Source organism: Roseibium aggregatum, assembly GCF_017309185.1.
GTDB classification, from domain to species: Bacteria; Pseudomonadota; Alphaproteobacteria; order Rhizobiales; family Stappiaceae; genus Roseibium; species Roseibium aggregatum_B.
Genome location: NZ_JAEKJZ010000001.1, coordinates 112,426 through 227,468, shown reverse-complemented (window position 1 = coordinate 227,468; position 115,043 = coordinate 112,426). Strand labels below are relative to the sequence as shown.

General features: G+C 61.7%; 107 protein-coding genes and 1 tRNA gene (2 of these 108 only partly in view). 46 read left to right on the top strand and 62 right to left on the bottom strand.

Features of this window, described 5'->3' with window-relative positions; translation table 11 throughout:
- From JF539_RS01085 to JF539_RS01045, 9 genes are all read right to left on the bottom strand, one after another.
- Positions 1-353 carry the start of an ABC transporter permease gene (locus tag JF539_RS01085; RefSeq protein WP_207138298.1) on the bottom strand. The gene continues 400 nt to the left of window position 1, outside the view, so the window shows 353 of its 753 coding nt (coding positions 1-353); it begins with the start codon at positions 351-353; its stop codon lies off the left edge, out of view.
- Positions 350-1,333 (bottom strand): ABC transporter substrate-binding protein, encoded by a 984-nt coding sequence (locus JF539_RS01080; RefSeq protein ID WP_207138296.1) that lies wholly within the window; start codon positions 1,331-1,333, stop codon positions 350-352. Before JF539_RS01080 ends, JF539_RS01085 begins: the two co-directional genes overlap by 4 nt.
- Complete coding sequence (locus tag JF539_RS01075; protein WP_209016949.1) at positions 1,326-2,351, bottom strand: class I SAM-dependent methyltransferase; 1,026 nt, start codon at positions 2,349-2,351, stop codon at positions 1,326-1,328. The genes JF539_RS01080 and JF539_RS01075 overlap by 8 nt, the downstream gene beginning before the upstream one ends.
- Before the next feature lie 4 nt (positions 2,352-2,355).
- On the bottom strand, positions 2,356-4,443 hold the full coding sequence (locus JF539_RS01070; RefSeq protein ID WP_207138294.1) for a TonB-dependent receptor: 2,088 nt from the start codon (positions 4,441-4,443) through the stop codon (positions 2,356-2,358).
- A gap of 70 nt (positions 4,444-4,513) precedes the next feature.
- Positions 4,514-5,449 carry an AraC family transcriptional regulator gene (locus tag JF539_RS27955; RefSeq protein ID WP_207138292.1) on the bottom strand — a complete coding sequence of 312 codons (936 nt, stop codon included), beginning with the start codon at positions 5,447-5,449 and terminating at the stop codon, positions 4,514-4,516.
- 407 nt (positions 5,450-5,856) lie between these two features.
- A tRNA-Arg gene (locus tag JF539_RS01060) sits at positions 5,857-5,933 on the bottom strand.
- Positions 5,934-6,335: 402 nt separating this feature from the next.
- A complete protein-coding gene (locus JF539_RS01055) occupies positions 6,336-7,808 on the bottom strand; it encodes a sensor histidine kinase (RefSeq protein WP_207138289.1) in 1,473 nt (490 codons plus the stop codon).
- Positions 7,809-7,854: 46 nt separating this feature from the next.
- A complete protein-coding gene (locus JF539_RS01050) occupies positions 7,855-9,285 on the bottom strand; it encodes a dihydrolipoyl dehydrogenase family protein (protein ID WP_207138288.1) in 1,431 nt (476 codons plus the stop codon).
- A gap of 48 nt (positions 9,286-9,333) precedes the next feature.
- Positions 9,334-10,119 (bottom strand): TVP38/TMEM64 family protein, encoded by a 786-nt coding sequence (locus JF539_RS01045; RefSeq protein ID WP_209016948.1) that lies wholly within the window; start codon positions 10,117-10,119, stop codon positions 9,334-9,336.
- A 359-nt stretch (positions 10,120-10,478) separates the two neighbouring features.
- Between JF539_RS01045 and rpmH the strand changes: the two genes are divergently transcribed.
- The 4 genes from rpmH to JF539_RS01025 all read left to right on the top strand — a co-directional run bounded on the left by rpmH (position 10,479) and on the right by JF539_RS01025 (position 13,756).
- Positions 10,479-10,613: a 50S ribosomal protein L34 gene (gene rpmH / locus JF539_RS01040; protein ID WP_006934271.1), complete on the top strand. Its 135-nt coding sequence runs from the start codon at positions 10,479-10,481 to the stop codon at positions 10,611-10,613.
- Positions 10,614-10,672: 59 nt separating this feature from the next.
- A complete protein-coding gene (gene rnpA / locus JF539_RS01035) occupies positions 10,673-11,074 on the top strand; it encodes a ribonuclease P protein component (protein WP_207138284.1) in 402 nt (133 codons plus the stop codon).
- 9 nt (positions 11,075-11,083) lie between these two features.
- Entirely contained in the window at positions 11,084-12,907 is a 1,824-nt protein-coding gene (gene yidC / locus JF539_RS01030; RefSeq protein WP_207140753.1) for a membrane protein insertase YidC, read from the top strand.
- A gap of 201 nt (positions 12,908-13,108) precedes the next feature.
- Complete coding sequence (locus tag JF539_RS01025) at positions 13,109-13,756, top strand: CatB-related O-acetyltransferase (RefSeq protein ID WP_207138282.1); 648 nt, start codon at positions 13,109-13,111, stop codon at positions 13,754-13,756.
- A 59-nt stretch (positions 13,757-13,815) separates the two neighbouring features.
- Here JF539_RS01025 and JF539_RS01020 read toward each other — a convergent pair whose 3' ends face one another.
- The gene (locus JF539_RS01020) at positions 13,816-14,970 is read right to left on the bottom strand and encodes a hypothetical protein (protein ID WP_207138280.1); all 1,155 of its coding nucleotides are present in this window, start codon (positions 14,968-14,970) and stop codon (positions 13,816-13,818) included.
- Between the two features lie 792 nt (positions 14,971-15,762).
- Here JF539_RS01020 and JF539_RS01015 point away from each other — a divergent pair.
- The 12 genes from JF539_RS01015 (at position 15,763) to JF539_RS00960 (ending at position 28,648) form a co-directional block, all read left to right on the top strand.
- Positions 15,763-16,617 carry a Fic family protein gene (locus JF539_RS01015; RefSeq protein ID WP_207138278.1) on the top strand — a complete coding sequence of 285 codons (855 nt, stop codon included), beginning with the start codon at positions 15,763-15,765 and terminating at the stop codon, positions 16,615-16,617.
- Between the two features lie 126 nt (positions 16,618-16,743).
- Entirely contained in the window at positions 16,744-17,391 is a 648-nt protein-coding gene (yihA, locus tag JF539_RS01010) for a ribosome biogenesis GTP-binding protein YihA/YsxC (protein ID WP_207138276.1), read from the top strand.
- A gap of 84 nt (positions 17,392-17,475) precedes the next feature.
- On the top strand, positions 17,476-18,363 hold the full coding sequence (gene argB, locus JF539_RS01005; RefSeq protein WP_207138274.1) for an acetylglutamate kinase: 888 nt from the start codon (positions 17,476-17,478) through the stop codon (positions 18,361-18,363).
- Positions 18,360-19,103: a pyrimidine 5'-nucleotidase gene (locus JF539_RS01000; RefSeq protein ID WP_207138271.1), complete on the top strand. Its 744-nt coding sequence runs from the start codon at positions 18,360-18,362 to the stop codon at positions 19,101-19,103. Before argB ends, JF539_RS01000 begins: the two co-directional genes overlap by 4 nt.
- An 83-nt stretch (positions 19,104-19,186) precedes the next feature.
- Positions 19,187-20,050 carry a LysR substrate-binding domain-containing protein gene (locus JF539_RS00995; protein ID WP_207138269.1) on the top strand — a complete coding sequence of 288 codons (864 nt, stop codon included), beginning with the start codon at positions 19,187-19,189 and terminating at the stop codon, positions 20,048-20,050.
- Positions 20,051-20,398: 348 nt separating this feature from the next.
- Positions 20,399-22,798 (top strand): TonB-dependent receptor, encoded by a 2,400-nt coding sequence (locus tag JF539_RS00990; protein ID WP_207138267.1) that lies wholly within the window; start codon positions 20,399-20,401, stop codon positions 22,796-22,798.
- Positions 22,799-22,874: 76 nt separating this feature from the next.
- A complete protein-coding gene (locus tag JF539_RS00985) occupies positions 22,875-23,825 on the top strand; it encodes an iron-siderophore ABC transporter substrate-binding protein (protein ID WP_207138265.1) in 951 nt (316 codons plus the stop codon).
- Positions 23,822-24,841, top strand: coding sequence for a FecCD family ABC transporter permease (locus JF539_RS00980; protein WP_207138263.1), 1,020 nt, complete (start codon positions 23,822-23,824; stop codon positions 24,839-24,841). Before JF539_RS00985 ends, JF539_RS00980 begins: the two co-directional genes overlap by 4 nt.
- Complete coding sequence (locus JF539_RS00975; protein WP_207138261.1) at positions 24,838-25,824, top strand: FecCD family ABC transporter permease; 987 nt, start codon at positions 24,838-24,840, stop codon at positions 25,822-25,824. Before JF539_RS00980 ends, JF539_RS00975 begins: the two co-directional genes overlap by 4 nt.
- On the top strand, positions 25,811-26,620 hold the full coding sequence (locus JF539_RS00970; RefSeq protein ID WP_207138259.1) for an ABC transporter ATP-binding protein: 810 nt from the start codon (positions 25,811-25,813) through the stop codon (positions 26,618-26,620). Before JF539_RS00975 ends, JF539_RS00970 begins: the two co-directional genes overlap by 14 nt.
- A 301-nt stretch (positions 26,621-26,921) precedes the next feature.
- Entirely contained in the window at positions 26,922-27,473 is a 552-nt protein-coding gene (locus tag JF539_RS00965) for an RNA polymerase sigma factor (protein ID WP_207138257.1), read from the top strand.
- A gap of 218 nt (positions 27,474-27,691) precedes the next feature.
- Complete coding sequence (locus JF539_RS00960) at positions 27,692-28,648, top strand: FecR family protein (RefSeq protein WP_207138255.1); 957 nt, start codon at positions 27,692-27,694, stop codon at positions 28,646-28,648.
- A 58-nt stretch (positions 28,649-28,706) separates the two neighbouring features.
- Here JF539_RS00960 and JF539_RS00955 read toward each other — a convergent pair whose 3' ends face one another.
- Positions 28,707-29,612 carry an EamA family transporter gene (locus JF539_RS00955; protein ID WP_207138253.1) on the bottom strand — a complete coding sequence of 302 codons (906 nt, stop codon included), beginning with the start codon at positions 29,610-29,612 and terminating at the stop codon, positions 28,707-28,709.
- A 263-nt stretch (positions 29,613-29,875) separates the two neighbouring features.
- Between JF539_RS00955 and dapD the strand changes: the two genes are divergently transcribed.
- A complete protein-coding gene (dapD, locus tag JF539_RS00950) occupies positions 29,876-30,727 on the top strand; it encodes a 2,3,4,5-tetrahydropyridine-2,6-dicarboxylate N-succinyltransferase (protein ID WP_207138251.1) in 852 nt (283 codons plus the stop codon).
- Positions 30,728-31,187: 460 nt separating this feature from the next.
- On the opposite strand, the gene JF539_RS00945 is transcribed toward dapD, so the two are convergent.
- The 3 genes from JF539_RS00945 to JF539_RS00935 are packed head-to-tail and all read right to left on the bottom strand — an operon-like array spanning position 31,188 to position 33,434.
- Positions 31,188-31,781 carry a hypothetical protein gene (locus JF539_RS00945; RefSeq protein ID WP_207138249.1) on the bottom strand — a complete coding sequence of 198 codons (594 nt, stop codon included), beginning with the start codon at positions 31,779-31,781 and terminating at the stop codon, positions 31,188-31,190.
- Positions 31,778-32,959 carry a succinyl-diaminopimelate desuccinylase gene (gene dapE, locus JF539_RS00940; protein WP_207138247.1) on the bottom strand — a complete coding sequence of 394 codons (1,182 nt, stop codon included), beginning with the start codon at positions 32,957-32,959 and terminating at the stop codon, positions 31,778-31,780. The genes JF539_RS00945 and dapE overlap by 4 nt, the downstream gene beginning before the upstream one ends.
- 49 nt (positions 32,960-33,008) lie before the next feature.
- Entirely contained in the window at positions 33,009-33,434 is a 426-nt protein-coding gene (locus JF539_RS00935) for a DUF805 domain-containing protein (RefSeq protein ID WP_207138238.1), read from the bottom strand.
- Between the two features lie 222 nt (positions 33,435-33,656).
- Between JF539_RS00935 and JF539_RS00930 the strand changes: the two genes are divergently transcribed.
- A complete protein-coding gene (locus JF539_RS00930) occupies positions 33,657-35,906 on the top strand; it encodes a mechanosensitive ion channel family protein (protein ID WP_207138237.1) in 2,250 nt (749 codons plus the stop codon).
- Between the two features lie 668 nt (positions 35,907-36,574).
- Entirely contained in the window at positions 36,575-37,357 is a 783-nt protein-coding gene (locus JF539_RS00925; RefSeq protein WP_207140747.1) for a DUF2189 domain-containing protein, read from the top strand.
- Between the two features lie 93 nt (positions 37,358-37,450).
- Here the strand turns inward: JF539_RS00925 and truA are convergent, their stop codons facing one another.
- Genes truA through def form a run of 5 tightly spaced genes read right to left on the bottom strand, consistent with a single transcriptional unit; the run spans position 37,451 to position 40,997 of the window.
- Positions 37,451-38,272 (bottom strand): tRNA pseudouridine(38-40) synthase TruA, encoded by an 822-nt coding sequence (gene truA / locus JF539_RS00920; protein ID WP_207138227.1) that lies wholly within the window; start codon positions 38,270-38,272, stop codon positions 37,451-37,453.
- Complete coding sequence (locus JF539_RS00915) at positions 38,272-38,811, bottom strand: GNAT family N-acetyltransferase (protein ID WP_207138225.1); 540 nt, start codon at positions 38,809-38,811, stop codon at positions 38,272-38,274. Before JF539_RS00915 ends, truA begins: the two co-directional genes overlap by 1 nt.
- 22 nt (positions 38,812-38,833) lie before the next feature.
- The gene (gene fmt / locus JF539_RS00910; RefSeq protein ID WP_207138224.1) at positions 38,834-39,772 is read right to left on the bottom strand and encodes a methionyl-tRNA formyltransferase; all 939 of its coding nucleotides are present in this window, start codon (positions 39,770-39,772) and stop codon (positions 38,834-38,836) included.
- A 42-nt stretch (positions 39,773-39,814) separates the two neighbouring features.
- Entirely contained in the window at positions 39,815-40,450 is a 636-nt protein-coding gene (locus JF539_RS00905) for a MarC family protein (RefSeq protein ID WP_207138221.1), read from the bottom strand.
- A gap of 28 nt (positions 40,451-40,478) precedes the next feature.
- Positions 40,479-40,997: a peptide deformylase gene (def, locus tag JF539_RS00900; protein WP_207138214.1), complete on the bottom strand. Its 519-nt coding sequence runs from the start codon at positions 40,995-40,997 to the stop codon at positions 40,479-40,481.
- Between the two features lie 124 nt (positions 40,998-41,121).
- Here def and JF539_RS00895 point away from each other — a divergent pair, with 124 nt between their 5' ends.
- A complete protein-coding gene (locus JF539_RS00895; RefSeq protein ID WP_207138212.1) occupies positions 41,122-42,309 on the top strand; it encodes a DNA recombination protein RmuC in 1,188 nt (395 codons plus the stop codon).
- Positions 42,310-42,328: 19 nt separating this feature from the next.
- Here the strand turns inward: JF539_RS00895 and JF539_RS00890 are convergent, their stop codons facing one another.
- The 3 genes from JF539_RS00890 to JF539_RS00880 all read right to left on the bottom strand — a co-directional run bounded on the left by JF539_RS00890 (position 42,329) and on the right by JF539_RS00880 (position 45,037).
- The gene (locus tag JF539_RS00890) at positions 42,329-43,201 is read right to left on the bottom strand and encodes a C40 family peptidase (RefSeq protein ID WP_207138210.1); all 873 of its coding nucleotides are present in this window, start codon (positions 43,199-43,201) and stop codon (positions 42,329-42,331) included.
- A gap of 31 nt (positions 43,202-43,232) precedes the next feature.
- The gene (locus JF539_RS00885) at positions 43,233-43,583 is read right to left on the bottom strand and encodes a MarR family transcriptional regulator (RefSeq protein WP_207138208.1); all 351 of its coding nucleotides are present in this window, start codon (positions 43,581-43,583) and stop codon (positions 43,233-43,235) included.
- Between the two features lie 62 nt (positions 43,584-43,645).
- Positions 43,646-45,037: a leucyl aminopeptidase family protein gene (locus JF539_RS00880; RefSeq protein ID WP_207138199.1), complete on the bottom strand. Its 1,392-nt coding sequence runs from the start codon at positions 45,035-45,037 to the stop codon at positions 43,646-43,648.
- A gap of 210 nt (positions 45,038-45,247) precedes the next feature.
- Between JF539_RS00880 and JF539_RS00875 the strand changes: the two genes are divergently transcribed.
- The gene (locus JF539_RS00875; RefSeq protein ID WP_207138197.1) at positions 45,248-46,024 is read left to right on the top strand and encodes a tetratricopeptide repeat protein; all 777 of its coding nucleotides are present in this window, start codon (positions 45,248-45,250) and stop codon (positions 46,022-46,024) included.
- A gap of 377 nt (positions 46,025-46,401) precedes the next feature.
- Here JF539_RS00875 and JF539_RS00870 read toward each other — a convergent pair whose 3' ends face one another.
- The 9 genes from JF539_RS00870 to JF539_RS00830 all read right to left on the bottom strand — a co-directional run bounded on the left by JF539_RS00870 (position 46,402) and on the right by JF539_RS00830 (position 55,422).
- Positions 46,402-47,382: a type II secretion system F family protein gene (locus tag JF539_RS00870; RefSeq protein ID WP_207138195.1), complete on the bottom strand. Its 981-nt coding sequence runs from the start codon at positions 47,380-47,382 to the stop codon at positions 46,402-46,404.
- 9 nt (positions 47,383-47,391) lie between these two features.
- On the bottom strand, positions 47,392-48,411 hold the full coding sequence (locus tag JF539_RS00865) for a type II secretion system F family protein (RefSeq protein WP_207138193.1): 1,020 nt from the start codon (positions 48,409-48,411) through the stop codon (positions 47,392-47,394).
- 7 nt (positions 48,412-48,418) lie between these two features.
- Positions 48,419-49,933: a CpaF family protein gene (locus JF539_RS00860; protein ID WP_419247657.1), complete on the bottom strand. Its 1,515-nt coding sequence runs from the start codon at positions 49,931-49,933 to the stop codon at positions 48,419-48,421.
- A 29-nt stretch (positions 49,934-49,962) separates the two neighbouring features.
- Complete coding sequence (locus tag JF539_RS00855) at positions 49,963-51,270, bottom strand: AAA family ATPase (protein ID WP_207138183.1); 1,308 nt, start codon at positions 51,268-51,270, stop codon at positions 49,963-49,965.
- Between the two features lie 8 nt (positions 51,271-51,278).
- Positions 51,279-51,992 carry a CpaD family pilus assembly protein gene (locus JF539_RS00850; protein WP_207138181.1) on the bottom strand — a complete coding sequence of 238 codons (714 nt, stop codon included), beginning with the start codon at positions 51,990-51,992 and terminating at the stop codon, positions 51,279-51,281.
- A 10-nt stretch (positions 51,993-52,002) separates the two neighbouring features.
- A complete protein-coding gene (locus tag JF539_RS00845) occupies positions 52,003-53,415 on the bottom strand; it encodes a type II and III secretion system protein family protein (RefSeq protein ID WP_209016946.1) in 1,413 nt (470 codons plus the stop codon).
- A gap of 38 nt (positions 53,416-53,453) precedes the next feature.
- Positions 53,454-54,242, bottom strand: coding sequence for a Flp pilus assembly protein CpaB (gene cpaB, locus JF539_RS00840; protein ID WP_207138177.1), 789 nt, complete (start codon positions 54,240-54,242; stop codon positions 53,454-53,456).
- 327 nt (positions 54,243-54,569) lie between these two features.
- Positions 54,570-55,076: an A24 family peptidase gene (locus JF539_RS00835; RefSeq protein WP_207138175.1), complete on the bottom strand. Its 507-nt coding sequence runs from the start codon at positions 55,074-55,076 to the stop codon at positions 54,570-54,572.
- 157 nt (positions 55,077-55,233) lie between these two features.
- Complete coding sequence (locus JF539_RS00830) at positions 55,234-55,422, bottom strand: Flp family type IVb pilin (protein WP_207138166.1); 189 nt, start codon at positions 55,420-55,422, stop codon at positions 55,234-55,236.
- Positions 55,423-55,931: 509 nt separating this feature from the next.
- Between JF539_RS00830 and JF539_RS00825 the strand changes: the two genes are divergently transcribed.
- The 5 genes from JF539_RS00825 (at position 55,932) to JF539_RS00805 (ending at position 60,392) form a co-directional block, all read left to right on the top strand.
- Entirely contained in the window at positions 55,932-56,405 is a 474-nt protein-coding gene (locus JF539_RS00825) for a pilus assembly protein N-terminal domain-containing protein (RefSeq protein WP_207138164.1), read from the top strand.
- A gap of 49 nt (positions 56,406-56,454) precedes the next feature.
- Complete coding sequence (locus tag JF539_RS00820; RefSeq protein ID WP_209016945.1) at positions 56,455-56,991, top strand: TadE/TadG family type IV pilus assembly protein; 537 nt, start codon at positions 56,455-56,457, stop codon at positions 56,989-56,991.
- Positions 56,975-57,613: a TadE/TadG family type IV pilus assembly protein gene (locus JF539_RS00815; RefSeq protein WP_209016944.1), complete on the top strand. Its 639-nt coding sequence runs from the start codon at positions 56,975-56,977 to the stop codon at positions 57,611-57,613. The genes JF539_RS00820 and JF539_RS00815 overlap by 17 nt, the downstream gene beginning before the upstream one ends.
- A 175-nt stretch (positions 57,614-57,788) precedes the next feature.
- Complete coding sequence (locus JF539_RS00810; protein ID WP_207138160.1) at positions 57,789-59,201, top strand: bifunctional enoyl-CoA hydratase/phosphate acetyltransferase; 1,413 nt, start codon at positions 57,789-57,791, stop codon at positions 59,199-59,201.
- A gap of 3 nt (positions 59,202-59,204) precedes the next feature.
- On the top strand, positions 59,205-60,392 hold the full coding sequence (locus tag JF539_RS00805; protein WP_207138158.1) for an acetate/propionate family kinase: 1,188 nt from the start codon (positions 59,205-59,207) through the stop codon (positions 60,390-60,392).
- 83 nt (positions 60,393-60,475) lie between these two features.
- On the opposite strand, the gene JF539_RS00800 is transcribed toward JF539_RS00805, so the two are convergent.
- Positions 60,476-61,366, bottom strand: coding sequence for a PhnD/SsuA/transferrin family substrate-binding protein (locus tag JF539_RS00800; protein WP_209016943.1), 891 nt, complete (start codon positions 61,364-61,366; stop codon positions 60,476-60,478).
- Between the two features lie 118 nt (positions 61,367-61,484).
- Here JF539_RS00800 and JF539_RS00795 point away from each other — a divergent pair, with 118 nt between their 5' ends.
- Positions 61,485-62,108 carry an HAD family hydrolase gene (locus tag JF539_RS00795; protein ID WP_207138155.1) on the top strand — a complete coding sequence of 208 codons (624 nt, stop codon included), beginning with the start codon at positions 61,485-61,487 and terminating at the stop codon, positions 62,106-62,108.
- 20 nt (positions 62,109-62,128) lie between these two features.
- Here the strand turns inward: JF539_RS00795 and JF539_RS00790 are convergent, their stop codons facing one another.
- The 7 genes from JF539_RS00790 to JF539_RS00760 all read right to left on the bottom strand — a co-directional run bounded on the left by JF539_RS00790 (position 62,129) and on the right by JF539_RS00760 (position 69,464).
- Positions 62,129-63,157, bottom strand: a complete 1,029-nt coding sequence (locus JF539_RS00790; protein WP_207138153.1) for a histone deacetylase family protein — start codon at positions 63,155-63,157, stop codon at positions 62,129-62,131.
- A gap of 56 nt (positions 63,158-63,213) precedes the next feature.
- A complete protein-coding gene (locus tag JF539_RS00785) occupies positions 63,214-64,212 on the bottom strand; it encodes an aldose epimerase family protein (protein WP_207138151.1) in 999 nt (332 codons plus the stop codon).
- 97 nt (positions 64,213-64,309) lie between these two features.
- On the bottom strand, positions 64,310-65,809 hold the full coding sequence (locus JF539_RS00780) for a phosphomannomutase/phosphoglucomutase (protein ID WP_207138149.1): 1,500 nt from the start codon (positions 65,807-65,809) through the stop codon (positions 64,310-64,312).
- A gap of 88 nt (positions 65,810-65,897) precedes the next feature.
- A complete protein-coding gene (locus JF539_RS00775; RefSeq protein ID WP_207138147.1) occupies positions 65,898-66,410 on the bottom strand; it encodes a retropepsin-like aspartic protease family protein in 513 nt (170 codons plus the stop codon).
- A gap of 67 nt (positions 66,411-66,477) precedes the next feature.
- Positions 66,478-67,377, bottom strand: a complete 900-nt coding sequence (locus JF539_RS00770) for a ribokinase (protein ID WP_207138145.1) — start codon at positions 67,375-67,377, stop codon at positions 66,478-66,480.
- 148 nt (positions 67,378-67,525) lie between these two features.
- On the bottom strand, positions 67,526-68,155 hold the full coding sequence (gene upp, locus JF539_RS00765; protein ID WP_207138144.1) for a uracil phosphoribosyltransferase: 630 nt from the start codon (positions 68,153-68,155) through the stop codon (positions 67,526-67,528).
- 67 nt (positions 68,156-68,222) lie between these two features.
- Entirely contained in the window at positions 68,223-69,464 is a 1,242-nt protein-coding gene (locus tag JF539_RS00760) for a DUF1688 family protein (RefSeq protein ID WP_207138142.1), read from the bottom strand.
- A gap of 235 nt (positions 69,465-69,699) precedes the next feature.
- Between JF539_RS00760 and JF539_RS00755 the strand changes: the two genes are divergently transcribed.
- Positions 69,700-70,962, top strand: a complete 1,263-nt coding sequence (locus tag JF539_RS00755; protein ID WP_207138140.1) for an MFS transporter — start codon at positions 69,700-69,702, stop codon at positions 70,960-70,962.
- 8 nt (positions 70,963-70,970) lie between these two features.
- Here the strand turns inward: JF539_RS00755 and JF539_RS00750 are convergent, their stop codons facing one another.
- The 12 genes from JF539_RS00750 to JF539_RS00695 form a co-directional block, all read right to left on the bottom strand.
- The gene (locus tag JF539_RS00750) at positions 70,971-71,963 is read right to left on the bottom strand and encodes an adenosine deaminase (RefSeq protein WP_207138138.1); all 993 of its coding nucleotides are present in this window, start codon (positions 71,961-71,963) and stop codon (positions 70,971-70,973) included.
- Positions 71,964-71,972: 9 nt separating this feature from the next.
- On the bottom strand, positions 71,973-73,193 hold the full coding sequence (locus JF539_RS00745) for a phosphopentomutase (RefSeq protein ID WP_207138136.1): 1,221 nt from the start codon (positions 73,191-73,193) through the stop codon (positions 71,973-71,975).
- A 37-nt stretch (positions 73,194-73,230) separates the two neighbouring features.
- The gene (gene deoA, locus JF539_RS00740; protein WP_207138134.1) at positions 73,231-74,547 is read right to left on the bottom strand and encodes a thymidine phosphorylase; all 1,317 of its coding nucleotides are present in this window, start codon (positions 74,545-74,547) and stop codon (positions 73,231-73,233) included.
- Between the two features lie 2 nt (positions 74,548-74,549).
- A complete protein-coding gene (deoC, locus tag JF539_RS00735) occupies positions 74,550-75,326 on the bottom strand; it encodes a deoxyribose-phosphate aldolase (RefSeq protein WP_207138132.1) in 777 nt (258 codons plus the stop codon).
- On the bottom strand, positions 75,323-76,156 hold the full coding sequence (locus JF539_RS00730) for a purine-nucleoside phosphorylase (RefSeq protein WP_207138130.1): 834 nt from the start codon (positions 76,154-76,156) through the stop codon (positions 75,323-75,325). The genes deoC and JF539_RS00730 overlap by 4 nt, the downstream gene beginning before the upstream one ends.
- Positions 76,157-76,162: 6 nt before the next feature.
- Positions 76,163-76,561, bottom strand: coding sequence for a cytidine deaminase (locus tag JF539_RS00725; RefSeq protein WP_207138129.1), 399 nt, complete (start codon positions 76,559-76,561; stop codon positions 76,163-76,165).
- Complete coding sequence (locus tag JF539_RS00720) at positions 76,558-77,526, bottom strand: ABC transporter permease (RefSeq protein WP_207138126.1); 969 nt, start codon at positions 77,524-77,526, stop codon at positions 76,558-76,560. Before JF539_RS00720 ends, JF539_RS00725 begins: the two co-directional genes overlap by 4 nt.
- A 2-nt stretch (positions 77,527-77,528) precedes the next feature.
- Positions 77,529-78,635 (bottom strand): ABC transporter permease, encoded by a 1,107-nt coding sequence (locus JF539_RS00715; RefSeq protein WP_207138124.1) that lies wholly within the window; start codon positions 78,633-78,635, stop codon positions 77,529-77,531.
- Positions 78,632-80,188: an ABC transporter ATP-binding protein gene (locus JF539_RS00710; RefSeq protein ID WP_207138122.1), complete on the bottom strand. Its 1,557-nt coding sequence runs from the start codon at positions 80,186-80,188 to the stop codon at positions 78,632-78,634. Before JF539_RS00710 ends, JF539_RS00715 begins: the two co-directional genes overlap by 4 nt.
- Before the next feature lie 69 nt (positions 80,189-80,257).
- Positions 80,258-81,253 carry a BMP family lipoprotein gene (locus JF539_RS00705; RefSeq protein ID WP_207138120.1) on the bottom strand — a complete coding sequence of 332 codons (996 nt, stop codon included), beginning with the start codon at positions 81,251-81,253 and terminating at the stop codon, positions 80,258-80,260.
- 85 nt (positions 81,254-81,338) lie between these two features.
- Complete coding sequence (locus tag JF539_RS00700) at positions 81,339-82,340, bottom strand: BMP family lipoprotein (RefSeq protein WP_207138118.1); 1,002 nt, start codon at positions 82,338-82,340, stop codon at positions 81,339-81,341.
- Between the two features lie 65 nt (positions 82,341-82,405).
- The gene (locus JF539_RS00695; protein ID WP_209016942.1) at positions 82,406-83,389 is read right to left on the bottom strand and encodes a sugar-binding transcriptional regulator; all 984 of its coding nucleotides are present in this window, start codon (positions 83,387-83,389) and stop codon (positions 82,406-82,408) included.
- A gap of 674 nt (positions 83,390-84,063) precedes the next feature.
- On the opposite strand from JF539_RS00695, the gene JF539_RS00690 reads away from it, so the two are divergent.
- The 4 genes from JF539_RS00690 (at position 84,064) to hrpB (ending at position 88,969) form a co-directional block, all read left to right on the top strand.
- Positions 84,064-84,792 (top strand): DUF1194 domain-containing protein, encoded by a 729-nt coding sequence (locus tag JF539_RS00690; RefSeq protein WP_207138116.1) that lies wholly within the window; start codon positions 84,064-84,066, stop codon positions 84,790-84,792.
- 226 nt (positions 84,793-85,018) lie between these two features.
- A complete protein-coding gene (locus tag JF539_RS00685) occupies positions 85,019-85,450 on the top strand; it encodes a methylglyoxal synthase (protein ID WP_207138114.1) in 432 nt (143 codons plus the stop codon).
- Between the two features lie 2 nt (positions 85,451-85,452).
- Positions 85,453-86,487 carry a glucokinase gene (gene glk, locus JF539_RS00680; protein WP_419247671.1) on the top strand — a complete coding sequence of 345 codons (1,035 nt, stop codon included), beginning with the start codon at positions 85,453-85,455 and terminating at the stop codon, positions 86,485-86,487.
- A 10-nt stretch (positions 86,488-86,497) separates the two neighbouring features.
- Positions 86,498-88,969 (top strand): ATP-dependent helicase HrpB, encoded by a 2,472-nt coding sequence (gene hrpB / locus JF539_RS00675; RefSeq protein WP_207138110.1) that lies wholly within the window; start codon positions 86,498-86,500, stop codon positions 88,967-88,969.
- A gap of 150 nt (positions 88,970-89,119) precedes the next feature.
- Here hrpB and putA read toward each other — a convergent pair whose 3' ends face one another.
- A complete protein-coding gene (gene putA, locus JF539_RS00670) occupies positions 89,120-92,260 on the bottom strand; it encodes a bifunctional proline dehydrogenase/L-glutamate gamma-semialdehyde dehydrogenase PutA (RefSeq protein ID WP_207138108.1) in 3,141 nt (1,046 codons plus the stop codon).
- Positions 92,261-92,400: 140 nt separating this feature from the next.
- Between putA and JF539_RS00665 the strand changes: the two genes are divergently transcribed.
- The 4 genes from JF539_RS00665 (at position 92,401) to JF539_RS00650 (ending at position 96,599) form a co-directional block, all read left to right on the top strand.
- On the top strand, positions 92,401-92,856 hold the full coding sequence (locus tag JF539_RS00665) for a winged helix-turn-helix transcriptional regulator (protein WP_207138101.1): 456 nt from the start codon (positions 92,401-92,403) through the stop codon (positions 92,854-92,856).
- A 105-nt stretch (positions 92,857-92,961) separates the two neighbouring features.
- On the top strand, positions 92,962-94,191 hold the full coding sequence (locus JF539_RS00660; protein WP_207138099.1) for an ABC transporter substrate-binding protein: 1,230 nt from the start codon (positions 92,962-92,964) through the stop codon (positions 94,189-94,191).
- A gap of 6 nt (positions 94,192-94,197) precedes the next feature.
- On the top strand, positions 94,198-95,901 hold the full coding sequence (locus JF539_RS00655; RefSeq protein ID WP_207138097.1) for an ABC transporter permease: 1,704 nt from the start codon (positions 94,198-94,200) through the stop codon (positions 95,899-95,901).
- Entirely contained in the window at positions 95,898-96,599 is a 702-nt protein-coding gene (locus JF539_RS00650) for an ATP-binding cassette domain-containing protein (RefSeq protein WP_207138095.1), read from the top strand. Before JF539_RS00655 ends, JF539_RS00650 begins: the two co-directional genes overlap by 4 nt.
- A gap of 25 nt (positions 96,600-96,624) precedes the next feature.
- Here JF539_RS00650 and bfr read toward each other — a convergent pair whose 3' ends face one another.
- On the bottom strand, positions 96,625-97,110 hold the full coding sequence (gene bfr / locus JF539_RS00645) for a bacterioferritin (protein ID WP_207138087.1): 486 nt from the start codon (positions 97,108-97,110) through the stop codon (positions 96,625-96,627).
- Between the two features lie 24 nt (positions 97,111-97,134).
- Positions 97,135-97,377, bottom strand: coding sequence for a (2Fe-2S)-binding protein (locus tag JF539_RS27555; RefSeq protein ID WP_207140742.1), 243 nt, complete (start codon positions 97,375-97,377; stop codon positions 97,135-97,137).
- A 124-nt stretch (positions 97,378-97,501) separates the two neighbouring features.
- On the opposite strand from JF539_RS27555, the gene JF539_RS00635 reads away from it, so the two are divergent.
- Positions 97,502-98,260, top strand: a complete 759-nt coding sequence (locus JF539_RS00635; protein WP_207138085.1) for an SDR family NAD(P)-dependent oxidoreductase — start codon at positions 97,502-97,504, stop codon at positions 98,258-98,260.
- Between the two features lie 187 nt (positions 98,261-98,447).
- Positions 98,448-100,874 carry a methyl-accepting chemotaxis protein gene (locus JF539_RS00630; RefSeq protein ID WP_209016940.1) on the top strand — a complete coding sequence of 809 codons (2,427 nt, stop codon included), beginning with the start codon at positions 98,448-98,450 and terminating at the stop codon, positions 100,872-100,874.
- 112 nt (positions 100,875-100,986) lie between these two features.
- On the opposite strand, the gene JF539_RS00625 is transcribed toward JF539_RS00630, so the two are convergent.
- The 6 genes from JF539_RS00625 to JF539_RS00600 all read right to left on the bottom strand — a co-directional run bounded on the left by JF539_RS00625 (position 100,987) and on the right by JF539_RS00600 (position 107,385).
- Positions 100,987-101,901, bottom strand: a complete 915-nt coding sequence (locus JF539_RS00625) for an N-carbamoyl-D-amino-acid hydrolase (RefSeq protein WP_207138083.1) — start codon at positions 101,899-101,901, stop codon at positions 100,987-100,989.
- Positions 101,902-103,179 (bottom strand): Zn-dependent hydrolase, encoded by a 1,278-nt coding sequence (locus JF539_RS00620; RefSeq protein WP_207138081.1) that lies wholly within the window; start codon positions 103,177-103,179, stop codon positions 101,902-101,904.
- A complete protein-coding gene (locus JF539_RS00615) occupies positions 103,176-104,387 on the bottom strand; it encodes a diaminopropionate ammonia-lyase (RefSeq protein ID WP_207138079.1) in 1,212 nt (403 codons plus the stop codon). The genes JF539_RS00620 and JF539_RS00615 overlap by 4 nt, the downstream gene beginning before the upstream one ends.
- 103 nt (positions 104,388-104,490) lie before the next feature.
- Positions 104,491-105,531, bottom strand: coding sequence for a DctP family TRAP transporter solute-binding subunit (locus JF539_RS00610; RefSeq protein WP_207138076.1), 1,041 nt, complete (start codon positions 105,529-105,531; stop codon positions 104,491-104,493).
- Positions 105,532-105,584: 53 nt separating this feature from the next.
- Positions 105,585-106,865, bottom strand: a complete 1,281-nt coding sequence (locus JF539_RS00605) for a TRAP transporter large permease (protein WP_236042322.1) — start codon at positions 106,863-106,865, stop codon at positions 105,585-105,587.
- 1 nt (position 106,866) lies between these two features.
- The gene (locus JF539_RS00600) at positions 106,867-107,385 is read right to left on the bottom strand and encodes a TRAP transporter small permease (RefSeq protein WP_209016939.1); all 519 of its coding nucleotides are present in this window, start codon (positions 107,383-107,385) and stop codon (positions 106,867-106,869) included.
- A 120-nt stretch (positions 107,386-107,505) separates the two neighbouring features.
- On the opposite strand from JF539_RS00600, the gene JF539_RS00595 reads away from it, so the two are divergent.
- On the top strand, positions 107,506-108,384 hold the full coding sequence (locus JF539_RS00595) for a MurR/RpiR family transcriptional regulator (RefSeq protein ID WP_207138074.1): 879 nt from the start codon (positions 107,506-107,508) through the stop codon (positions 108,382-108,384).
- A 28-nt stretch (positions 108,385-108,412) separates the two neighbouring features.
- Here JF539_RS00595 and JF539_RS00590 read toward each other — a convergent pair whose 3' ends face one another.
- The gene (locus tag JF539_RS00590) at positions 108,413-108,790 is read right to left on the bottom strand and encodes a VOC family protein (RefSeq protein WP_207138072.1); all 378 of its coding nucleotides are present in this window, start codon (positions 108,788-108,790) and stop codon (positions 108,413-108,415) included.
- Positions 108,791-108,817: 27 nt separating this feature from the next.
- Here JF539_RS00590 and JF539_RS00585 point away from each other — a divergent pair, with 27 nt between their 5' ends.
- Entirely contained in the window at positions 108,818-109,375 is a 558-nt protein-coding gene (locus tag JF539_RS00585; protein ID WP_209016938.1) for a winged helix-turn-helix transcriptional regulator, read from the top strand.
- A 16-nt stretch (positions 109,376-109,391) separates the two neighbouring features.
- Here the strand turns inward: JF539_RS00585 and JF539_RS27825 are convergent, their stop codons facing one another.
- Complete coding sequence (locus tag JF539_RS27825; RefSeq protein WP_207138069.1) at positions 109,392-110,303, bottom strand: calcium-binding protein; 912 nt, start codon at positions 110,301-110,303, stop codon at positions 109,392-109,394.
- 198 nt (positions 110,304-110,501) lie between these two features.
- Between JF539_RS27825 and JF539_RS00575 the strand changes: the two genes are divergently transcribed.
- The 6 genes from JF539_RS00575 to JF539_RS00550 form a co-directional block, all read left to right on the top strand.
- Positions 110,502-111,455, top strand: coding sequence for a class I SAM-dependent methyltransferase (locus JF539_RS00575; protein ID WP_207138067.1), 954 nt, complete (start codon positions 110,502-110,504; stop codon positions 111,453-111,455).
- Positions 111,452-112,294 (top strand): TrmH family RNA methyltransferase, encoded by an 843-nt coding sequence (locus tag JF539_RS00570; RefSeq protein ID WP_207138065.1) that lies wholly within the window; start codon positions 111,452-111,454, stop codon positions 112,292-112,294. The genes JF539_RS00575 and JF539_RS00570 overlap by 4 nt, the downstream gene beginning before the upstream one ends.
- 3 nt (positions 112,295-112,297) lie before the next feature.
- Positions 112,298-113,155 (top strand): SDR family oxidoreductase, encoded by an 858-nt coding sequence (locus JF539_RS00565; protein WP_207138064.1) that lies wholly within the window; start codon positions 112,298-112,300, stop codon positions 113,153-113,155.
- A gap of 302 nt (positions 113,156-113,457) precedes the next feature.
- A complete protein-coding gene (locus JF539_RS00560; protein WP_207138062.1) occupies positions 113,458-113,916 on the top strand; it encodes a YtoQ family protein in 459 nt (152 codons plus the stop codon).
- 287 nt (positions 113,917-114,203) lie between these two features.
- The gene (locus JF539_RS00555; RefSeq protein WP_207138060.1) at positions 114,204-114,404 is read left to right on the top strand and encodes a cold-shock protein; all 201 of its coding nucleotides are present in this window, start codon (positions 114,204-114,206) and stop codon (positions 114,402-114,404) included.
- A gap of 66 nt (positions 114,405-114,470) precedes the next feature.
- On the top strand, positions 114,471-115,043 hold the 5' end (the start) of the coding sequence (locus tag JF539_RS00550; RefSeq protein WP_207138058.1) for a tetratricopeptide repeat protein. The gene runs 741 nt beyond the window's last position; 573 of the gene's 1,314 nt are visible here — the first part of the coding sequence; it begins with the start codon at positions 114,471-114,473; its stop codon lies beyond the right edge, outside the window.

Here is a 115,043-nt window from a genome sequence, read left to right as displayed (position 1 = left end):
AGCCAGAGGATCAGCAGAACGATCAGGATCGAGGCCGGCAGCCCCAGGAGCAGGTGTTTCAGCGGCGCCAGCACCGCTTCGACCGTCTGGCTGTATCCCGCCAGCGCACCGGCCGAGCAACCGATCGCCAGCGCCAGGCAAAGCCCTGAGACCGCGCGGGTCAGGCTGGGCAACACCACATCCAGCAGGAACGATCCGGAAAAGAGAAGGTCAACCAGCGCCCCAAGTGTCGCCGAAGGTCTCGGCAGGATGACCGGATGCAACACGGTGGAGAGATACTGCCAGACAAGCAGGAGAGCGCCGACGCCAAGGCCATTACACAAGCGTTGGCGAAGCACTGGGCGCACTGTCATTCAGCCGGGTTTCCATAGAAGTCCGCATCGGGCATCACTCCGCCGACAGCCTCTGGCGACACCGATGCGATCGCCTTCAGGAACCCTTCGAGCGCGCTCCTGTTGCCCGGCATGGGCAGGAGACGGGGGCGGATCTCCACAAAGCCTGCGACCGCGGCCGCCCGCGGCAACTCGGCAAACTGCCCGGACAGAAGCTCCGCCGGGCGCGTCTTCGAGACGGCCAGCGCCTCAAAGGCCTGACGATGCGCGTCCCTGACCAGATGGAACTGCGTCTTGTCCGCCGCCAGCACCGGATTGGCCAAAAGCGCACCGGCAACCGGACAGTGCGAGAGCCCGGTCTCCGCCTTCCACAAGACACAGGTGTCTGCAATCACGTGCAGATCCGGGGCCTTGCCCGTGACCATCGTTGCCAATGGCTCCACCAGCAGCGCCGCGCCTGCCTTGCCGGCGATCAGCATCTGCATGGACGCCATGTAGTTGCCGGTGTAGAGCGGACGAAAGGACGGTGTGTCGCCGGAATCGAGCCGTTTCAAAAGCAGGTCGGGAAAGTTTCCCTTGAAAGGCAGGGCCAGCGTTGTCCCTTGCAGGTCCGAGAGGCGTTCAAGTGACGCGCCCTTGCCGATCAGCTTGACACTGCCGTCGGTGATTTCGCCGGCCACCAGCGCGAAGGGAATATTGCGCGCGTGCAGCACTGCCGCCATCAGGCTCGGAGCGACGGCCAGGACGGGCTTGTCGCCCATGAGCAGCTGTCGCAGCTCCGCCGGCGACTTCCACGCCTGAAAGGTAAACACAATGCCTTTGTCCTTCAGCGGCTGGTCGGCAACGAGGGCCAGGAGTGGTGCCGTTTCCCAGACCGGGGGGCCGGAGAGCAGCACGTGTTGTTCAACGACGGTTGACCGGTTACTTGCGGCAATGGAGACCGAGGCAGCGGCGCAGAAGCACAGCAAACCAGCGAGACCTGTAAGAACAAATCTAGTCATGGGGGTCTTTCCTGCGGCCTGTTTCGAATTGAAACCGGCCAAATGGGGTAGCGATTTCACGGGAGTTGATCCGCGTCAGGCCTGCTTTTTCCATGGCCGCGGCGATCTCGCCCCGCTGGAAGGAGACGTCTCCATGGCGCAGGGCGGCGGTCATTCGGCCAAGGACATGCTCTGACGGCTGACTGCGCCCGGCCTCTAGTGCCTCGTGTAAACTGACGAATAGACCGCCCGGCGCCAACGAGTTCGCCAGCCGCGCGAGGAGACGGTCGAGGCTCTCGTTTCGAAAATACAGCGTCAAAGAGCACAGGATGAGGTCGAAGGGGCCCGTCGGCAACGTCTCGTTGTAGTTGCCCGGGACAACGTCGATCCGGGTCTCGTCCTTCGGCAGGGCAGCCTTGAGGCGCTCGGCCACCGGCGGCAGATCGAAGAGGGTGACGTGTTTCTCCGGATCGGCGCGTATCAGCCGGCTTGCGAGGACCGTCGAGCCGGCGCCGACGTCCAGGACCCGCTTGACATGCGTCCATTCAGGCAATTGGACAAGGGCGGTCTCCATAACGTCGCCGAACACGCCTTTATGGAACGAACTCAGCGAATTGTAGGTGCGATCCCAATGCGCCGCATCGAACAGGGGCGGACGGGGCGCGGCACCGTCCTGCTGCGGTCGCAGGAGTACGTAGAGGTCGGACAGTCCGGCGTGGCGCAGCGACGCCATCGCCCGCAGGTTCACCACAAGACTGCGCGTGCCGTGCGTCGTGACGAACGAGGCAAGCGCGGGCGGCGTGCGAAAACCGTCTTGTTGCTGATCGAGAAAGCCGGCGGCGGCCAGCGCCCGGAGCGCAATCAGCAGCTTCTTTGGATCGCCCCCCGTTTCTTCGGCCAAGGCATCCGCCTGCGCCGTTTCCTCGCACAGATCGAAGATCCGTTCCTCGAACGCCCAATCCAGCAGAGCAAAGCGAATCGGCCCTTCAAGCGTGCGATAGAGCAGCGTTGCGGCATCCGTTTCTTCAGGCGACATCATGCGCTTACCATGTTATCCGGTAGTTCAGACCGACGGTGATGGGCTGACCGTCTTCTACGACGGTTCCAAGCACGCTGCTGTTGGCCTTGGAATAGTAGGGCGTGTCGAACAGGTTCCTCGCCCAAAGGGTCACTTTGTTCCGGTTGAAAGCGTAGGAAATCTCGGCGTCGACAGTGGCGAAGGCGGATTGCTCGAGGCTGTTGGCCGGATCGAAATAATAGCTCCCGGTGCCATTGAGGCTGACCTTGCCGGACCAGCCGTTTTGTCCCTCGTAGGCAAGGCCCAGACTGTAGCTGACATTCGGCGCCAGCGGCAGGTCGTTTCCGGAATAGTCGGCCGCCACCAGCGTCGCGGTCGCGCTGTCGTAGACTGTCGTCTTCAGATCGCTCGCCGTTGCTTGCTGCAGGCCGGCCGCCGCACGTAGGCTCCAGCCCGCGCCGATACGCGCTCGAAGCTCCGCTTCGGCGCCATAGATATAGGCCTCCGCCGCATTGGAGATGCTCTGGGAAGCGCCGGGAATGGTTTGGGTGATCTGCTTGTCTTCGATATAGGTGTAGAAAGCTGCCAGGTTCAATTGCACCCGGTCTCCGGCAAGATCCATCTTCGTGCCGATTTCTCCGCTCCAGCTGTATTCCGGGTCGTAGACGAGACTGTCTGTGTCATTGGCAAAGCCATAGTTGTAGCCACCCGGCATGAAGCCACGGGCGACATTGGCATAAACCAGGGCGTTCTCGCTCAGATCGAAGGCGAGCGTCGCCTTGGGAAGGATAGCGAAGGTGCTCAGGGAACCATCATAAGTGCTCGTCCCCAGGGCCGAGACATAGCGCTGCGTCGCCTCGCTTTCCTGCCAGTCCAGCCGGGTGCCCGCACCGAACCTCAAGCGGTCCGTCAGGGCATATTCGGCAAAGCCGAAAAGCGCCGCGCCGTTCTGGTTAATCGCAGTCTGGCGTTCGGACGATTGCGTGTCGATGGCGAAGCCCGCGTCAGTGCTCTGATGAAAGGCATGAGCGCCCAAAGACCAGTTCAAGGGGCTTCCCGTCCCTTGATGATTGATAAGACGAAACTCCTGCGAGATCATGCGGTCGCGCACATCCAGATGGCTCTGCCCCAAAGGCAGCAGGCTCGTATCGAAATCGAGATCGAAAGCCCGGTCGAAAGTGGTCGCGCCGGTAATGGAAGTGAGTTCGACCGCTTCGAATGCGTGACTTGCCTTCAAGGAGGTGACGGTGCTCGTACGTGCTTCCCATGCGTCGTCGTTATAGGAGTTCTCGAACCGGTCAGTCGCATAAAGGCCGTCGATGTAACGGAACTGACGCTTGTTCATGTCCTCTCTGTTGCCGACGCTGGTGAAGGTGACATTCGTGTCGGCGGAGGGATCGTAGGCCAGGCCGGCCGCCCAGGTCAGCCGCCGGTTCTCGCCGCCGTCATCCGCTCCCGAAACCGGATCCCGCATCACTCCCGGAGAGTTTTCGAAATCGAGCCCGAGGGTCAGCGCGAGGGTATCGGAAATAGTGTCAGAAAACAGAACATTGCCGTTGAGCCCTATGGGCGTGGCAGCGCCGGCGGAGGCGGACGTGCCGATACCGGCCCGCCACCCGCCCAGCGACCCGGGAGCGATCGTCTCAACCGAGACGAGACCGGCTTCGGAATTGCGGCCGTAAAGGGTGCCCTGCGGTCCCTTCAGCAAGGTCACCTGATCGATCGCGAAGAGCGCAGGCATCTGAATGGAGCCGAGCGGCAGCGAAACGCCGTTGACCGAATAGCCGACCGGATCGGCCAGCGCGTTGTCGAAGGCGGTGACACCGCGAACCACAAGCCTTTCGTCCGCGTTCGATTTCTGGAAGACCACATTGGCGCTGTGGCGGGCGATCTCCGTTTGGTCGCTCGACGGGCCGGCCGGCAGGTCGTCGCTCGTCAGGGTCGTCGCGCTGGCCGTCGCTTTCTGAGACTGCTCTTTCCAGAGATTGGGCGAAATCACGATGACCTCGAGAACGGTCTCGGTCTCATCGGCGCGCGCCACATTCGGCAGAGCGGCCAACAGGGGCAAGAGCGCGGCGGAGCCAAGAAGGGTTGGATAAGCGAGGCGTGGCATAACGATCTCCTTTGCGAGGCGTCGTGCCATCTCCTTCCGTGTCCGACTTATACCTGAGTAAAAATCTCTTCTATTTGCCGAAACCCAGACGCAATTGTTCGCGATAGGCGCTGGCGGAAAATCCGAAGCGCTTGCGGAAGGCAGTGCTCAAATGGCTGGGACTGGAAAAGCCACAGTCATAGGCAATCGTCGTCAGAGACGCATTTCCGGTCGCGATCCGGGTTCGGGCCGCCTCCAGCCGCAGTTCGCGCAGACACTCGAAAACCGTCTGCCCCGTCTCGTCGTGAAAAACCCGATTGAGGGTTGCGTGGTTGGTTCCGAACAGGGTCGCCAGCTCGCTCAGGCTCACCGTCTCACCCAGCCGTTCGCCGAGCACCGCCTTGACCCGTTCGACCAGAATGTCCGGTCCATAGGATCTGGAACGGGTCAACGGATCCGGCCGGGACAGCAGCTCTTCCAGCACATGGCCGATCAATGTCAGGCATTGGCCGTGTTTGCGCACCAGTGTCGCCGGTCCTTCCCGTCCATCGAACAGCTGCGAGAATGTCCTGTGTTCAGGCAGCGGCAGTTGCAGACGCACAAAGGTCTTGCTGTCATCGAATGCCGCCATGACACAGTCCCGCAGCTCAGACTCCAGGGCATCGATGTCAAAGGCAATCACCAGATTGGAACAGCCAATACCCTTGTCGACCCGGCGATGCATGATCTTTCCCCGCGGGCGGATCGCCCAGGCTTCGCTCTTGGAGATGACATGCTTCTCACCGCTGCCCGCATCCGTCAGCCGCATGGAACCGGAGAGGTTGATGGTCAGCAACACCTGATCGGCCCGCCGCAGGATGTCGGCAACATGCTCGGCATCGGCCGAAAACTGACTTCGTGCCAGAGTAATACCCGGGGCAATCTTCAAAATGTCGATGCGAGTGCCTTCAGGCTGGTCCGGCAGCCGCACGAATGTGGCCTTGCCACAGGTACTGGGTTGAAAATCCAGAGGCTCAATACGTGCCACAGGGAAGCTCCGATATCTTGAGTATTAAACTCATATATAAATCAAGAAAATCAGAATTCGCAAATCCCTTCCCTCCCGCGGGATGGAAGGTTCAAGTCGCGGCACTGGAAACGCGGTCGCTTGATCACACTTTCATATCAATATGTTAACCGGAACGGATTTGGAGCCTGACATGTTTGCGTCGCGAATGAGGAATCGACTGCGCCGCTCGATACGCCCTGTTTCGAATGCACTTGGCAGCCCACCGGCCTCTTTGAGGCGGAGTACAACGGCACCGGGCAAATGGCCCATTTGCGAAACTTGCGAAACCTGAAAGGCTGGCTCGCCGATGGCTGCCGGCGGCTACAGAACTGAACCCGTTTCTGGAAACGGTGTGGGTCGCTGTTTTTCTTTGGACATTTGGGAAATGGCGCACCGGGGAGGATTCGAACCCCCGACCCCCAGATTCGTAGTCTGGTGCTCTATCCAGCTGAGCTACCGGTGCTTATAGAGGCGAAGATCTGGCTGCCGGGACTTGATCCTTCGGCTGCCGGTCTTGGCGCTGCGGAGCGGGTATGTGCGCTCCGGACAGGGCGCTTACCTACTGCGGACCGGCGGGGAATGCAAGGGACTTTTTGAAGTTTTTTTCAAGGAACTGTCACATATCTCGACGAGCCGCGGATTTCCGTAAAAGCCAGTGGTTCCGGCATGGTCTGCAAACCGGCGGAAGCCTGATTTTTCCGGCTTTCGCTGTTGCGGGCCAGAAGCCTGTACGACGGCGAGGTTCACAGGCTTCCGGCAGGCGCCGCGGGGTCTTCATCCCAGGGGCGCCATTTGTGCTTCGTTTGGCCTGCGGCTCACGCCCCCCCCCAGACGGCGACGGGCCAAACGGCCGACGCGGGTGCGCTCAAGCGGTGCGGTCCGGCACCGTGAGGCAGAAACAGGTGCCAGGCTTGCTTTCATCCAGGCGAATGCCTCCGCCATGGGCTTTCAGCAGTTCGGCGACAATCGCCAGTCCGAGGCCGACGCCGCCATGCTTCGACCCGCTGTGAAAGGCCTTGAACAGGGCGCCCCTGATGTTGGCGGGTATTCCCGGGCCGGTGTCGCTGACGTCTATCGTGACGCATCCGCCCTCGCGGCTGGCCTCCACCGTGATCCGTCTGACCAGAGCGCCGTCCTTTTCCGCGTCGAGGGCCTGCAGGGCGTTGCGCACAAGATTGAGCAGGACACGGAAGATCTGTTCCGGATCGGCGTCGATCTCGACGGTGTCCGGTATCTTGTTGTCGAAACTGACGGTCTCGTGGTCGGCAAGGCCCAGTACGTCGGCAACGTCGTCCGCGACGCGGCGGAGGTTCAGGAGGCGGCGCTGGGGGGCGCGTTCCTGCGCCTTGCCGTAAGACATCACCGCCTGGGTATAACCGACAGCGCGGTCCAGCGTCGCCAGGATCTTCGGCGCCAGACGGTTGACGGTTGGATCGGGGACATGCTCCAGGCGCTCCAGGAAGAGCTGTGCCGAGGCCAGGAGATTGCGCAGGTCATGGTTGATCTTGGAGACCGCCAGGCCGAGATCGGCCAGCCGCTGCTTCTGCTGCAAGGCCCTGGAAAGCGCTTCTTCCATCGCCGCCAGACGGAGCTCCGCCTCGCCGAGTTCGTCGCGCCGGCCGGACGTCGTCACGATGCGCGAGGCGTCCTCCGGATTTTCCGCGAACCGGTCCATGGAACTGGTCAACCGGCGCAAGGGGCGGATGAAGAGCGCCCGGAGCGTGATATAAACCAGGCTCGCCGTGATGACGGAAATAACCAGCGACAGGGCGAGAATCCGGCCGGAAAACGCCAGCATGTCCGCCTGCAGGAGGCGCACCGGCAGCACTACGTCGACCCGTTCCGTGTGCCCCATCTGCCCGGCGCCGATCACCCGCATGACGCCATCGCCCCGATAGGTCAGGATCTCGAAGGTGCTGGCGATGGACGACCACGGCGTCACCTCCGCCATGTTGATGACGATATCCACCTCGCCCGGAACGTCGCTCATGGCGATCAGACTGCGGCGGGTGCCCTGGTCGAGGGAGATCGCGAGGGCGCCGGTGGTGCGCAGCAGTTCTTCCTGGAGACGCGGAGCGATCGTGCTGGTCTCGGCCAGCACGGAGGCGGCGACGCCGGCGGTCGTCAGCCGGTCCATCAGCCAGGTGTTGCGGTAGTTGGCAACCGACGGCACATAGATCAGGACTTCGGCCAGCATGACGAAAACGACGGTCAGCAGAAGCAGCTTGCCGGACAGTCCGCCCAACCGGTAGCCTATGGCCCGTTCGCCCGCTTCGGCCAGTCCGCCGCCTTCGACCGACGGGACGGCCGCCCCTTGCGGCGTGCCCTCATGCTTCATGTCGTCTCGTCCTGAATTCCCGAAAGCTCCACGGTGAGCCGGACCGTCAGCCGAATTTGCGCAGCAGACCGATTACGCTGCGTACCCAAACATTTTTCGGCGCTTCCGCATAGTATGAAATTGCTGCCCTGCGCACCAGCTCCCCGAAGGTCGGGTAAGGTGCGACAAAACCCGCAAGGTCCTTCATGGTCATGTTTTTCGACAAGGCCAGCGAAAGAAGGTTCAGGATCTCGCCGGCCTGCGCTCCGACGATGCTCGCTCCGAGAAGCCTGCCGCGCGGCCCGGCGATGAGTTTCAGGCGGCCAGCCGTCCGGCCTTCGGCGACCGCCCGATCGTTGCCGGCATACTCCGCCCGGAGCACCCTCGCCCGGTGGCCGTATTTTTCAACGGCCGCCCGTTCGCTCAAACCGATATGACCGATTTCAGGCGCGGTGTAGGTCACCCAGGGCACCATCGTCCCGTTCATCGCGACAGGCAGGCGGAACAGGATGGAACGGATGACGAGGCCGGCCTGATGGCCGGCCGCATGCGTGAGCTGAAGCCCGCCGATGACGTCGCCAATGGCATAAATCCTCCGGTTCGACGTACGCAGCCCCCTGTCGACCTTTATGCCCCTCGCGTCGAAGGCGACACCGGCCTCTTCAAGGCCCAGTCCTTCCACGTTCGGCGTCCGCCCGCACGCGGCAAGCAGATGGCTTGCGGTCAGCGTCGTCGTCTCGCCGGACCGGGACCGGATCGAGACCTCGATCCCCTCGCCGCTTTTCGCAACCCGCTCGACGGCGGTTTCCTCGAAAAGCTCAATCCCCTCCGCCTTCAGGTTCTGCACCAGGATCGCCGACAGCTCCGAATCGTCCCTGGAAAGCACCTTGCCGGCTTCGAGAACCACAACCTCCGCCCCGAGCCGCCGGTGGGCCTGCGCCAGCTCCAGACCGACGGGTCCGCCGCCGATGACCGCAAGGCGCTCGGGCGCCTGTCGCAAGCCGAACACGGTCTCGTTGGTCAGATAGGGAACGTCATCGAGGCCCGGCACGGGCGGAACGAAAGGCCGCGACCCGGTCGCCACGACGAAGCGGCGGGCCCTGATTTCCGTGGCGCCTGCCACAACCCTGTCAGGTCCGGCAAAGCGCGCCGTCTCGCGCAGAACCGTCACGCCGAGCCCTTCGAAGCGTTCCTGCGAATCGTGCGGTTCGATCGCGGCGATAACAGCGCGGATACGGTCGCTCACCGCGGCGAAGTCAACCCGCATGCCCTCGGACAGGACACCGAAGGCCGGCGCTCCCGCCGCGCCGGTGGCCGCCCTGGCGGCCGAAAGCAGCGCCTTTGAAGGCACGCAGCCGAAGTTGAGGCAATCGCCGCCCATCAGGCCCTTTTCAACGAGGACCACATCGACCCCGAAGGCGGCCGCAGCCGCGGCAACCGACAGGCCGCCGGAGCCGGCGCCGATCACGCAAATATCCGGGGTCAGCATTTCGGACAAGGTCGCAGGCTCCATGAAGGGACAGGAAAACGGAAACTCAAGGGCGGTTCATCTTGAGCGGATCTTTTTCAGGACGACCGGGATCAGGCTGACGATCCCGAGCGCGAAAAAGGCAATGAGAACTTGCGGCGTGACGAGCGCGGACACATCCACCTTGCAGGTTCCGGCCGCCGCGCATCCGGGGCTGGCGGTCTCCTGGGCCGCGATCACGCTGTCGAGCCCGGAGCCTATAAAGGCGAAGGCAAAGGTCCCGGGCACAATGCCGAGAAGGGTCGCCACCGTGTAGGTGGACAGCGGCACGCGGAAAACGGCGGGCGCGATATTGACCAGCCAGAAGGGAAAAACGGGCGTCAGCCTCAAGAACAGCAGATAGTTGAAGGCATCGTTGCGAAAGCCCTCTCCGAGCCGGTTGAGGAAGGGGCCGGCGCGTTTCGTCAGAACTTCGCCCAGAGAGGAGCGCGCGGCGAGGAAGACCGCGCAGGCACCCAGGGTCGCGCCGAACACGGTTACCGAACCGCCCGCGAACCAGCCGAACAGGAACCCGCCCGCGATCGTCAGCAGGGAGGCACCCGGGAAGGACAAGGCCACGGACAGGGCGTAGACGGCGAGGTAGACCAGAAGGGCGACGCCGATGTTCCGGTCGACGAAGACCGACAGTTCCTGACGGTGCATGATGAGGTTCGAAAGCGTCAGTTCCCTGTGAAGCCCAAGCGAGAACGCCAGCACCATGAGCAGGCCCAGCCCCGCCAGCGGAAGCCATTTTCCGAGCCGGCCGGTCTGGGAGCGGCGGGCCGTCGGCGCCCCGGAAGGGGCCCGCTTTTGCGGCTCGGTCATGATTGTGGCCTCTTCTCCCGGCATAGCTGTTCCCGATTGTGTAAAATCCGGCTAAATCGTGTCCGTCACATTAGCGTTGATACAAAAATGTATCTTAACGTTCATGAAAAGAAGCCGATTTCACCGATAAGTGACGGCAGAGCGCGCCGCGATCACCTGTGCGTGAGGCCGCCGGATGCGGAGTTTCTTTGGCTGATGGCGTTGACTTGAAGCGGCATGCCCCTTATAAGCGCGCCGATCGGGACATGCATTCGGACCCAAGGCCGATTGAGCTGCGCTTTTAACAGGCGCTTCGAGTGCTTCCTCCAAAGAATTTAAAGTGAACAAGGGCCGCGCAGTTAACCGCGTGGGGAAGAACAATGAAGCGTACGTATCAACCGAGCCGTCTCGTCCGCAAGCGCCGCCACGGCTTCCGCGCCCGCATGGCCACCAAGAATGGCCGTCAGGTGCTCGCACGCCGCCGCGCCAAGGGCCGCAAGAGCCTTAGCGCCTAATCGGCGAAAGCCCGCAGCGCGCCGGGTGTGCGGCGTCTGCCAGCACCCGATACGCTGCAATGGACACTCTCAAGAAGCGCTCCGAGTTCCTGGCGGTCGCCAAAGGCGGCCGGCTGGGTCGGCGCGCTTTTGTCGTTCAGGGCCTCAAGCGGGAAAGTGGCGAGGCGGCGCGCATGGGTTACACGGTCACCAAAAAGACCGGCAACTCGGTAATGCGCAGCCGGATCAAACGGCGGCTCAGGGCCGCGGTTGGCGCGCTTGCGCCCGAGGATATTCCGCCAAATGCGGATTTCGTGCTGATCGCACGCGACAGCGCGCTCACTCTTCCCTTCCAAAAACTTGTCACAGACCTTAAGTCTGGCCTGACGCAAGTGCTCGATCCGAAAACGCCACGCGGGAAACCGATTGCGCGCGGCCGGACTCGGCAGGCTCATCCGACATCGCGCAGGAAACAGGGGTAATTCCAGTTGATTTCTGAAAACCGAAACACGATTCTCGCAATCGTTCTGTCCCTGATCGTTCTGCTCGGCTGGCAGTATTTTGTCGCCGGACCGCAACTGGAGCGCCAACAGGCAGAGCTTCAGGCGCAGCAGGAAGACGCCGAGGCCGCCCGCCAGGCCGCCGGCGGCGCGAACCCGGATGCCCCCCGGCCTTCCACGGCTTCCGGCACATCCGCGCCCTCGCTCGCTGCGGGAGGCGCCGTCACCTTCGAAAGCCGCAAGCAGGCCGTGGCGGCAAGCGAGCGCGTTTCCATTGACACACCGCTTCTGTCCGGGTCGCTCAACCTCACCGGCGCACGGCTCGACGACCTGCGCCTCAAGGACTATCACGAGACCGTCGACAAGAGCAGCCCGACCATCGTTCTGTTCTCGCCGAAGGGAAGCCCGAACCCCTACTACACCGATTACGGGTGGGTCGCCGATCCCGGCACGGATGTGCCCCTTCCCGGGCCGGAGACCGTCTGGTCCGTGGACGGTGCGGAACAGCTGACCCCGGCAACACCCGTGACGCTTTCCTGGGACAACGGCGCGGGCTTTACCTTCAAACGCACCTATTCGGTTGACGAGAACTACATGTTCACCGTCGACCAGTCGGTCGAAAACGCCTCTTCCGAGGATGTGACGCTTTATCCCTACGGCCTGATCGCCCGGCGCGGCGTTCCCGAAACAACCGGCATCTGGATCCTGCATGAAGGTCTCCTCGGGGTCTTCGGCGAAGAAGGGCTTCAGGAGGTCGACTACTCCGACTTGGAAGAAGAAGGCAGCGTCCGCCCCGCGAAGGTCGACCAGGGCTGGCTCGGCATCACGGACAAGTACTGGGCCTCGACCCTGATCCCGGTTCCGGGTCAGCCGTTCCAGCCCGGCTTCAGCTACTCGGCGGCAAGCGGCAATTTCCAGGCCGACTATCTCGGCGACGGCGTCACGGTGGCGGCCGGCGCAACGGGCGAAACCAGTTCCTACCTCTTCGCCGGCGCGAAGCAGACCAAGCTCCTCGACGGGTACGAGGAAGCCCTCGGCATCCAGCAGTTCGAGCTCCTGATCGACTGGGGCTGGTTCTACTTCCTGACCAAGCCGATGTTCTTTGCCATCGACTACTTCTTTCACCTGTTCGGCAATTTCGGCGTCGCGATCCTGGTCGTAACGGTGATCGTCAAGCTGATCTTCTTCCCGCTGGCGAACAAGTCCTATGTCTCGATGAGCAAGATGAAGCTCGTGCAGCCGCAAATGACGGAGATCCGCGAGAAATACGCGGACGACCGGCAAAAGCAGCAGCAGGCGCTGATGGAGCTTTACAAGAAAGAGAAGATCAACCCGCTGGCCGGCTGTCTGCCGATCGTGATCCAGATCCCGGTGTTCTTCTCGCTCTACAAGGTTCTGTTCGTCACCATCGAGATGCGCCACGCACCCTTCTTCGGCTGGATCCAGGATCTGTCGGCGCCCGACCCGACCTCGCTGTTCAATCTGTTCGGCCTGATCCCCTGGGACCCGCCGCAGATGCTGATGCTTGGCGTCTGGCCGCTGATCATGGGCATCACCATGTTCATCCAGATGAAGATGAACCCGGCGCCGCCCGACCCCACCCAGCAGATGATCTTCACCTGGATGCCGGTCATCTTCACCTTCATGCTGGCCTCCTTCCCGGCCGGGCTGGTGATCTACTGGGCCTGGAACAACACGCTCTCGGTTACGCAGCAGTACATCATCATGCGCCGCCAGGGGGCCAAGGTGGAGCTCTGGGACAATCTCGGGGCGCTGTTCAAGCGAAAGAAACCGGCCCCGGACGACAAGAAATGATCGGGCTGACAAGTTCCAAATAAGCTGATACACACCAGGGCCTCGCCAATCCGGCGGGGCCCTTTTCATTCCAGGAGTTCATGGGCCGATGATCCGATAAAGCAAGACCTGAACCGCAAGGCGAAGCCGCTCACCGGCAGGTCGATCGCGTCAACGAATGCGCACCCTTCCCTTGTTTCTTGCTTGTTTACCGGAGGTCCCATGCACGGCCCGTCTCCCGATACGCTTCATCCGTTCAACGGCGAACCGCATACGGTTTTCCTGAAGAACGTCATCACCCGGCCGAATATAGAGGTCGGTGACTACACCTATTACAACGATCTCGATGACCCTTCGCAGTTCGAGGCACGCAACGTTCGCTATCAATTCGAACCGGTCGGCGACCGGCTGAGAATCGGGAGGTTCTGCGCCCTGGCGCAGGGTACGACCTTCATCATGAACGGCGCAAACCATGCCCTGACCGGGTTCTCGACCTATCCGTTTCACATTTTCGGAAACGGCTGGGAAGAAGGCTTCGAACCCGGAACGATTTTCGATCACCTGCGCGGCGATACAGTCGTCGGGCACGATGTCTGGTTCGGCACCAATTCCACCGTCCTTCCCGGCGTCACGGTCTGTTCGGGGGCCATTGTCGGCGCTCACGCGGTCGTTGCGTCGGACGTGCCGCCTTTCGCGGTCGTCGTCGGCAATCCGGCACGCGTGGTGCGGTTGCGGTTCGACGAGACAACCATCGAGCGCCTTCTTGAGATCGCCTGGTGGGACTGGCCTGCCGACCGGATTGCCCGGCATCTTTCCGCGATCCGCGGCGCGGATCTCGATGCGCTTGAGAAAGCCTGTCTCGACGAATAGGCTGCCGAAAACAAGACCGGTCCCGCGCCATCGGGGTAGCGGGACCGGCATATGTGTCATCAATTCCTGCGAAATCGGCCGAAAAAACCCTTCTTCTTGACGTTTGCATGAACGGCGGCAGGAGCTGCGGACGGCTTGGGAGGCGGTGGAGCCATCACCACATCTTTTTCCGGGTCCCATTGGACGGTCTGCTGGTAGTAGGGCTTGGCAACGTCAATACCGGCTCGCTCGAATATAACCAGAACGTTTTGTGTGAACTCGTGCCACCGCTCCGTCACCCTGGCCTGGTGCCGCCTGTCGGCGTCTGCGATATTCGCGGCCACCGGGTTTGCGTGTTTGGTGAAATTCATCGCCATTCTATGAGTGTTCAGCGCTGTTTTTTCTTCTGGAAACTCGGTCTGTTCCAATGCGATATAGAGAAGCTGCGCCCGATAGTAACCGAAACTCATCGCGCCCTTGCTGCCGGTGAACCTGCCGCTTGCCGATCGCTTCGGAATCATGCGAGGCGGTTCCATGCCGAAGCCGACGCCTCTCAGATCAGGATATTGCCGGACCATTTTGGGGACCGAGTGTCCGAAATGCAGAGAATGGCGCTTCTGATATCTGCGCAACACTTCGAGGACTTCATCCTTCGTCTTGTGATCCCGGCAATAGACGACCGCGGAGTCAGCGGCATCGAAGCCTGGCATGGAAACCTTCGCACTCTGGATACCGTCGATATCCCAGATTCTCGTGAGAATTTTAGCGAAGGCCTCGCCTCGCATGGACTGCCTGAGGTTGATGTAAACGCGGTCCGACACATGAATGTTCATCTTGATAAAATGAACGAAGCAGCCCTTCAGATCCCTATAGTCTTCACGCTTTTGAATTTCATCCAGGGTGTTTACACTTACGTCTTCCGATCCGAGCTGCAATCTGATATCCGGTCGAATTCTCATTTTAGACAAGTCCAGCTTCCCCGCCAGGTCTGCAAAAAACTTGTCAGTTACTTTTTCTATGTCGACCGAATATTTTCTTTTTTTGCGAACGGCATTGTATTGATTGTAGATCAGCTTAACGCCCTGGTTGGTGATCTCCGCGCGTCCATTGAGACCGCCAAGATGCATATGCGTCATCCCCTTGGCCAGGTGCTGGACCTTGCCGGCTTGCATGAGCATGTCCTTGTTGTTCCAAACCCAACGCATGAGCGCTGTAAGTTCCGGATGAAATGCCATTGTCCTGTCCACTCTGTTCGTTGACTGCGTCTGAACAGAAATTTAGGGACGCAACCGAACGAAACATGTGCCGAGCGTCACTGCGCGAAAAGGCGTAATACCACCCGCAACTAACAGGAACTCATCTGACCGAGTTTGGCACGTTCCAGCCCGCCGGACGGCGTTGCGCAGCTTGAACGGCCAACCAGGCCGTCCCGCGCAACGCGCCTTGCAGGCAAACCGGAACGTGCCATCAGATGGGTTTCTGTTAGTTGCGGTTGGTATAAGCCCGGCAGAACACGAGATGGGACGCAACCGGTTCCCCACAGTCCCGGGGTGTCCTTTTGCAAACCTTCGCCTGCGTCGTCACGGACGCAGCGAGGCGGAGATCCGGTATCTGCGCCCCAGGGTCAGGGATGCGGCGACGGATAAAAACCTGGTTTGTCGCTGTCGCCCGGCCAGAACGGCGGCCGATAGACACCGCCTGAAACCTTGTCGCGAATCCGATGCGAGAGTCTCCCCAGGGTACGCGCGCAGTGCCGTCCGTCACACGTCAGCCCCGGCAGATCCCATTACCTTCCCCATGACAGAAGCGGGCAACAAGGCCGTTCAGGATACGAACAGGTTTCACCGTTGGTCACCGGCATTTTCCCGGCCGAAATACACACGGGACATCACCTTTTACGGAGTCTTGTCATGGGTTTTTTTGATCGCTTTACCTCAAGAACAAGAACAGCTCAGGACGCCCGGGTAAAATATACTCCCAAGCAATTTCTTGAATTCGCGCAAACACTGCCGGAGTACCAGGTCCTGATGCAGCAAACCAATCAGGACTGCGCGGACATGACCGTCGCAACGATCTGGGGACGCGAAGCCAAGAGAGCATTCAGGAACGATTTCAGCCAGATGGTTCCCTCCACGCTCACTTATCTCAGAACCGTGACCGCAGGTTATCTGAACATGGAAGGCCAACGCATCCGGAACTCGGTCCAGCACCTGGACCAACTGCTGATGCGGGCGTTCGCCAACGAAGCCCATTCGCTGTTCAACAACCCGGGCAACCAGAAAGACCCTCAGACCTACTATGCGCTCGACACCGACTCGGACGTAACCAGGGCAGCGAAGTGGATCTGCAAGGCCTCGAACTCCATGGACGAAAACAGCACGGCGATCCTGATCAGCGTTCAAAGGTGCATCGATACCGTCCTGAACAGGGACCTGGACCTTCGCGACGTGGCCACGCTCGAACGCATCCACAAGGGGGTCGTGGGCTCCCTGCCCGCCAACATGGACATCCTCCGCCCGACCCCTATCGGACAAAACTACACCGGTGTCGCCGGTGGAACCTATCTTCAGGAATACGCCTCGCGTCAGTCGCGGCGTCTCCGAACGACAATAGCGTTGCCGCCGCATCTCGCCGGTGAAAACCATCGCGTTCGCACTCCGGGGCAACAGCAGTTCGTCTTCGTGCCGCAACGCATGCCCAACTACAACAACAATTGGGCCAACATCGGCTGCTATCTTCATGGCGCCTACATTCGCGCGCATGGCTTCGCGGACGGCAACGGGCGGTCGGTGCGCACCCTCTTCGCCTGCACGCTGATCAAAAGCGGCATGGGCTTCGTCGCACCTTCGAGGGCGTTCGAGACATCTCTTTGCGGCCTGTAACGGGCGATTGCGAAAGCCAATCGCGTTTTATCGGAATCGCTTTTCGCCGTCCGAAATCAGCGGTTTCAACGTAAAAAGCGATGCAAGACATTTTCAATTTCGCGCGACACGCTCTAAAAGGCGTCCATGAGCGACGATCAAACCTATTCCGACGAAGAGCTGGAAGCCGGGCGGCTGATGTTCTGCCGCCCCTGGGATTTCCAGACCAGCGTCACCGACATGGCCAATCTGCCCGACGCGGCCGGAACCGAAATCGCCTTTGCGGGCCGGTCCAACGTGGGCAAGTCCAGCCTGATCAACGCGCTGACCGGGCGCAAGGGCCTTGCGCGCACCTCGGCGACCCCCGGCCGGACACAGATGCTGAATTTCTTCGTCGCCCCCGATACGCCGCTGTCCATCGTCGACATGCCGGGCTACGGCTACGCGCAGGCGCCGAAAGACCTGGTCGACGCCTGGACCGCGCTGGTCTTTTCCTATCTCAGGGGCCGTCCCAACCTGCGCCGGGTCATTCTTCTCATCGACAGCCGGCACGGCATCAAGAAGAACGATCTGGAAACGATGGCCCTGCTCGACAAGGCCGCCGTGGTCTATCAGGTGGTGCTGACAAAATCCGACAAGATCAAGCCGCCCCAGCTCAAAAAACTGATCGCGGAAACAGGGACCTTGCTGTCCAAACGTGTCGCCGCCCATCCGCTCGTCATCGCCACCTCCTCGGAGAAGAACCGGGGCATCGACGAATTGCGTGCGGAGCTCTGCCTGCTGGCGCATCAGTGATCGGCGATTGTGAAGCCCCGGCAAACGGGCTATAGCAAGGATCCTTCGCGATCCGACCCGACACGTCCTGAGTACGACACACCCATGACCACGCCCGACACCGCCAGCCGCGCTCACATCATCGCCCATGCCCTGCCCTACATGCAGCGCTACGACAGCAAGACCGTCGTCGTGAAATACGGCGGACATGCCATGGGCGATCCGGAACTCGGCCGGGCGTTCGCGCGCGACATCACCTTGCTGCGCCAGTCCGGCGTTCATCCGGTGGTGGTTCATGGCGGCGGCCCGCAGATCGGCAAGATGCTGGAGCGGCTGAACATCGTCAGCGAGTTCAAGGGCGGTCTCAGGGTGACCGACAAGGCCACCGTCGAGGTGGTCGAGATGGTGCTTGCCGGGTCCATCAACAAGGAAATCGTTCAGATGATCACCGCGGAGGGCGGCCGCGCGGTCGGCCTGTGCGGCAAGGACGGCAATCTCATGAGCGCGCGCAAGCTGAAGCGCACGGTGGTCGATCCGGACAGCAATATCGAAAGCGTTGTCGATCTCGGCTTCGTCGGCGAGCCGGCGGACGTCAATCCCACCGTTCTGCGCCTGGTGCTGAAAGAAGACATCATTCCGGTCATCGCGCCCGTCGCTCCCGGCGAGGACGGCGAGACCTACAACATCAATGCCGATACGGCCGCCGGCGCGATCGCCGGCTCCCTGAACGCGGCCCGCCTCCTGTTCCTGACGGACGTCCCCGGCGTTCTCGACAAGGAAGGCAACCTCATCAAGCAGCTGACGGTCGCCAAGGCCCGCGAGCTGATCGCCGACGGCACGATTTCCGGTGGCATGATCCCGAAGGTCGAAACCTGCATCGAAGCCCTGAACCACGGCGTTGAAGGCGTGGTGATCCTGAACGGCAAGGTGCCGCACGCGGTCCTGCTCGAGCTGTTCACCGACGGCGGCGCCGGGACCCTGATCCGTCCGTGACCGGAAAACGCGTTCCAGGCACCGAGGGCCCGCACGCCCACCGCCGCGACATCCGGATCTACCGCGGCATCGAGGCCTGGGTGTTCGATCTCGACAACACGCTTTATCCGCACGAGGCGGATCTGTTTGCCCAGATCGACGAGCAGATCGCCAGCTATGTCCAGAAGATCCTGGACATCGACCGAGACGCGGCGATGGCCCATCAAAAGGCGCTCTATCACCAGTATGGAACAACCCTGCGCGGCCTGATGACAGAGCACAGGATCGATCCGGACCACTATCTCGCCTATGTGCATGATATCGACTATTCCGCGCTTGAGCCGAACCCGGAACTCGGCAAGGCGATAGAGGCGCTTCCGGGGAAGAAATTCATCTTCACCAACGGCGACCGCCCGCACGCGGAGCGCACCGCCGCCGCGCTCGGGATCTCGGAGCATTTCGAAGAAATTTTCGACATCGTCTCCGCAGACCTCATCCCCAAGCCCAACCGCGAAACCTACGACAAGTTTCTGGCACAGACGGGCATTTCGCCGGTCCGTGCCGCCATGTTCGAGGATCTGCCGAAGAACCTTCTCGTTCCGCATTCGCTGGGTATGTGCACCGCGCTCATTCTCCCCAAGGGATCGCGCTCCGTCTTCCGGGACGACTGGGACCTGGAAGACGAACCCTATCCCCATATCGACTTTGTCACCGAGGACCTGACCGGTTTCCTGAAGGCGGTTCTCGCCGCTGTCGGTTGAGCGCCCGAGGGGACTGGAACCGGGAAAACAAATCAAATAGATTGAGTTTTCTTCAAGACCAGCTCCCTTTCAGGACCAAACTCATGGCGTCTCTGCGCGCACTTCATGCCTTTTCCCTTCTTGCCCGCCACGGGCGCGCCGCGCTGGCGGCGGAAAAACTCGGAGTCTCGCCGTCCGCCCTGTCCCATCTGATGCGCAAGCTGGAAAGCGAACTGGGCGCGACCCTGGTGCACCGGGACGGCCGGGGACTGACCCTGACGGAGGAAGGGCAACGGCTGTCGCTGAGCCTGGGCGACGCGTTCGAGCGGATCGAGGACGCCGTCGACAGTTTCAAGCGGCGCGGACGGACGGAACTGAGGATCAGCACGGTTTCGACCTTCGCCACGCGCTGGCTGATCCCGCGCCTGCCGAAGTTCCAGGCGGTTCAGCCGGATGTGGAACTGCTGCTGTCGACCTCAACGAGGATCGTCGATCTCGACCGGGAGAATTACGACTGCGCCATCCGGCTCGGCACGGGCAACTGGCCGGGGGTCGAAAGCAAGCTCTTATGGAAGGAACATCTGTCGGTTGCCGTCGCACCCAGCCTGTTCAGCGACAAGAACCCGGCCGATCAATCCCTTCTCAGCGGGTTCAGGCTGTTGCACAGCGCGTCCAGGCGCAACGACTGGACGGTCTGGCTCGAAGCCGCCGGGCTCGCTCACCCGGACACCAAATCCGGCATGGTGCTGCAGAGCCGGGACCTCGCCATCCAGGCGGCGATCGCGGGCATGGGCGCCATCGTGATCGACCGGCGTTTCGTTTCCCAGGAACTGGACGCAGGCCACCTGATCATGCCGGACTGGAAACGCGTCGAACTGGACACCGGCTACTGGTTCGTCCGCTCCCCCGCCCGCACGCTCACCCGGCCGGTGGCAGCTTTCCGGGATTGGCTGCAGACGGCTGTATAGGTCGCGACAGGCTTCGCCCGCCGCATTCGCGCAAGACTGTCTTCGCACTGCTCCGCAGGCATTCCGACCGCAGGCTCCATGTTCCCGGCGGCCACTCCGCGACACCGGTCGGCATGTCCTGCCGGCGTGGCGAGATCGCGACGGCGCACCGGTTCGCAACCACGGCAAACCGGACTCCCCGCACCGCATGCTCGGCAAACAGTTAAAACCTGAGTCAAACAGTTAATTATTTTTCAATCGGAGTCCCAAAACCCGAAACCCAGTCGTCAGACATGTGAGCGGGCCGATACGCGTGCGCTGCACTTAATACGAAACGGCTTGTCAAAAGCAGGGTGAACGGGGGTCTTCATGGCTGAACACGCAAGGGGCGACACAAGGAAAAAACAGGCCAGGAGGCGGAAGGCGATATTCGTCGCGGGGACGGTCTTTGCCTGCAGCAGCATCCTGACCGGGGTGCCGGTTTCAAGCGTATTTGCTCAGGCGGCCGCACAGCCGATTTCGATCAAATCGGGCTCACTGACTGCCGCGTTAAACCAGCTCGCCGCCCAGACAGGTTTGCAGATCATCTTCGACGCCAGCCTCGCCAACGGGAAGACGACGGGCGGCGTCACTGGCACCATGACACCTGACCAGGCACTGGCAACCCTTCTGGCCGGAACGGACGTCACAGCAAGTTTCGCAGGAACCGACCAGGTCGCCCTCGCAACCCAGGGACCCATGGACCCGCAACAGGGCGACCTTCTCGATACGATCTACGTCTATGGCGCCCGCGACGCGACGACCCTGGAAGATACCAGTGCGAGCATCGGTATCGTGAACGCCAAGGACATAGACTACGGTCAGATACAGTATCTGACCGGTTCGCTTCGCCGTCTCGCGAACGTCGAAAAGGGGGCCACCAACAATACGGGCATCGTCATCCGCGGCATGAACTTCGAGGGCTTTTCCCCCGCAGGCGCGCCCATGGGATCCATCTATGTCGATGGCATTTTGCAGAGCCGCTACAATTCGCGTTTCGGCGCGCGAAACCTCTGGGATGCCGAACAGGTCGAGGTCTACCGCGGTCCGCAGTCCACCTTGAGCGGTCGGGCCGCCACCGCAGGCGCCATCTACTTGAAAACGAAGGATCCGACGTTCGAGCAGGAGTATGTGCTCTCCGCGACAGCCGGAAACAAGAACCTCGCGGGCGGGGCGTTCGTGGTAAACGCGCCCCTCAGCCAGAAGGACGGGATCGCTCTTAGGATTGCGGGCTCCTACGAGCAGCTCACGACGGAAATCGATTATCCGGGATACAACGTCTACGACAATTACGACGACTTCCGAACCGAACTGAGCGCAAACATTCGCACCAAACTGCTGTTCGAGCCGTCGGAGTTACCGAATACCCGAGCGCTTTTCACCTATGCCTTTTCCAAGGACCGCCCAAACGAGAGGCTGATCAATCCCCTTACCGGAGACGGAGACCTGTATCTCCTGCCGACATTGGCCGAGTTCCGGGAAATCCAGATGCACAATACCGGTCTTGAAGTAACGCAGGACATTACACCCGCTTTGAAGCTGACCTCGCAGACCAGTGTCAGCTACGGGCTGACCGAGCGCGAGTCGATAGACAACGGCACTCCCGGTGTCGCAAACGCCTGGTACGGAACGTATAAGGACACGCTTGCATCACAGGAACTTCGTCTCAATTACGAACAGGACCGCTGGAGCTGGGTCGCGGGCCTTTTCGGCAGCTATGAATTCCAGGACTCGGACCTGTTCTGGCGCGCAACCGCGTTCAATCTGGAACAGAAATCCCTTTACGCCCGCAGGACTGCAAATCTGGCGGCGTTCGGCGAAGCCGAGTACGAGTTCCTTCCAAGCTGGAAAGCAACGCTCGGCGGACGTGTCGACTATATTCGCGAAACAACGGAAGAAAGGAACACGAGCACGTCGATTGGCGTCGGGTCCACGACCACCATCACCAACGCCGGTATCAGCGAGGTGAACGTGGTCCCAAAGGTCGGCCTTTCCAAGGAGTTCGGCGACGATCACATTACCGGCGTCACATACTCGCAAGGGTTCAGAACGGGTGGATACTATCTGGACCAGGCAACCGGCGAGGCAGTGCAATACGATCCGGAATACGCCGACAACTACGAGCTCTTCTACAAGGGTAAGTTCCTCGCCGAGAGACTGAGGATCAACGCCAACGTATTCTACACGCGCTATCGGGACCAGCAGGTCGAATCCATCGCTCCCGGTATCGGGGGCGCAACGATCGTCAGCAATGCCGCGTCATCCTATTCGCTGGGTTTTGAATTCGAGCCGAACTTCGCCGTCAACGAGAACTTCTCCGTCTTCGCGTCCGTGGGATATCTTCACACAGAGTTTGAAGAATTCGACCATCGCATCTACGGCGACCTTTCCGGGGAAAGCTTTCCGGAAGCACCGGAATGGACGGTGGCCTTTGGCGGGCTCTATACCTTCGACAACGGTTTCTATGTCGGTGGCGATGCCAAATTCGTCTCCGACTACAATGCCCGTTTCAACGTCGCCGCTCCTCTCGAGGAGATGGATTCCCATTTCCTGGTGAATGTGCAGACGGGAATTCGCAGAGACAACTGGGAAGTCAATGCCTTCGTCGAGAACCTTTTCGACGAGCGCTATTACACCACTCTGGAACTGCAGGGCAGCGGGGTAAACCCGTCTTTCGCCCAGGTGGGACCGAGCCGGCTGTTCGGGTTGAATTTGAAAGCCAAGTTTTGATCGCGCCAGATCACCGCGGGCGACCCGTTGCGCGGGACGCCCGCAGAACGTTTGCTACAAGTGACAGAGTATTGCCTTGCGACTGACCGGCCTCTTTATCTGTTTTACGCTTTGCTTCCCGCCGGCGTTGGCGGCATGCGAAGGAGAGACTGTCGCGGAAGGCATCTACGGAGACCCTGTCTGTGTTCCGTCCAGCCCGAAGCGGATCGTCACGCTTGAACCCTGGTTGTCGCTCGGGACACTCGTTGAACTGGATGCTCCGGTCGTTGGAGTCCCGGTTATGGGAATCCAGGACCAGGGTCTGCGCGATCATGCGGAGGCCGCCTCCATGGGGGATGTCGGGCACCCGATGCAGCCAAGCCTCGAGCGCATCATCGCCTTGCAGCCTGACTTGATCGTTGGCAGCACCTATATTCATGGGCAAATCCATGAAAAACTTTCGCAAGTCGCGCCTACGCTCCTGCTCGATCAGATGGGCTGGAAGGAGCACTACCTCCTGCTTGCGCGGATTTCGGGACGTTTGAAGCAAGCACGGGAAAAGCTCGGGGATTTCGAGCGGCGCGCCGGCGCAATCAGCGACCGCGTACCGGACGGTCTCAAGGTCTCTGCCGTCAGAGTGGCCCGGCAGGGCTTCCAGGTCTATCTCGACGGTCCGGGCGCCTATGCGCCCTATCAGGTTCTGCGCGAGGCAGGCGTCCAGAGAACGGACTATGAGACCACCCTGGAAAGCACGATGGTCAAGCGTCCGGACTGGGAGGAAATTTCGGCCCTGGACGGTGACATTCTGCTTTATGTCGTCGCCGCCGGCATGGACACCGCCGACGACGAGCAACTGGCGACGTCAACCGCCGGCAACCCCCTCTGGCAAACGTTGCCCGCTGTAAAAGCGGGGCGGGCACACCGTGTCGACCGGACCACGTGGATGGCTTTTCACGGACTGGCGTCGGCACACCGCGTGCTCGATGATGTCGAGCGGTATATTCTGGACGCTCCGTCCGCCGGAGAAGAGCGGTCACCTCGGCAATGAGTACCAGGGTCCCGGTGGGAGCGGACCGTCTTCGTCTGATCGCTCTCGTTACACTGTGCTGCCTTCTGCCGCTTGCCGCCATTTGGTCGGTCAGCCTCGGCGCGACCGTGCTGCCTTTGGACAGCATAATAAACGCAATCTTCGCCTTTGACGGCTCCAGAGACCATCTGGTGGTCGCCGCAGTCCGCTTGCCACGGGTCCTGGCCGGACTGCTTGTCGGCGGCGCCCTTGCGATTGCCGGCGCGATCATGCAGGCGATAACGAACAATCCCCTGGCCTCTCCGGGCCTACTTGGGATCAACGCGGGCGCCGCATTCGCCGTTGTTTTCACCATGAGTGTTTTCGGGACCGGCGCACAGGGGTCTCTCGTGTGGACAGCATTCGCAGGTGCGGGCGCAGCCGCCGTACTGGTCTCCCTGTTCGGATCGACCGGCCCCATGAGTGGCACGCCGGTCAAACTGGTTCTGGCAGGGGCGGTCCTTACGGCTTTTCTAACGTCTCTCACGACCGCCTTCCTCATCATGGACCGCAGCACGCTCGACAGCGTCCGCCTCTGGACCGCCGGGTCCCTCACCGGCCGCACGATGGACGAGGTCCGCGCTGTCGCCCCCTACATGCTTGCCGGCCTTGCGGCAGCTCTCGTTTTTCCGCGACAGCTCACGGTCCTGAGCCTTGGCGCCGATGTATCCAGGTCACTCGGACAAAACCCCGTCTTCTGGCGCGGTGTGGCTGCCGTCATCGTGATTTTGCTGGCAGGAAGCGCCGTAGCCCTGGCTGGACCCATCGGCTTTGTGGGGCTCATCGTGCCGCATATTGTCCGATTGACCGTCGGCACGGATTACAAATGGATCATCCCCTTTGCCGCCGCAGGCGGCGCATTCCTTGTCCTGTCGGCCGATACCTTGAGCCGTCTGCTGTTCGCCAGCCAAAGTTTTCCCGTCGGAGTCACCATGGCAACAATCGGTGCACCTTTTTTCATCTGGCTGGCCCGAACAAGTCCGTGGGGACGCTCATGACGCGCGTTGTCACTACGCTCCTGGGACTTCTCACGATTGTGGCGGTGGCCGGACTGGCCTGGGGCGATTATCCGGTCCCTCCCGGCGAGCTCCTTGCTCTCCTGTTGCGGCCGGCGGAAGCGCCGCCCCATGTCGAGATGATCGTTGTCGGTCTGCGGATGCCAAGACTGGCCCTCGGCATCCTCGCGGGAGCCGCCTTCGCGGTCGCCGGGGCGATAACACAGGCCATCATGCGCAATCCGCTCGCGGAGCCCGGCATCCTCGGGATCAACGCCGGTGCCGCTCTTGGGGTCATGATTGTTCTTGTCGGCCTGAAAAACGCTCCAGCCTATCTCGCTCCGCCCGCCGGGTTTGTCGGATCGAGCGCAATGGCCCTTGCCATCTACCTCCTGTCCTGGCGGAACGGAACGTCTTCACTGCGCATCGTTCTCATCGGAATCGGCCTTGGTTCGCTCGCGGGGGCGGCGACCACCACCCTGACCGCCTTCGGCGCGATCACCGATGTTCAGCGGGCCCTGATATGGCTTACCGGCAGCGTCTATCATGCCGATTGGCATGACGTGCGGATGCTGGCTCTCTGGCTCTTCCCACCTTTTGTGCTGACGTTCGCGTCGTTTCGCCAGCTCGACCTTGTCCGCTTCGGAGACACCGCCGCCCTCGGCCTCGGGCAACGGGTCGATCTGGTGCGCGCCATGATGATTGTGCTTTGTGCACTTATCTCGGGCGCAGCCGTTGCGGCCACGGGTCTGATCGCGTTCATCGGACTGGTGGCGCCGCATCTCGCCCGCCGGCTCGTCGGACCGATGCACGCCAAGGTCCTGCCGGTCTGCGCACTCGTTGGCGCTCTTCTTGTCCCGGCAGCCGATTTCCTGGGGCGTGCAGTCCTGGCACCGGTCCAGGTGCCCGCCGGTATAGTCACCGCCCTGATCGGGGCGCCTTTCTTTGGTTTTCTGTTATGGAGGCATCGCAATGCCGCGGCCTGAGGACTGCGAAACCCTCTGCCTGGAAACGAAAGGGCTTTCCGTCGCCTACAGCTCCGCGCTCGTTGTCGACAACCTGAACCTGTCAATTCCCTCCGGAGCCTTGACGGCCCTGACAGGTCCGAACGGCAGCGGGAAATCGACTCTGTTGCGGGCTCTTTCCGGATTGCTCAGTCCGACCCACGGTTCGGTTCTGCTCGATGGCCGGTCGATTTCACGGTTCACAACGCGCGAGGTCGCCCTGCAGGTCGGCGTCCTGGCCCAGGGACCGGTGGCGCCGGAAGGGCTCACCGTGCTGGATCTTGCACGGCAGGGCCGCTATCCGCACCGTCCGCTGTTTGCACGCTGGTCGGAAAAGGACACCGCCGCCTGCGACAGAGCGCTCTCGCTGACCGGTATGACGGAACTCGGAGACCGGCCCGTAGACCAATTGTCCGGAGGGCAAAGGCAACGCGCCTGGATCGCAATGACACTCGCTCAGGAGACACCGATCCTCCTTCTGGACGAGCCGACGACATACCTCGATCTCGCCCATCAGATCGAAGTCATGGAATTGGCCTCGAGCCTGGTGCGAACCATGGGAAAAACGGTCGTGACGGTTCTTCACGATCTGAACCAGGCCGCCCGGTATGCCGACCATATGGTGATGCTGAAAGCTGGCCGGATAGTTGCCTCGGCTCCACCCGCCGAAGTGATGACCGTTGAGATTGTCCGGGAGGTCTTTGACGTGGAATCCATCATTGTTCCGGATCCCTTAACCCAAACCCCGATGTGCATTCCGGTGCGGCGGCGTCCATAGACCCCGCATCCTGCGGACATGTTGCAATGACGCAACATCCCGAAACATTTCCGGGAAGGGCGGAAAGTTCAGTCGAAACCGGCGATTTCAAATAATGCAATGATATCAGATATAAACATGAATATTACACTCCTGTTTAACCCCGCTGCGTCTCCGAATTGGAATGTTTCCAACATATTGTTGTTGCACACCTTTTCCAAATCCACCTAGAATTTCTACGCAGTTTCCACTAGGGAAATCAAACCCTCCAAACTTGCCGTCGCTCGCAGCGTACCGGTGTGAACCTGGGTAAAAGAGAGCTATGACTGGCTTGTCAGATACGATGCCCGACAGCGCCGAGCCCGACGGCAATGAGTTGCTGAACCGCGCAATCGAAGCTTACTACAGCGACGTCGCGAAGGCGGTCGGACGCCGCAGCCCTTCTCAAAACAGCGCGCTCGACATCGTTCATGACCTCTACATCAAACTCTCGTCCCAGCCAGAGGTGCTGCGCGACAAGAGATCCATCAAGGCGTTTCTGTGCCGCGCGGCGGTCAATCTCGGCATCGACCGCTACCGGCGCGAACAGTTTGAAGCCCGTTTGTTTACCTCCATGGAACAGGAGGTCCATCAGGTCCCCGCGAGTTCGGAAGCCCCGGACAACAGGCTGGAGACCGAGGCGCGGCTCCGTGTTCTTTGCGAGGCGATAGGCGAACTTCCGGTTCGTCGGCGCGCCGTCTTTATTCTGCACCGGCTGCATCATCTCACCCCCGATGAGATTGCCGCCAGGCTCAATATTTCCCGGAATATGGTCGACAGGCATTTGCGCAGGGCTCTCACACATTGCCTCGATTGCCTTCTGCAAATGGACTAGGGTACGGCTCCATCAAATTCAGCCTACCGGCGTCAACCCGAAAAAGAAGAGCAAGGAAACGCCCGCGTAACCGCGGCTGGCACATGGTGCGAAGGCTTTGAAGCGGCTCTCCGCGGCCCGATCGTGACAACTGAATTTAACGGGGCCGTACCCCACGGGTCCCAATTCGCCCGGCTTATTCGTCTATAGGGTGAGACAGGAAACTCTTGGGAGAGGTCATGGCGAAGAGGCGACTGACGCATGCGCAGCGCAAGCGTCATCAGGAGGCTGCGGATTGGGTTTTGCGAAACCGCGAAACAGAACTCTCCGACGAGGACCTTCGGCTGTTTCATGCGTGGCTGGGATCCGATCCAGAAAACCGCCGCGCTTACGACACGGCCGAGCGATTGCTTGGCGAAGCCCGCACGGCCATCAAGTCCGATCCCGGACTAAGCAACTTTGAGGCACAGCCGGCGGGACGGGGAAAAACCGCCGCAGGCACATTGCTTGGGCTCGCGCTGATCGCGGGTGCCTTTCTTTACCTTGACGGGCCGATGCGGTTGCAGGCGGATGTCATTTCCGGGGTGGCGGAACTGCCTGTCATCGAACTTGAAGACGGATCGACCATCTACATGAACGCGGGATCGGCGATCGCTTTCGACTATTCGGAGCAGGACAGAAACATCCGGCTCCTTCGGGGCGAAGCTTTCTTCGAAGTCGCCCCCGATCCGGAACGGCCGTTTAGCGTTGAAGCCGGCGATACGCAAGTTACCGCCCTGGGGACCGCCTTCGACATCCGCCGCGGGGGGGACGAAACTGAAGTAACCGTGACACACAATGCGGTTCTGGTCGAACTCGATGATCCTGAACAGACCAAGGTTCGTCTAAACGAGGGAGAGCGTATCGGTTACAGTCTCGCCAATGGGGTCAGCGACATCAGCATGAAGAGTGAGGCAGCCGTCCTGGCATGGCGCCGTGGATTACTCGTCCTTGACAATGAACCGCTCTCACTCGTGGTCGAGGAACTTGAACGGCATTTTTCCGGCAAGATCTTTATTGCCGGGAGCAGCCTGGCCCGCCGGAGAATAAGCGGCACCATCGCCATCTCCGACACCTCCGCGGCACTCAATTTCCTTGAGCAGGCACTCGGCCTGTCTTCCACCAAGGTAGGCCCGCTTATCATACTGAACGAGTGATCCAGGCAAACGTCGCCGATGCCTTGACCACCGGCCCGCGCCCTCACCTGCGCCACGTTCACCCCAGCAGAATAATCCCGAGCACCGCCAACACGATCAGCACGCAGCCGGCGATTTCGGAGCGCGCGATGGTTTCCTTGAAGACCAGCCAGGACGCCAGGAAGGTGAAGACCAGTTCGATCTGGGCGAGCGCCCGGACGTAGGCGACATTCTGGAGAGTCATGGCGGTGAACCAGCCGACGGAACCCGCAATGCCGGAGGCCCCGACCCAGACGGCGCTGCGCCAGTTGGCAAGGCTTGCCTTCAGCTGATCCGGCTCGCGCAGAACCATCCAGAGCGCCATGACCAGGGTCTGCAAGGCCGTCGCATAGACGAGCGCGGTGGCCGCCTGCATGGCGACCCCGGTGCCTTCGAGCGAAATGGACGCCGTCCGGTAGGCCACGGCGGAGGCGCCGAAAAAGGCGGCGGAGGCCAGACCGATCAGGGCCGGCTTTCCGGCAAGGGAATTGCGGATGGCGGCCAGGGAGAGAGGGACGCGCGCCAGGGAAATAACGATGACGCCGGTGATGCCGATCAGGATGCACACGCCCGCGGTCAGGGAGATATGTTCCCCCAGGACCAGGAAGCCGAACAGGGCCGCCTGGATCGGTTCGGTTTTCGAGTAGGCCGTACCGACCGCGAAATTGCGGAACGAAAAAAGATGGATCAGCAGGAAGGTCGCGACGATCTGCGCGATGCCGCCAAGCACGCCGGCGATCAGCATGGTCGCATTCGGCAGCGGAACCGGCTGCTGAAAGAAAAAATGCAGAACGAGCAGATAGAGAACCGCGAAGGGAAATCCGTAGCCGAACCGGACAAAGGTTGCCCCGGTCGTGCCGAGCTTGCCCTTCAGGTGCTTTTGCATCGCCGTGCGCAGGTTCTGGCAGAACGCGGCGAAGACGGTGATAGGGATCCATAATTCCACGGTGCCAGCCTCTATGCGAATGTCGGTCGTGTTCACCTAACGCCGATCGCGGCTCGAAAAAATGACGTTTGTAGGCAACACAAAGTTTAGTATCCCTCAACCCTCGGAGCCCTGCCCTGCATCGAACGGCCCTCCAAACCTCCGCCATGACGCAGCGGGACGGCGAAAACCTGCCCGCCACCGCCTTTCGGGAACCTTGACAGGTCGCGGTCCGCACGATTAGGTCCGCCCTTGATTTGACAACGCCGGAGACCTTTTTCCCGATGAACCACGATCTCGCCTCCCTGTCCAAGACCATCGATGCGGCTTTCGACGACCGCGACGCCATCGGCACCAGCACCACCGGCGAGGTCCGCGATGCGGTCGAAACCGCACTGAACCTTCTCGACCGCGGCCAGCTCCGCGTTGCCGAGAAAAAGGACGGGGACTGGGTCGTCAACCAATGGGCGAAGAAAGCCGTGCTTCTGTCTTTCCGCCTCAATGCGATGGAAGTCATCAAGGGCGGTCCGGGCGACGCGGCCTGGTGGGACAAGGTGCCGTCCAAGTTCGACGGCTGGCGCGGCGTCGATTTCGAGGAAGCCGGCTTCCGGGCCGTGCCGAACTGCACCGTGCGCCGCTCCGCCTTCATCGGCAAGGGCGTCGTCCTGATGCCGTCCTTCGTCAATCTCGGCGCTTATGTGGATGAAGGCACCATGGTCGACACCTGGGCCACGGTGGGCTCCTGCGCCCAGATCGGCAAGAACGTGCATCTGTCCGGCGGCGTCGGCATCGGCGGGGTTCTGGAGCCGCTTCAGGCCGGGCCCGTGATCATCGAGGACAACTGTTTCATCGGCGCCCGCTCCGAGGTGGTCGAGGGCTGCATCGTGCGCGAAGGCTCGGTCCTGGGCATGGGGGTCTACATCGGCCAGTCGACCCGTATCGTCAATCGCGCGACCGGCGAGATCTTCTACGGCGAAGTGCCGCCCTATTCCGTGGTCGTTTCGGGAACCATGCCGGCAACGGGCACGATGGGCAACGGCGAACCCGCCCCGAGCCTCTACTGCGCGGTGATCGTGAAAACCGTCGACGAGAAGACCCGCTCCAAGACCGGCATCAACGATCTCTTGCGCGACTGATCCGTCCCACCCGGACGACATTGCAAGCCCCGCCACCACCGGCGGGGCTTCCGACAGCTGACAAACCCTCGGATTGTCATTCCGGACAAGTAAGGCTTCAGCCGAACGCTGATCCGGAATCCAGACATATCCCGCGCCGAAGGCGCTCATTAACAGATAGATACGAAACTAGGTGCTCGCTTCCGCTCGCGCTGATTTCTGGATTCCGGCTCACGCGATGCCACTTCGCGGCACGCTGACCGGAATGACGGTAAGTGGGATGTCAGCAGACTCAAGCCCCGCCGCCGGTGGGGCTTTTTCTTTGGGCCGGATGGGGACATCGCCGGGCCTCTTTCCGAGGTGTCCGGCCTGACCAACCACCTGTTCGACGTCACCCCGGCCAAGCGACAGCGAAGAGCCGGGGGACACGAAAGAGAAAACGACCTTCTTAAAAATTTCGCTTTTCGCAGCAGGCAGAAATTCACACGCCCCAGAGATGACCCGCGAGTTGAGCGATGACCAGGGTCAGCACGATGTCGAGAACCACGACACCGATGGCCAGGCTTATGGTCGCCTGAAGGGCGATCCGAGCCACCAGGAACCGATACCAGAGGATCGCCAACAGGCACGAAAAGGACAGCAGGACGGAAATCCCCGGCGAGATGATCCCAAGCAGGAACGCCAGATAAATGATCAGGTAGGGGATCGAGGCCAGCAGGCTTGTCCAGTTTCTGGCCACGATGAAGGAGACGTAACGGTGCGATATCCCGATCGGCTTCGCAAGCAGCGCGAGCAGGATCGGAAAAGCGATCCAGTCCAGCCCCAGACCGACAAATTGGGCCGTCCAATAGGCGCCGTTCGGAAAAGAGTCGGGATGAAACATGTTCTCGGAGAAATAGAACTGCTTTTCGGCGAGCGCGCTCACCAGGAATGCCGGAAGCAGCAGGACTATGACAAAGAAGGAACGCCAGAACCCCTGAATGGACTGGTCGAAAAAGGCCATGCCCTCGGGACGGTTGCGCAGCAACAGCCAGGACCCGTCCAGTCCCGCGCGAATTTCGCCCAAACTGATCAAGCCGACGCTGCTCCTTCATCCAACCTGAAATAACCGGTGAGGAATCGTTTATAGATTGCCGCCAGCCGGTCAAGATCCTCAACCGCGACGCGTTCGTCCACCTTGTGCATCGTCTGACCCACAAGGCCGAATTCAACAACAGGGCAGTAGTTCTTAATAAACCGTGCATCCGACGTCCCGCCACCGGTCGACAGTTCCGGTGTCCGGCCGGTCTCCACCCTGACGGCTTCGCTCAAGGCGGTAATCAGCGTGTCGTCGCGGGTGAGGAAGGATTCGCTCGCGTCGCGTTTGAAGTCGAGGCGGTAGTCCAGGCTGCCGAGAGCGACGCCCGCAAGCGTTTCCGAGATTTTGGCCTTCAGGCTTTCCAGACTCCACTCGTCGTTATAGCGGATGTTGAAACGGCCCTCGGCACGCGCCGGGATGACATTGAAGGCCGCATTGCCGACGTCCAGGTTGACGATCTCGAGATTGGACGGCTGGAAGCGCTCGTTGCCGTCATCGAGCTTGAGCGCATCAAGGGCATCGAGCAATTTGAGCAGACCCGGAACCGGATTGTCCGCCAGATGCGGATAAGCCACATGGCCCTGAACGCCGGTCACGGTGACGGTGCCGGAGAGCGACCCGCGGCGGCCAACCTTGATGGCGTCGCCAAGCACTTCCGGGTTGGTCGGTTCGCCGACGATGCAGGCGTCGAAGACATGGCCCTGCTCCCTGGCCCATTGAAGCAGTTTCACCGTGCCGTTCACGGCCGGCCCTTCTTCGTCGCCGGTGATCAGGAAGGAAATCGTTCCACCGAACCCGGTCCCGAACCGCTCGACAAAATCCAGAGCCGCCGCGGCGAAGGAAGCAATCCCTCCCTTCATGTCGACGGCCCCGCGGCCATAAAGTATGCCATCTGAAATCACGCTGTCGAACGGCCCGTGGCTCCAGTCGCCCTCCGCACCGGCCGGAACAACGTCCGTATGCCCCGCGAACACGAAATGCGGCCGGCCGGAACCGATACTCGCGAACAGGTTCTCGACGTCCGGCGTGTCGTCATCCTGAAACGTCACCCGCGAAACAGAGAATCCCGCTCCGGCGAGAAGACTTTCAAGCGTGGTCAGCGCCCCGCCTTCGGCAGGCGTAACGGACGGGCACCGGATCAGATCCTGCGCGATGGTGACGGCGGATGAAGGCATGGTGTCGTTACTCTTCAAGCGTGACAGATGGTTCGTCAAAAAGGTCCGTTCAGCGTTTGCGCCAGTAGCTGTTGGGCAGCGGGCCATGCCGGTTCGGTTCCGCCTGACTCGGGACAAAGCCCAGGAAAAGAACCATGAGGATGTTCAGGACGGGAACGAAAATCAGCAACGCGAAAAAGCCGGTCTGCCCGATATCCTGCAAACGCTTGATCACAATGGCCAGTTCGAACCACTGCAGAACGAAGAACAGTATCGGAAACAACGGATTCGACTCCACGAACGCGGATGGCGTCACGGTTTCCGGCGTCAGAACTTCGGCGCTCGAAATCCACCATAGCCTGATGGCAATGCCGATAACGATCCAGATCAGCCCGAAGCAAAGCCAGTAAGGCTCCCGGCCGATGCGTCCGATCGGACTCACCAGGGCCCAGAACGGACCGGGGGAGATATTCGCGCTTGGTTGGGATGTACTCATTCGCTCCCGCTCTCAAATACAGTCCTGCAAGGAGGTAGACGCATAAACGGTGCGGATCAAGCTCTGTCGTCGTATCCGGCTTCGGCAATTGCGGGTCAGGGGTGGACCGTTGAGGGACAAAGCCCCTTTTCCGCTTTGAACGCTGGCATTTTTTTAAGGAATTTTGTACGCAAAGGCGGTTATCTCACGTAACGAAATCCAATTTCCCCGAAAGGGCTCGTTATGACCGGTGCCTGGAAGACGAAAATCTCCGCCTGCTTCGCCTCTTTCCTTCTCACCCTTTCGATCCTTGCCGGCTCACCGGCAGCAGCGCAGGACGCTTCCTCCGGTCTGCCCGCACCGTTGCAACAGGCGGAGATGGAGAAGCTGGCTTCCAGCCTGAGCCCCGAGCAGGTCAAGGCCCTCACCGATCTGATGATCCTGCTTCAGAAGAACGCCGGAACGGCTGCCGAACCTGCCAAGGCAGCAGCGCCGGCGCCAAGCCTGCTGGAGAAAATCGAGAAGACCGTGGACGGTCTGGGCGCGGCGATCGCGAACCACGTTCAAAACCTGCCGGCTGTCGTTGTGGCGGCCTTTGCCGGTCTCGGCGACCTGGTCGCCGGCAAGATCGCCGGACCGTTTCACCTGCTGATCGCAGCGACCGCCCTGATCCTCGCCGCCGGTTTCGCCGCCGAGTTCCTGATCAATCGCGGTGCTGGCGCAAGGCGCCGGACGATTCGGAACGAACAGCCGGAAACCCTCTATGAAACAGTCAAGCTGGTCAGCCTGAGGGCCGGCCTCGACCTTGGCGGCCTGGTGGTCTTCACGATCGTGGCGCTGTTCATCGGTCGCCTGCCTCTTTTCGATCCCGAGACCCGGCGCTTCGCCCTGATCATGGTTTTCTGGGTGGTTCTGCTGCCCCGTGTCGTAGCGGCCATTTTGCGCTTCGCGCTCGCGCCCCATCGCCGCGAATTGCGTCTTGTCACGGCCGACGACGCCACCGCCAAATCGCTTTACCGCAACTTCACGATCCTGTTCGCGGTCATCGGCGTCGCCTTCGTCATGTTCGACGTCTTGAAAGGCGCCAGCACGGAGACGGCGGAAAGTTTCCGGTTCTTCGCCGGCCTGCTGGCCAACGCCTGGATCGTGGCCGTGATCTGGAAAACGCGGGACGGGTTGACCCGGATCATTCTGGGAGACGAGGAAGACCCCACCTCAGGCCTGGAACGCATGGCGCAATTCTGGCCCTATTTTTCGATGGCGTTCATCGTTTTCAACTGGTTTCTGGTGCAATTCGCCGAATTGCTCGGCAGCGACGCCATGTCGGCAGGGCGCTCTCTGGCGGTGATATCGCTGGTCATCTTCGCCCCCTTCCTCGACACGGCGGTGCGGGGCATCGTGGCGCATATCGTGCCCCCGATGCAGGGCGACGGTCCTGTCGCCGAAGCCGCCCATCAGCAGACCCGCAGCAGCTACGTGCGGATCGCCCGGATCGCCCTGCTTGCCTTCCTGATCCTGATGGTCGGCCGCATCTACGGCCTCAATCTCCTGGCCCTCGGAGCGGACGACGGGTCAGAGATTGCTCGCAACAGCGTCATTTTCCTGCTGATCCTCGCCAGCGGCTACCTGGCCTGGGAAATTGTCAATCTCTGGGTCGCCCATGTGCTTGCCAAGGATTCGCCTCCCGTGGAAAATCAGGACGACGAGGCGGAAATGGGCGGCGCGGGAAAATCGCGCATGGCGACGATTCTGCCATTGCTCCGGGTGATCTTGCAGATCTCCATCATCACGCTCACGGGGCTGCTGGCCCTCAGCCAGCTCGGGGTCAACATCACACCGCTTCTCGCCGGTGCCGGTGTTGTCGGCCTCGCCGTCGGCTTCGGAGCCCAGACCCTGGTTCGCGACGTGGTCTCGGGCGTCTTCTTCCTGATGGACGATGCCTTCAGGCTGGGTGAGTTTGTCGATACCGAAGGCACCCAGGGCACCATCGAGAAAATCTCGATCCGCTCCATGCAGCTGCGCGGTACGCGCGGCGCGGTCCATATCGTGCCTTACGGCGAGATCCCCAAGCTTACCAACCTTTCGCGCGACTGGGTGATCATGAAGCTGCGGTTCACCGTGCCTTTCGACACCGACGTGGAGAAGGTCCGCAAGCTGTTCAAGAAGATCGGCCAGGAAATCGGCGAGATGGAGGAGTTCAAGGACGATATCCTGGCGCCGTTCAAGGGCCAGGGTGTCGCCGATGTGGACGACGTCGGCATCGTCGTGCGGGGCAAATTCACAACCAAGCCCGGCAAGCAGTTCGGCGTGCGCAAGGAAATCTACAAACGCGTCCAGAAAGCGTTCGAGGAAAACGATATCCAGTTCGCCCGCAAGGAAGTCCGGGTTCAGCTCCCCGACAATGTCGATCTGGACGACAAGCAGAAGGAGACGGTCACCGCAGCCGCCGCTGCGGCCGCAGCCGCGAGCGAGACCAAGACGGCGGCGCAGTAGGCTGATCCGGGCGCAGCCCGCTCTGACGCACCATTGCTGGGATTGGTTTTCCCTTGTCGTCCCAGCGAAGGCAGGGACCCGGTAATCTGATGATTGTGCCGAAATAGACACTCCCTCGGATTGTCATCCCTGACAAGGGTAACGCGAGCTGCGCGCAGATCCGGAACCCAGACATATTCTGCGCAGAAGGCGCTCAATACGCTAATACGAACAAATAGATATGAGAATTTATGCACGCTGTCGCTCGTGTTGATTGCGGGTCTCCGGCTCACGCGATGCCGCTACGCGGCATGCTGACCGGAGTGACGGTATGAGGTTTGTCAGCAGGCTCAGAAATCTCACGATTGCGTTTTGTTTTGCGAATTCCTCACGCGGTGAACACCGGGTCCCGGTCTTTGCCTGGAAAAACCGGGACGACAACAGGGGAGCCGCCAATTCCGTGGCATCCGGGGCGCGAAATTCTCCGGTACACGCATAAACTTTTCTCCCCCATTGAGCTCTTGGCCATTCCATGGCTAAATTTACCTGTCCGTGGAGGCGGACGGGCCTGGTTCCGTCGGGATCCGGGAGAGCTTTTGGGAGGAAGCTGTCAGATGAGTGAGAATGTATCGGCGCCGAAGGGCGTCGCACATCCGGCAGATGCCGGAACGGGCGCGAAGGCAGAGGCTATGGCCAGTGCGGGCCTGCGGCCCATGCCGCGGGTCAAGGCGATCGACGTCAACGACGTCATAGACGCGTTCGCCTCGGGACTTTCGGACTTCCTGAAAGCCCCCGCCTATGGACTTGCCATCGGCGCACTGTTCGCGGCCGGAGGCCTGTTCGTGGTCCTGAGCGCAGCGGCGCTCAACATGAGCTACCTGTCCTATCCGGCGGCCGCCGGGTTCGTGCTGATCGGCCCGTTCGCCGCCGTCGGCCTTTACGAAGTCAGCCGGAGGCTCCAGAACGGCGAGGAATTGTCCTGGTCGGCGGTGCTTGGCACCATGTGGGCGCAAAAAGGCAAGGAGCTTTCCTGGATGGCCTTCGTCGTGCTGTTCATCCAGATCATGTGGATGTATCAGGTCCGCCTGCTCCTGGCGCTGTTTCTCGGGTTCAAGTCCTTCGCGTCCTTTTCGGAGTTCCTGACCCAGGTGATCACCACGCCGGAGGGCCTGATGTTCCTGGCCGTCGGCCACGTGGTCGGCGCGATCCTGTCCCTGATCCTGTTCTCGCTGACCGTGGTCTCCTTTCCGCTGCTGCTGGAGGACGACCGGGACTTCATCACCGCGATGATCACCAGCGTGCGCGCCGTCGCGGTCTCGCCCATCCCCATGATCGGCTGGGCCTTCGTTGTCACCGCGCTCCTGATCGTGGCAATGATTCCGGCCTTTCTCGGCCTGATCGTCGTGCTGCCGGTGCTCGGCCACACGACCTGGCATCTTTACAAGAAATGCGTGGAATTGCCTGAGGAGTGACAGACAGGGCTTCTCGCCAAAGCCGGTTCCGCGCAGATCCTCCCACCCCTATCCCCTTGCGTGGGGGAGTAAGGGGCATGACGTCAGCGGCGGTTACCCCTCGCCGTCGTCCGCCGTCTGCATGACCGCCTTGCGCGCCTGCCAGTCCTTCAGGAGTTCGATGTCCATCTCCGCCGGACGATAGTCGACACGTGTGAGGTAAAGCCCGTCCGCCGGTGCAACGGGGCCGCAGGCCTTGCGGTCGCGGGCCTGCAGGGCTCTTGTGATGTCGCCGGGCCCCCACTTGCCTTCGCCGACCAGCCGCAGCGTGCCGACCATGGAGCGGACCTGGTTGTGCAGGAAGGAGCGCGAGGAGCATTCGGCGATGACGAATTCGCCTTCCCGGAAGACCCGGAACTCTTCCAGCGTCTTTTCCGGGCTCTTCGCCTGGCAGCGGGAATGGCGGAACGTTGTAAAATCGTGGTGGCCGACGAACTCCTGGGCCGCTTCGTGCATGGCGTCCGCGTCGAGATCCGGCTTCACGTGCCAGGCAAGGCCGAGCTGGTGAGTGAGCGGCGGCACCCGGTTCTGGATGCGGTAACGGTAGGAGCGGCGGATCGCGGAAAAGCGTGCGTCGAAGCCTTCGTGCATCTCTTCGCAGTCCAGGATGGCGACCGGGTCCGGCTGGCAATGGAAGTTCATCGCCCCCAAGATCGTCCTGACCGGCCAGGGCCTGGAAAGATCCGCGTGACAGACCTGTCCCGTCGCATGAACGCCCGTATCGGTGCGCCCCGCACCGCCGATGGTCACCTCCTCGCCGGTAAATGCCTTTATGGCGCGCTCGATGACCGCCTGCACCGACGGACCGTTGGCCTGACGCTGCCAGCCGCAAAACGGCCGGCCGTCATATTCCACCGTCAGCTTGTAGCGGGGCATTACTCGAATTCTTCAAAGGGAGTTGCAAACGCCACTTCGATCGGCAGATCGCGGGTTCCGTCCGCCGTCAGCGCAAGCGCCATGAAGGCAGCGCCCGCATAAGGGCCACGGACCTTGCGCGCGAGCGCCGGATCGAAGCCGAAGCGCGGAAAGTAGGAAGGCGGCCCCAGCACGAGGACCAGGTCCTCGCCGATTTCCGTCAGTCTTTTCAGCGAGGTCCGGATCAGCGCGGATCCGATGCCCCTGCGCTGCTTGTCAGGCCAGACCGACACCGGGGCCAGGCAGGCTATCTGCATGCCCTGACCGTGACCGATCGCGGCGGGCGTCACCCGGCTGTAGGCCACATGACCGGCAATCTCGCCGTTTTCGTCGACGGCGACCTGTTCCAGCACCATCGCGCCGCAATGGCGCAGCTTGTAGACCAGACGCGATTCCATGTCGGAGGGAAAGGCGGCGACGATCAGATCGCGGATCGCGACTTCATCCTGCGGGGTGACATCGCGGATCGTCAGGTTCAGGCTGTCGGCCAGATCGGTCATCGATTGCTCCATCCCCATCAGACTAATCCAGAACCGCGCCGGCAGAAAGAGACGCACCGCGCAGAAAGTCCGCGCCGCTCATCGGCTTCTTGCCGGCCCGCTGCACCTGGTCCAGACGGACCGCGCCCGAGCCGCAGGCAACCACCGGCACCTCAGCGCCGGCCAAGACCGTACCAGCGGCTCCCTCTCCTTCGCCGAGAGAACTGCGCAGGACCTTGACCCGCTCCGGCTTGCCGCCAAGGGTCATTTCGCACCAGGCGCCGGGAAAGGGGGACAGGCCGCGAATATGGTTGTGCACGTCCGCCGCCGGTTTCGACCAGTCGATGCGGGTTTCCTGCTTGGAGAGCTTGTCCGCGTAGGTGACGCCGTCTTCCGCCTGAACCTGCTCGCCGAGCGCTCCGCGGGACAGGGCGGCCAGCGCTCGCACCATGAGATCCCCGCCGAGGCCCGACAACCGGTCATGCAATTCTCCGGCGGTCACGTTCTCATCGATGGCCACCGTCTCCGACATGCAGACCGGACCGGTATCCAGGCCCTCTTCCATGCGCATGACCTGAACCGCAGTCTCCTTGTCGCCCGCCATGACAGCGCGGTTGATCGGCGCGGCGCCGCGCCAGCGCGGCAGCAGCGAGGCATGCAGGTTGAGGCAACCGAATTGCGGCGCGTCGAGAACAGCCTTGGGAAGGATGAGACCATAGGCGACCACCACCGCCACATCGGCGTCGAGCGAAGCGAAGGTCTCCTGCTCTTCCGTGCCTTTCAGGCTGTCTGGCGTGAACACCGGGATGCCGAAAGATTCCGCCGCCTCATGGACGGGCGACTTCTTCAGGTCCATGCCCCGGCCCGCAGGGCGTGGCGGCTGGGAGTAGACGGCAACAACGTCATGACCCTGACCGACGATTTCCATCAGGGTCGGCACCGAGAAATCGGGGGTGCCCATGAATACCACGCGAAGCGACATGAGTTTCCTTCAGGATTTCCGTTTCATTGGCCGGGTTGTCCCTTATTTCGCGAGACCCGGCAACAGGACTTTGAGACTGTCGACCATCATTTCCATCGCGATGGCCGCCAGGATCATCCCCATCAGACGGCTCATGACGCTGGTCGCGGTCTGCCCGAGGAAGCGCGACAGGAACGGCGCCGAGAAAAACGTCGCGATCAGGACGGCGATCGAAGCCGCGATCCCTGCGATGTAAGCGATTTCCTGGGAAAGACCCGTCACCTGACCCCGGAAGATGATCATGGTCGAAATGGACCCGGGCCCCAGCAGGATCGGGATCGTCAGCGGGTAGATCGCCGGGTTCTCCTGTGCCGCATGCTGTTCCTGTTCTTCCGGCGTTCCGTGATGGGCCTTGCTTTTTTCACCGGAAATGAGGTTCAGGGCGATCAGCAGGATGAGAAAGCCCCCCGCAAGGCGGAAGGCATCGAGGCTGATCCCGAAGACCTTCAGGATCATGTCGCCGGTCAGTCCGACGATTGCGGCCCCCACGGAGAGGCTGATCAGAAGCGTGAAAGCGACCTTGCGCTCGAAGCCCGCGCCCTTGTCGGCGGTTAATGACAGGAAAACCGGCAGATTGGCGATCGGGTTCATGATCGCAAACAGCGCGGCGAAAATCTTCAGGAAGAGTGCCTGATCCATCGGTGCCCCCAGCGTCCCTTGCCCAGGCTCAAAGCTTTCCGGCCAGTTTCGCCTGCTTGGTGAACTTCTTGACCACCCTGTCGCGTTTCAGTTTCGACAGATAATCGATGAACAGCTTGCCGTTGAGGTGATCGAGTTCATGCTGGATGCAGGTTGCCAGCAAGCCGTCCGCCTTGATCTCCTGGTCCGCGCCTTCGCGGTTCTGAAACTGCACCGTCACCTCGGCCGGGCGTTCGACGTCCTCGTAATACTCCGGGATCGACAGGCAGCCTTCCTGGTAGACGTTGGTTTCCTCGCTCGACCAGACGATCTTCGGATTGATGAAGACCATCGGCTCCTTCGGCGCGTCCTCCTTGGCGACGTCCAGAACAAAGAGCCGTTTCAGGATGCCGATCTGGCTGGCGGCGAGACCGATCCCGGGCGCGTCGTACATGGTTTCCAGCATGTCGTCCGCCAATGCGCGGGTCTCGTCGTCGATCGCTTCGACCGGTGCGCAGACCTCGCGCAGAACCGGGTCGGGAATGGTGATAATGGTGCGTTTCGTCATGCGTCTGACATAGGCTTTCGCCTCACACCGGTCAACGCGGAAAACGCCGCTTCCCCCCGCGTTTTACCGATTTCGCGGCAACGGAAAGATGTGCCGGCGCTCCGAATCGTTCTATGTTTGTTTCATGAATGAAGTCCTTTTCGAGTTGAGCGGACGGCCGGTCACCGTCCTGGAGGCCGCCCTTGCGTGCGGTCTGCTTCTGCTGGCGCTGATTTTCTGGCTGGTTTTGAAAACCGTGCGTCAGATGCGCCAGCGCGCCGATGCCGACACGGCGGCGACGGAACGAATCCACGAACTGGAAAGCCATCTCTCGCAGCTTCTGAAGTCTCAAGGGGAAATGACCGGGCGCATGCAGACCATGGCCGAGGTCTTCGGGTCGCGACAGTCGGACATGATGCGGGTGGTCAACGAGCGTCTGGACGGGATGGGCCACAAGCTCGGTCTCTCCATGGCCGATACCAGCAAGCAGACCCAGGAAGGCCTCAGGCATCTGCACGAGCGCTTGGCCGTGATCGACCGGGCTCAACGCACCATCACCGACCTCTCCGGTCAGGTCGGTCAGCTTCAGGCGATCCTCTCCAACAAGCAGACGCGTGGCGCCTTCGGTCAGGGCCGGATGGAAGCGATCATTCAGGACCAGATGGCGCCGAGCACCTATTCCTTTCAGGCAACCCTGTCCAACAACAGTCGCCCGGATTGCCTGATCCATATGCCCAATGGCGCACCATCGCTTGCCATCGATGCCAAGTTTCCGCTCGAAGCCTTCAACCGCTTGCGCGAGGCGGAGAGCGAGGACCAGCTCAAATACGCCCAGGCCCAGTTCCGCAAGGACTTCACCAAGCATATTCAGGACATCGGCGAGAAGTACCTGCTCCCGGGCGAGACCCAGGACACGGCCTTCTTCTTCGTGCCCTCGGAAAGCGTGTTCGCCGAACTCAACGAGAACTTCGAGGATCTGGTGCAAAAGGCGCACCGGACACGGGTGGTGATCGTTTCCCCGTCCCTTCTGATGCTCTCCATCCAGGTGATCCAGTCGGTGCTTCGGGACGCGAAAATGCGCGAGCAGGCGCACCTGATCCAGGCGGAAGTGGGCCATCTGACCGCCGATGTCGCGCGTCTCAACGACCGGGTCGGCAAGCTGCAGTCCCACTTTGCCCAGGCGAACAAGGACATCGACCAGATCCTGATTTCCTCCGACAAGATCAGCAAGCGCAGCCGCAAGATCGAGGATCTGGAACTGGGTGACGCGGCGGGTGAGATCAAAGACAGCCCACGGCCGGAGCCCCAGCTCGCACTGGCGCCGAAGTCCTGAGAGTTCCGGCCTTGTGAAATCAGCCGCGGTGGAGACGCCGTGCCTTTGTTATCGCGCCCCATTCCGTCGCCGCGATCCGCTCGATGGCCTTGCCCAGCGGTTCGAAGGCAACCGTCATGGTGTGACCGTTGGCGTGGAGCAGACGGTTCGGGCCGGCGACGATCCCCACGTGGCCTTTCCAGAACAGAAGGTCGCCGCGCGTCAGCGCGGACGGATCGTCGTGCGGAATTTCCGTGCCCGCTTCGGCTTCCAGCATATCGCTGTCGCGCGGCAGATCGACCCCGCCGGCCTGGGCGGCGAGCTGGACGAGCGCCGAACAATCCAGCCCGAGACTTGTGCGCCCCCCCCAGAGATAGGGCGTGCCGAGAAACTCCTCCGCGGCCGAGACCCAATCCTCCTCCCTGGCGTCGACCGTAACGAGGTGTTTGGCAACGACCGCCGAACCGTCGGCAAGCACGGCATAGGTCAGCCCCCGCGTTTCGGTTTGACCTGTCACCGTGACCTTTGAGCCCATTGACAGAAGGCCGAGCGGCGGCACCTTCAGATCCGCGCCCGGATAGCGGAAGGTGCGCAAGGCACGGACCCGATGGGTCGCCGCCGTCACCGGCCCGAGACCATCGGAAGACAACCAGCCGACGTAGCCGTCCGTGTCGAGCTGTCCCCAGGCCCAGCCTTCGGGTGTCTGTTCGTAAACGGTGACCCATTCGCCGCGCAGGGCTTCCGTATCGATCGAGCGGTCGGAACGCGGTTCGGGGCGGATCGCAAGCCGATCGGCGGTCACCTGCAGCACTTCGCCCTCTACGAAACGGGTGGACTCCGCCCGGCCCTCGTAGTCGAGCGCGGCTAGATCGGGGCGAACCGGATGGCGGCGGCGGTCAAAGGTCTCGGTCATGAGAGTCCCATAGCAGAAACCGCGCCTGAAATCAGCGCGGCAGTTCGGCGGCCTTTTCGGCGACCAGATCTCCAAGCTGCTCCAGGTAGAGCGCGCCTTCGACCGTGCGCGTGACGATCACATTGCGTTTGTCGCCCTCGTCGCGCTTGCGCGACAAAAGGCGCAGGCCGCCGAGCGTGTCGAGGGCGCGGGTAATCGCCGGCTTGGTCACGTTCAGCTTCGCCGCGAGTCCGCGCACGGTATGGGGCGGAGGCTCCAGGTAGACAGTCAGCAGGATCGTGAGCTGGCGCGCGGAGAGATCCTGCTCGCTGTCCCGCACCAGCGCCAGGTTCACTTCATGCAGCAGTTTCAACGCCTGCGAAGCGCGCAGTTCGACAGCCATGGATCCCGGTATCCCGCCTTTCTCTCAGGCCATCGAATCACAATAACGTTTCGGAACCGTTATTAAACGGTGGCGTAGCGGTCCGAGATCAGTTCAAACAGGGAGCGAATGCCCTGCGCCTCGCCTCCCATGGGTTTTCCGGGCTTGTCGGAAGCCGACCAGCCGTAGATATCGAAATGAACCCAGTTTTCGGTCTTGTCGACAAAACGCGACAGGAAAAGGGCTGCGGTGATGGAGCCGGCGAAGCCCGCTCCGGTCGTATTGATGTGATTGATATCCGCGATCTTGCTGTCGAGGTAGGACATGTAAGGCTGCCACAGCGGCAGGCGCCAGAGCGGGTCGGCGATATCCTTCGCCGCATCGGCGATTTCCTGTCCGAGCTTCTCGCTTGTGGTGAAGAAGGGCGGCAGGTCGGGTCCGAGCGCGACCCGGGCCGCACCGGTCAGGGTCGCCATATCCACCAGCAACTCCGGGCTCTCCTCGTCCGCCAGCGCCAGCGCGTCGGCGAGGACGAGACGCCCTTCCGCATCCGTGTTGCCGATCTCGACGGTCAACCCCTTGCGGCTGGACAGGACGTCGCCCGGCCGGAAGGCGTTGCCTGAAACGGCATTCTCGACGCAGGGAACGATCACCCTGAGCCGCACAGGCAGTTTCGCGGCAATGATCATGGAGGCCAGACCGAGAACGTTGGCGGCTCCTCCCATGTCCTTTTTCATCAGCGACATGGACGAGCCGGGCTTGAGGTTCAGACCGCCGGTATCGAAGGCGACCCCCTTGCCGACCAGCGTAACCCTGGGATCCGTCTCGCTACCCCAGGAAAAATCCGCCAGCCGCGGCGCGCGCAGGCTGGCGCGGCCCACCGCATGAACCATCGGGAAATTTTCCTCAAGCAGGTCCTCACCTGCAACGATGCGGCCGCTTCCGCCCGATGCCTCGAACAGGCTTTGGACCGCGGCGGCGAGTTCCTCCGGCCCCATGTCGTTGGCGGGGGTATTGATGAGGTCCCTTGCAAGCCGGACGCCGTCGAGAACGATGCCGAGCCGCTCCAGATCCACATCCTCCCCGACTGCCAGGCGGCAGATTTTCGTGTTTTTGGCGGCATAGCGATCAAAGCTGTAGGTGGACAAGGCGAAGCCGAGCGCCGCCTGGTCCGGATCGGAAAACCCTTCGGCCAGATGGTAGTCGCCCGCCGGCAAAACCCTGGCGAGCAGACCGAGCGCGAAGGGATGCGCCAAGCCGTTTTCTTCAATGCCGAAAAGAACCGCCGCCCGTTCGCCGCTCAAGCCCGGCACAAGCTGGTGCGTCGAGGGTTTGCCCGTAAACCCATGGACCGCACACCAATTGCCTGCCGACCCGCCAAGCCCCGCAAGCACGTCCGGAAGCGTGGCTTCGGTAACGGCGAAAATGGGAGTCGAATCGGAAATGTCGCTTTTTCGGACGATGCTTGCGCGCACGGGAAGGTCTCCGCTGGTTCTTTAGGTGGTGAGCCACACCTAATACCAACCGCAATTAATGGGAACCCGTCTGATGTCACGTTTGAGGCCTGTTTGGCGGCGAAACGGCCCTCCAGTCGCAAATCGCAACGCCGCTTAACCATCCATTAGGGTTAATTATTTATTCCTCTTACAGAACGAAGAAAGCTGCGGACAACAAGGATGTTGACAATGCAAGCGCCCAGAACCGGTTCCCGATCCACCCGCGCCCGCCTCGCCTCCACCTTGATGGCGATGACCGCGCTCGTTCTGGTAACAGGCTGCGCATCGACGAAATCGAACACCGGCACCCATTCGCCGGCGTCGGGCCACTACACCGCTCCCGGGTCCGCGCAAGCGCTCGCGGCAACCTCGAAGTGGGCGTCGGCCTATCAGAAAGACCGGCAGAACCGTGCCGCCATCCTCGGCTATTCCAGCGCCCTCAGCCAGAACGGTCAAATGAGCCAGGCTCTGGCCGTGCTGCGCGCCGGCGTGATCTCCCACCCGAAAGACCGGGAAATCGCGTCCGCCTATGGCAAGGTGCTGGCGATGAACGGTCGCTTCGACGAGGCGCTCAACGTCCTGCAGCGCGCGCAGCAACCCGAGACACCGGACTGGAGGCTGATGTCCGCGCAGGCCGCGATATTCGACCAGACCGGCAAGCACGAACAGGCCAGAGCTCTCTACAAGCAGGCCCTCAAGATCGCGCCGGACGATCCGACGCTCCTGAACAATCTGGGCCTGTCCTATCTTCTGACCAATGACCTGCCGGATGCTGAATATACCCTGCGCCGCGCCGCCACCCTGCCCGGTGCCGACAGCCGCGTCCGCCAGAATCTGGCGCTCGTCCTCGGCATCCAGGGCAAGTACGACGAAGCCATCCAGGTGGCTCAGGCCGAACTCGACCCACGCCAGGCCAAGGCCAATATCGCCTATCTTCAGGCGATGATGAAAAAGCGCCAGGGCTGACGACGTAGTTCTTCCGAAGTGCCATCCCGGCCATGCGCCGGGAAGGAATTCCTGCCCTGCTTTTCAACCGATCGCCCCTGACAGGAACCCGGTCCCTCGTGCGGACGGGACCACCAAGATACCGATCATGGGAATTCGTTTGCCGGATCCTGGTCATTGGCTTGAGGGCTCACCGGGGCGTCAAACGGATGGCCGCCTCCCCCTCTTCACGACAAAATGGTTTCCCGGAGAACCTTCGGTCAAAGCGGACCAAGACATTCGACCCGAACGGTCCACGTCAATGTGGGCTGTCCGGGCGGAAGGCCATCGTTTGCTCAGCGGTGCTAGGGTACGGACCCTATGCCCCTGCCGCTCCTTCTTTCCCGCCAAGTCGAAACCTAGAACGCGTCCAGCGCCATCACCTGCATGACGGCGGGCGCCAGGACGATGAAGAAGAGAACCGGCAGGAAGAAAATGATCATCGGAACAGTCAGTTTCGGCGGCAGGGACGCAGCCTTCTGCTCCGCCATGAGCATGCGTGCTTCGCGGGTGTCGTCCGACATCGTTCTGAGCGCATGGCCGACGGGCGTGCCGTAACGCTCCGCCTGAATGAGAGCCATCATCACGTTCTTCACCCCTTCGACGCCCGTTCGCTTGGCCAGGTTCTCGAAAGCCGAACGGCGTTCGCTCAGGTACGACAGCTCGGCGGTCGTCAGGGACAGTTCTTCCGCGAGGTCGACGCACTGGATACCGATTTCCTCGGCGACTTTCTGAAAGGCGCCTTCGATGGACATGCCCGATTCCACGCAGATCAGCATCAGGTCGAGCGCGTCCGGCCAGGCCCTCTGGATGGCCAGCTTGCGCTTTTCGATCTTGTTCTTCAGGAACAGGTTCGGCAAAAAGACCCCGACGCCCGCGATCGCGATGCAAAACAGCAATCTGGAGAATGTCGGCAGGGAGCTCTGCATCATCACCAGCGCATAGAACGTGGTGACCACGAAGAGGATGATCGGAAGAACGATTCGCGCCGTCAGGTAATAATAAAGCGGCGCGGATCCGCGGTAACCCGCCAGGCGGAGCTGTTCGGTGGTGCTTTCGTCGGACAGCATCTCCTTGAGATTGAACCGGTCGACGAAATTCTTCATCTGCGCCTTGGGCTGATTGCGCAAGGAAGCCCTGGCGTCCTGCTGGTTCGTCTGGAGACGCGCCCGCTCTCTGGCGCGCATCTTGTCGCGCTCCAGGGCCACGGATTTCATGCGCGATTTCAAGCTGTCCCGGTTCAGGAGCGGCATCACCAGAGAGTAGATCGTCCCCGATACCGCGATCATCGCGAGAAACGCCGCGAGAAACTGCTGGGATGCGAGTTCTTCGAAATTCATGCCGGTTCCCTAGAAGTCGAAATTGATCATGGAGCGCATGATCATGATGCCGATGAACATCCAGAACAGGCAGCCGCCCATGATCAGATGCCCTGTGCTTGTCGTCCACAGCAGGGAAATATAGTCAGGGGCGACCACGAACATGATCCCGCCGACCACGAAAGGCAGCGCACCGATGATGCCGGCGGAGGATTTCGCTTCCGCGCTCAAGGCCTTGATCTTGCCCTTCATGGCCTTGCGTCCGCGCAGAACCTTGGACAGGTTGGAAAGCGCTTCGGCCAGTCCGCCACCGGCCTTTTGCTGGATCGCGACCACGATGGCGAAGAAATTGGCTTCGGCGACGGGAACCCGATCGGGCAGCTTTGAGACGGCTTCGGACAACGTAACGCCCATGATCTGGGTTTCGGTGATCTTGCGGAACTCCGTCGCGACGGGTTCGCGTGCCTCCCGGGCGACCACCTTGATGCAATCGGCCAGCGGCAGGCCGGCCTTCACGCCGCGGACGATGATGTCGACGCCATTGGGCAATTCGTCGAGAAACGCATTGAAACGGCGCTTGCGCTTGAACGAGACATACCAGCGCGGAAAGCCGAACGCACCGGCGAAGCCGAACCCGCCGATGACCAGGAAGTTGCTGCTGGCAATGAACCCCAGGATCAGGAAGACCACGCCACTGACGGCGCTGAACATGATGAAATGGGACATTTCCCAGGCCAGGCCCGCCTGTTCCATGCGGGTTTTCAGCGAGACCTTCTGCTGTTTGTCCTGCTTGGCCCTTTGGCGTTCCTCGAATTCCTTGAGCTGTTCCTGGATGTTTTTCTTGCGCCGGTCCGTGTCCCTGAGCTGCTTGCGCTGCGTCTCGCTTTGCGGACGGGCGGCCACGGCCTGCACGCGCTGGTCGCGGCGTTTCGTTCCCGACAGCGCAGGCTGGAAGAGACTGTAGATGATCCCGCCAACGGCCAGCATCACCAAAACCGCCACCGCGATCCCGGTTACTTCAGGGGTGAGTAGGTCTTCAAATCCCGACATTCACGCTTCACTCCGCAGTGTATTCCGGTACGTCGGCGGCATCGAGCGCCTGCGCCAGACGGCCTTCTTCGCCGAAGTATCGCGCGCGCTCCCAGAATTTCGGTCTGCCGATGCCGGTGGACCGGTGCCGCCCGATGATCCGGCCGTTGGGGTCCTCGCCGACAATGTCGTAGAGGAAGACGTCCTGGGTGGTGATGATGTCGCCCTCCATCCCCATGACCTCGGTGACGTGGGTGATCCGGCGCGAGCCGTCGCGCAGACGCGCGGCCTGAACGACGACATCGATTGAGGACACGATCATCTCCCTCAAGGTGCGCGAGGGAAGCGAGAACCCGCCCATCGTGATCATCGATTCAAGCCTCGAAAGCGCCTCGCGCGGGGAGTTGGCGTGCAGGGTGCCCATGGAGCCGTCGTGACCCGTGTTCATCGCCTGAAGAAGGTCAAAGGCCTCGGGTCCGCGCACCTCGCCCACGATGATGCGTTCAGGACGCATACGCAGACAGTTCTTGACGAGGTCGCGCATGGTGATCTCGCCCTCGCCCTCAAGGTTGGGAGGGCGCGTTTCCAGCCGGACCACGTGAGGCTGCTGGAGCTGAAGCTCGGCGGAGTCTTCGCAGGTGATGATGCGTTCGGTGCCTTCGATGTAGGCGGTCAGACAGTTCAGCAGCGTCGTTTTACCGGAACCGGTACCGCCGGAGATCAGCACGTTACAGCGCGAGCGCCCGATGATCTGCAGGATTGTCGCGCCCTCCGGCGTGATCGAGCCGAATTTCACGAGCTGATCCAGGGTCAGCTTGTCCCGTTTGAACTTACGAATCGTCAGGGCCGGGCCGTCGATGGCGAGCGGCGGTGCGATCACGTTCACACGAGAACCGTCGGGCAGACGCGCGTCACAGATCGGGCTTGCATCGTCGACGCGCCGGCCCACCTGGCTGACGATCCTCTGACAGATGTTCATGAGCTGGGCGTTGTCGCGGAAGGCGACGCCTGTCTGCTCAACCTTGCCCTGCGTTTCGATATAGACGGTGTGCGCGCCGTTCACCATGATGTCGGCGATGTCGTCGCGCGCCAGAAGCGGCTCCAGGGGGCCGTAGCCCAGAACGTCGTTACAGATGTCCTCAAGCAGGTCTTCCTGCTCGGAAATCGACATGATGACGTTCTTGAGCGCGATGATGTCATTGACGACGTCGCGGATCTCGTCCCGGGCGTCTTCGGCGTCGAGGCGCGCAAGCTGCGACAGATCGATCGCCTCGACCAGAGCGTTGAAGATCTGTGCCTTGGTTTCGTAATATTCGCCCGTTTTTTTCCGGGGTTGGGCGGTCGCCGGCTGTTCGGCCGGGGGCGGAGGCGCGGGCGCCTCAACAGGTTTTTGGGGTTCCGCCTGTTTGGGAGCCGGAGCCGGAGCCGGTTCGGCGGGCATGGCAGGCTTCTCCACCTGCTCAGGCCGATCCTCTACGCCGGGAACGCTGCCCGGATGGATGGTCTGTGCACCAGACGATGAACTGCCGCGTCTTCCAAACATAACGAACTATCTGCTCCGTACAGTGCCGTTCAGCCGGCCTTGCGCTTGAATTTCGAGAACAAGCCGCCAAGCCCCGCACGCGACGCCGTGCTGGGCTGGATCTTGCCGGACACCGAGTGCGCCAGATCGTCAAACATCCGCGAAACGGCGTTTTTGCCGTCAAGCTCGCCGATCATCTGCCCGTTGTTCGCCGCCGTTCCGAAGAGCTGCGGTTCAAACGGAATGGAAGCCTGCACCATCAGGCCGAGCGCCTTGGCAAACTCTTCCGGCTTGATTTCCGGCCGCTTCGGCACGTTCACCTTGTTCATGATCAGGTGCGGAGGCCGGTCATTCGGCCTGATCTGCTTCAACAGATCGATCATGTTCTTGGCGTTGCGCAGATTGGCCAGGTCCGGCTCGGCAACGAGAACGATTTCGTCGGCATTCAGCAGCGTGTTCCTGACCCATCCGTTCCAGCTGTGCGGGATATCGAGAACGATATGCGGAATGCTTGAGCGCATCGTTTCCAGAAGCTGCTCGTAAGCCTTTTCGCCCTGATCGTAGGTCCGCTCCAGCGTCGCGGGTGCGGCCAGCAGGCTCAGATGCTCGTTGCATTTGGAAAGGATGCGGTCCAGATAGGTCTCGTCCAGCCGCTCCGGCGAGGAAACGGCCTCGTAAACGCCCTGCAACGGATCCTGATTGTAATCCAGACCCGCTGTCCCGAAGGGAAGGTCCAGATCGGCGACGACGACTTCCGCCTGAAGGCTGCGTGCCAGCGCCCAGGCGCCGTTATGCGCGATGGTCGAGGAACCGCAGCCCCCTTTCACGCCGCAGAAGGCGATCGTCCGCCCCAGGGGCTCCGATTCCGGATCGGCATAAAGTTCGCCGATCGCCCCGATCAACTGAAACACGTTCACGGGCGCAATGAGGTATTCGCTCACACCGCGCGCGATCAGTTCCCGGTAAAGCGTCACGTCGTTGACGTTGCCGATGACGATGACCTTGGTTCCGGCATCGCAATATTCCGCGAGCCGGTCGAGGCTGGCGAGCAGCGTATCGCGCGGTTCATCGGCTTCCAGAATGATGAGGTTCGGCGTCGGGGCCTGGGCGAAAGCCTCGATCGCGGCGGGGATGCCTCCCAGGTCCAGTTTCAGATGGGCCTTCGCCATCCGCCGGTCTTCCATCGCGACTTCGGCGATGCGCATCGTTTCCTCCGAAACGCAAAACCCGTGAACCGTGATACGCGGGATCGGCTTAACACTCGCCGTCTCCCCGGCGCCCTGAAACTCATGGTCAGGCGCTTCGGACACAGGATCGAGATAACCGGACATGTTCTGCAAGTCAGGATTAGCGCTCATTGTTCAACCTACTCCTCTGCGACCTCAGCACCGACACCTTCGGTGTAGTTGCCTGAGGTCACTTCGCCTTTTCTGTACTTCTCGATCACCACAGCGCGACGGCCCTGATCGGCGGGTGTCGAGGCTCTCGGGACCAGCAGATCGGACGGATTGGCGACCATCGCGGCCAGGTTCGACTGGGTCGCGCATCCAAAGTTCTCGTAGTCCGTATTCTCGCCGATGCCGCCGCCGATGTTTTTCGGCCAGTTCCCGCACTCTCCCGCCGTCGCCTTCAAGCGGGCGTAGGAAAGCCGTATCGGCGCATCCGCGTTTGGATCCTGAACGGCATAGGTCCGTGTACTGATCCTCGACCGGTTCAGGCCGCCTCGCTGCAAGGCCCTGCGGATGTCGGGGGTCACGGCATGAACCGCCGATTCGTTGGCGCCGCCGGAGGGAACGAGGATCTCCACCGACCCGTCACCCTGTTGGCGGGACTCAGCCGCGAAGGCGGTAATCGTGTCCTCGATCGGTCCGTAAAGCCGTCGTGTACCGCGTCCGATCGGCAGGTCGAGCGTCTCGGGCTGTTCGGTGATCACGATGGGATGGCGCAGCCGGTAATCGTTGGACGCCAGCGCCTGGCTCTGGGACTGCGGACCCTGGCAACCGGCGGCCGCCATGCCTGCAAGGACCACCAGGGCGAATTTGGAAGCGGCCGAGACCGGGATCGTGTTTTTCCTGTTCATCCGTCCGTCCTCACTTGTAGATATATCCGACTTGGCCGTGGTATTCGCCTTCGACCGCCTCGCCGCCGGGGCTGAAGATCTTGTTCAGGCGGTTCAGGAACACCGTTTCGGCGTCAGATGGCGGGATCAGGTTCTTGTCCGGGCGCACCATCTTGGACGCGGCCACCGGCTTGACGACGTAGGGTGTCACAAACACCACCAGTTCCGTCTGCTCCCGCAGAAAGTCCCGGCTCTTGAACAACGCGCCGAGGATCGGGATCTGCATGAGACCGGGCACGCCTTCGATGGACTGCTTGTAGGATTCCTTCAGCAGGCCCGCCATGACCAGCGTTCCGCCGGAGGGCAATTCAACGGTCGATTCCGCTCGCCTGACCTTCAGGGCGGAGATGGTGATCCCTCCGGTCACGGAGATCGCGCCATCGCTGCTGAGTTCGCTGACCTCGGTTTTGACCCTCAGACTGATCCGCCCGCCCGACAGAACGATGGGCGTGAAATCGAGCCCGACACCGAATTTCTTGAATTCGACGGTAACTTCATTGTCGTCCTGGGCGATCGGGATCGGAAATTCACCGCCGGCGAGGAAGCTTGCGTTCTCCCCGGAAATCGCCGTCAGGGTCGGCTCGGCCAAGGTCCGGATCACACCGTCGCGCTGCAGGGCTTCCAGTTCAACGGCAAGGCTCGACGCGCCGCTTGCGAATTCAACTCCGCCCAGAGACTGGTTCAGAATGGACGGGTTGACGAGAAAGCTCGGTGTGCTCGACACATAGGGAACGAAGTTGCCAATCCCGAATTGACCGGCGAATTGAACGCCGAGCTGCTTGACGATCTCCCGCTCGACCTCGGCAACGGTTACCTTCAGGTGCACCTGGTCCTTGCCTTCGACGGCGATCAGATTGACGACTTCGGATGCGGCGTTGGCGCCCTGGAATTTCGCGGCGATGTCCGCAGCCTGCTGTGCTTCTATGGTGCTCTTGGCACTTCCGCTCAAGACCACGCTGCCGTTCATCGATTCCGCCGTGATCCGCGATCCGGGGATCAGCCTGCGGATGATCCGGGTCAGGTCGGACGTGTCCTTCTCGACCCGCAGGTCGAAACTCGCCAGTTCGCGGCCGCTGCGTCCGAAAAGCACGAGGCGGGACTGACCGGCCGCGTTGCCGAGGACGAAGATCCGGCGCGGCGTTCTGAGGACCGCATCGGCGATTTCCGGGTTCGACACCAGAACGTCGGCGGCGTCTTCGGCGAGATTGATGACAACCGAGCGTCCAATTCCGACATTCAGGAGACGGCCGTTGGCACGTTCGCCTGCCGCAATGTGGATCTGATTCGGAAAGTTTCCTTCGGCCTGCGCCACCGTCGGCACTGCCGGAAAGAACGCGCCCGCGATCACGGCCGCAGCGACCAGTTTCCGGAGATAGGTTTTCATCACGCCCCTCGCGCTCGACTTTCTTGTTCTCATCGGTGTCATTTCACACCTACCTGGCTGGTCACCCCGTATTTCACGTAACTCACGCCGCGCCGCCGTCCCGTGTCGCTGTCGGCGTCGTCGGCGGAATCCTGCGCGCTGCGCAGCGCGAGCGCGATCGTGCCGACCTGCTGAGCCAGAGCGACCACCTCGGATTGCGGCAGCGTCAGCTCCAGGGTCGCTGTCCGTTTCGGAGAAAGCGTTTTCTGGTCCTTCTCGCCGGCCGTTGTCGTGTCGATGGCCAGCACCCGGACGTTTTCCAGGATGGTCTCACTGACAACGACATCCTCCTCGTTGCCCTTGCCCTTCACCTTCCGGGTCAGGATGAGATCGACCTTGTCACCGGGAAGAATGAAACCACCCGCCGTGGTTTCCGCCTCCACGCTCACCGCGATGGCGCGTTTTCCCTTGGGAAGAATGGCGGCCATGAAGCCCTTGTCGGTGCTGATGAGACGTTCCGGTCGAATCGGTTCACCGGCAAAGATCGGCGCCCGGGCGATCCGGCCGCTGTATTTTTCCTTCGCCGTGGGATCGCTTTCTTTCGTGACCGACCCCTTCGGAATGGAGCTTTCAGGCCACTCACCCCAGGAAAAATCGTCTTCCGTGAGTTTCGATCCCAAGGCGATGTCTTTCGCGGCGACGAGGACCTCTGACTCTGCCTGCGTTTTTGGAGGCGCCTGGACAACGACCGGTTCGGATTGGTTTCCACCGGACATCATCACCATGCGAAATGCGATAAATCCCGCAGCGACCGCGATTGCCAGTACAAAGATCCGTGCGAATTTCATGACCAAAACCCAATAATCCCGCGCGCAGTTGCGCTGTTCTCACGTAGGATGACGGGTAATTGGTCAAAACATGGTTAACCAACTATGGAAGAATTTGGTTAACTTGCGTTAACAATACTGAATCAAAACTTACTCTTCGTCGAGTTTAGTAAAATTCCGGCAGAAATCCGGCCTTCTGAAATCCCGACAGACACCAGATGTCGTCTACCATTTTGCGTGAGGACACGGATCGTGGCTCACTCGAAGGACCATGGGCGCGCGTGATCGCGATGGTTTTTCAGGCAGAAAAACGATGACGCCGGCTGCGTCCGGCGAAGATTTGCGATGTCAGGGAATCAGATTGAACCAGACCGTCGCCGGATAGACCTGCAGGCCCGCGACCGCGATCGCTACGCCGTAAGGGATGCCCGTGGATTTGTCGTGCAGCCTGGCGAACCAGTCCTGACGCAGAAACGTCACGGGAACGAAAACGGTCTTTTTCAGGTAAAGCAGTGCGAGCGTGAGAAGCATCCCGTAGACCGCCACCCAAAAAACGAAAAGGGTCAGCTCCGGCGTGAAGCCGATCCAGAGTGCAATGGCGCTGATGAACTTGACGTCGCCGCCGCCCATCCAGCCCGCCGCGAAAAAAGCGAAGCACGGCACAAAGACAACGGCAAATGCGAGACCGTGCATGCCCCAGCTTTCAAGCGGCATTCCAGACGCAAGCGCGAGGACGCAGAAACCCGCGACAAGCAGGATCGACACCCTGTTCTGGATGATCATCGTGAGCAGATCCGAAACGCCGCCAAAGGCCACGAGCATTGGAAAGATCACGAGAATGCCAGCTTGAATCATGACGTCTCTCCCGGTCACGGTCACCGGAAACACGGTATCCGGAAAACCCTTAACGGTTCCCCAGCGATATTAAAAAATAAAGACGGGCAGATATCTGCCCGCCTTCGATCCAAAAGGCTTCCCGGCTTAAGCGTATCCGGGAAGCGGGCTCAGGCTGTTAGCTGCCTGCTGTGGTGCTTGCCGTGCCCAGTTTGGTCGAGATCGCGCTGAAGATACCGGAGAGGTTGGTACCGGTCGAGGTGACTGCAGCAACGATAACGACCGACAGGAGGCCGGCGATCAGACCGTATTCGATAGCAGTTGCACCAGATTCGTCTTTAACGAAACGAGAGAAGAGATTTTTCATGTGTTTGCTCCATGTACCACTGAGTTGACAGCTTCAAGTCCGCCGGATCTTTTCTTCGTCCGTTCGAACATGTGTGGAACCTAGGACAGAGAGCTTTCCAACTTGTTAAATCCACCAAAGAAAAGCAATTAGAACTCGAGAAAAACATATATAGTTAACAAGTCGTATAACTAACAAATAGTAACTATAGGATTCTAAATTATATTTATACTTACATTTACTCAACCATACAGAGCGCAACAGCGCGTTTCCAGGGTTTTCCTTCTGCCGGGTCCTGCAGAGACTGCGCTTCCTTGAAGTGACTGCATGCGTGCAGGCGTATCGGCCAAACAGGTCGCCGGTCTCCACAAACGCCTTCGGACGGTCTTTGCATCGACGGCCGGGCCTGGCGGCCGTTCTTCGCGAGAACAACCCGCAATCGGGACCGAAAGCACAAGGCGTTAGCAGATCGTTCACCATGTTTGCGGCATTCTATCGCTAGAGCGGATACAAATGGAGTACCCATAGTCATGTTCATGAAGATAACGAAATGGGCCGGTGTGCTTGCATTTGCTTTCCAGGCGACCGCCGCGCTGGCCGAGGATGCGCACGAGGGTCCGGTCATGGTGACGGTCGACCGCGCCAAGGTCTTTAGAATTGAAGACGGGGCCACCGCGGTCATCGTCGGCAATCCGTTCATCGCGGATGTTTCCATGTTCGATCAGAACACGGTCGTCATCACGGGCAAGAGCTACGGCACCACCAACCTCGTTATCCTGGACGAAAACAACAAGCCCATCGTCGACGAGGCGATCACGGTCCGGGCTTCCGATGACGATGTGGTTTCCGTTTACCGCAAGTCCGCCCGTTCGTCCCTGTCGTGCAATCCGGTCTGCGAACCCACGCTCCGCCTGGGCGACGCGACCGAAGCCTTCACATCCGCCGCCGAGCAGGCAACCTCGCGAAACGACCTGGCCGTTGCGGCAGCGGGCGGGGGGACCTGAGCCGATTGCAATCAGGAGCGGACACCATATGCATTTGAGAAGATTGCACATGTGGCCCTTTGGCAAAAAAAAGGCGCGTTCGCTGCTGAAAGACGAACGCGGCGTGACCGCGATCGAATTCGCCTTCGTCGCCTTGCCTTTTTTCATCCTTTGCATCGGCATCATCGAGGTCGGACTGGCCCATCTGGTCAACAGAATGCTCGACAACGCCGTCATCACCGCCGCGAGAACCATCAAGACCGGCCAAGCCGCGGAAGGTTCCACCTCCAAGGCCGAGTTCGAACAGTTGATCTGCGACTCGATGCCCGCGTTCATGTGCAACCTGGACCGGATCACCCTGGAAGTCACGACCTACGAGACTTTCGAAGCGGCAGGCAACTTCAACAGCCTCTACGATACCGACGGCAAGCTGAGGGACGAAGAGGACATCACCTACGAGATCGGCGAGGCTTCCAGCATCGTCGTTGTGAACGTCATCTACAGCTGGCCCATGATGACGTCCCTGCTCAGCCTGGATCCGGCCGATGACGGTTCATACCGGAACCTTTCTTCAACATTGGTGTTTAGAAATGAACCCTGGGACTGACACCTTGCGCCGGCAAGCCGGTATCCGGGTCCTGAAGACAGGCGGCCTCGCCGGCTTTTGGGCCGACAAACGCGGTGTCTCGGCGACGGAGTTCGCAATGATCCTCCCCTTCCTGCTGTTCTTGCTGGTAGGCATGGAGGTGATTACCGGCGCCTTGAACCACGACCGCAAGATCAGCCGCATTGCCAGTTCGGTCACCGATCTGGTGGCCCAGGAACAGACCGTGGACCCCAGCGGTCTCGACGCTCTCCTGAAGGTCGGCGATACGATACTGGCCCCCTATTCCTCGACCGAGCTTGAAGTCATCGTGGCCAGTGTTTCCTTCGATGAGGATGGCGACCCGAGCATCGACTGGAGCCGCGACAACCATGGCAGCGCGGCGGATGGCTGGTCACCGGGCGCGGCCCCGCCGATCACCCTGCCGGACACGATCGCGACGCCGAATACCTCCATCGTGGTCGGCCAGACCAACCTCACATACCGGCCGACGTTCGCGAACCTCTACAAGGAACTCAACAAATTCTTTTCCGGTGACTCGATCGACAGCATCGATTTGAGCGATGTCTACTACGTTCGTCCCCGGTTGACGGACACGGTGACCTGCGAGGATTGTCCGGGTTAGGGCGCGGCCTCTCAAGAGCAGCTTTGAATTTCCAGGACAACGGGGCCGTCCTGGTACGGAACTTCCAATCTTCTTTCCTATATGATCTCCCGTATTTGTATCGTCGCATTATCCGGTTAATCTCCGGAATATTGCTGCGCTGCAACACCCTGTTAGAACGGGAAAAATGGACACAATGGCGACGAACAAGACTTACGAGCAAATTTCGGTCGGCGACACCGCCGAGATCGTGCGGGAATGTTCCTCCAACGACCTTCTCGTTTTCGCGCATGCCTCGGGAAACCACAATCCGATACATCTTCCCGATACGGACTGGACCGGAGACGGTCACATCGACAAGCCCGTTGCGCCGGCGATGTGGGTCGGCGGCCTTGCCTCCGCCGTTCTCGGCAACATCCTGCCCGGTCCGGGAACGGTTTACAAAGCCCAGTCCTTTACGTTTCTCGGCCGTGCCGCGGTTGGCGACAAACTGCATGTCAGGGTAACGGCAACCGAAAAAAGGCCGGACAACGTCGTTCTCTTCGACATGTCCGTGACGCTGGAAGACGGCACCCGGCTCGTCGAAGGTGTCGCGGAAGTCAAGGCACCCACCGAGACGATCGAGTTCGATTCCAGCAATATTCCGGCACTTCTCGTTCAGCGGCACCGCCATTTCAACCGCATGATCGAACAGGCGAAGACGCTGCCGCCTCTGCCGACCGCCGTCGTCGCGCCCGACGATCCGAATTCGCTTGAAGGCGCCATCATGGCCGCCCGCGAAGGTCTGATCGAGCCAATCCTGATCGGCGCCCTCGGCCGGATCCAGGAAGCGGCGAAAGAACTCGAAGAAGACATCTCCTCCTACGAGCTGATCGACATCGAAGACGAATCGGAAGCGGCCGGCCGTGCCGTGGCAATGGTTCACGAAGGCCGGGTTCAGGCCATCATGAAAGGTCATCTTCACACCGATCACCTGCTGCATCATGTGGTCAAGCGCGATGGCGGCTTGAGAACCAAGCGGCGCATCAGCCACGTGTTCGTGATGGATATACCAGGCCGGAAAACGCCGGTCGTGATCTCCGATGCCGCGATCAACATCTCGCCGGACCTGAACACCAAGGTCGACATTACCCAGAACGCCATCGACGCGGCCCGCTCCCTCGGCCTGGACATGCCGCGTGTCGGCATCCTGTCCGCGATCGAAACCGTCAATCCGGCCATCCCCTCCAGTCTGGATGCGGCGATCCTTTCCAAGATGGCGGAACGCGGCCAGATCTCCGGCGCGATTGTCGACGGTCCGCTGGCCATGGACAACGCGGTCGACGTTCAGGCTGCCCGGACCAAGGGCATCACATCGCTGGTGGCCGGCCATGCGGAAGTGCTCATCGTTCCCAACCTGGAATCGGGCAACATGCTGGCCAAGGAACTGACCTTCATCGCCCATGCGGAAGCCTCCGGCCTCGTTATCGGTGCCAAGGTCCCGGTCATGCTGACCAGCCGCTCGGACGACGGCCGTGCGCGGCTGGCCTCCTGTGCGCTGGCCCTGCTCTTCAACTACTGGCAAACTAACGGCGCGCCGGTGAGCCTCCTGGACCGCGAGGAAGACTGATTCATGGCAGGCCCCATCATTCTGGTTCTGAATTCGGGGTCTTCCTCGATCAAATTCACGCTGTTCTCCGGTGCGGCGGCGCACCTTGACGGCCAGATTTCCGGTCTCGGCGCGCAACCGCATATCAAATTGAAGTCCGAAGTCTCGGAGACGAAGATCGACCGTCCGCTGTCGGACGAAGAAGGCAAGAACCACGCCTCGGCCCTGTCTGCCCTGCTTCCCGTTCTGGAAGAGGAACTGGGCAAACAGACAGTGGACGCGGTCGGCCACCGGGTGGTTCACGGTGGCATCACCTATTCCGAACCGCTGCGGATCACCTCAAGCGCGATGTACAGGCTGAAATCGCTGATCCCGCTTGCGCCGCTGCACCAGCCTCACAATGTGGCCGGTATCGAGGCCGCGCAGGCCGCGTTTCCCAAGGCGCTTCAGGTGGCCTGTTTCGACACGGCCTTTCACCGCAAACACCCCTGGGTAAACGACACATTCGCGCTTCCGCGCACGTTTTACGACGAGGGTGTGCGCCGCTACGGTTTTCACGGTCTGTCCTACGAGTACATCTGCAGTTACCTGAAGACGACGGCTCCGGAGTTATACGCCGGCAAAGTTATTGTCGCCCATCTGGGGAATGGCGCTTCGATGTGCGCGATCCGGGACGGCCAAAGCATCGGATCGACGATGGGGTTCACCGCCCTGGACGGTCTGCCGATGGGCACGCGCTGCGGCCAGCTCGACCCGGGCGTGGTTCTCTATCTGCTGACCACGAAGGGCATGACCCCTCAAGAGGTCTCGGATCTCCTCTACAAGGACTCCGGTCTGAAGGGTCTGTCCGGCGTCAGCCAGGACATGCGCACCCTGACGGAAAGCGACGATCCGCGCGCGGCCGAGGCCATCGAGTATTTCGTGTTCCGGATACGCCGGGAACTGGGCGCGATGGCCGCCGTTCTGGGCGGACTGGACACGGTGGTCTTCACCGGCGGCATCGGCGAAAACGCGACGGTCGTCCGCGAAAAGGTCTGCCAGGAGCTGGACTGGCTCGGGCTTCACATCGACCCGGCCAAGAACAATGCGCGGGAAGAAGACATTTCCGCGGAAGGGTCCAGGATCAAGACGCTGGTCATTCCTACCAACGAAGAGGAAATGATCCGGCGTCATACGGAGAAACTGATGGCCACGGCCGACGTTCGGGCCTGAGCATCACAAAGCCCGTTTCCACGACCCGACATCCGGCGCCGGCCCTCTCCGGAGCTGCCATCCAACCGCTGCTTGTCAGGCCGTCAATCCAGTACCGCGGCGAACTCGTCCTCGTAGGTGCGCAGGACCGGTCGGTAATCGCCGTGGGTAACCGGTTCGAAGCCGCCAAGCAGGTCCGGCTCGATCGCCAGGTAAGCGTCCGGCGCCTCCCGGCGCAGATCCATCAGGCCGGCGCGCAGGCGGCGTTTCAGTGCGTCGGGAAGATCCTTGTGCAACGTGTGGGCGGAATAGGGGATCGGAGGAGAGCGCCAGACAATTTCCAGGTCCTCGAAATCCCGTCCACCGGAAATGTAGTAATCGTTCAAGGTGCCCGCCGTGTAGCCGTTCTTGGCCTCTCCGGCCAGCGAAGACCAGGCAAAAGCCGCCTGGACCCGGTCGTCCATGACTGCCCGCACCGCCTCGACCGGATCCTGCATCTCCACCAAAGCCCCGAAATGCTTTCTGACATCGACACCGTCCGCAGCCAGATTGGCCAGAGGAACCCGGTAACCGGTCACGGTCTGCTTGCCGCCAATGGCCAGCCGCCCACCCTTGAGACCGTCGAGGGTGATCTTGTCTCCCTCTTTCCGCTTTCCAACCAGGATAGCGTAGAACCTGGCGGGAAAATCGTCCGGCCCCGCGGTGACCAGCGGTTCAACACAGGCGCACAGCCGATAGCTGGCGGCATATGCGGAAGGAGACAGGCGCACGTAATCGACACGCCCGGATGAGATTGCTTCGACGGCGTCTCCGAGGGTATCCAGCAGGAACAGATCGACCGGCAGGTCCGCGATTTCCTCAAGTGCAAACCGGAAGGGTTCGACCCTTTGACGGGCGTCTTCCTCCGCCGCGACAACGATCCCGAGCCGCAGCCGGTCCGGCATGCCCGCGTCATCCTGCGCATTGACGCCCTGAGGCAGAATGGCGACAAGCAAAAGGAAAAGAAGCCTGCGAACACACGCTTGTCCGCCTGCCATAAACCCGACATGACCTTTACTTAAAGCTTGCAATACCAAGTCCCGCCTGTACGCCCCCGCCCGATTGGATGACCCTATGAACGCTCCTGTCACGACCGTCGTCTTCGATATAGGCAACGTCCTGATCGAATGGAATCCGGATTATCTTTATCGCCGGCTCATTCCCGACGCGCAGGAACGGAAAATTTTCCTGGAAACAATCTGCACGCCGGATTGGAATCTGCAACAGGATATGGGCCGTTCGTGGGCAGAAGCTGTTGAAACTCTCTCGCGGAAACATCCGGAACACTCCGGACTGATCGCCGCCTATTCCGAGCACTGGCAGGAGATGGTTCCAGGTGAGGTCCCTGGCACGCCCGCCATTCTGCGGGAGCTCAAGGAAGCCAACGTCCCTCTCTTTGCCATCACCAACTTCTCGTCCGAGAAATTCGCCGAGGCCGAAATCCGGTTTCCGTTTCTGGCCGACAGTTTTCTGGATGTGGTCGTGTCGGGACACGAACGGCAGGTCAAGCCCGGTTCCCGGATCTATGAAATCCTGTGCGAACGCAACGGCCTGAGCGCGCAGTCCTGCTTTTTCATCGACGATTCGGAACCGAATGTGGCCACGGCCCGCCGCCTCGGAATGACCGCTCACCACTTCAAGACCGCGGACGCACTCAGGCGCGAGCTGGAGACGCTCGGTCTGCTATCCGCCGACTGACCGTTTGAAGTATCCGCGCTCTAACGGCCAAAGCCTTCCAGCACGTTGACGCAATTCGTGCCCAGGGCATCGACCGCGTAGCCGCCCTCCATCAGGAAGGCGGTCGGAACACCCGCTTTCGCGAGCCGCTCTCCCAGGCGGAAATAGTCGTCGCTCTTGAACCTGAATTTCGAGATCGGGTCTCTTTCGAAGCAGTCCATGCCCAGCGAGACGATCAGCGCGTCCGGCTTGTAAACCAGGAGCCAGCGGCAGGCTTCTTCAAGCGCCGGGGTGTACCCTTCCCAGTCGGTTCCAAGCGGCAGCGGCCAATTGCGCGTGAAGCCGGTGCCCGCGCGCTCGCCGGTTTCGTCCGCGTAGCCCAGATAATAGGGAAACTCGTCCTTCGGGTCGGCATGAATGGACAGGAACAGGATATCCGGCCGGTCGTAGAACAGAGCCTGCGTCCCGTTGCCGTGATGGTAGTCGACATCGAGGATCGCGATCCGGTTCAAACCGTAGTCGCGCAGGTATTGCGCCGCGACCGCCGCATTGTTGAAAAAGCAGTAGCCCCCGAAAAAGTCGAAACCGGCATGGTGACCGGGTGGGCGGCACAGGGCGAAGACAGACTGCTCCCCGTCCAAAATCATTCTTGCGGCGGTCAAGGCCGTATCGGCGGAGGCCCGCGCCGCCTGATAGGTGTGTTCGCCAACCGGCGTTCCCGCGTCCATCGAGTAACGCCCGAGAAGACCGTCAATCTGCTGAACCGCGATATCCGACCGCAGGCTGCGGATAGGCCAAACGAACGGAAAGGCTTCCTTCGAGCGGCCCGCGGCCGTCCATTTGTCCCAGAAACCTTCCAGAAACGTGACATAATCCGGGCTGTGGACCCGATGCAGCGGCCGGATCGGAAACTCCTGCGGCGCGACAACGTCACCCAACTGACGTTCCCTGACAGTCCTGAGCACGATTTCGGCCCGGCTCGGGATCTCAACGGCCGGCATGAGCTCGCCGTCGGAAATCTCCTGTTTCGGCGTGTGCGCGAGCTGGCTTTCTGAAAAAACCGTCTTCACAAACTGTCCCCAAGTTCCATTTCAGACCCCAGTGGGCCGCACCATCTTAAACCGTTTCAGGAAAAACGGAATTCCGTGACGTGACTATAGGTCTCGCCGGGTCTCAACAAGACGTCCGGAAACGCTTCCTGATTGACCCCGTCCGGCCAACGCTGAGCTTCGAGGCACAGACCGGCGTGCGGGCCGTAGCGTTTTCCACCGAGGCCGGACACAGGTATATCTAACTTTCCGGCGTCATAAAATTGTAAACCGGGCTCCGTCGTCCAGACTTCCATGCGCCGGTCGCCGCTGCCGTCTTCCAGGGCTGCGGCAAACCGCACGCTATCGCGTCCTTCGCCGGCAAGACAGAAATTGTGATCGAAAATCACGTTTTCCTCTCCGGGCTTGCGGCGAACCTTGCGGCCGTTACGGAAATCGTAAGGTGTCCAGGCAACCTTCCGGATTTCGCCGGTCGGAATGAAGTGTTCATCGACGGGCAGATATTCTTCGGCGTCGATCTCCAGCGTGTGATCCAGAATGGTTTCGCTGCCGTCGAGATTGAAATAACTGTGCTGAGTGAGGTTGACCGGCGTCACCCTGTCGGTCGTCGCCGACATTTTCACCCGCAGGGCGCCCGACCCGGTCAATGTATAGCGCACAAGGGCTTCCACACGGCCCGGGTAGCCCATGTCACCGTCTTCGGAGACCCGTTTCAGAAGGACACTCGCCTTGTCCGACTGCTCCAGTTGCCAGATCCTTTGGGAAAATCCTTTCGATCCGCCGTGCAGGTGGGTCCGTCCCACCTCGTTCAGGTCGAGCTGGTGGACGACGCCTTCGATCGTCATCTTTCCGCCAGCGATCCGGTTGGCGCAGCGCCCGGCAATCGCCCCGAAATAGGGCGAATGATCGAGATAGCAGTTCAGGTCATCGAACCCGAGGACGACCGTCTGTCCTTCCACCTTCAGATCGCGGACGATCGCGCCGAATGTCAGAACGGATGCCTCGAGGGAGCCTTTTCTTAAAACGATCTCCTTAACGGGCGTGCCGTCGGGCAAAATCCCGAAGTCCTTGATCATTGAATTCTCCGTTCAGACCCGCCGGTTCCCGGCACCCGCCGAGACGCAAAAAAGGCGGCGGGATGATCCGCCGCCTTCGCCCAAAAGGTCAAGTCCCTTAAAGCGTCTGGTTATATTCGCCGACTTCCGGGTTCTCGCGCAGAACGCCGTCCACCGCCTTGAACATGTCGTGCAGCCGTTCCTCGGAGACCGGGCTCTCGACCACGACGACGAGTTCCGGCTTGTTGGACGAAGCCCGGACCAGTCCCCAAGTGCCGTCCTCGGAGACGACACGCACGCCATTGACCGTAATCAGATCGGTGATGGACTGACCGGCGACCGTCTCGCCTTTCGCCTTCATGTCCTGGAACTTCGCGACCACCCGCTCGACCACATCGTACTTGATTTCGTCGGCGCATTTCGGCGCCATGGTCGGCGAGCCCCAGGTCTTCGGCAGATCCCGGCGCAGGTCGGCCATGGTCTTGTCCGGGTTGCGGTCCAGCATGTCGAGAATGGCGATCGCCGAGACAAGACCGTCGTCATACCCGCGGCCGATCGGCTTGTTAAAGAAATAGTGGCCGGACTTTTCAAAACCGACAATGGCGTTCAGGTCGGTCACCCGCCGCTTGATGTAGGAATGGCCTGTCTTGAAGTAGTCGGTCTTGGCGCCGTTGGCCTGCAGGACAGGATCGGTGTTGAACAGACCGGTGGACTTCACGTCCACGACGAACTGGCTTCCCGGGTGCAGCGCGGAGATGTCACGGGCGAGCATGACGCCGACCTTGTCGGCGAAGATCTCCTCGCCTTCATTGTCGACGACGCCGCAGCGATCGCCGTCGCCGTCGAAGCCGAGACCGACTTCCGCGCCCGTCTCCAGGACCTTGTCCCGGAGCGCATGCAGCATCTTCATGTCTTCCGGGTTCGGATTGTAGCGCGGGAACGAGTGGTCCAGCTCAGCGTCCAGCGGGATGACTTCCGCCCCCAGCGCTTCCAGGATCTTCGGCGCGAAGGCTCCCGCCGTGCCGTTGCCGCAAGCCGCCACGATCTTGATCGGCCGTTTCAGTTTCGCCCGTTCGATCAGGTCTTTCGCGTAAACATCGGCGAAACCGTCAACGAAACGATAGCTGCCGCCGCCCTTCAGTTCGAAAGCCGCTTCAAGAACGATTTCCTTCAAGCGGCCCATCTCGTCCGGGCCGAAGGTCAGCGGCCGGTCGATGCCCATCTTGACGCCGGTCCAGCCGTTGTCGTTGTGGGACGCGGTGACCATGGCAACGGCCGGCACGTCCAGTGCGAACTGCGCGAAATAGGCCATCGGCGAGAGGGCCAGGCCGATGTCGTGAACGTTGACGCCGGCGGCGAGAAGACCGTTGATGACGGCCATCTTGATGGATGAGGAATAGCTGCGGAAGTCGTGGCCGACGACGATGTCGGGCCGCACCCCACGCTCGTGGATGAGCGTACCGATGCCCATGCCGAGCGCCTGCATGCCCATGAGATTGATTTCTTTCTCGAAGAGCCAACGGGCGTCGTATTCCCGGAAGCCGGTGGGTTTCACCATCGGCAGCGTCTCATACTCAAGGGTGTTCGGCGTCAAACTCGGAAGGGGTTTGGGAAACATCAAAGCCTCTCACATGAAGGAAATTAAAAGGGGGACAATCTGACAACCCGCAGTGCAAGCATCTAATACCAAGGATTGTCGATAATAGTTACTGGACCAGTAAGAGAGTGCCATCCGAAATGTCAAATCGCTCCAGCTTGTTGAAGACGGACATGCCGAGCAATGGCTGCCCCAGTCCGTGACCTTCAAGGACGCTTGCCTCGACATCCTTCAAGCGGATATCGCCGATACGCACCTCGTCGACCATGGTTCTGGCCACTCGGGTGACGCCGTTTGCAGTCCTAGCCTGATACTTATAATCTGAAGGTTGCAGAAATATGCCAATGTCCTCCGCAACATCTTCCGGCAGAGCGATGACCGTGGCTCCGGTGTCAACCAGCATGTCCACACGCCGGCCGTTCAGACGCACCTCAGTGTAAAAATGTCCGTCCCGGCTTTTCGATATCCGGTGAATCCGTTCCCCGGCATCCTCGCCGGATGATGCCACGTAGGAAGAAGACGGATCGCCATCGGCGCCACTCGACAGATACCCTTCGATCAGGTCCGGCACGAAAGGAGCGGCGCCCGCACAGACCAGAAGAACGACCACAAACCGGAACATGACGGCCTCGACGATTTCAAGTGAACGGTCGAATACCAAAGTTTCCTTAGCGGCCGGTAAAACCGGTTCAGACAATTTGATCCGCCAGCCGGGCGATAGCGCCGGCTTCCGGCGCGCCGGACTGGGCCCCCGTCACCGTGCAGGCAAGCGCACCGGCCGCGATCCCCTCCTTCACGGCACGCTCGAATGGCCGTCCCAGGTCAAGGGCGGCGGCAAGCGCCCCGCAAAAGGCATCGCCCGCGCCGGTCGTGTCGACGGCTTTTATCCGGGGCGCTTTCAGGCGCAGGCGCTGATCGCCTTGTCCTGCGGCAACCCCTTCTGCTCCAAGGGTCACGACAACGGCTCGTGAGGGAGCGGCAAACCGCTCGATAAATCCGTCCGCATCGCCTTTCAGACCATGGCGCCGGCCGATTTCCAGGGCTTCGGTCTCGTTCACCACAAGCAGCGAGAGCGCCTCGAAGCAGGTGGAAAGATCGCCCTCAGGAACCGGCGCCGGGTTCCAGCAAACCGCGGCGCCCGCTTCCCTGGCCAGCAGTATAGCCGCTCCGATCTGATCGAAAGACGCCTCGCCCTGCACCATCAGGGTGTCCCGCGAACCAAGCACGGGCTTCAGCCAGTCGGCCTGAACCCGGGCGTTGGTTCCCCTCGCGACGAGGATCTGGTTTTCACCTTCCGGGTCGACCGCGATGAAGGCCAGACCGGTCGAGCCGTCGAGGGACCTGACACCGGAAAGATCCACGCCCGTTTTCTGGAGGTTGGCCAGGGCCAATTCGGCGAAAGCGTCCTGTCCGACGGCGCCGATCAGTCTGACATCGGCTCCGGCACGCCTTGCCGCCAGCGCCTGATTGGCACCCTTGCCACCGGGGAAGGTCTGGTGATCCGGTCCGCTGACCGTTTCCCCGGGCCTCGGCAGGCGCGGCACGGCAACGACCAGATCCAGGTTGATGGAGCCGAAAACGGTGATCATGCTCTGTTTCCTCTCCCGCCGGAGGCCTTTGCAGAACCCAAGTCTCTTGAGTTACAGGCACCGCGTGTCAGGCGTCCTCCCGGACGAGCTTTGGCGCAGAGCCGGGAGGACGAAGGCGATGTTTTGTGCAGGCTCTTCCGCCAACCGCTTACTTGGTGCCGTACATCCTGTCGCCGGCATCGCCCAATCCGGGGACGATATAGCCTTTTTCATTCAGCTTCTCGTCGATTGCCGCGGTGTAGATCGGCACATCGGGGTGCATTTCGTTGAACTTCGCCACGCCCTCGGGGGCACCCAGAAGGCACAGGAAACGGATGTTGTTCGCGCCGCGTTCCTTCAGCTTCTGGACGGCGGCGATGGCGGAATTGGCGGTCGCCAGCATCGGATCGACGACAATGACCAGGCGTTCGTTCAGATCTTCCGGCGCCTTGAAATAATATTCGACCGGGTGGAGCGTTTCGGGGTCTCTGTAAAGACCGATATGCGCGACCCGCGCCGACGGCACCAGTTCCAGCATGCCTTCAAGCAGGCCGTTGCCGGCACGCAGCACGGAGGCGAACACCAGCTTCTTGCCGGCAAGCGTCGGTGCCTGCATTTCAGCGAGCGGCGTCTCGATCGTATGGTGGACGAGCGGCAGATCCCTTGTCACCTCGTAGCACAGGAGGGTCGAAATCTCCCGCAAGAGACGCCGAAAGCCCTGAGTGGACGTTCCCTTGTCGCGCATGATGCTCAGTTTGTGCTGGACCAGCGGATGGCTGATGACATTGGCTCCGGACATATCTGCCTCTCTTGTGACGGGCCCACCGATACGCGGGCCCTAGTTGCTCTTTTGCTATGTTCGGGACCTATGCCCCGAACGGCAACCAAAAAACAGACCCCGGATTGAGGTAGTGCCCGAATTTCTTCGCCAGATCCGGGTTCTTGTCCAAAATCCGGCGCCCCGCCCGGCTGGTTCCGCCTTCCAGAATGCAGGTCAGCGGCAATTGCTCCGCCGAAACATCCATGCCTTCGCGCAGCTTTTCGGCAAGCTTGTCAGTGAGCGCGATCGCGCCGCTTCTGATCTCGATCATTCTGTCGAGCGCATCTTCAGGCGGCAGCTCCTGCGCATCGGTCCGGATCTCGAGCGCACCCGTCCGGGTAAACAGCGCCACATGCGCAAGATCCGCTGGCGCCGTAAGCCGGTCGAGACCGGCAACCTCCACCCCGGCCCATGCGAGGGGTTCGACCAGGGAATAGACCATGTCCTGGGCGGCCGTGTGGAACGGTACGATGGCACCTCCCTCCGTACCGGCCAGTGCGGAGTGGCCGAAACCGTCGCCGAGCAGGACGTCGCCCGATTGCGCGCCCCCCGTCCAGACCGGCGCGAGCGCTTCCAGCAGATTGTCCATGAGCTTGACCGCGTCCACCGTGCCATTGCCTTCCCGGGCATGGCCGACGGCCAGCAGCCCGGGTCGCGTTGCCTTTCCTTCGCCGAACAGGTCTGGCCGCAGAGACAGGGCCTCTCCAAAGAGCTTCAGATGCCGTTGCATCTCCTCCAGAAAATCCCCCGCCTGATGCCGGTCCCATTGCAGGCCGGAGCTCAGTTCCGCCTTGTCCAGATAGATCAGCGTGTCGGCGTCCACCCGGTAGGGGTCCTCCATGGCGCTTGAGAACGAACCGGAGGTAAACATGTGAAAGGCGGCGAGCGCGGAGGCCTGACCGCCTGTCGCCGCGGTTTCGGTCATCCGGTCTTCGAAGCGCCAGTCCGCCGGATGACGCGTTTTCATGAAAGAGGCGAGAACCGCGAGGTCGGCCGCGGCCGTCAGCATGTCTTCAGCCGTTTCAAAAGCCCGGACACCGGCGAGCGCCGCCCAGCGATCGATCCCGCCGACCTCGAAATCCCGCCAGATCCCGTATGGCGGGATCTGGCCGTCAGGATAGTTTTCCTTCGTTGTATCGAAAACGGCTTCAACCGCCGCATCGAGCTTCTGAAGATCCGTCTTCACATGCCGGAGTTCTCCGCATGACGACAGATCGAGCAGGCGATGGGCCTGCCGGCGCACCTCCTCTGGCTGAAACAGGTCCAGGGCTGAAGTCGAAGGGCTCATTGAAAATAATCCTATTGAATGGTCTTGCCTAAAAAAGCGCCACATCCGGCACGTTCTCTCACCATAAACTTGTCAAACCGGATCGTCATTGGCCATCATTGGCGGAAGCTGTTGAGAATCGGGCCTTCGCCGCAGTTCGGACGCAAATTCCTGCGAGACGCGCGCGGCCAACGGCCGGTTTGCCAGCGGCGTTCGTAACGTGCCAAAGCCATTATCCGTCCCGCCTGGATTTTTCATGTCCTCAGTTGTCTCCATTATCGCCCTGTTGTTCGGATCCGGCCTCCTGCTGCTCGCGGGCGGTCTCCACGGCCTTCTCCTTCCGCTCGCCGGTCTCGCCGAAGGGTTTTCCGACGCCTCTCTCGGTTTGCTAGGAGCCGGCTGGGCGCTCGGTTACATGGGCGGCTGCCTGGGGGTCCCCATCATCGTGAAGCGGGTCGGTCATGTGCGCACCTTCGGCGCGCTTGCCTCGCTGGCCGGCATCACGGTGTTGCTCAACCTGCTGTTCATGAATGCCGGCATCTGGATCGTGCTGAGGGCGATTACCGGCTTCTGTTTTTCCGGCGCGGCGATGATCGTCGAAAGCTGGCTGAACGAGCGCGCCACTCATGAGACCCGCGGACGGATCTTCGGGATCTATACGATGATCAATCTGGGAGCGACGACCGCCGGGCAGATGCTCCTGACCCTTGGGTCGCCGTCCGGCTATTTCTTCTTCGTTCTCGGGTCGATCATCTATTCGCTCTCCCTGCTGCCGACCGCACTGTCGACGGCGGCCTCGCCGCAGCCTCTGACCCAGGCCAAGCTCAATCCGAAGAAGCTTTGGGACAATTCCCCCATCGCCGTTGTCGCCGTCTTCATGGTCGGTGTGTCGAACGGCTCCTTCGGCACGCTGGGGGCCGTCTATGGCCGCCGGATCGGGCTCGACGTCCCGGACATCGCGATCATGATGAGCCTGGCGCTGCTTGCCGGCGCCCTGATCCAGATCCCCGTCGGCATGCTCTCCGACCGTCTCGACCGGCGTCTCGTTCTGGTCGGCCTCGCGCTGGCGGCCATGTCGCTCGGCTCCAGCCTGTCGCTTTTCGGCGGCGGCAACGCGGTCGCCACGGTCGCGCTGATCGCGGGGTTCGGCGGAGTGGTCTATTCCATGTATCCGGTGATCGTCGCCCACGCGAGCGACCATGCGGAGGCCGGCGATTTTCTGCGTATCAGCGGCGGTCTTCTCTTGATCTTCGGAACCGGCACCATGGTCGGGCCGCTGCTGGCCTCCGGCCTGATGACCTTCACTTATCCAGGTGCCCTGTTCCAGGTTACGGCGGCGGCCCACCTTTCGATGATGCTGTTCGCCCTCTGGCGGATGCGTCAGCGGGCACCGGTCAGTGCGGACGAGAAATCCGAGTTCGTACCGGTCGTTTCCACCGCGCAGATCACGACACCGGAAACGGTGGTTCTCGATCCGCGCTCGGAGGCGGAGGCGGACGAGAGCGGCGCGGATATTTAGATCCCCGTCTACCGTGCCGCGCTGTCCAGGCGCACCAGCAGCCGGTTCTTCGTGGCCGGATCGCAGAAGGCGGCTTCTATCGCGGTTCTCGTGACGCTCATCAGGTCGTCGAAAGACCAGCCGAATGTGTCCGCGACGGAGGCGTATTCCCGGCCGAGCGTGGTGCCGAAGAAAGGGGGATCGTCGGAATTGATCGTGATCTTCACCCCTTCCCGGCGCAGGATATTGACGGGATGAAAGCGCAGATGGGTGTAGACGCCGAGGGCGATGTTCGATCCCGGGCAGACCTCCAGAACGACGCCCTCTTCGGCAAGCCGTCTGACAAGATCCTTGTCCTCGATCGCGCGCACGCCATGGCCTATGCGCTTGACGCGCAGGAATTCCAGCGCCGCGACAATGCTCTCCGGACCGGCAAACTCACCCGCATGGGCCGTGGTGCCGAGACCGGCCTCTGACGCCATCCGGAAGGCCTTGGCGAAATTCGCCGGATGGCCGGAGCGTTCGTCGCCGGCCAGGCCGAAACCCGTTACCAGCGGATGCGGATTGCCGATGACGTCCTTGACCACCCGTTCGACGGCGGCCGCACCGAAATGGCGGACGCCGATCGCGATCATCCGGCCTTCGATCGCCGTGTCGGTCTTGGCCCGTTCCATGCCGGCCGCCAGGCCCTCGACATAGGACCGGTAGGAAAGGCCCGCTGCCTGGGCATGGTCTGGAGAGATGAAGATCTCGCCGTAGATCGCGCCTTCCGCGGCCAGCATGCGAAAGTAGGTTTCAGACAACAAAGCGTAGTCGGACGGGGTCTTGAACACGGCGCTGGCGGCATCGTAGGCCTTCAGGAAAGACGAAAAGTCCGACCAGATGAATTTTCCATTGCCGTTCAGAACGTGGGACAGATCGATACCGTGTTGCTCGGCCAGCCGCTTGACCAGGGTCGGCGGCGCGGCACCTTCGATGTGGCAATGCAGTTCCGCCTTGGGAACCGTAACGGGAACGATCATGAACGGGGCCTATAAGAAACTTGTTCCGTGTGAACCGAGAGCGATACCGAGGTGATGGGCGACGCTTTCGCCGATGTCCGCGTAGGTCTTGCGGGCGCCGATGCATTTCCCCCGGAAACCCGGTCCCGTCGCCAGAACCGGCACATGCTCGCGCGTGTGGTCCGTACCCCGCCAGGTCGGATCGCAGCCGTGATCGGCGGTCAGGACCAGGATGTCGCCGTCCTTCATCGCGGAGATCATCTCCGGCAGGCGGCGGTCGAACGCTTCCAGGGCCGCCGCATATCCGGGCACATCGCGCCGGTGGCCGAAGAGCATGTCGAAATCGACGAAATTCGTGAACACCAGATCGCCGTCCTGCGCCGCATCCATGGCCTCCAGCGTCTTGTCGAACAACCGGTCGTTCCCTGCGCCTTTTAAAACCTTCGACACGCCCTGATGGGCAAAGATGTCGGAAATCTTGCCGATGCCATAGACGGTCCGGCCCTCGTTCGTCAGGCGGTCAAGGAGTGTCGGTTCCGGCGGAAGAACGGAATAGTCGCGCCGGTTGGCGGTCCGTTCGAACGTGTCGGCCGTTTCGCCCACAAACGGGCGGGCGATCACCCGGCCGATATTGTAGGGATCGGCCAGTTCGCGTGTCGCCTCGCAAAGGCCATAGAGGCGGTCCAGGCCGAAGTGCTGTTCATGGGCGGCAATCTGGATGACGGAATCCGCCGAAGTGTAGACGATCGGCTTGCCGGTCCGGATGTGCTCTTCCCCGAGTTCCGCGATGATCACGGTGCCGGATGCGTGCTTGTTGCCGAGAATGCCGTCCACCCCGCCTTTTTCGCAGATCCCTTCGACCAGTTCGCCGGGAAAGGACGGAACGGTATCCGGGAAATAGCCCCAGTCGAAGAGGACGGGAACGCCGGCGATTTCCCAGTGACCGGACGGTGTGTCCTTGCCCTTGGAGACTTCCTCGGCGTAGCCCCAAAGGCCCTCCGGGTCTCCGGAAAAACTCAGGCCGGGAATGTCCTTGCCGGTTGAAAGCCGTCCGGCGGCCCCCAATCCGAGCCGGTCCATGTTGGGCACGTTCAAAGGCCCCTGCCGGAGCCCGTCCCTGTCGCCCGCGCCGGCAGCGCAGCGTTCGGCGATGTGTCCGAGCGTGTCCGAGCCGGCATCGCCAAAAGCCGCTGCATCGGCGGCCCCGCCGACACCGAAACTGTCCAGCACGCACAAAATTGCCCGAGGCATGACCTCTCCTTAAGTTCCCCTTGGAAGCCGATGACGGCTACGGCGCGATCCGCTCCACCACGGTGGGCCTGTCGGCGACTTCCGCCGCGCCACCGAGTGTATAGGCTTTGCGCAGGATGTTCGCGGCGGTTTCAGCGTCTTCCTCGGTTTTCGCGTGAACGATCGCCAGGGGTGCATCTGCGTCCACCCTATTGCCGACACCGGCGAGGCTCGTCAGTCCGACGGATGGGTCGATGACATCCTCGGGCGCCTTGCGGCCACCGCCCAGCGTGACCACGGCCACGCCGACCGCCCGGGCGTCGACCGCGGTAACTGTGCCCTCCCGATCCGCGTAGACCGGCGCCTCGACAGGCGCCCTGGCGAGATAAAGCTCCGCCTTTTCCAGAAAGTCGGCCGGACCGCCGAGCGCATGCACCATCTGAGCGAATTTTTCCGCCGCCTTGCCGCTCTCGAAGGCCTGGCGCATCATCCCGGCGCCGGCTTCGGCATCCGGTGCCAGACCGCCGGAGGCAAGCAACTCCCCCCCTTGGGCAACCGCCACGTCCCAAAGACGGTTGTCGATGGCGTTGCCTTTCAGGAAATCGACCGCGTTCTGCATTTCCACCGCGTTTCCTGCGGCGGACGCAAGCGGTTCGTTCATGTCGGTGATGAGGGCCGTCGTCTTGAGCCCGGCGCCGTTGGCGACCCGAACCAGGCTTTCCGCCAGTCCGCGCGCGTCTTCCAGCGTCGCCATGAAGGCGCCCGTCCCCCATTTCACATCGAGCACCAGCCCCTGAAGTCCGGCGGCGAGCTTTTTAGACAGGATGGAGGCGGTGATGAGATCGATGCTTTCCACGGTGCCCGTCACGTCGCGGATGGCATAGAATCGTTTATCGGCCGGAGCCAGGTTGCCGGTCTGGCCGATGATGGCGCAGCCGACCTCGCGCACCACCTTGCGGAAAAGACCCGTGTCCGGCTGTGTCCGGTAACCCGGAATGCTGTCGAACTTGTCGAGCGTCCCACCGGTATGCCCCAGTCCGCGCCCGGAGATCATGGGAACGGCCGCCCCGCAGGCGGCCAGCGCGGGGGCCAGCATCAGGGAGACGTTGTCGCCGACCCCGCCGGTCGAATGCTTGTCGAGGACCGGCGCGTCGATGCCCTGCCAGTCCAGAACGTCGCCGCTGTCGCGCATCGCCAGCGTCAGGGCGACCCGCTCATCGACGGAGAGACCTCGAAAGAAAATCGCCATGGCGAGCGCGGCGACCTGCCCTTCCGTGACCGAGCCGTCGGACAGGCCCGTCACGAAGAACGCGATTTCCTCGGCGTCGAGGACACCGCCGTCCCGCTTCTTCCGAATGATTTCCTGGGGCAGCATGGTCAGTATCCTTGCCCCTCGACAGAGTCTTTGCCTTCCAGCGTGTCGATCAGGGCGTCGAGCAGACCGCTCGCGCCGAACCGGAAGGTCGACGCGGATACCCAGTTATGCCCCATGATCCTGTCGGCAAGCGCAAGATAGGCGGCAGCGTCCTCGGCCGTCCTGATGCCGCCGGCCGGCTTGAAGCCGATGACGCGTTCCGGATCGTCCCGGCGCGCTTCCTCGATGGCGGTCAGCATGATTTCCGCGGCCTCGAGCGTTGCATTGACCGCGACCTTGCCCGTCGAGGTCTTGATGAAATCGGCACCCGCCGCAATCGCCACGTTGGCCGCCGCATGGATCAGGAGCGGATCCTTGATCTCCCCGGTCTCCAGGATGACCTTCAACAAGGCGTCCTCCGGCAAGACCTCCCTGACCCGGATGATCTGTTCCTCGACAAAGCCTTTGCGTCCCTCGACGAAGGCCTTGTAAGGCATCACGAGATCGATTTCGTCGGCGCCGTCTTCAAGCGCCTGTTTCGTTTCGGCGACGACGGACGCGGTATCGATGCCGCCGGTCGGGAAATTCACCACCGTGGCGACTTTCACGCCCGTTCCGGTCAGTTCCCGGACTGCCTGCGCCACGAAGCGGGGCCAGACGCAGATGGCGGCGACGGAACCGTGGTCCGTTACCGTGCGGCCGGTCAGGCTTGTGATATCCGCTTCCGTGCAGTCCTCGTTCAGGTTGGTCAGGTCGACCAGGCCAAGAGCCCGTTTCGCGGTTTCGATCATATCGCTCATTGGCCGACTTCCTTCACAAACGCACGCACCAGCTGCTTCATGCGGTCCGTGCCTTTCAGCGCGACCGCCTTGGTCTGCTCATGGGAGAGGGCTTCCGTCCCCAGCCCTGCTCCGTAATTGGTGATCACGGACATGGCGGCGACCCGCAGCCCCGTGAAACGGGCCAGAATGACCTCCGGCACGGTCGACATGCCCACCGCATCCGCGCCCAGAAGCTTGGCCATGCGGATTTCCGCCGGGGTTTCGAAGGTCGGGCCGGAGAACCACATGTAGACGCCTTCCGCAATCGGTTCACCCGTCTCCCGGGCGACCTTTTTCATGACCTCCCTGAGCTCCGGATCGTAGGCCGTGCTCATGTCGAGGAAGCGCTTTTCGTCCTCCTCGCCGATCAGGGGGTTCTTGCCGGACCAGTTGATGTGATCGGAAATCAGCATCGGCGATCCCGGCGTGATTTCGTCCCGCAGGGACCCCGCCGCATTGGTCGCCAGCAGGACCTCGCAGCCGAGTTCCTTCAGGGTCTGGATGGGCGTGCGCATGGCCGCCGGATCGCCGCTCTCGTAGTAGTGGGCCCGGCCGGCGAGAATGACCACGGGAACGCCGGCCAGCGTTCCAGCAACAAGCTCGCTGGAATGGGAGCTCACTGTGGACACCGGGAAATCCGTCAGGTGGGAATAGGGAATGCGAACCGCGTCCTCGATCTCTTCGGCCAGCGCGCCGAGACCGGACCCGAGGATCATGCCGATCCGGTAGGTACCCTCACGCGCGGCGCGCACGATGTCGGCGCACTCCTTGCCGTAGCCGCTGCCAAATTCACTCCCGAAACCATTCATTGAGGGTCAACCCTTCTTCATTTCCAGTTCAAAGGCGGCCGGCAGCAGCTCGTCCATGGTGAAGCTGCGCCGGACACCGTTCAGGTCCGCGACGTGGACCACGAGATGGTCGGTGCCGAATTCCTTCAGCCGCTGGCGGCACATGCCGCACGGCGAACACAGGGCCGCGTCGCCGATCACCACCATCTCGGCGATCAGACGGCGACCTCCGGCGATCATCGCGCTCACGGCGCCACCCTCGGCGCAGACGCTGACCGGATAGGACGCGTTCTCGACGTTGCAGCCGGTATAGACGGTTCCATCCGGTGTCCGGAGCGCCGCGCCGACCAGAAAGTTCGAATAAGGCGCGTAGGCGTTCTCGCGCACCGCCTTGGCCGCTTCGAACAATTCGTCCAGATCGCTCATGACCGTTCCTTCAGATACGGGACGCCGGCGGCTTTCGGCGGGATCGCCTTGCCGATGAAGCCCGCCAGCAGAATCACGGTCAGTATATAGGGCAGCGCCTGGAAAAACTGGACCGGTATTTCACCGATACCGGGGATCGCCTGCCCCTGGAGACGAATGGCCGTCGCGTCCAGAAATCCGAAGAGGAGGCAGGCGAACATGGCATTGGCCGGCTTCCATTTGGCGAAGATCAGCGCCGCCAGCGCGATGAAACCCTTGCCCGCCGTCATTTCCCTGATGAAACCGGAGGACTGGGCAATCGACAGATAGCTCCCCGCCACCCCGCACAGAATGCCGCAGGCGATCACCGCCCGGTAGCGGAGCCAGGTTACCGAGATCCCCGCCGTATCGACCGCCGCCGGGTTTTCGCCCACGGCCCTGAGTCGCAGACCGAAGCGTGTGCGGAACAGCACCCACCAGGTGATCGGAACGGCAAGGAAGGCGATGTAGACGAGGATGTTGTGCGCGGAAAGAAGCTCCGAATAGATCGGACCGATGACCGGCACCTCTCGGATCTCCTCGGCAAAAGGCCAGACAATCTCGCGGAACCGGCCGCCTTCCGGCAGGGGCGGTGTCCGCCCGCCCTGACGGAACCAGGTCTGACCGAGCAGGGCCGTCAGACCGGCGGCCAGGAAGTTGATCGCGACCCCGGAGACGATCTGGTTGCCGCGATTGGTGATCGAGGCGAAGCCATGCAACAGCCCCAGCCCGACGGAGACCGCAATCCCCGCCAGGAGACCGATCCAGGCATTCGCGGTGATATAGGCGACGGCGCCTGCGGCAAAGGCCGCGCCGAGCATCTTGCCTTCCAGGCCGATATCGACAATGCCGGACCGCTCGGAATACAGACCGGCAAGGCAGGCCAGAAGCAGCGGCGTGGACAGGCGGACGGTGGAATCGAGGATCAGGATAAGGGTCTCGAACATGATCACGCCTCCTTCGCGTCAAGCGGCCTTGACGGCGTAAGCAGCCTGACAATGGCAGGGCGGAACATGTGCTCGAGCGCCCCGGCGAACAGAATGACAAGACCCTGGATGACGATGATCATGTCCCTGGTGATATTCGGCATCTCGAAGGACAGTTCCGCGCCGCCCTGATAGAGCATGCCGAACAGGATCGCGGCCAGGACGATGCCGACCGGATGCGCCCGTCCCATCAGGGCGACGGCGATGCCGACAAACCCGTAGCCGGTGACGAAATCGATCAGCAGGCGATGCTGCGACCCCATGATTTCGTTGATCGCCATCATGCCCGCCAGACCGCCCGAGATAAGCATGGCGATGACGATGGTCTTCACCGGGGAAATACCCGCGTAGACGGCGGCGGTCGCGTTGGCGCCGAAGGATCGGATCTCGAAGCCGAGTTTCGTGCGCCAGATCAGGAGCCAGACCAGAACGCTGGCGGCAAGCGCCACGAACAAAGAAAGGTTCACAGGCGCGTAACCGAACCCGAAGGACGGGAACAGGTCGTTCAGGAAAGGCAGCCGCCCGCCGTCCTCGAAGGTGCGCGTTTCCGGCTGCATGGAGCCCGCTTTCTTGAGCATGTTGTTGAGCAGGTAGACCATCAGCGACGACGCGATGAAATTGAACATTATGGTGGTAATGACCACGTGGCTGCCGCGGGTCGCCTGCAGCCAGGCGGGAATGAAGGCCCAGGCGGCCCCCATCGCGGCGGAGCCGAGAATGGCGAAGGGCAGCGTCACGTACCAGGGTACGTAGCGATCCAGCGCCAGACAGGCGAAGGCAACGCCGAGGCCTCCGACATAGGCCTGCCCCTCGCCACCGATATTGAACAACCCGGCATGAAACGCGACGGCAACCGCCAGGCCCGTGAAAATGAAGTTGGTCGCGTAAAACAGGGTAAAGCCAATGCCCTCGCCGTATCCGAGCGACCCCCAGATCAGGATACGGACCGCGTCCAGCGGGTTTTCCCCGATCAGGATCACCACAAGGCCCGAGACCAGAAAGGCCGCCGCGAGATTCAAAAACGGGATCAGGACATAATCGACCCAGCGGGGAAGGCGGCCGGCGCTCATTGGACACCTCCTTCGGCAGGTGCCGAATGTGTGTCATCGACACCGGCCATCAGCAGACCAAGGTCTCCCTCGTCCGCATCGGCTCCCCGCTCGCCGACGATCCTACCGTCGAACATGACCAGCACCCGGTCGGACAGACCCCGGATTTCGTCAAGCTCCACCGACACGAGCAGGATACCCTTTCCGGCGTCGCGCAATTCCACGAGGCGGCGGTGAATGAACTCGATCGCACCGATATCGACGCCCCGGGTCGGCTGCCCGACGAGGAGCACCTGCGGGTCCCGTTCGATCTCCCGGGCGAGCACGATCTTCTGCTGATTGCCGCCGGAGAAGCTTGCCGTCTTAAGCATCGGATTGGGCGGCCGGATATCGTATTTCTCGATTTCCGCCACGGCGTTCTTCCTGATGACGGCAAGATCCATCAAAAGCCCCTTCGAATAGGCCGGGTCGCGGTGATAGCCCAGGATGGAATTCTCGTATTCGGCGAAGCTGTTGATGAGGCCCATGCGGTGCCGGTCTTCCGGAACGTGGCCCATGTTCTTGTCACGCATATCCGCCGCATCCAGCGTGCTCGCCCCTAGATCGATGGTCTCGCCGTTGATCTTCAGCTTGCCGCTGGTCGCCTTGCGAATGCCGGCCAGGGTCTCCAGGAGTTCGGACTGGCCGTTTCCGGAAACGCCCGCGATGCCGACGATCTCCCCGGCGCGAACGGTAAAACTCACATCCTTGACCGCCTGAACGCCCCGTTTGTCGGTGACCGTGAGGTTTTCCACCTCCAGAACCGGCGCTCCGGGCTCGGCGGGTTTCTTGTCAACCCTGAGAAGAACGGAGCGCCCGACCATCAGTTCGGCAAGTTCCTCCATGGTCGTGCCGGCGGTCTCGCGCGTCGCCACCATCTCGCCGCGCCGCATGACCGACACCGTATCGGTCACGGCCATGATCTCGCGCAGCTTGTGGGTGATGAGCAGGATCGTCTTTCCCTCGTCCTTGAGGACATTCAGGATCTTGAACAGGTGGTCGGCCTCGGCGGGTGTAAGCACTCCGGTTGGCTCGTCGAGGATCAGAACCTCAGCGCTGCGGTAAAGCGCCTTCAGAATTTCCACACGCTGCTGCAGCCCGACCGGCAGGTCCTGAATGAGGGCTTCCGGATCGACGCGCAGCTCGTATTCCTCCTCCAGCCGCTTCAGTTCGCGCTTCGCGCGCGCGAGACCGCCTGCGAGGAGTCCGCTGTCCTCCGCCCCGAGCACGACGTTTTCCAACACCGAGAAATTGTCGACCAGCATGAAATGCTGGTGCACCATGCCGATGCCCAGAGCGATGGCATGTTTGGAATCGCTTATGGTGACCGTCCTGCCGTCGACCAGGATGTCTCCGTCATCGGCGTTGTAAAAGCCGTAGAGAATGGACATCAGCGTCGACTTGCCGGCGCCGTTTTCTCCGATGATCCCGTGAATGGATCCCTTTTTCACGACAAGGTCGATGTCCTTGTTGGCGTGAACCGGTCCGAAACTCTTGTTGATCTTGCGCAGTTCGATTGCAGGCGTTTCGCTCATGCCGTCCCCCGGGCACAACGTTCTTCTGTTTTCATTCGTTTCTGCCCCTCGCGGTGTGCCGGCCCCTTTTCAGAAAGGGCACTCGCCTTCGCTGACGACATCGTGAACCGTAATGGAACCGTCCGAAATGCCGGCCACCGCGGCCTCCGCCGCGGCTTTCATCTCGTCCGTGATCAGGCCCTTGTTGTTCTCGTCCAGAACCCAGTCCATGCCGCCGTCGGCAACGCCCAGCACCTGGATGCCGGGCTTGAACCTTCCCTCCTTCGCGGACTTGAAGCTGTCATAGACCGCGTTGTCGACGCGTTTGCGGATCGAGGTCAGGACCTTGCCGGGATGCAGGCCGTTCTGGTTGCTGTCCGTGCCGATGCCGAGCACACCGGCGTCGGCCGCTTTCTGCAGCACGCCAATGCCGGTGCCGCCGGCCGCCTGAATGATGACATCCGCACCGCGCTGAATCTGACCCGCGGCCAGTTCGCCGCCGCGCACCGGATCGGCGAAGGCCGCCGGCGTGTCGCCCGTCATGTTGAAGAGGACCCTGACGTCCGCGTCGACGGAAAGCGCGCCTTGCTTGTAACCGCACAGGAAGCGCCGGATGATCGGAATGTCCATGCCGCCGACAAAGCCGATGGTTCCGTTTTTTGAAGCCATCGCGGCCAGGAGCCCGGCGATATAGGCGCCTTCCTGTTCCTTGAAGACATAGGAGCGCACATTAGGCTGCTCTACGACCATATCGACGATGGCAAAGTCCGATTCCGGAAAGCTGCTGGCAACCTGGCCAAGGGCATTGGCCTGGTTGAAGCCGATGGCGACCACCGGCTCGGCGCCCCGGCTGGCGAAGTTGCGCAGGGCCTGAACGCTTTGCGCGTCCCGTTCCAGCTCGAATTCCCGAACCGTTTCTCCGGTCTCTTTCCGAAACCGCTCCACCCCCGCAAAGGCGCTTTCATTGAAGGACCCGTCGAACTTGCCGCCGACGGAATAAACGATCGCCGGCTCGGCGAACGCGCCGGCCGCAGAAAACCCCACGGCCAGGACCGCGAGCAACAAACGTGAATTGAAACGCCACATCCCGACCCCACCAAGACTTCGGAAACTGACAGCCGCGAGCGATTGACCTCCGCGCAAAAAGGCGCGGAGGTCAAGGGACTTTACCTTAAAGCGGGCAGGCCTGGTCGGACATGTAGTCGTGAACGACGATCTCGCCGGAAACGATCTTGTTCGTCGCGTCTTCCACCGCGGTCTTCATGTCGGCCGTGATGAGGGCCGTGTTGTTGTCGTCCAGCGCCCAGTCGACACCGCCTTCCTTGAGGCCCAGTATATTGGTACCCGAGGTCCAGGCGTCGTTTTTCGCGTCATCGAAGGCCTTGTAAACGGCCGTGTCGACGCGCTTCAGCATGGAGGTCAGGACGGAACCCGGATGCAGGGCATTCTGGTTGCTGTCGACGCCGATGCCGAGTTTGCCGGCATCCGCGGCCGCTTGCAGGACACCGATGCCCGTGCCGCCGGCGGCGTGATAGATCACATCCGCGCCACGGTCGAACTGGGACTTGGCGAGTTCGCCGCCCTTGACCGGATCGTTCCACGCAGCACCGGTGGTGCCGGTCATGTTCTCAAAGACCTCCGCGTCCGCATTCGCGGCAACGACGCCCTGCTTGTAGCCGCAGGAAAATTTGCTGATCAGCGGAATATCCATGCCGCCGACGAACCCGACCTTGCCGGTCTCCGACGCCATGCCGGCCAGCAGGCCGACGATGTAGGAGCCTTCGTGCTCCTTGAAGAGGATGGAGCGCACGTTCGGCAGGTCCACGACTTCATCGACGATCGCGAACTGCAGGTCCGGGAATTCGGCGGCAACCTTCTCGACGGCGGCCTTCTGGGAGAAGCCGATGGCGACGATCGGGCTCATGCCGCGCTTGGCGAAATTGCGAAGCGCCTGCTCGCGCTGACTGTCGTTCTGGATCTCGAAGTCGCGGAATTCGATCCCGCTGTCTTCCTTGAACTTCTCGGCGCCGTTGTAGGCCGCCTCGTTGAACGACTTGTCGAACCGTCCGCCGAGATCGTAAAGAACGGCCGGCTTGATATCGGCCGCAGCCGCGCTCACGGCCGACAAGGCCAATCCGGCCAGCGCCGAGCCAATGGTAAGAGATATTTTCATAATCTGTTTTCTCCGACATGCAGGAGCCCGCCAAAGCCGGCCCGTTTCCCCTCTCGGCCCAGTCTTCAGGCAGACTGCACCATCTGCAATCCGACCCGCGCGCCGAGTACCCTGGCCAGGGCCTCGTCCGTCACGAGATCGGTAATGACACCGGTGCGCAGGGCGGCAAGCGTGGCATCCACCTTGCCTTCTCCACCCACCAGCGCAATCACCCTGGCTCCGCGCACCTCATCGAAGTGCAAACCGACCGCGAGGTCGCTCAGCGGATCGGGAGCCAGTTTTCCTTCAATCGTCAGGAAGCGCCCCATCAGATCGCTGACGGCGCCGCGCGACAAGAGTGCCTCCTGTTCTAATTTAGAGATCATGCCCCGCTTGACGAGATGACCTTCGTTTTCCACCGAACCGATGCCGATCACAAAGGCATCGCACCGCCGCGCCCGTGTCATCAGGTCCTGAACGCTGCGCTGGCTCAGAAACACCGCTTTTTCGTCCGGACTTTCCGCAAAGTAGGGAACGGGCAGATAGTAACCTATGCCGCCTGTGCGCTCCTGCATTTTTTGGACGATGTCATAGGGGTTGGCAGCCAGTGTCCGGGTCAGGGATCCGGAAATCGATATGATTTCGAGATCCGGACGCGCGAACCTCGGCAACGCTTCCACCGCGGCGGTCAGCGTGCGCCCCATGCCTACCCCGAGCCGGGCAACTCCGGCCCCGCCCAGCAGACCCGTCAGGAACTGTGCCGCCGAGACGGCAACGGCCCGCAGGGCGCCGTCTTCCTCGCAGCCACCGAGCTCCGGCGCGACGATGCAGTTGGTCAGCCCGAAATACCGCGACAGCTCTTCTTCCAGCTCCAGGCATTCCTTCGGACGTCCGTCGATCTGGAATCTGACATGCCCGGCTTTCTGGGCATGGGCGATCAACCGGTGAACCTTTGCAGGGGACACGCCGAGCTGAGACGCGATCTCGCCCTGCGTGCGCCCGCCGACAAACGACAGCCAGGCGGCGCGGATGGCCATGTAGGAAGCCCAGTCGTCGTCGCGCGTGCTCATCCGCCTCCTTACCTTCCCCGACATCGGCGGGCATCTCTGCGACCGCATACGGCGACACGCCCTGCCTTGCCCGCTTTTGCTTTGCCGCCACGCTTCGCGAGGCGATGCGAAAATTTATTCACTTCCTGAGAATTTCTTCAGATCATGATCAGCCAGAACAGTCCCGTCAACCGAAAAAAGCAGGCGCAACGCGACCGGTACGCCCAATAGGTAGGCAATTGCCAATTTGATGTTCAAATAGGCAACTCGGCAAAAATTGCCGCCCCGGCCGGGAATTTTGCATCCACTGGGAAAAAGTTTCCTAGCAATCCGGCACTTATTTCCTATCTGTGGAATACGCGCACTTTGTGCGCATTTGATTTTGCCAGATAAATAGAATCCGACTAGATTTGGCATGTAGCTTGCTAAGTAATTACACAAGCCAAACCAAGGCATAAGCCTGTGTATCGGTAAGATTCACAAGCAATGGGAAGGTATGGCAAACAACAACTAAACACTGGGGAGACGTGGCAACGCGGCCGCATGGCCGGAATAAGGAGAAAACAATGCGTCTCGGCATAAAGACAACTACCTGTGCAAAGGCAGTTCTTACGATACTGTCATTCCTCTGTGCGGCACTCTTTCTTACCGCACCCTCCGCAGCCCGGGATTTACGCCTGGCTCTGCCCGCATCGATGCAATACAGTTACAATCCGGCCAACGAAGTGGACGTGGAACTCGTCCTGGCCGTCGACATCTCCCAATCCATGGACAAGGAAGAACAGGAAGTGCAGCGCGCCGGATATGTGTCGGCCCTGACCTCCAAGCAATTCCTCGACGCGATTCAGGTCGGCCCGATCGGGCGGGTCGCGGTCACCTACATGGAATGGGGGGGCGTGGACGAGCATTTCATCGTTGCCGATTGGGCCGTCATACAGGATGCCTCATCCGCCTCGCATTTCGCGTCCAAGATCGCGGAAGCCCCATTGAGGCAGGTGCAACGGACGTCCATTGCCTCGGCCCTGGAAAAATCCGTTCAGATGGTCCAGAGCAACCAGTATACGGGTTTGCGCCAGGTGATCGATATTTCCGGAGACGGCCCCAACAACCAGGGTGGCTCGGTGACGGAAATGCGAGACCGGATGGTTGCCGCCGGCGTCACCATCAACGGTCTGCCGTTGATGATGAAATCCAACAAGAACACCTGGCAGGCCATGCTGAACCTGGATCATTACTACGAGGACTGCGTGATCGGCGGCCCCGGCTCCTTCGCCATTCCGGTCAGGTCGAAGGAAGGCTTCGCGGACGCGATCCGCATGAAACTGGTCATGGAAATCGCCGGCCTGACATTGCCGGACAGAACCACTCCCCTGCTGCACAAGGTGGCCGGCCGCGAACCGGTCCGGTGCAACCTCTTCGATTAAGATCGCCACGTCTGAATACCTGAACTCCTCTACTGTCGCCGCGCTTCCCACGGAAGCGCGGTTTTTTCGCGCCAACCCAAAGCGCTTTGATATGTTAAAAAACGTGATTCGTTCTGTCGTATGATCCTTTGCGCGCCGCGTTTTTGCGGCTAATACCAAGGACCTCGACTACGACCCTTGGTATAAACACTTTCCCGCGCCTTCCGCTCCGCGAAGAGGACCAGCCATGTCTGCAACGCCCACCCTCGCCCTTGTCGCCCACGACGCCAAGAAAGACGCCATGGTGGAGTTCGCAATACGCCACCGGGAGAAGCTGTCGACATTCAACCTGGTCGGCACGGGCACAACAGGCGGCCGCATTCAGGAGGCCTGTCCCGATCTCAAGATCACCCGACTGAAAAGCGGCCCTCTTGGCGGCGACCAGCAAATCGGCGCCATGATCGCGGAAGGCAAGTTGCAGGGCCTGTTCTTTTTCATCGATCCCCTGTCCCCCATGCCCCACGATGTCGACGTGAAAGCGCTGATGCGCCTGGCGGTCGTCTATGACATGCCGATGGCACTCAATCCGTCCACCGCGGACATCGTGCTGCGCTCGGCACGCCTGCAGGGCCTGAAAACCACGTCGGAAACCCCGGAAGTCCGGTCGTTTTCCTCATGACGCTGCCTGGCTTGTCCAAAGGATTTTCCTACCCCGTCCTGGTCGCGGATATCGGCGGCACCAATGCGCGTTTCGCCCTGGTGGACCATTCCAGCGCGCCGACGCGCCTGTGCGGCACAACGGCCACCGCGGATCATCCCGATATCGCCCCCGCGATCCGGGAAACCGTTTTCCCGGAAACGAAGGAAAGGCCGAAAACCGCGATTATCGCCGTCGCCGGTCCGGTGACTGGCAATAAGATCCCCCTGACCAATGCCGCCTGGGTGATTGAACCCTTGAAAATGATCGCCGAACTCGGCCTGGAGGAAGTCATCGTGCTCAACGACTTCGAGGCCCAGGCACTGGCGCTGCCGGCCTACTGCGGCGCCGACGTGGAGCAGATCGGGTCAGGCACGGTGCGCGAAGCCAGCGCCAAATTCGTGCTTGGGCCCGGAACCGGGCTGGGCGCGGCGGCGCTGATCCACGCGGCGCGGACCTGGGTTCCGGTCCCCGGCGAAGGCGGCCATGTGGAGCTCGGGCCGGTTTCCGATGAAGACTACGCCATATGGCCCCACATAGAACGCGTCGGCGGACGTCTCGGCGCGGAGCAGCTGTTGAGCGGCACGGGATTTCCCCGTCTTGCCCAGGCCGTCTCCCTGTGGATGGGGCTTGAGCGCCGGTTCGAAACGCCGGCCAGCATCACGATGGCCGCCGACGACAACGATCCCGTGGCCGTCAAGACGCTCCAGGTGGCCGCCCGGGCCTTCGGCCGGGTTGCCGGGGATTTCGCGCTAAGCGTCCTGGCCCGGGGCGGGGTTTACCTGACCGGAGGGATCACGCCCAGGATCGCGCGGTTTCTGACCGATGGCGGGTTCCGGGCTTCCTTCGAAGCCAAGGCGCCCCACGAAGGGCTGATGGCCAAGATCCCCACCTTCATTGTCCGGCACCCCAACCCGGCGCTTGAAGGCCTGGCCTCCTACGCCCGGACACCGGCGGCTTTCGCCGTCGACCTTTACGGCCGTCAGTGGTCCAGCGCCTCCGGTGCGGGCCGGGACTGACCGAGGATCGATGAATACCCCTGCCGCCTTCGGAACACCGCTGCCGATCGATGGCGTTCTCCGCGACCTGCTTCAGACCCTGGAGAGCGCATCTAACGCGGTTCTCGTCGCCGAACCGGGCGCCGGCAAGACCACCCGCGTGCCGCTTGCGCTCTTGAATGCGTCCTGGCGGGGGCACGGCAAGATCCTGGTGCTTGAACCCCGCCGGCTCGCGGCGCGGGCCGCCGCAAGGCGCATGGCGGAAGAGCTTGGCGAGAAACCCGGCGAGACCGTCGGCTACCGGGTGCGCATGGAAACGCGGGTCAGCGCGCGAACCCGGATCGAAATCATCACCGAAGGGGTCTTCACCCGGCTGATCCTGGACGATCCGGAACTGACCGGCGTTGCCGCCATCCTGTTCGATGAATTTCACGAGCGTTCGCTCGACGGCGATCTGGGACTGGCGCTCGCTCTCGATGTGCAATCCGCGCTCCGGGAAGACCTGCGCCTCCTGCCCATGTCGGCCACGCTCGACGCCGCAAGTATCTCGAAGTTGCTCGGCGACGCACCGGTTATCGAGAGCAAGGGCCGCAGTTTCCCGGTCGAGACACGCTATCTGGGCCGCGATCCGAAACAACGGATCGAGCCGCAGGTTGCCCGAGCCGTCCGAAAGGCGCTTTCGGAAGAGACCGGCTCGGTCCTCGTGTTTCTGCCCGGCCAGGGCGAGATCCGGCGGACCGCCGAACTTCTGGCCGGCGAGGTGCCGGCCCATTGCCGGATCGCACCGCTTTACGGCGGCCTGGACGCAAGGGCGCAGGACGCGGCCATCAGCCCCGCAGCGGAAGGAACCCGGAAAATCGTTCTCGCCAGCGCTATCGCGCAAACCTCGCTCACCATCGAAGGCGTGCGCGTGGTCATCGACAGCGGCCTGGCACGGGTTCCGAAATACGAGCCGCAGACCGGCCTGACCCGGCTTGAAACTGTGCGCGTTTCCAGAGCATCGGCGGACCAGCGCCGGGGCCGCGCGGGCCGGACGGAGCCCGGGGTCTGTTACCGGCTCTGGGACGAGGCGCAAACAACCGCGCTGCCTGCGGCCGAAGCGCCGGAAATCCTGGAAGCCGATCTGACCGGCCTGGTCCTGGACCTCGCGGCATGGGGAACGCTCGATCCGTCCGCCCTGACCTTCCCCGACCCGCCACCGCAGGCGGCCTGGATCGAGGCCAAAGTTCTGTTGCAAGACCTTCACGCACTTGATGGCGCAGGCCGGCTCAGTGAAGCGGGCAAGACCCTTGCCCGTCTGCCGCTTCATCCGCGTCTGGCGCATATGCTGATCGAGGGAAACGCCCGGGGCCTCGGCTATACTGCGGCGCTTATCGCTCTCATCCTGTCGGAACCCGGCCTCGGCGGCCGCGATCCGGATATGCGCGCGCGCCTGCAGGCGCTGCGCCACGACAAGAGCCAGCGAGCGAAGGACGGCCGGGCGCTGGCCGAGCGCTGGCTGAAGCAGGCCGGAGGCTCCGGGTCTACAATCGACATCGAAAGCGCGGGGTTCCTGCTCGCTCTCGCCTATCCCGACCGGGTTGCCCAGGCGCGCGGCCAGACAGGCCGTTTCCGGCTCGCCAACGGCCGGGGAGCGGAGCTTGAGCAGGGACATGCGCTGTCGGGTGAGCCTTTCCTGACCGTTGCCGACATACAAGGGAAAGCCGCCAGCGGCCGCATTCAGCTCTGCGCGCCGATTTCGAAGGCTGAAATCGAAGAGCTCTTCGGTGAGGGCATTGTTGAGGAGGACGAGGTCCAGCTCAGCGGCGATGGAGCACTCAAGGCCCGGCGTGTGACACGTTACAAGGCTGTCGAGCTCCGGTCGGTGGCAATTCAGTCGGCCGATCCGGTCGCGGTAGAAAAGGCGCTTCTTGCCGAGATCCGCCGCCGGGGCGTTTCCCGCCTTCCCTGGAGCAAGGATCAGCAGCGCCTGCGCAGGCGGGTGGGCTATGCTCGGGAAAACGGCGCGGAGGATTTGCCGGACCTCTCCGACGCGGCGCTGACCGAAAGCTTGGAAGCCTGGCTTCAGCCCTATCTCGCCGGTCTGACGAGCGTCAGTGCCATCGACGCGGCCGTAATCGGCAACGCGCTTGCCGCTCTCCTGCCTTATGACGCCGCGTCCCGGCTCGACGCTCTCGCCCCGTCGCACTTCACGGCGCCGACCGGCAGCAAGGTGCCCATCGACTACGGCGCTGCGGCGGGACCGACGCTCTCCATCCGCGTCCAGGAGCTCTTCGGCCTCAAGGACCACCCAAGCGTCTGCGATGGACGCCTGCCGCTGATCCTGGAACTACTCTCTCCCGCCCAGCGCCCGATCCAGATCACGAAGGATCTTCCGGGTTTCTGGGCCGGGTCCTGGGCGGATGTGAAGGCTGACATGAAAGGGCGCTATCCAAAGCACCCCTGGCCGGACGACCCGACGGTCGCTGAAGCGACGCGGCGGGCAAAGCCGAGGGGGCGTTGAGGCTTACGCCAAACCGGGACGACAAGCCGATGGGTGGAACTCGCCCCGGTTCCAAAAATTTCAGTTTAAAGCATCCTGTGTCATGCCCGGATCAAGTCCGAGCATGACACAGGAGAGTTAGAGCCTGAACTCGCTTCTGGCAGGTCCCGCTCAATCGTCCGACGCCGCAACCAGGCTGGCGTTTCCGCCGGCAGCGGCCGTGTTGATGGAGACGACCTGTTCCAGCGCGAATCGGGTCAGGTAGAGCGGGCCGCCGGCCTTCGGGCCAGTGCCGGAGAGGCCCGAGCCGCCGAAGGGCTGGGTGCCGACAACGGCGCCGATGGTGTTGCGGTTGACATAGACGTTGCCGACGGACAACCGGTCGACCACCTTCTTCACCGTGGCATCGATGCGGCTGTGCACGCCAAGCGTCAGACCGTAGCCAGTCGAGGCGATCTGGTTCAGCACCTTGTCGATGTCCCTGGCCTTGTAGCGCACCACATGAAGCACCGGCCCGAAGACCTCGCGGGTCAGGGCTTCGGCCTTGTCCAGCTCGATGATATGCGGCGCGACCCAGGAGCCGTTGCCGAGGCTTCCTGACGGGATTCCACCGGCGTAGCGCAGCGTCTGGCTCTCCTTCATGTCATCGACATGGGACAGGATATTGTCACGGGCCTCCTCGTCGATGACCGGGCCGATATCGGTGGACGGAAGACGCGGATCGCCGAGTTTCAGCTCCTTCGCAGCCCCTTCCAGCATCGTCAGCAAGGTGTCGGCGACATCCTCCTGCACATAAAGCAGACGCAGGGCGGAACAGCGCTGGCCGGCGGAGCGGAAGGCGGACATGACGACGTCGTCGCAGACCTGTTCCGGCAGCGCGGTCGCATCCACAAGCATGGCGTTGATGCCGCCGGTTTCGGCGATCAGCGGTACGATCGGGCCGCGCTTGGCTGCGAGCGTGGAATTGATCGCCCAGGCTGTTTCGGTGGAGCCGGTGAAGGCAACGCCGGCGACGGCCGGATGCGAGGTCAGGGCCGCGCCGATCTCGCCTTCGCCCGGAACCAGCAGGAAGGCATCGTCCGGAATGCCGGCCTCATACATCAGTTTCGCGGTCTCATGGGCGATCAGCGGCGTCTGTTCCGCAGGTTTGGCAACGACCGCGTTACCGGCAACCAATGCGGCGCTGATCTGGCCGAGATAAATCGCCAGCGGGAAGTTCCAGGGGGAGATACAAACAAAGACGCCCCGGCCGCGATGGCGGTAGCGGTTTTCCTCGCCGGTCGGTCCGGGCATCAGCCGGCCTTCGCCGAACAGGGTCAGGGCTTCGCTGGCGTAGTAGCGGCAGAAGTCCACCGCCTCGCGGATCTCGGCGATGCCGTCGGTCAGGCATTTGCCGGCTTCCAGCGACAGGATCGTCATCAGCCGGTCGCGGTTGGCCTCCAGAAGATCACCAACCTTCGCCACGGCGGCGGCGCGTTCCTCCACGGGTCTGCGCGACCAGGCTTCGAAGCCCTTCTGCGCGACTTCCATCGCCTTGCCGGCCGTGTCGCGGGTCGCGAAGGTGACGGTTCCGACCCTGGTCGTGCCGTCCATCGGAGCGAATACCGGATGAGCTTCGCCCTCTTTCGCCACCCCCTTGCCAAGCGGATGCGCATCGGTGAAAGGCGGCTGGAATTTCGCCATGCCGTCGACGAGCATGTTGCGCTCGGTGGCCCAGCCGAATTCGACCCCTTCGGAGTTGTCACGGCTTTCGCCATAAAGATCCTTCGGCAGCGGAATGGAGCGGTTGACCGCATGATGACCGTTGTCGAGAATTTCGCCCGGCCGCTTCAGCAGTGCTTCGGTCGGAACCGATGTATCGCCGACAATGGTGACAAAGGAGGAGTTGGCGCCGTTTTCCAGAAGCCGGCGAACCAGATAGGCGAGCAGGTCCTTGTGTCCGCCGACGGGCGCGTAGATGCGGCAGGGAAAGCCGTCGCGTTCGCAGACGGACTTGTAGAGGCTCTCACCCATGCCGTGGAGGCGCTGGAACTCGTAGCCTTCGGACGAACCGCCCGCGAGTTCGACGATCTGGGCGATGGTCAGGGCGTTATGGGTGGCGAACTGCGGGTAAAGCACGTCGCGGGCCGCCAGCATGCGCTTGGCGCAGCACAGATAGGAGAGATCGGTCGCGGCCTTGCGGGTGAAGACCGGATAACCTTCTGCACCGCCTTCCTGCGCGTGCTTGATTTCCGTGTCCCAATAAGCGCCCTTCACGAGGCGGACCATCATCTTGCGATTGGTCTTGCGCGCCGCGTTGACCAGCCAGTCGATCACGTGAATGCCGCGCTTCTGGTAAGCCTGAACCGCCAGGCCGAAACCGTCCCAGCCTTCAGTCACCGGGTCGTTCAGGAGCGCGGCGATGACATCGAGCGAAATTTCCAGCCGGTCGGCCTCTTCGGCATCCACGGTGAAGTTCAGATTGCGGTCCTTGGCCATCTGAACCAGTTCACGCAGCTTCGGCAGGAGTTCGTCGCGCACCCGATCGCCGTTGACGGCCTGATAGCGCGGATGAAGCGCGGAAAGCTTGACGGAAATCCCCGGACGGTCCGGCAGCGGCTTGTCGCCGGCGGCCTTGCCGATTGCCTCGATCGCGTTGGCGTAGGACTGGAAATAGCGCTCGGCATCCTTCCGGGTGCGCGCGCCCTCGCCCAGCATGTCGTAGGAATAGCGATAGCCCTTGGCCTGCTGGGCCTTGGCGCGCTCAAGCGCCTTCTGGATGGTTTCGCCCAGAACGAACTGGTGCCCCAGAAGCTGCATCGCCTTGCGGGTCGCCACCCGCACGGTCGGCATGCCCATGCGCTTGACCAAGCTGGAGAGAATGCTTTGCGGCGTGTCGCCCGGATGCAGCAGGCGGGAGGTGACGCCCAGCGCCCAGGACGACGCGGAGACCAGCCAGGTGTCGGATTTGGGGCCGGACGGGTCGTCGAACCGGGCGGCGGCCAGCTTGTCCTCGATCAGCTTGTCGGCGGTGGTGGCATCCGGAACCCGCAGCAGCGCCTCGGCGAGAACCATCATTGCGAGACCTTCGCGCGTGGTCAGGCCGAACTCCCGCATGAAGTCCTCGACGCCGCCGAGACCGACCTGCACCGAGCGCATGTCTTCGACATAGCCCCGGGCACGCTGGTCGATCAGCTTTTCCACCACGGGATCGCCCTTGGCCTCCTTCAGAAGCGCTTCGACAAGTTTTCTGTCGTCGGGGGCGTAATCGGCGCGGAACGGTTCGAGTTCAACGCTGTCCATCGTCTTCTTTGCTGCGGAGGATGCGGTCATGAGCTGCTCCCAAAAGACCCCGTGGGATCGAAAATTGAAATTTCCCTAAATTACCTCATGCCGATGGCCGATAAACACTGTTTTTTGATATCAAATTAGTGATATTCTCGTCTCATACTACAATTTTAGAGAAAATCACTATGCTCGATACGACTGACCGGCGGATTCTGAAGGTTCTTCAGGAGGACGGGCGGATCACCAACACGGATCTGTCGGAACGGGTGAACCTGTCGGCGACCGCGACGGCGGAACGCATGAAGCGTCTGGTCCGAGACGGCTACATCGAGGGTTTCTCCGCAACGCTCGACCCGCGTAAAGTGGAACGCGGTCTCCTGGTCTTCGTCGAGATCCGCCTCGACCGCACCTCGCCGGAAATCTTCGACGCGTTCAAGCTGGCGGTGGAGCGCTCGCGCGATATTCTGGAGTGCCATATGGTGGCCGGGGGCTTCGACTATCTTATGAAGAGCCGTGTCAAGGACATGGAGGCCTACCGGGCCTTCCTCTCCGACGTGGTGCTGGCGCTTCCCGGCGTCCGCGAAACCCACACCTACGCGGTGATGGAAGAGATCAAGGATACGCATATCCTGCCGGTGTGAGCCGATCCTTCCAGATCTTGAACCGCCTTCACAAAGCCTTGTCTTGACGGTGTCCTGTGGACTGCGCGAGGGAAGGCCCCTGATGAAAATGCAAGAGGAAGTCAGATGAAACGACTGTTTGCCGCCGGTCTTTTTTTACTCGGAACCATCCTGGCACCGGTCATTGCCTGCGCCCAGGATCAAACCCCGAGCAGTGACTGGCAGGACGTTCTCGACAAGGCCAAGGGTCAGACGGTCTATTTTCACGCCTGGGGCGGCGAGCCGCGGATCAATGCCTATATCCAGTGGGCCGCTCGGGAGGTGAACAACGCCTATGGCGTGCGCGTCGTGCATGTGAAGGTCAGCGACACGGCTTCCGTCGTCTCTCAGGTGCTTGCGGAAAAATCCGTCGGCAAAACCTCCGGAGGCGCGGTCGATCTCATCTGGATCAACGGCGAGAATTTCGCCGCCATGAAGGAAAACGGGCTGCTGGCCGCGTCCGGTTGGGCGGAAGACCTGCCGAACTGGCGCAATGTCGACGTTGAAAACAAGCCGACGGTCAAGGTGGATTTCACGGTGCCGACGGACGGGCTGGAAAGCCCCTGGGGCATGGCCAAGCTTGTCTTCATGTATGACAGCGCGCGCCTCGAAACGCCGCCGACCTCGCTCGACGCCCTTCTTGAGTTCGCGAAAAATAACCCGGGCCGGATCGCCTATCCCCAGCCGCCGAATTTCCACGGCACCACCTTCTTGAAGCAGGTGCTGATCAACACCGTTCAGGATCCGGCTTTCCTGTCCGGACCGGCTATCCCGGCGACTTTCGCTGAGGTGAGCGCACCGCTCTTTGCCTATCTGGATGCGCTGCACCCCTATCTCTGGCGACAGGGCGAGGCCTTTCCGAAAAACGCCGCCCATATGCGCCAGCTTCTGGCCGACGGCGAGTTGGACATTGCCTTTTCCTTCAATCCCGGAGATGCCTCCGGCGCCATCGCCAACGGCGAACTGCCGGAGACCGTGCGCACGTTCGTGCTCGACGGCGGCACCATCGGCAACACCCATTTCGTCGCGATCCCGTTCAACAGTTCCGCTCGGGAGGGGGCTCAGGTGTTGGCCGATTTTCTTTTGAGCCCGCTGGCCCAGTCCCGCAAGCAGGATCCCGAAATCTGGGGTGACCCGACGGTCCTGAAGGTCGACGCGCTGCCTGCCGAAGAAAGAGCCCGGTTCGAACGGGTCGACCTCGGCGTGGCGACACTGTCTCCGGAAGACCTCGGCCCCGTGCTGCCGGAGCCGCATCCGAGCTGGGTCAGCGCGCTGGAAGAAGCCTGGAGCGCGCGTTACGGCGCGCAGGGCGAGTAAGGGTCCTTGCCGCCCGGGAACGCCAGACCGGACCTGCCAACGGTCCTCGCAACGGGCCTGCTGCTCGGACCGGTTCTGGCGGGGCTCGCCGGCACGCTTCTGCCGGCCTTCGGATACCTGCCGGTTCTCGGCTTCGACACGCTCAACCTCGATGCCTTCCGTCAGCTTGTTGCCACGCCCGGGCTGAGCCGTTCCGCGGCGCTCAGCTTCGGCACCGGTCTGGCCACCTCGTTGCTGTCGCTCGCCATCGTGCTGCTGTTCACCGCCGGCTGGTCCGGCACGAAAACCTTCCGGCGCCTTTCCCGTTTTCTGTCTCCGCTGCTGTCGGTGCCCCATGCGGCGGCGGCGATCGGTCTTGCCTTCCTGATCGCACCATCCGGCTTTCTGGTCCGTCTCCTCTCGCCCTGGGCAACCGGCTGGAGCCGCCCTCCGGATATCCTGATCCTTCAGGACCCCTACGGCCTGTCCCTGACGTTCGCTCTCGTGGCAAAGGAAGTGCCGTTCTTGTTCCTGATGACGCTTGCCGCCCTCAACCGGCCTCATGTCCAGGAGTATGCCAAGGCGGCAAGAAGTCTCGGCTACGGACGGGTGGCAGGGTTTCTTACGGCCGTTTTGCCGCAGATCTATCCGTTGATCCGGCTGCCGATGCTTGCCGTGATCGCCTATGCCACGTCTGTGGTCGACGTTGCCGAAATTCTCGGGCCGACCACACCGCCGCCTCTCGCACCCCGGCTCGTGCAATGGATGAACGATCCGGATCTCGCCAAACGTCTTATGGCCTCCGCCGGAACCCTGCTGCAACTTGCCGTCAGTGCCGCCGCGCTTCTCGTCTATCTTGTCCTGGAAAAAGCCGTTTCGGCCGTCACGACCGCCAGCTCCACACGCGGCTGGCGCTTCCGGCGGGACAGAGCCCTACGCGGAGCCGGACTTGTTCTCATGGCGCTCGTCGCAGCCGCCATGGTCCTGTCCATGGGCCTGCTCGGGCTCTGGTCCGTGGCGAAGTCCTGGTGGTTTCCCGCCGCCCTGCCTCAGCGTTGGGACGCCGCCCGTGCCGGCGACGCCATCGGCATGGGCGGTCCGGCATTGCTGGCGACCGTTTTGCTCGCAATCGCCGCGGCCTTCGCGGCAACCGCGCTCACCCTCTGGCTGCTCGAAACGCGCAATACGCACCAGAAAAACAGAAGCCGCCGGCTGAACGCCCTCTTTTTCATGCCCCTGCTGATCCCGCAAATCGGCTTTCTGTTCGGTCTCAACATGCTGTTTCTGGTCATGGGTCTGAACGGCAGCTTTTTCGCCGTCCTACTGGCCCATCTGGTGTTCGTCTTTCCCTATGCCTATCTCGCCTTGAGCGATCCGTGGTACCGGCTCGATCCGCGCTACACCAAGGCGGCTTCCTCTCTCGGAGCCTCGCAGGCGCGTATTTTCTGGCAGGTTCGGTTTCCCCTTCTGCTGCGTCCGGTCCTGGTTACCTTCGCGGTTGCCGCCGCCGTCTCCGTCGGACAGTATCTGCCCACGCTTTTGATCGGGGCGGGCCGGATCGTGACAGTCACGACGGAAAGCGTCGCGCTGGCCAGCGGCGGAAACCGCCAGGTCGCGGCCGTTTACGCCGTTCTGCAACTGATGATACCGCTTGCCGGCTTCAGCCTCGCGGCGCTGATCCCCTCTCTGGTCTACCGCAACCGGACCGCCATGGGAGTGTCTCGGACATGAAGGACCCAGGCAAAACCACGCAGCGGGCCCCATGCGCGCGGAGCCTTGTTCTCGACAAGGTAACGGTCCGGCTCAACGGATTGCCGCTTCTCCACATCGACTGCGCCGTATCCCCCGGAACGATCCTGACAATCATGGGCGAGAGCGGCAGCGGCAAATCCAGCCTCCTGGACTTTGTCGCCGGGTTTCTGAAGCCTGATTTCCAGGCGACCGGGCGGGTGCTGCTCAACGGCCGGGACCTGACGGAACTGCCCGCGCAGGAGCGTCGTATCGGCCTCATGTTCCAGTCGGCCCTGCTCTTTCCGCATTTGTCCGTTCTGCAGAACCTGCTCTTCGCCATTCCAGCCGGCATCAAGGGCAGTGAACTTCGCAGGAGCATGGCGGAGAAGGCTCTGGAAGACGTCGGTCTTGCCGGGTTCGGCGCACGCGACCCGGCGACGCTGTCCGGCGGTCAGCAGACAAGGGTCGCTCTGATGCGCACCCTGCTCGCGGAACCGGAAGCCCTGCTTCTCGACGAACCGTTCTCAAGTCTCGATCGAAACCGCCGGGCGGAGGTCCGCGCCCTGGTGTTCCGGCTGGCGTCGGAGAATAACCTGCCGGTCCTCCTGGTCACGCACGACCGGGAAGACGCGGAGGCGGCTGGTGGAGATATCTACGACCTCGACGCGGGAAGCGCTCTCAATACGGCGGCCGGTTGAAACGCCGATAATCGGGGCAACCGCTCTACTCGGCCTGATCGGCGGATTTCGCCTGCAGCAGGGAATAATTGTCGATACCGATCCGCTCAACGAGGTCGAGCTGGGTTTCCAGGAAATCGATATGGCCCTCTTCGTCACCAAGCAGTCTTTCGAACATCGCCATGGTTACGAAATCGCCCTTTTCCCGGCTGGTCTCGCGCGCTTCCTGGTAAAGGGCCCGAGCCACATATTCGGCCGCCAGATCGCACTCCAGGCATTCCTTGACGTTTTGTCCGATCCTCAGCGGGTCGAGGGTCTGAAGGTTCGGAAGCCCTTCCAGAAAAATGATCCGGTCCATCAGATCCTGGGCGTGCTGGCGTTCCTCGTCGGCCTCGACCAACTCCTTCTCGGCGAGCTTCTGAAAGCCCCAATCCGCCAGCAGCCGGGCATGTACCCAGAACTGGTTGACCACCGTCAGCTCGTGACGCAGCGATTTGTTCAAATAGTCGATTACCTGCGGGTCGCCCTTCATTGGCCCTCTCCTGACAAGATGCGGTTACCGGCTCGCCACACGCTTCTTCGGCGCCGGATCGCATTGCTTCTCCCGTTTCTCTTCAGAGCCTTTTTCGTGAATGATGTCAATCACCGATGGGAAACAGCCACCACATCTCGGACGGCAACCCAGATGGCGGAAAACCGCTCCCGGGGTCGGCATCCTTCCATTCGGATCCTGACGCATTTCCTCCGCGGCGTCTTGAAGCTTCTTGTCAGACAGAACATTACAGGAGCATATGATCATTTCAGGATCCGGATCGTGTCCCTTCTCGCACGCATATTGGCATCGACGGCTTCTTGCGCAATAACGAAACCAGACTAGCAGAGTCAACTTTTATGACACTCCCGCGACAAGGCAAGGAATTAATATGACTGGCGACGCCCCAAAAGACGCCCGGCCGACACTCGTTCTCACCGGCGCCAGCCGGGGGATCGGCCACGCCACGGTGAAACGGTTCTCCGCGGAAGGCTGGCGGGTGATCACCTGCTCGCGTCAGGCGTTTTCCGACAAGTGCCCGTGGCCGATGGGACCGGAAGATCACATCCAGGTCGACTTGTCCGATCCGGAGAATCTCGGCTACGCCACACAGGAAATCCGCAAGCGGCTGGAGCCGAACGGGTCGCGTCTGAACGCTCTGGTGAACAATGCCGGCATCAGTCCGAAAGGACCCGAAGGCGCCCGTCTCAACTCCCTGACCACCGCGATGCACGAGTGGCGGACCGTCTTTCAGGTGAATTTCTTTGCGCCGATCCTGCTCGGCCGCGGCCTCTTCAACGAGCTGAAGAACGCAAAAGGCTCCGTGGTCAACGTCACCTCCATCGCCGGCATGCACGTCCACCCGTTCGCCGGCACCGCCTATTCCACCTCCAAGGCCGCGCTTGCCGCTCTGACCCGCGAAATGGCGGCGGACTTCGGGCCGCACGGCATACGTGTCAACGCGATCGCGCCGGGCGAGATCGACACCTCGATTCTCTCTCCAGGCACCGAAAAGCTGATTGCAGACATTCCGTTGCGCCGGCTGGGCCTGCCCGACGAGGTTGCCGACACCATCTATTATTTGTGCTCCGACAAGTCCTCCTATGTGACCGGTTCCGAGATACACATAAATGGCGGTCAACACGTCTAATAACTTTACGCGAACACTTAATTCTCGTATTTTCTTACAAGGGAACTAGGAAGCACGATCCGGTGAAAGCATTTCCAACAGCCAAGAACCTAACGTGATCCATGCGGAAGTTTACGTAATATTCACTGCCGAACCCAATAATAATACTGAGATAACAAATTTCAGATTGGGGTTGGAAATGAACCGAATGGCAAAGCTGCTTATCGACCTGAGGCTCGGCTTCAAGGTTGCATCCGGTTTTATTGCGGTGTTGCTGTTGACCGTCGTGGTCGGCGGCGTCGGGTTTTTGGCGACCCATAATCTCTCCTCCAGCTTTGGCATCGCCGACCACGCGTCAAAAGTGGCCCAGAAGGTTCAGTCGACATCGCTGAAGCGGGAAGACTATCTGAACAACCCCACGGAAGAACTCAGCAAAACCGTTCTGAGCGATCTGGCCGAGCTCGAGGCCTCACTCTACGATCTTGAAAAAGAAGTTGCCGGCGTTCCCAGAGCGGAAAAACAGGTTATCGGTGCGGAAGAAGCTCTTGCGCAATATGTGGAGACCTTCAAGGAGGTTGTTGCCCAGACCGACCAGCAGGCCGACCGGCTGGCGACCCTGCAGGAAAGCACCTCGGAACTGGAGGCGCTCGCGACCACGATCATCGAAGCGGTGCTGAGCGAGGAGAAAGCGGTCAGCGCCGAAGCTTTCGCCGCCAACGGCAGGCTCGACGACGCCTACCAGCTGCAGCGCAACGTCTTCGCCCTCAAGGACCAGGTCGTGCAGATCAGGTTTCATTATCTTGAAGGCAGCGGCAACATCGAAGGCGAGGAGCTGAAAGAATCGATCGACATCTCGAACGATCTCGTCGGCGCCACCAAGCAGATGAAATACAAGAAAATCGACGGTATCGAAACCAAGACGGTTGGCAAACTGGCCTCCCAGGCGGCAAAGCTGCGTGCCGCCCTGGAGAACATGACCAAGGACCTCGGTTTCTCGGAGGCCTATGAAGCCCGCATCGCCGTCGGCAAAGCCATCGACGGCATGAACGAATTCACCCAGGAGATCCTTGCCCAGGTTACCCCGGTCGTTTCCAAGGCAAAGACAGACGCCTTGACCGCGTCCACCCGACTGGCGTCGATCCGCACAATCGCCGACAATGCCACACGGCTGGATCAGTCCGCGCTCGCGGCGCGCTCCGAAACGCTTTTGCTGTTCGGTGGCTTCGGCGCCACGGACTCCTCCAAGGTCGAGGAAGAAATCGCAAATCTCGCGCGGCTCGAGGAGGAAATGGTCTCCTACGCCAAGGTCCTGCCCACCGCATCCGAAGCGATCGAGGCGATTCCCGTGTCCATTGTCAGCCTGGACCGGTCTTTCAAGGAAATGCTGAGCGCCAAGGCGGATCTCCTGGCCAAGCGGCGTGATCTGGACAGCCTGACACGGGAAGTCAGCGCGGAAATCGCCGCCATTTCCAACACGCAATCACAAGTCTCCAAGGCGGCAGCGCGCTCGGCTGAAATGCAAATCGTGCTGACCATCCTGCTCGCCATTCTCGGCGGCGCCGGCCTCGCCTTTGTTCTCAACCTGGCGATCACACGGCCGATCCGCACGATCACCGGTGTCATGGACCGTCTGGCCCGGGGCGAGTACGACGTGGAGATTCCGGGACTCGACCGGGGTGACGAGGTCGGTGACATGAGCCGGACAGTGCAAATCTTCCGCGACAACGGCATCGAGCGCGCCCAGCTTCAGGAGCAGAACGCGCGCGAGGAAGCCGCGCGCCAGGAACGCCAGGAGCGGATCGACCGCCTGATCGACGGTTTCCGTGCCACCGCGGAAGAGGCTCTGGGTGCTGTTGGATCGACAGCCAACAGCCTGGACAACACCGCCCAGGCCTTGACGGAGATCGCCCGCGACAGCGCCGGCTACGCCAATCAGACGCAGGAATCCTCCAACGAAACCACCAACAACGTTCAGACCGTCGCAAGTGCTGCGGAAGAACTGGCGGCATCGATTGGCGAGATTTCGCGCCAGGTCGCCCAGACCACGGAAATCGTCGACCGCGCAACGGTCGGCACCCGCGAAACCAACCAGAAGGTCGAGGGCCTGGCGGAAGCCGCCACCAAGATCGGCGAAGTCGTCACCCTTATCCAGGCGATCGCCGAACAGACCAACCTGCTGGCTCTGAACGCGACCATCGAGGCCGCGCGGGCGGGCGAAGCCGGCAAGGGATTTGCCGTCGTCGCGTCCGAGGTCAAGGAACTGGCGACCCAGACCTCAAAAGCAACCGAAGAGATCGGCTCGCAGATCACAGAAATCCAGAACGCCACCCGGGAGTCGGTGGTCGCCATCGGCGAGATCGCCGAGACGATGAACGAGGTCAACACCTACACGACCGCGATCGCCTCGGCCGTCGAACAGCAGGGCTCCGCCACGGCTGAAATCTCCCAGAACGTGCAGCGTGCCGCACAAGGAACCGGCGCGGTCTCCTCCTCCATGAACCAGCTCTCCCAGGCCGTCGACCAGACCGCATCTTCCGCGGACATGGTGCTGTCGGCCTCCGGCGAATTGTCGGACAAGACCGACCAGCTCAAGTCGGAAGTCGAGCGGTTCCTCTCCGAGGTGGCCGCGGCTTAACGGGCAGGAGCCCGTCGAAACAGGAAAAGCGGGAGCGCGAAACGCTTCCGCTTTTTTCGTTTCTCTCAGGACATCGAAAAAGCAATCTTCCTAACGGTGTCGCCAGACGGACCTACTTGCACAGCAGGCCGTATTTTTCCGGCTGGCGGTGAACCTTGAAGTTGAAGATGTTGTCCTGGATCTCCCGGCAGCGGTCGAGATCGCAGTCGGCAATCGCGATCTCGTCGCCGAGCGTCGTGCATTTCGCGGCGATCTCTCCGGTCGGCGCGATGATGCAGGTGCCGCCGATCAGGTCGCAGCCCTCTTCCCGGCCGGCCTTGGCAACGCCGACGACCCAGGTGCCATTCTGATAAGCGCCGGCCTGCAACACCAGGTGATTGTGAAAATCCTGCAGGTGGTCGTGCTCCGGCGCCGGCGGATAGTGAACCGGCGTGTTGTAGCCGAGCAGCACCAGTTCCGCCTGCTGCAGGCCGAGCATGCGGAAGGTCTCCGGCCAGCGGCGGTCGTTGCAAATGCACATGCCGACCCGACCGCCGAAGGCTTCGGCGACGGGAAACCCTAGATCGCCCCCCTCGAAATAGCGTTTCTCGAGATGCTGGAACGCCCGCCAGGGCTCATGTTCCGAATGGCCCGGCAGATGGATCTTCCGGTAGGTGCTCAAAACCGTTCCGTCCGGCCCGACCAGTATGGAGGTGTTGAAACGCCGGGTCCGGCCCTCGCCGTCCTTTGTCTTTTCCGCGTAACCCAGGTAAAAACCAACGCCCAGCCGGACGGCGGCCTCAAACAGCGGTCTCGTCTCCACCGAGGGCATTTCCGTTTCAAAGAAGGTGTCGATTTCCGCCTGGTCCTCCATGTACCAGCGCGGAAAGAAGGTCGTCAGCGCCAGCTCGGGAAAGACAACCAGTTTCGCGCCCTGCTTCGCCGCGCGCTCCATCATGGCGATCATGCGGCTCACCGCGGACGCGCGCGGTTCGGAGCGGGCGATGGGGCCCATCTGGGCGGCGGCGATGATGAGCGATCTGGACATTCAGGGTCTCTTTTCTTGGTCTTTAGCTAAATCGAATTCGTCCGAGGCAAGCATCAGCGCCGTCTCGAGCAGGATCCGGGCGCCTGCGGCGATAAGCTCCGGCGCGGTATACTCGCGGATATTGTGCGAGAGACCGTCACGGCTCGGCACGAAGATCATCGCGGTCGGACAGTTGGGCGCGAACATCTGGGCGTCGTGCCCGGCACCGGAGTGCATCCGCCGGATACTCAACCCCGCCGATTTCGCACGTGCCTCTATGATGGAGACCAGACGCTCGTCGAAGGCCACCGGCTCAAACCGCGCCAGCTTGCGCGAGGCGACCGTGACACCCTCGGCTTCCGCGGCCTTCCGGATCGCGGTCTCGACCGCTGCTTCGGCCTGCTGAAGCGCCTCTTCCTCGGCGTTGCGCAGATCGATGGTGAAGACCGCTTTTTCGGGAACCACATTGACCAGGTTCGGTTCCAGTTTCAGGGAGCCGACAGTCGCGACCTGCGTGCCACCGATCTCCCCCGTGACGCGGCGCGCCGCGACGATGGCCTCGGCGGCGACCAGGCCGGCATCGTGACGATAGGCCATGGGCGTCGTGCCGGCATGGTTTGAAACCCCGGTCAGAACATACTCCGTCCAGGAAATCCCCTGAACGCCGGTCACCGCGCCGATTTCAAGACCCTCACGCTCCAGCACCGGCCCCTGCTCGATGTGAAGTTCCAGAAAGGCGCGCGGGCAAAGGGTCTCCGGTTCGATGGTGCCGCCGTATCCGATCCGCTGCAGCTCGGAGCCGACCGTCGCGCCGTCGATGCCAACCACGGCAAGGGCTTCCTCAAGCGGCAGGGAACCCTGATGAACCGCGCTGCCCATCATGTCCGGGGCAAAGCGCGATCCTTCCTCATTGGTGAAGAAGGCGACGGCGACCGGAAATCGCGTCTCCACCGCCGCATCGTTGAGCGTGGCGATGACCTCAAGTCCGGCAAGCACGCCGAGCGTGCCGTCGTAAAGCCCCCCTGTCGCAACCGTGTCGATATGAGAGCCGAGAAGTACCGGAGGCCCGCCCTCCAGACCGGCCCGAATGCCCCAGACATTGCCGATCCTGTCCACCGAAACGTCGAGCCCAAGGTCGCGCATCCAGCCCGTCACCAGATCGCGGCCCGCCTTGTCCTCATCGGTCAGCGCTAGCCGGCAGACACCGCCACCGGGCAAGGATCCGATTTCACCCAGCCTCTCGATCCGCCCCATCAGGCGGTCGGCATCGATCCGGAACTTGGAGAGATCTCCGCTCATGCGGCCTTGCCTACGACGTCTGCCGCCGTCTTGCCGACAAGTTCTTCGTAAAGAGCCGGATCGGTCGCGCCTTCCGTGCCGAAGACGAGCACGCGCGACGACCCGTCAAGACCCAATGCCCGCCGGGCTTCCGGGTCTTCCGACACGAGCAGCAGCGCCATCAGCCCGGCGACGGCCGATTCCCCGGCGACCAGCGGAGCGTCGCCATAGCGGCCTTCGGCGAGCAGTTTCATGCCATCGACGGCAGTGTCGTCGGAGAGTGCGACAACCGCGTCGGCGGAATGTTTCAGGATCGTCCAGGCAAGCTCGGACACCTCGCCGCAGGCAAGCCCCGCCATGAGAGTATCGAGATCACCTTCGACGGCTGTCGGCTTGCCCGCATCGATCGTTTCCAGCCAGCAGGCCGACTTCACCGGATCGGCGAGCACGATGGTCGGGCGCTTTTCTCCCAGACGCCGCCAATAGTTGGCGGTGACGGCGGCAGCCATTCCGCCGACGCCGGTCTGAAGGAAAACGTGGGTCGGCGGCTCGCTGTCCGGCAACTGTTCCAGGGCTTCCGCCGCCATCAGCTCATAGCCCTGCATAACGTCCTTCGGGATCTCCATGTAGCCTTCGTAGGAGGTATCGGAGACGACGATCCAGCCTTCCCGGTCCGCGCTTTCCTGGGCCTCGCGCACACTGTCGTCGTAATTGCCGTCGCAGCGGACGACCCGCGCGCCGTATTTCTCGATTTCCCGTTTTCGTCCCTCGCTGACGGTCGCGTGGATGAAGATCACGCAATTGCAGCCGAAGGTTCTGGCGCCCCAGGCCACGGAACGGCCGTGGTTGCCGTCGGTCGCGCAGCAGACGGTGACGGATTGCGCCAGACTGGAAAAGGCCTCGCGGTCGGACGGCGACTTTCCCTCTTCTTCGGCCTTCCGGCACAACACCCGCCACACGGCATAGGCTCCGCCAAGCGCCTTGAAGGATCCCAGCCCGAAACGCGCCGCCTCGTCCTTGTAGTAAAGCGCGCCGACGCCTGCCTTTTTGGCAACGCCGGACAGGCTGACAAGCGGGGTCATCGCATAGCCCGGCCAGGACCGTATTGTCTCGCGCGCCGCCTCGAAGGCCGCGTCGTTCAGGATGGCGGCCTCATCGGCGCCATAGGATGCCTCTTTGTCGGCAAGCGGATTTTTCTTGAAAACGTAATCGCTGTCCGCTGCGGTCATCGCCGCGTCTCCCATTCATTCCGTTATTGATTGGCCACGGCTTGAAGCCGGCCGGTTTCCGCGGCAGCAGGCGCCGCCGCGGAAACCCTGCTCGTTGCGAGCGTTACTTGTTGGCGTCGATGTCGGCAAGCAGTGTGTCGAGCATCGCCGTGCCTTCCTCGCCGTATTTTTCCTCGATCAGCTTGCGAACGGCCGGCTGCGCGGAAGCGGCGAATTTTTCCAGCTCCGCCGGAGGAATGGCGTTGACTTCCATCTTCTCGGCAAGCAGCGGCAGACCCTTGTTCGAGGCCTCGATCACGCGGGACATGTTGCGGCCGGACTCGGTGGCGACTTCGGACGCCCAGTCGACGATCTCCTTATGCTCCGGCGACAGGCCATCGTAGAACTCCTGGTTCATGAACCAGACATAGGGCGTGATCACGTGGTTGGAGATCGACAGGTATTTCTGCACTTCGTCGAACTTGGCGAAGGCGATGATCGGCACCGGGTTCATCTGGCCGTCGGCGGTTCCGGTCTGCAGCGCCGTGTAGACTTCCGCCCAGGGCAGCGCGGTCGGCTTGCCGCCGAGCGATGAGATGATCGCCTCATGGGTCGGCAGGGTCATGGTGCGGATCTTCAGGCCTTCCATATCCTCCACCGACTTGATCGGACGTTCGTTGTTGGAGAACACGAAGAAGCCGCCGCTGTCGATCAGTCCAAGCGTTTTCAGACCGGTCTTGGCTTCCATGTCGGCGACGAACTTCTTGCCGAACGTGCTGTCCTTGGTGATCACCTTCGACGCGACCGAAATGTTCGGGAAGGCGAACGGCAGATCGAAAACGCCGACCAGCGGATAGTGCTGGGCAACGCCACCGGACGAGGAAATGCTGGACTCCAGAAGGCCGTTGCGAACCTGATCGATGACTTCGTTGTCCTTGCCGAGCTGGCCGTTCGGATAGAGCTTGACCTCGATCTCGCCGTTGGAGGCTGTCTCGACCAGAGACTTGAAGACGGCGGTCATGGCGCCGGAATGGCTCTGGAAGGGATCTTCCGGATTGAGGTGGCCGATGCGGATGGTGACGTCCGCGGCGAAGGCGGAGGATGCCATCAGCATTCCCATTGAAACGACGGCGGCCGTTTTACCGATTGATTTGAGCAGCTTCATGTTCCCAACTCCGTTTACGAAAGAGCCCTTCTGGTTTTATTGATTGCTCCGGCTCAAAGGCCGAAGAAGCGCGGGAGGGCAAGGGCCAGGCCTTCCCAATAGGCGATCACGACAAGCACGAGCGCTTCGGCGATGATGAACGGCCAAAGCTCCCTGGCGATGGCCTCGATCCGTTCCTTGGTGACCGAGGCGAGCACGAACAGACAGGCCCCGACCGGTGGCGTCATCAGCGAAATGTTCAGCGCGAGAATGATGACGATGCCCGCATGAACCGGGTTCATGCCGATCTGCAGGGTCAGCGGCGCCAGAACGGGCGCCAGGATGATCAGCGTCGCGTTGATATCCATGAACAGGCCGATGACCAGCAAAAGGCCGATGATCATCGCGATGACGACGGCCGGCTCTTCGGAGATGGAGAGCACGCCTTCGGCGATCATCTGCGGGATCTGGTTGTAGGCCATCCACCAGGTCAGGATCGAGGCGGACGCGATGATCAGGAAGATCACGCCGGTCAGGCGGGCGGTGCGCACCAGCATTTCGTAGAGCGCGTCCCAGGTCAGCGCCCGGTAGATGACCCCGCCGACGAAGAGAGCGTAGGCCACCGCTATGGCGGCCGCCTCGGTCGGCGTGGCGAAGCCGCCCAGGATCGAACCCAGAATGAAGACCGGCAGGATGACCGCCGCGATGCTCTCCTTGAAGGTCTTCAGGATCACGGTCGCCGAAGGCCGCTCCGTGCCGCCGGGCAGGTTCTTCCGCTTGGCGGAGACCGCGATCACCGTCATGCAGACGCCGCAGATCAGGAGACCCGGCAGCAGGCCGGCGGCGAACAGGCCGGCAATCGACACGCCCATGATCGAACCGTAGATGACGGCGAGCGTCGAAGGCGGGATCGTCGGGCCGATGATCGATCCGGCGGCGGTCACCGCGCAGGCATAGGGTTTGGAATAGCCGCTGCGCACCATGGCCGGAACCAGGGTGTTGCCGAAAGCGGCCGCGTCCGCGGTCGCCGAGCCGGTGATGCCGGCGAAGAGCACCGAGGCGACCATATTGGAATGCGCCATCCCGCCACGCAGCCAGCCGACAAGGGCGGCCGCCAGGCGCACCAGCGATTCCGTGATCCCGGTCTTGTTCATGATCTCGCCGGCCAGGATGAAGAATGGCATGGCCAGGAAGGGAAACAGGTCGAGACCGGCGAAGAAACGGTCCGGCACCATCATGAAGAACCGCCCGCCGCCCATCTCGAAGATGCCGACAAGACCGGCGATGCCGAGCACGAACCCCACCGGCATACCGAGAATGAGAAGACCGAAGAAAACCGCGGCAACCAGCAACATGTCAGATCTCCGCCCTGTCGGCGGCGGTGATCCCGTCGCTGGAAAAGAGGTCATGAATGGCGACCAGCACGAGCTGGACACAGGCCAGCGCCGCCGCCACTGGCACGACGAAGAACGGATAGCCCTTCGGAATGGAGAAGATCATCGTCAGGCGGCTGAAGCCGCGCTCGACGAAACCGACGCCGTAGACCAGCAGGACCCCGAAGAACACCAGGGCGGTCAGGTCGATGGCAACCGCCAGCCATTTGCGCACCACCGGCGGCAGTCGTTCGATCAGAACCAGCACACCGATGTGCTCACGCCGCGAAATACCACAGGAAATCGCCAGCAGCGCCATCCAGATCATCAGGTAGCGGGCCAGTTCCTCGGTGAAGGTCAGCGGAAAGGGAATGAAATACCGGGCCAGGATGCCGAGCCAGACATCGAGTGTCAGAACGATCAGGAGCAGGACGCAAAACCGTTCGACCCAGCGGTTCAGGGCCCGGCTCGCCCGGATGGCACGGAACGCGAAATTCTGCATGGCGGTTTTCAACATCTCCCCGGCAAGCGGATATTGAAATTATTGTTTCACAATGCCAACATAATTGAAACTACTGTTTTATAGGCGGCTGCTGATCAAAAAATGTGCGATGAGGAATCCATGACCAATGAAATCGAAATGGATCTGGACACCGCCTCCCCGCTTGAACGGCGCATTCACGAATTCTACGCCGCTTTGCCTCCGGCGGAGCGCAAGCTGGCCGACCTCGTGCTCCAGTTTCCGGGCGACCTTGCGGCCTATTCCGCAACGGAACTGTCAGAACTTGCAGGTGTTTCCAAGGCGGCGGTGACCAGGTTCTTCAAGCGCATCGGCTTTGCCAGTTTCGACGAGGCCAGACGCCAGTCGAGGGAGGCCCGGGACCGGGGTTCGCCGATCTATCTGGCAACCTCGGCGCAGTCCGGGACGGTGGGGCCGGTCGATCCCGGAACTTTTTTCAACGACGAAATCCAGGCGCTCCAGCGAACGCTGCACAAATTGGATGCAGCGGCTGTTGCCCGCGTCTGCACCCGGATCGCCGGCGCACGCCGGATCGTCGTCATCGGGCATCGCAACAGTTACCATCTGGCGGGCTATCTGCGCGGCCTGCTCGGCCAGATCCGCCCGAACGTGCTACTGTTTCCGGGTCCCGGAGAGACGCCCGGCGATCACCTCGCCGATCTTGGCGCGGAGGATCTCGTGATCGTGGTTGCGATGCGCCGGCGGCGGGCGCAGATTTCCAACATCATGAAGAGCGTGGCCGATCTGGGCGTGCCGATCGTTCTCATCACCGACCCGACCGCACGCGGTCTGCCTGCTCTCGCCAAAGAGACCCTGGTCTGCGAAACCGCCAGCGGCTTCCTGTTCGATACCTACACGCCGGCCCACGCGGTGCTGCGCCTGCTCGCCGTCGATCTCAGCCGCCAGCTTGGCCAGAAGGGCCGCACACACCTGAAGGCGATCGAGCGGCTGCATGAGCAGTTGAACGAGCTGGAGCAGTGAAAAGGATATCTCGCTGAGGGTCTCTCCCTCAGCCCTGCTGCGTCAGGTCCTGCGCGAGCATCAGGGCATTGCCGTCGGGATCGTAGAAGGTTGCCGTGCTGACCATGCCCTCGATCGTCTCGGTCGGGCCGTCGAACCTGACACCGGCGGCCTCGAGCGCGCTGCGCGCGGAGGCGATATCGGCGATCCCGAAGACCGGGACCGTGTTTCCGGGAGAGGGCTCCGTCTGCTCTCCCAACCCAAGCGTCACGCCTTCAGTCCTGGTCCGCAGCTCGCTCCAGCCGGCTTCGTCGGCGTGATACAGAACCTCGAACCCGAGGGTCTTTCCGTACCAATCCGCGCTGACATGCCTGTCGCGTACCGACAGAGCGAGGGTAATCGTGTTTTCAAGTGTGACCACGGCCATAGGCTTCCCTTTCTGGAAAAAATATATATGCTATACTTTATGGACATAAATACGCTTGTCAAGCTGACTTCGAGAGCCTGGTCCCTGAAGGCGCTCGCGTTGTTGCACGAAGGTGTACCGGCGCGTCAGGCGCCCCTGCTCGCCGCCTCGGGCGCCAGCCGGACGGCCTTCGTTCAGTCCCTCCGCCATCTCGAGGAGCTAGGCCTGATGGAACGCAACCCGGGGCACGGCCATCCGCTCAGGCCGGAGTTTCGCCTTACCCCGAAAGGGCAGGCGCTGGCGCCCATTGCCCACAGGATCGAAGCCACTGTGAGAGACGACGCCGGAGCGGCCCTGCTCCGGAAAATGTGGACCGTTCCGCTGCTGGCGGTGGCGAGCAGGCCGAAGCTGTTCTCGGAGATCAAGCGCGACCTTGTGCCAATCACTGACCGGGCCCTGTCAAAGTCGCTGCGCGAGCTTGACGAACGCAACTGGATCGAACGTTCGGTCGATGCCGCTCTGCGCCCCCCGCGCCCCTACTACCGGGTCATCAACGAGGGCGCCGGGATCAGCCGGGCGATCGGATTGCAGGGACAAGGGGCTTAGCCTCCCACCCGTCCCTTCAGAATAGCTCGATGTCGCCGGCGTCAACGGTCGAAAGAACGGTCCCCTCGAGAAACACTTCATAGAGTGTTTTGGTCTCGGCTTGCGCTCCGCTGGTCAACAGTTGGGTTATCTGGACCCAGGTGCCGGCCGCGCCGTCGACCACGCCCTCCCGCACCGACCAGTCAGCCGTCGCCGGATCGTAGACCTGGAACCGCATCACGTCGTCGTCCCGGTCGAAATCCTTGATCGTGTCGAAGGTGTACTGCTCGCCGTTGCTGTCGCCGAGATTGAACAGGAAGGTGTCGCTTTCACTGCCGCCGAGGAGGACATCGGCGCCATAGCCGCCGATGATGACGTCCGTTCCGCCTTCGCCGGAGATATAGTCGTTGCCGCCGCCACCCGACAGCCGGTTACCGGCGGCAAGGCTGTCCCCGCCGATGATGTCGTCGTGATTGGTTCCGATAACGTTTTCGACATTGGTCAGGTTCTCCGACGGATACGAACTGTCGTTCCTTTGCGCGAACCCGAAACTCAGAACCACGGTGACGCCGACCTCGAAGCCGGAATAGCAGATCGTGTCGATGCCTGCGCCACCGTCGATGATGTTGCCGTCGAGCTCACCCCAGAAGAAGTCGTCGCCGTCTTCCCCGAACATCTCGTCGGCGCCCTCCCCACCGATGAACGTGTCGTTGTCGTCGCCGCCGTAAAGCTTGTCGTTTCCACCGCCGCCGACAAGCCCGTCGCGGCCGCCATTGCCGTACATGGTGTCGGAAAACACATCGCCGTAGATCAGGTCATTGCCTTCCGATCCGATGAAAACGGCCGCCCAGCCCTTGTCCTCGGTGATCTCGCCGGCCTTGGCGTATTGGATGTACGGGTCGTACTGCTCCTGGACTTTCAGCTTTACGGATCGATGGAATGTAAACATGGCTCGCCCCAACTGTTGCGTCGACGGCATTACGCTAAGGCAGGCGATCAAGTCGGTCTGTTACCGGCATCACAGAATGAGAGCTTGCTTCCTCGGGCCGGCGGTTCCCCCCTGTCACCGCCCGCAACGTCTTGACCTTCCCCCGCCACAAGACTAAGGCGGAAGGCAGGACCACCCATAAAAGCCCGAGAGACCGAATTGGCGGACCAGACCTGCGCCCCCTCCTTTGCCCCTTCCGGAAAACCGCCCGTTCAATCATGGCCGGTGATCCTGGAAACGAAAGGTTGGAAGGACTACCGGCTTCTCGACATGGGCGGTGGCGAGAAGCTGGAACGCTACGGACGCTTCACCATCGTACGGCCGGAACCTCAGGCGATGGGTGCGCGACGGCTGAAGGAGAGCGTGTGGGCGCGAGCGGACGCGGTCTTTTCCGGAGACACGGACGAAGAAGGCCCTGGGCGCTGGAAGTTTTCCGGCAACGTGCCGGAGACCTGGCCGATGGCCTATGGGCCGGTGCGCTACAACGGCCGGTTCATGTCGTTCCGGCATGTCGGCGTCTTTCCCGAACAGGCCGCCCATTGGGACTGGGTCAATGGAAAGGTCCGCGCGGAGCGGGAGCGCGCGCCGGACAAGCCGCTCAAGATTCTGAACCTTTTCGGCTACACCGGCCTTGCCTCTCTGCTGCCCGCCACGGAGGGCGCGCAGGTAACCCATGTGGATGCATCCAAGAAGGCCATCGGCTATGCCCGCGAGAACCAGGCGCTCTCCGGCCTGGAGGACCTGCCGATCCGCTGGATCTGCGAGGACGCATCGAAATTCGTCGCCCGGGAGGTCCGGCGCGGCAACACCTATGACGGCATCATTCTCGATCCGCCCAAATACGGCCGCGGACCGAAGGGCGAGGTCTGGGATCTTTATACCTCCCTGCCCGGCATGCTCGACGACCTGCAGAAGCTGCTGGCGAAGGACGCGCTGTTCATGATCCTGACGGCCTATGCGATCCGCTCCAGTTTCGTGGCCATTCACGAATTGATGGCCGAGACGCTCGACACCCAGGGCGGCCTGCTAGAGTCTGGCGAACTGGTCATTCGCGAGGAGGACGGCGAGCGAGCGCTCTCCACCTCGCTGTTTTCCCGTTGGAGCAGCCGATGAACGACAAGCGCCAGGAGGCTGCGCGGCAGGGTGCGGTGAAGCAGATCACCAGCCATTCCAATCCGCTGGTCAAGGAAATCAAGGGGCTGGTCGCCCAGCGCAAGCATCGCAGCCAGTCCGGCCTGTTCGTCGCCGAGGGGTTGAAGCTTGCCACAGACGCGCTCGCCGCCGGCTGGGGTGTGCGTTATCTGGCGCTCGGGCCGGAGGCCCGCGACAATCCGGTGGCTCAGAAGGCGGCGGCAAGCGCCAAGGCGCGCGGCGCGCTGATCCTGGAAACCTCAACCGCCGTCATGTCCGCGATGACGCGCAAAGACAATCCGCAGATGGTGGTCGGCGTCTACGAGCAGCAGATCCTGACGGCCAGGGATATCGATCCGGCGGGCGCGACGCTCTGGGTCGCCCTCGACCGGGTGCGCGATCCGGGCAATCTCGGCACGATTATCCGCACGCTCGACGCGGTCGGCGGTACGGGCGTTATGCTGGTCGGAGATTGCACCGATCCCTTCGCCGTCGAAGCGGTGCGCGCCACCATGGGCTCGCTGTTTCACGTGCCGCTGGCAAAGCTGAGCAAGGACGAGTTCAAGGCCCTGGCCCGCACCTGGCCAGGCACAGTCGCTGCCACCCATCTGAAAGGCTCGGTGGATTATCGCACGCCGGACTACAAGGACCCGGTTCTCCTGGTGATGGGCAATGAGCAGAAGGGACTTGAGGACGACATGGCCGAGGCCTGCGGCACGGTGATCCGTATCCCTCAGGCGGGCCAGGCCGACAGTCTCAATCTGGCGGTCGCCACCGGCGTGGCGCTTTACGAGATCCGCCGCAAGCATCTGGAAATCTAGCTCATGCGCCTGTTTGTCTTTGGGGTGGGATATTCCGCCAAAGCCATCGTCGAGGAAGTTCGCGGACGGTTCGACTGGATCGGCGGCACAACCCGCTCACCGGAAAAGGCCGAGGCCCTGAAAGCAATGGGGGTGGAGCCCTTTGTCTTCGACGGCCAAAACGCGAACGGCAGCATCAAGGAGGCCTTGCGGTCGGCGACCCATGTGCTCCTGTCCATCGCACCGGGTGAGGCGGGCGATCCCGTTTTGCTCCTTCACGGGAAAGACATCGCCGCCGCCCGCCCCGTCTGGACCGGTTACCTCTCCACCGTCGGTGTCTACGGCGATCACGACGGTGCCTGGGTCGATGAGGAGACGCCGCTCAGGCCGGTTTCCAAACGCTCTGTCCAGCGGGTCGCGGCGGAGAAGGCGTGGATGGATTTTTCGGAAGCGCGCGGCCTGCCGGTGCAGATCTTCCGTCTGTCAGGCATCTACGGCCCGGGCCGCAACGGACTGGAAAAGCTCAGGGCCGGGACGGCCCGCAGGCTGGTCAAGCCTGGACAGGTGTTCAACCGCATCCACGTCGACGACATCGCGGGGGCGGTCGCGGCGGCCATGGACACACCGTCCACGCGGATCTTCAATGTCACCGACGACGAACCCGCTCCGCCCCAGGATGTGGTCGCGTTCGGCGCCGGGTTGCTCGGCATTGCGCCGCCGCCGGAGATCCCGTTCGAAACGGCGGATCTGACGCCCATGGCGCGGTCGTTTTACGGCGAGAACAAACGGGTTTCGAACCGGCGGCTCAAGGACGAACTGGGCTATGCGTTCCGTTATCCGGATTACCGGGTGGCGTTGAAGGCATTGGCTGAGAGCGGGTAGGCACTCAACTTCGGCCATTTGTGTGTATTTGCTCCTCCCCGGTCACCTCGGACGGAGCGCAAGCGGAGTTTCGGGCCTCACTCATTTCCAGATCGATATTGGGAAGATCAAGGCCGTTGCCGTCGCGAAAGGCGAGTAGGCCCCTGTGTGCTGGAAGTATGTCAGGATGATCGTTTCGTCCGTCTCTTTCCCACAATCTCCCCCACCGTCTTGATTGCGCCGGCAAGCCTGGGTTAGGTTCTCCCCACTTCCGAAGACCGAGGTGCCCTCACCTCGCAAGCCCCGAATTCACGAGCGGATCCATGACCACCTGGCGCGTATATCTTTCCGGCGAAATCCACACGGACTGGCGGGACCCGATCATGGCCCGGGCCGGGGAGTTGAACCTTCCGGTGGAATTTTCCGCCCCTGTCACGGATCACCCGGCCAGCGACGATTGCGGCGCCTTCATTCTGGGCGGCGAGGACAAGAAGTTCTGGTACGATCACAAGGGCGCCAAGGTCAACGCGATCCGGACCCGCACGCTGATCGAAAAGGCCGATATCGTCGTCGTCCGTTTCGGCGAGCAGTACAAGCAATGGAACGCCGCCTTCGACGCCGGCTATGCGGCGGCCCTCGGCAAATCGCTGATCGTCATTCACGATCCTGCCCTGACCCATCCGCTCAAGGAGGTTGACGCGGCCGCGCTCGCGGTTGCCGAGACGTCGGAACAGGTCGCTGACATCCTCAAGTATGTTATACTCGGCGAATTGAGCCGTTAGAGCACCGTGCGTTTCATCCGACGGTCTTGAAATTAACAAATTCATTACCATACTTAGAGATACTTCTCTAAATCCTGCGCTTCGTAGCCAGGAAACCAGACCCCAGCCGATCAGGATCTGCTCCATCGCGAGAAGCAGCTACGTAACTCTGCTGCATTCGGCGTTTATTCCTTCTGGGGGCTGACGAGTACTTTAGTATTATAATCAACGCTGTCATCAAGACGTTGAAAATCGCGGCTATCAATGCCGATTAATCGCCTTGATGCATAAAACGGAAAGAAAACTCCATGCAACATGGAAACGTGAAATGGTTCGATCAGGGCCGCGGTGTCGGCACCATCGAACCGGAAGACGGAGAAGACATTCTCGTCGATATCTCAGCCTTGCGCCAGTCCGGCATCGACACCCTGAAAGAGGGTCAGCTGGTCGCATTCGACAGCTCCTGGCGCCGGGGCCAGATGGTGGCCCAGGATCTGAAAGTCCTGTAAGGTAACATCCTGGTCTTTGAAAGCGAGGGCGGTTTGACCGCCCTTTTTTATTTGTCAGGTGTTACAATGAATATTGAAGAACGATTGCAGGAAGGTATTTCAGCCCATCAGGCCGGCGATCTGGAAACCGCACAGGACGCTTACCTGGATGTGTTGAGAGCCAATCCCGATCACCCGGACGGCCTGCACTTCCTCGGCATGCTGCATTTCAACGCCGGCCATGCGGACAATGCGATCGAACTGATCAGCAAATCGCTGGAGAAAAACCCCAACAACGCGGGCGCCTACAACAATCTCGGCAATATCCTCAAGCTCGGCAACAGGGACGAGGAAGCGCTCATGTCTTACGTGCGCGCCGTCGAACTGGAACCGCGCCATGACGAAGCCTGGCGCAACATCAATGTGCTTTTGCAGGGGGCGACCCAAAACAAGGACCTCCTGCCGGTGCTGGCGGAGATCGTTCGTCTCGACCCCGAAAACCCGCACGCCTGGCACAATTACGGCCTGTCTCTCATGCTTGCCGGCAAGACGGAAGAAGCCGCGGATGCGATCGAAACCTGCCTGGATTTCGGCTCGGACGTCTGGAACGATCCGGTCTGGCATGCCCGGGTCTTGTGTGCGCTCGGACGCAAGGAGCGA

Bases quoted from the DNA above. Each gene is read 5' to 3' on its own strand.
- JF539_RS01080 (WP_207138296.1), bottom strand. From the start codon at position 1,333: ATGACTAGATTTGTTCTTACAGGTCTCGCTGGTTTGCTGTGCTTCTGC.
- JF539_RS01075 (WP_209016949.1), bottom strand. From the start codon at position 2,351: ATGATGTCGCCTGAAGAAACGGATGCCGCAACGCTGCTCTATCGCACG.
- JF539_RS01070 (WP_207138294.1), bottom strand. From the start codon at position 4,443: ATGCCACGCCTCGCTTATCCAACCCTTCTTGGCTCCGCCGCGCTCTTG.
- JF539_RS01055 (WP_207138289.1), bottom strand. From the start codon at position 7,808: ATGAAGCATGAGGGCACGCCGCAAGGGGCGGCCGTCCCGTCGGTCGAA.
- JF539_RS01045 (WP_209016948.1), bottom strand. From the start codon at position 10,119: ATGACCGAGCCGCAAAAGCGGGCCCCTTCCGGGGCGCCGACGGCCCGC.
- rpmH (WP_006934271.1), top strand. From the start codon at position 10,479: ATGAAGCGTACGTATCAACCGAGCCGTCTCGTCCGCAAGCGCCGCCAC.
- rnpA (WP_207138284.1), top strand. From the start codon at position 10,673: ATGGACACTCTCAAGAAGCGCTCCGAGTTCCTGGCGGTCGCCAAAGGC.
- JF539_RS01025 (WP_207138282.1), top strand. From the start codon at position 13,109: ATGCACGGCCCGTCTCCCGATACGCTTCATCCGTTCAACGGCGAACCG.
- JF539_RS01020 (WP_207138280.1), bottom strand. From the start codon at position 14,970: ATGGCATTTCATCCGGAACTTACAGCGCTCATGCGTTGGGTTTGGAAC.
- JF539_RS01015 (WP_207138278.1), top strand. From the start codon at position 15,763: ATGCAGCAAACCAATCAGGACTGCGCGGACATGACCGTCGCAACGATC.
- yihA (WP_207138276.1), top strand. From the start codon at position 16,744: ATGAGCGACGATCAAACCTATTCCGACGAAGAGCTGGAAGCCGGGCGG.
- argB (WP_207138274.1), top strand. From the start codon at position 17,476: ATGACCACGCCCGACACCGCCAGCCGCGCTCACATCATCGCCCATGCC.
- JF539_RS00995 (WP_207138269.1), top strand. From the start codon at position 19,187: ATGGCGTCTCTGCGCGCACTTCATGCCTTTTCCCTTCTTGCCCGCCAC.
- JF539_RS00990 (WP_207138267.1), top strand. From the start codon at position 20,399: ATGGCTGAACACGCAAGGGGCGACACAAGGAAAAAACAGGCCAGGAGG.
- JF539_RS00980 (WP_207138263.1), top strand. From the start codon at position 23,822: ATGAGTACCAGGGTCCCGGTGGGAGCGGACCGTCTTCGTCTGATCGCT.
- JF539_RS00975 (WP_207138261.1), top strand. From the start codon at position 24,838: ATGACGCGCGTTGTCACTACGCTCCTGGGACTTCTCACGATTGTGGCG.
- JF539_RS00970 (WP_207138259.1), top strand. From the start codon at position 25,811: ATGCCGCGGCCTGAGGACTGCGAAACCCTCTGCCTGGAAACGAAAGGG.
- JF539_RS00965 (WP_207138257.1), top strand. From the start codon at position 26,922: ATGACTGGCTTGTCAGATACGATGCCCGACAGCGCCGAGCCCGACGGC.
- JF539_RS00960 (WP_207138255.1), top strand. From the start codon at position 27,692: ATGGCGAAGAGGCGACTGACGCATGCGCAGCGCAAGCGTCATCAGGAG.
- dapD (WP_207138251.1), top strand. From the start codon at position 29,876: ATGAACCACGATCTCGCCTCCCTGTCCAAGACCATCGATGCGGCTTTC.
- dapE (WP_207138247.1), bottom strand. From the start codon at position 32,959: ATGCCTTCATCCGCCGTCACCATCGCGCAGGATCTGATCCGGTGCCCG.
- JF539_RS00935 (WP_207138238.1), bottom strand. From the start codon at position 33,434: ATGAGTACATCCCAACCAAGCGCGAATATCTCCCCCGGTCCGTTCTGG.
- JF539_RS00930 (WP_207138237.1), top strand. From the start codon at position 33,657: ATGACCGGTGCCTGGAAGACGAAAATCTCCGCCTGCTTCGCCTCTTTC.
- JF539_RS00925 (WP_207140747.1), top strand. From the start codon at position 36,575: ATGGCCAGTGCGGGCCTGCGGCCCATGCCGCGGGTCAAGGCGATCGAC.
- truA (WP_207138227.1), bottom strand. From the start codon at position 38,272: ATGCCCCGCTACAAGCTGACGGTGGAATATGACGGCCGGCCGTTTTGC.
- JF539_RS00915 (WP_207138225.1), bottom strand. From the start codon at position 38,811: ATGACCGATCTGGCCGACAGCCTGAACCTGACGATCCGCGATGTCACC.
- fmt (WP_207138224.1), bottom strand. From the start codon at position 39,772: ATGTCGCTTCGCGTGGTATTCATGGGCACCCCCGATTTCTCGGTGCCG.
- JF539_RS00905 (WP_207138221.1), bottom strand. From the start codon at position 40,450: ATGGATCAGGCACTCTTCCTGAAGATTTTCGCCGCGCTGTTTGCGATC.
- def (WP_207138214.1), bottom strand. From the start codon at position 40,997: ATGACGAAACGCACCATTATCACCATTCCCGACCCGGTTCTGCGCGAG.
- JF539_RS00895 (WP_207138212.1), top strand. From the start codon at position 41,122: ATGAATGAAGTCCTTTTCGAGTTGAGCGGACGGCCGGTCACCGTCCTG.
- JF539_RS00890 (WP_207138210.1), bottom strand. From the start codon at position 43,201: ATGACCGAGACCTTTGACCGCCGCCGCCATCCGGTTCGCCCCGATCTA.
- JF539_RS00885 (WP_207138208.1), bottom strand. From the start codon at position 43,583: ATGGCTGTCGAACTGCGCGCTTCGCAGGCGTTGAAACTGCTGCATGAA.
- JF539_RS00875 (WP_207138197.1), top strand. From the start codon at position 45,248: ATGCAAGCGCCCAGAACCGGTTCCCGATCCACCCGCGCCCGCCTCGCC.
- JF539_RS00870 (WP_207138195.1), bottom strand. From the start codon at position 47,382: ATGAATTTCGAAGAACTCGCATCCCAGCAGTTTCTCGCGGCGTTTCTC.
- JF539_RS00865 (WP_207138193.1), bottom strand. From the start codon at position 48,411: ATGTCGGGATTTGAAGACCTACTCACCCCTGAAGTAACCGGGATCGCG.
- JF539_RS00860 (WP_419247657.1), bottom strand. From the start codon at position 49,933: ATGTTTGGAAGACGCGGCAGTTCATCGTCTGGTGCACAGACCATCCAT.
- JF539_RS00855 (WP_207138183.1), bottom strand. From the start codon at position 51,270: ATGAGCGCTAATCCTGACTTGCAGAACATGTCCGGTTATCTCGATCCT.
- JF539_RS00850 (WP_207138181.1), bottom strand. From the start codon at position 51,992: ATGAACAGGAAAAACACGATCCCGGTCTCGGCCGCTTCCAAATTCGCC.
- JF539_RS00845 (WP_209016946.1), bottom strand. From the start codon at position 53,415: ATGAAAACCTATCTCCGGAAACTGGTCGCTGCGGCCGTGATCGCGGGC.
- cpaB (WP_207138177.1), bottom strand. From the start codon at position 54,242: ATGAAATTCGCACGGATCTTTGTACTGGCAATCGCGGTCGCTGCGGGA.
- JF539_RS00835 (WP_207138175.1), bottom strand. From the start codon at position 55,076: ATGATTCAAGCTGGCATTCTCGTGATCTTTCCAATGCTCGTGGCCTTT.
- JF539_RS00830 (WP_207138166.1), bottom strand. From the start codon at position 55,422: ATGAAAAATCTCTTCTCTCGTTTCGTTAAAGACGAATCTGGTGCAACT.
- JF539_RS00825 (WP_207138164.1), top strand. From the start codon at position 55,932: ATGTTCATGAAGATAACGAAATGGGCCGGTGTGCTTGCATTTGCTTTC.
- JF539_RS00820 (WP_209016945.1), top strand. From the start codon at position 56,455: ATGTGGCCCTTTGGCAAAAAAAAGGCGCGTTCGCTGCTGAAAGACGAA.
- JF539_RS00815 (WP_209016944.1), top strand. From the start codon at position 56,975: ATGAACCCTGGGACTGACACCTTGCGCCGGCAAGCCGGTATCCGGGTC.
- JF539_RS00810 (WP_207138160.1), top strand. From the start codon at position 57,789: ATGGCGACGAACAAGACTTACGAGCAAATTTCGGTCGGCGACACCGCC.
- JF539_RS00805 (WP_207138158.1), top strand. From the start codon at position 59,205: ATGGCAGGCCCCATCATTCTGGTTCTGAATTCGGGGTCTTCCTCGATC.
- JF539_RS00795 (WP_207138155.1), top strand. From the start codon at position 61,485: ATGAACGCTCCTGTCACGACCGTCGTCTTCGATATAGGCAACGTCCTG.
- JF539_RS00785 (WP_207138151.1), bottom strand. From the start codon at position 64,212: ATGATCAAGGACTTCGGGATTTTGCCCGACGGCACGCCCGTTAAGGAG.
- JF539_RS00780 (WP_207138149.1), bottom strand. From the start codon at position 65,809: ATGTTTCCCAAACCCCTTCCGAGTTTGACGCCGAACACCCTTGAGTAT.
- JF539_RS00775 (WP_207138147.1), bottom strand. From the start codon at position 66,410: ATGTTCCGGTTTGTGGTCGTTCTTCTGGTCTGTGCGGGCGCCGCTCCT.
- JF539_RS00770 (WP_207138145.1), bottom strand. From the start codon at position 67,377: ATGATCACCGTTTTCGGCTCCATCAACCTGGATCTGGTCGTTGCCGTG.
- upp (WP_207138144.1), bottom strand. From the start codon at position 68,155: ATGTCCGGAGCCAATGTCATCAGCCATCCGCTGGTCCAGCACAAACTG.
- JF539_RS00760 (WP_207138142.1), bottom strand. From the start codon at position 69,464: ATGAGCCCTTCGACTTCAGCCCTGGACCTGTTTCAGCCAGAGGAGGTG.
- JF539_RS00755 (WP_207138140.1), top strand. From the start codon at position 69,700: ATGTCCTCAGTTGTCTCCATTATCGCCCTGTTGTTCGGATCCGGCCTC.
- JF539_RS00750 (WP_207138138.1), bottom strand. From the start codon at position 71,963: ATGATCGTTCCCGTTACGGTTCCCAAGGCGGAACTGCATTGCCACATC.
- JF539_RS00745 (WP_207138136.1), bottom strand. From the start codon at position 73,193: ATGCCTCGGGCAATTTTGTGCGTGCTGGACAGTTTCGGTGTCGGCGGG.
- deoA (WP_207138134.1), bottom strand. From the start codon at position 74,547: ATGCTGCCCCAGGAAATCATTCGGAAGAAGCGGGACGGCGGTGTCCTC.
- deoC (WP_207138132.1), bottom strand. From the start codon at position 75,326: ATGAGCGATATGATCGAAACCGCGAAACGGGCTCTTGGCCTGGTCGAC.
- JF539_RS00730 (WP_207138130.1), bottom strand. From the start codon at position 76,156: ATGAATGGTTTCGGGAGTGAATTTGGCAGCGGCTACGGCAAGGAGTGC.
- JF539_RS00725 (WP_207138129.1), bottom strand. From the start codon at position 76,561: ATGAGCGATCTGGACGAATTGTTCGAAGCGGCCAAGGCGGTGCGCGAG.
- JF539_RS00720 (WP_207138126.1), bottom strand. From the start codon at position 77,526: ATGTTCGAGACCCTTATCCTGATCCTCGATTCCACCGTCCGCCTGTCC.
- JF539_RS00715 (WP_207138124.1), bottom strand. From the start codon at position 78,635: ATGAGCGCCGGCCGCCTTCCCCGCTGGGTCGATTATGTCCTGATCCCG.
- JF539_RS00710 (WP_207138122.1), bottom strand. From the start codon at position 80,188: ATGAGCGAAACGCCTGCAATCGAACTGCGCAAGATCAACAAGAGTTTC.
- JF539_RS00705 (WP_207138120.1), bottom strand. From the start codon at position 81,253: ATGTGGCGTTTCAATTCACGTTTGTTGCTCGCGGTCCTGGCCGTGGGG.
- JF539_RS00700 (WP_207138118.1), bottom strand. From the start codon at position 82,340: ATGAAAATATCTCTTACCATTGGCTCGGCGCTGGCCGGATTGGCCTTG.
- JF539_RS00695 (WP_209016942.1), bottom strand. From the start codon at position 83,389: ATGAGCACGCGCGACGACGACTGGGCTTCCTACATGGCCATCCGCGCC.
- JF539_RS00690 (WP_207138116.1), top strand. From the start codon at position 84,064: ATGCAATACAGTTACAATCCGGCCAACGAAGTGGACGTGGAACTCGTC.
- JF539_RS00685 (WP_207138114.1), top strand. From the start codon at position 85,019: ATGTCTGCAACGCCCACCCTCGCCCTTGTCGCCCACGACGCCAAGAAA.
- hrpB (WP_207138110.1), top strand. From the start codon at position 86,498: ATGAATACCCCTGCCGCCTTCGGAACACCGCTGCCGATCGATGGCGTT.
- putA (WP_207138108.1), bottom strand. From the start codon at position 92,260: ATGACCGCATCCTCCGCAGCAAAGAAGACGATGGACAGCGTTGAACTC.
- JF539_RS00665 (WP_207138101.1), top strand. From the start codon at position 92,401: ATGCTCGATACGACTGACCGGCGGATTCTGAAGGTTCTTCAGGAGGAC.
- JF539_RS00660 (WP_207138099.1), top strand. From the start codon at position 92,962: ATGAAACGACTGTTTGCCGCCGGTCTTTTTTTACTCGGAACCATCCTG.
- JF539_RS00650 (WP_207138095.1), top strand. From the start codon at position 95,898: ATGAAGGACCCAGGCAAAACCACGCAGCGGGCCCCATGCGCGCGGAGC.
- bfr (WP_207138087.1), bottom strand. From the start codon at position 97,110: ATGAAGGGCGACCCGCAGGTAATCGACTATTTGAACAAATCGCTGCGT.
- JF539_RS27555 (WP_207140742.1), bottom strand. From the start codon at position 97,377: ATGATCATATGCTCCTGTAATGTTCTGTCTGACAAGAAGCTTCAAGAC.
- JF539_RS00635 (WP_207138085.1), top strand. From the start codon at position 97,502: ATGACTGGCGACGCCCCAAAAGACGCCCGGCCGACACTCGTTCTCACC.
- JF539_RS00630 (WP_209016940.1), top strand. From the start codon at position 98,448: ATGGCAAAGCTGCTTATCGACCTGAGGCTCGGCTTCAAGGTTGCATCC.
- JF539_RS00625 (WP_207138083.1), bottom strand. From the start codon at position 101,901: ATGTCCAGATCGCTCATCATCGCCGCCGCCCAGATGGGCCCCATCGCC.
- JF539_RS00620 (WP_207138081.1), bottom strand. From the start codon at position 103,179: ATGAGCGGAGATCTCTCCAAGTTCCGGATCGATGCCGACCGCCTGATG.
- JF539_RS00615 (WP_207138079.1), bottom strand. From the start codon at position 104,387: ATGACCGCAGCGGACAGCGATTACGTTTTCAAGAAAAATCCGCTTGCC.
- JF539_RS00610 (WP_207138076.1), bottom strand. From the start codon at position 105,531: ATGAAGCTGCTCAAATCAATCGGTAAAACGGCCGCCGTCGTTTCAATG.
- JF539_RS00605 (WP_236042322.1), bottom strand. From the start codon at position 106,865: ATGTTGCTGGTTGCCGCGGTTTTCTTCGGTCTTCTCATTCTCGGTATG.
- JF539_RS00600 (WP_209016939.1), bottom strand. From the start codon at position 107,385: ATGCAGAATTTCGCGTTCCGTGCCATCCGGGCGAGCCGGGCCCTGAAC.
- JF539_RS00595 (WP_207138074.1), top strand. From the start codon at position 107,506: ATGACCAATGAAATCGAAATGGATCTGGACACCGCCTCCCCGCTTGAA.
- JF539_RS00590 (WP_207138072.1), bottom strand. From the start codon at position 108,790: ATGGCCGTGGTCACACTTGAAAACACGATTACCCTCGCTCTGTCGGTA.
- JF539_RS00585 (WP_209016938.1), top strand. From the start codon at position 108,818: ATGCTATACTTTATGGACATAAATACGCTTGTCAAGCTGACTTCGAGA.
- JF539_RS27825 (WP_207138069.1), bottom strand. From the start codon at position 110,303: ATGTTTACATTCCATCGATCCGTAAAGCTGAAAGTCCAGGAGCAGTAC.
- JF539_RS00570 (WP_207138065.1), top strand. From the start codon at position 111,452: ATGAACGACAAGCGCCAGGAGGCTGCGCGGCAGGGTGCGGTGAAGCAG.
- JF539_RS00565 (WP_207138064.1), top strand. From the start codon at position 112,298: ATGCGCCTGTTTGTCTTTGGGGTGGGATATTCCGCCAAAGCCATCGTC.
- JF539_RS00560 (WP_207138062.1), top strand. From the start codon at position 113,458: ATGACCACCTGGCGCGTATATCTTTCCGGCGAAATCCACACGGACTGG.
- JF539_RS00555 (WP_207138060.1), top strand. From the start codon at position 114,204: ATGCAACATGGAAACGTGAAATGGTTCGATCAGGGCCGCGGTGTCGGC.